Annotated in this window: 102 protein-coding genes and 1 other RNA gene (2 of these 103 only partly in view); 51 read left to right on the top strand and 52 right to left on the bottom strand. The window is 61.2% G+C overall.

The window, feature by feature from the left end; genetic code table 11:
* The 3 genes in view from ROSMUCSMR3_RS16825 to ROSMUCSMR3_RS16815 are tightly spaced (each overlapping or abutting the next) and all read left to right on the top strand, a layout consistent with a single transcriptional unit that may run on beyond the window.
* Positions 1-95, top strand: partial view of a phytanoyl-CoA dioxygenase family protein gene (locus tag ROSMUCSMR3_RS16825; protein ID WP_081508068.1) — the 3' end only. 778 nt of this gene lie to the left of the window's left edge; the window shows 95 of its 873 coding nt (coding positions 779-873); its start codon lies beyond the left edge, outside the window; its stop codon occupies positions 93-95.
* Positions 92-418 carry a hypothetical protein gene (locus ROSMUCSMR3_RS16820; RefSeq protein WP_081508067.1) on the top strand — a complete coding sequence of 109 codons (327 nt, stop codon included), beginning with the start codon at positions 92-94 and terminating at the stop codon, positions 416-418. Before ROSMUCSMR3_RS16825 ends, ROSMUCSMR3_RS16820 begins: the two co-directional genes overlap by 4 nt.
* Positions 382-915, top strand: a complete 534-nt coding sequence (locus ROSMUCSMR3_RS16815; RefSeq protein WP_157667349.1) for a phytanoyl-CoA dioxygenase family protein — start codon at positions 382-384, stop codon at positions 913-915. The genes ROSMUCSMR3_RS16820 and ROSMUCSMR3_RS16815 overlap by 37 nt, the downstream gene beginning before the upstream one ends.
* 73 nt (positions 916-988) lie before the next feature.
* Here the strand turns inward: ROSMUCSMR3_RS16815 and ROSMUCSMR3_RS16810 are convergent, their stop codons facing one another.
* Positions 989-1,891, bottom strand: a complete 903-nt coding sequence (locus ROSMUCSMR3_RS16810; protein WP_157667348.1) for a glycosyltransferase family 2 protein — start codon at positions 1,889-1,891, stop codon at positions 989-991.
* An 82-nt stretch (positions 1,892-1,973) separates the two neighbouring features.
* On the opposite strand from ROSMUCSMR3_RS16810, the gene ROSMUCSMR3_RS16805 reads away from it, so the two are divergent.
* Positions 1,974-3,095: a cytochrome P450 gene (locus ROSMUCSMR3_RS16805; RefSeq protein ID WP_157667347.1), complete on the top strand. Its 1,122-nt coding sequence runs from the start codon at positions 1,974-1,976 to the stop codon at positions 3,093-3,095.
* Positions 3,096-3,161: 66 nt separating this feature from the next.
* Here the strand turns inward: ROSMUCSMR3_RS16805 and ROSMUCSMR3_RS16800 are convergent, their stop codons facing one another.
* Positions 3,162-6,152: a glycosyltransferase gene (locus tag ROSMUCSMR3_RS16800; RefSeq protein ID WP_081508063.1), complete on the bottom strand. Its 2,991-nt coding sequence runs from the start codon at positions 6,150-6,152 to the stop codon at positions 3,162-3,164.
* Positions 6,153-6,333: 181 nt separating this feature from the next.
* On the opposite strand from ROSMUCSMR3_RS16800, the gene ROSMUCSMR3_RS16795 reads away from it, so the two are divergent.
* A complete protein-coding gene (locus ROSMUCSMR3_RS16795) occupies positions 6,334-9,246 on the top strand; it encodes a polysaccharide pyruvyl transferase family protein (protein WP_081508062.1) in 2,913 nt (970 codons plus the stop codon).
* Positions 9,247-9,341: 95 nt separating this feature from the next.
* Positions 9,342-10,094, top strand: coding sequence for a class I SAM-dependent methyltransferase (locus ROSMUCSMR3_RS16790; RefSeq protein ID WP_081508061.1), 753 nt, complete (start codon positions 9,342-9,344; stop codon positions 10,092-10,094).
* A gap of 105 nt (positions 10,095-10,199) precedes the next feature.
* On the opposite strand, the gene ROSMUCSMR3_RS16785 is transcribed toward ROSMUCSMR3_RS16790, so the two are convergent.
* The 3 genes from ROSMUCSMR3_RS16785 to ROSMUCSMR3_RS16775 all read right to left on the bottom strand — a co-directional run bounded on the left by ROSMUCSMR3_RS16785 (position 10,200) and on the right by ROSMUCSMR3_RS16775 (position 15,097).
* Positions 10,200-11,072 carry a WcbI family polysaccharide biosynthesis putative acetyltransferase gene (locus ROSMUCSMR3_RS16785; protein ID WP_081508060.1) on the bottom strand — a complete coding sequence of 291 codons (873 nt, stop codon included), beginning with the start codon at positions 11,070-11,072 and terminating at the stop codon, positions 10,200-10,202.
* A complete protein-coding gene (locus ROSMUCSMR3_RS16780) occupies positions 11,069-11,794 on the bottom strand; it encodes a sulfotransferase family 2 domain-containing protein (protein ID WP_081508059.1) in 726 nt (241 codons plus the stop codon). The genes ROSMUCSMR3_RS16785 and ROSMUCSMR3_RS16780 overlap by 4 nt, the downstream gene beginning before the upstream one ends.
* A 72-nt stretch (positions 11,795-11,866) precedes the next feature.
* On the bottom strand, positions 11,867-15,097 hold the full coding sequence (locus tag ROSMUCSMR3_RS16775) for a glycosyltransferase (RefSeq protein WP_081508058.1): 3,231 nt from the start codon (positions 15,095-15,097) through the stop codon (positions 11,867-11,869).
* Positions 15,098-15,422: 325 nt separating this feature from the next.
* On the opposite strand from ROSMUCSMR3_RS16775, the gene ROSMUCSMR3_RS16770 reads away from it, so the two are divergent.
* From ROSMUCSMR3_RS16770 to ROSMUCSMR3_RS16750, 4 genes are all read left to right on the top strand, one after another.
* Positions 15,423-16,742, top strand: coding sequence for a glycosyltransferase (locus ROSMUCSMR3_RS16770; protein WP_081508057.1), 1,320 nt, complete (start codon positions 15,423-15,425; stop codon positions 16,740-16,742).
* The gene (locus ROSMUCSMR3_RS16765; RefSeq protein ID WP_198385546.1) at positions 16,739-17,959 is read left to right on the top strand and encodes a glycosyltransferase; all 1,221 of its coding nucleotides are present in this window, start codon (positions 16,739-16,741) and stop codon (positions 17,957-17,959) included. Before ROSMUCSMR3_RS16770 ends, ROSMUCSMR3_RS16765 begins: the two co-directional genes overlap by 4 nt.
* A gap of 420 nt (positions 17,960-18,379) precedes the next feature.
* On the top strand, positions 18,380-19,246 hold the full coding sequence (locus ROSMUCSMR3_RS16760) for a Hint domain-containing protein (protein WP_081508055.1): 867 nt from the start codon (positions 18,380-18,382) through the stop codon (positions 19,244-19,246).
* A 508-nt stretch (positions 19,247-19,754) separates the two neighbouring features.
* Positions 19,755-22,214: a tetratricopeptide repeat protein gene (locus ROSMUCSMR3_RS16750; RefSeq protein WP_081508053.1), complete on the top strand. Its 2,460-nt coding sequence runs from the start codon at positions 19,755-19,757 to the stop codon at positions 22,212-22,214.
* Between the two features lie 305 nt (positions 22,215-22,519).
* Here ROSMUCSMR3_RS16750 and ROSMUCSMR3_RS16745 read toward each other — a convergent pair whose 3' ends face one another.
* Positions 22,520-24,847, bottom strand: coding sequence for a Tex family protein (locus ROSMUCSMR3_RS16745; protein WP_081508052.1), 2,328 nt, complete (start codon positions 24,845-24,847; stop codon positions 22,520-22,522).
* A gap of 84 nt (positions 24,848-24,931) precedes the next feature.
* Complete coding sequence (locus ROSMUCSMR3_RS16740) at positions 24,932-25,402, bottom strand: RrF2 family transcriptional regulator (protein WP_081508051.1); 471 nt, start codon at positions 25,400-25,402, stop codon at positions 24,932-24,934.
* Between the two features lie 139 nt (positions 25,403-25,541).
* Here ROSMUCSMR3_RS16740 and ROSMUCSMR3_RS16735 point away from each other — a divergent pair, with 139 nt between their 5' ends.
* The 8 genes from ROSMUCSMR3_RS16735 to ROSMUCSMR3_RS16700 are packed head-to-tail and all read left to right on the top strand — an operon-like array spanning position 25,542 to position 34,623.
* Entirely contained in the window at positions 25,542-25,928 is a 387-nt protein-coding gene (locus ROSMUCSMR3_RS16735) for a hypothetical protein (RefSeq protein WP_081508050.1), read from the top strand.
* Entirely contained in the window at positions 25,925-28,153 is a 2,229-nt protein-coding gene (locus ROSMUCSMR3_RS16730; RefSeq protein WP_081508049.1) for a NosR/NirI family protein, read from the top strand. The genes ROSMUCSMR3_RS16735 and ROSMUCSMR3_RS16730 overlap by 4 nt, the downstream gene beginning before the upstream one ends.
* A 2-nt stretch (positions 28,154-28,155) precedes the next feature.
* On the top strand, positions 28,156-30,108 hold the full coding sequence (nosZ, locus tag ROSMUCSMR3_RS16725) for a TAT-dependent nitrous-oxide reductase (protein ID WP_081508048.1): 1,953 nt from the start codon (positions 28,156-28,158) through the stop codon (positions 30,106-30,108).
* Positions 30,109-30,111: 3 nt separating this feature from the next.
* Entirely contained in the window at positions 30,112-31,446 is a 1,335-nt protein-coding gene (locus ROSMUCSMR3_RS16720) for a nitrous oxide reductase family maturation protein NosD (RefSeq protein WP_081508047.1), read from the top strand.
* Positions 31,415-32,308 carry an ABC transporter ATP-binding protein gene (locus ROSMUCSMR3_RS16715; RefSeq protein ID WP_081508046.1) on the top strand — a complete coding sequence of 298 codons (894 nt, stop codon included), beginning with the start codon at positions 31,415-31,417 and terminating at the stop codon, positions 32,306-32,308. Before ROSMUCSMR3_RS16720 ends, ROSMUCSMR3_RS16715 begins: the two co-directional genes overlap by 32 nt.
* Positions 32,305-33,138, top strand: a complete 834-nt coding sequence (locus ROSMUCSMR3_RS16710) for an ABC transporter permease (RefSeq protein ID WP_008280098.1) — start codon at positions 32,305-32,307, stop codon at positions 33,136-33,138. The genes ROSMUCSMR3_RS16715 and ROSMUCSMR3_RS16710 overlap by 4 nt, the downstream gene beginning before the upstream one ends.
* Positions 33,135-33,707 carry a nitrous oxide reductase accessory protein NosL gene (locus ROSMUCSMR3_RS16705; RefSeq protein ID WP_081508045.1) on the top strand — a complete coding sequence of 191 codons (573 nt, stop codon included), beginning with the start codon at positions 33,135-33,137 and terminating at the stop codon, positions 33,705-33,707. Before ROSMUCSMR3_RS16710 ends, ROSMUCSMR3_RS16705 begins: the two co-directional genes overlap by 4 nt.
* A gap of 1 nt (position 33,708) precedes the next feature.
* Positions 33,709-34,623, top strand: a complete 915-nt coding sequence (locus tag ROSMUCSMR3_RS16700; RefSeq protein ID WP_081508044.1) for an FAD:protein FMN transferase — start codon at positions 33,709-33,711, stop codon at positions 34,621-34,623.
* A 6-nt stretch (positions 34,624-34,629) separates the two neighbouring features.
* On the opposite strand, the gene ROSMUCSMR3_RS16695 is transcribed toward ROSMUCSMR3_RS16700, so the two are convergent.
* A complete protein-coding gene (locus ROSMUCSMR3_RS16695; RefSeq protein WP_008280095.1) occupies positions 34,630-35,088 on the bottom strand; it encodes a GatB/YqeY domain-containing protein in 459 nt (152 codons plus the stop codon).
* A gap of 163 nt (positions 35,089-35,251) precedes the next feature.
* Between ROSMUCSMR3_RS16695 and carA the strand changes: the two genes are divergently transcribed.
* Both carA and ROSMUCSMR3_RS16685 read left to right on the top strand, forming a co-directional pair.
* Positions 35,252-36,400 (top strand): glutamine-hydrolyzing carbamoyl-phosphate synthase small subunit, encoded by a 1,149-nt coding sequence (carA, locus tag ROSMUCSMR3_RS16690; protein WP_008280094.1) that lies wholly within the window; start codon positions 35,252-35,254, stop codon positions 36,398-36,400.
* Between the two features lie 95 nt (positions 36,401-36,495).
* A complete protein-coding gene (locus ROSMUCSMR3_RS16685; RefSeq protein WP_081508043.1) occupies positions 36,496-38,430 on the top strand; it encodes a glycosyltransferase family 2 protein in 1,935 nt (644 codons plus the stop codon).
* On the opposite strand, the gene ROSMUCSMR3_RS16680 is transcribed toward ROSMUCSMR3_RS16685, so the two are convergent.
* Positions 38,371-39,021, bottom strand: a complete 651-nt coding sequence (locus tag ROSMUCSMR3_RS16680; RefSeq protein ID WP_008280092.1) for a GntR family transcriptional regulator — start codon at positions 39,019-39,021, stop codon at positions 38,371-38,373. The genes ROSMUCSMR3_RS16685 and ROSMUCSMR3_RS16680 overlap by 60 nt on opposite strands.
* A gap of 102 nt (positions 39,022-39,123) precedes the next feature.
* Between ROSMUCSMR3_RS16680 and ROSMUCSMR3_RS16675 the strand changes: the two genes are divergently transcribed.
* The 3 genes from ROSMUCSMR3_RS16675 (at position 39,124) to ROSMUCSMR3_RS16665 (ending at position 41,310) form a co-directional block, all read left to right on the top strand.
* Positions 39,124-39,768 carry a pyrimidine 5'-nucleotidase gene (locus ROSMUCSMR3_RS16675; RefSeq protein WP_081508657.1) on the top strand — a complete coding sequence of 215 codons (645 nt, stop codon included), beginning with the start codon at positions 39,124-39,126 and terminating at the stop codon, positions 39,766-39,768.
* An 86-nt stretch (positions 39,769-39,854) separates the two neighbouring features.
* Positions 39,855-40,073, top strand: coding sequence for a hypothetical protein (locus tag ROSMUCSMR3_RS16670; RefSeq protein WP_081508042.1), 219 nt, complete (start codon positions 39,855-39,857; stop codon positions 40,071-40,073).
* 34 nt (positions 40,074-40,107) lie between these two features.
* Positions 40,108-41,310 (top strand): UbiH/UbiF family hydroxylase, encoded by a 1,203-nt coding sequence (locus tag ROSMUCSMR3_RS16665; protein ID WP_081508041.1) that lies wholly within the window; start codon positions 40,108-40,110, stop codon positions 41,308-41,310.
* 3 nt (positions 41,311-41,313) lie between these two features.
* On the opposite strand, the gene ROSMUCSMR3_RS16660 is transcribed toward ROSMUCSMR3_RS16665, so the two are convergent.
* The 3 genes from ROSMUCSMR3_RS16660 to ROSMUCSMR3_RS16650 all read right to left on the bottom strand — a co-directional run bounded on the left by ROSMUCSMR3_RS16660 (position 41,314) and on the right by ROSMUCSMR3_RS16650 (position 43,416).
* A complete protein-coding gene (locus ROSMUCSMR3_RS16660; protein ID WP_008280088.1) occupies positions 41,314-42,441 on the bottom strand; it encodes an aminotransferase class V-fold PLP-dependent enzyme in 1,128 nt (375 codons plus the stop codon).
* 64 nt (positions 42,442-42,505) lie between these two features.
* Positions 42,506-42,964 (bottom strand): Lrp/AsnC family transcriptional regulator, encoded by a 459-nt coding sequence (locus ROSMUCSMR3_RS16655; RefSeq protein WP_081508040.1) that lies wholly within the window; start codon positions 42,962-42,964, stop codon positions 42,506-42,508.
* Complete coding sequence (locus tag ROSMUCSMR3_RS16650) at positions 42,961-43,416, bottom strand: Lrp/AsnC family transcriptional regulator (protein WP_081508656.1); 456 nt, start codon at positions 43,414-43,416, stop codon at positions 42,961-42,963. The genes ROSMUCSMR3_RS16655 and ROSMUCSMR3_RS16650 overlap by 4 nt, the downstream gene beginning before the upstream one ends.
* Positions 43,417-43,543: 127 nt before the next feature.
* Here ROSMUCSMR3_RS16650 and ilvC point away from each other — a divergent pair, with 127 nt between their 5' ends.
* Positions 43,544-44,566 carry a ketol-acid reductoisomerase gene (gene ilvC, locus ROSMUCSMR3_RS16645; RefSeq protein ID WP_081508039.1) on the top strand — a complete coding sequence of 341 codons (1,023 nt, stop codon included), beginning with the start codon at positions 43,544-43,546 and terminating at the stop codon, positions 44,564-44,566.
* Positions 44,567-44,633: 67 nt separating this feature from the next.
* A complete protein-coding gene (locus tag ROSMUCSMR3_RS16640; RefSeq protein WP_008280084.1) occupies positions 44,634-45,551 on the top strand; it encodes a DMT family transporter in 918 nt (305 codons plus the stop codon).
* 133 nt (positions 45,552-45,684) lie between these two features.
* Here the strand turns inward: ROSMUCSMR3_RS16640 and folP are convergent, their stop codons facing one another.
* The 4 genes from folP to ROSMUCSMR3_RS16620 form a co-directional block, all read right to left on the bottom strand.
* Positions 45,685-46,695 carry a dihydropteroate synthase gene (gene folP, locus ROSMUCSMR3_RS16635; RefSeq protein ID WP_081508038.1) on the bottom strand — a complete coding sequence of 337 codons (1,011 nt, stop codon included), beginning with the start codon at positions 46,693-46,695 and terminating at the stop codon, positions 45,685-45,687.
* Between the two features lie 80 nt (positions 46,696-46,775).
* A complete protein-coding gene (locus ROSMUCSMR3_RS16630; RefSeq protein WP_081508037.1) occupies positions 46,776-47,174 on the bottom strand; it encodes a DUF4864 domain-containing protein in 399 nt (132 codons plus the stop codon).
* 53 nt (positions 47,175-47,227) lie between these two features.
* Positions 47,228-47,632: a c-type cytochrome gene (locus ROSMUCSMR3_RS16625; RefSeq protein ID WP_081508036.1), complete on the bottom strand. Its 405-nt coding sequence runs from the start codon at positions 47,630-47,632 to the stop codon at positions 47,228-47,230.
* Positions 47,633-47,709: 77 nt separating this feature from the next.
* Positions 47,710-48,687 carry an Ldh family oxidoreductase gene (locus ROSMUCSMR3_RS16620; protein WP_008280080.1) on the bottom strand — a complete coding sequence of 326 codons (978 nt, stop codon included), beginning with the start codon at positions 48,685-48,687 and terminating at the stop codon, positions 47,710-47,712.
* A 204-nt stretch (positions 48,688-48,891) separates the two neighbouring features.
* On the opposite strand from ROSMUCSMR3_RS16620, the gene fabF reads away from it, so the two are divergent.
* Both fabF and mltG read left to right on the top strand, forming a co-directional pair.
* Positions 48,892-50,151, top strand: a complete 1,260-nt coding sequence (gene fabF / locus ROSMUCSMR3_RS16615; RefSeq protein WP_008280079.1) for a beta-ketoacyl-ACP synthase II — start codon at positions 48,892-48,894, stop codon at positions 50,149-50,151.
* Entirely contained in the window at positions 50,151-51,308 is a 1,158-nt protein-coding gene (gene mltG / locus ROSMUCSMR3_RS16610; protein WP_008280078.1) for an endolytic transglycosylase MltG, read from the top strand. The genes fabF and mltG overlap by 1 nt, the downstream gene beginning before the upstream one ends.
* Before the next feature lie 271 nt (positions 51,309-51,579).
* Here mltG and ROSMUCSMR3_RS16605 read toward each other — a convergent pair whose 3' ends face one another.
* From ROSMUCSMR3_RS16605 to ROSMUCSMR3_RS16595, 3 genes are all read right to left on the bottom strand, one after another.
* Positions 51,580-52,512 carry an ABC transporter permease gene (locus ROSMUCSMR3_RS16605; protein ID WP_081508035.1) on the bottom strand — a complete coding sequence of 311 codons (933 nt, stop codon included), beginning with the start codon at positions 52,510-52,512 and terminating at the stop codon, positions 51,580-51,582.
* Positions 52,505-53,512: an ABC transporter permease gene (locus ROSMUCSMR3_RS16600; protein WP_081508034.1), complete on the bottom strand. Its 1,008-nt coding sequence runs from the start codon at positions 53,510-53,512 to the stop codon at positions 52,505-52,507. The genes ROSMUCSMR3_RS16605 and ROSMUCSMR3_RS16600 overlap by 8 nt, the downstream gene beginning before the upstream one ends.
* Before the next feature lie 89 nt (positions 53,513-53,601).
* Positions 53,602-55,302, bottom strand: coding sequence for a peptide ABC transporter substrate-binding protein (locus ROSMUCSMR3_RS16595; protein WP_008280075.1), 1,701 nt, complete (start codon positions 55,300-55,302; stop codon positions 53,602-53,604).
* A gap of 275 nt (positions 55,303-55,577) precedes the next feature.
* On the opposite strand from ROSMUCSMR3_RS16595, the gene ROSMUCSMR3_RS16590 reads away from it, so the two are divergent.
* The 5 genes from ROSMUCSMR3_RS16590 (at position 55,578) to ROSMUCSMR3_RS16570 (ending at position 62,231) form a co-directional block, all read left to right on the top strand.
* On the top strand, positions 55,578-57,398 hold the full coding sequence (locus ROSMUCSMR3_RS16590; protein ID WP_081508033.1) for an ABC transporter ATP-binding protein: 1,821 nt from the start codon (positions 55,578-55,580) through the stop codon (positions 57,396-57,398).
* Positions 57,399-57,400: 2 nt separating this feature from the next.
* A complete protein-coding gene (argE, locus tag ROSMUCSMR3_RS16585) occupies positions 57,401-58,564 on the top strand; it encodes an acetylornithine deacetylase (RefSeq protein ID WP_081508032.1) in 1,164 nt (387 codons plus the stop codon).
* Between the two features lie 81 nt (positions 58,565-58,645).
* Positions 58,646-60,001, top strand: a complete 1,356-nt coding sequence (gene proS / locus ROSMUCSMR3_RS16580; RefSeq protein ID WP_008280072.1) for a proline--tRNA ligase — start codon at positions 58,646-58,648, stop codon at positions 59,999-60,001.
* Positions 60,002-60,268: 267 nt separating this feature from the next.
* Positions 60,269-61,555, top strand: a complete 1,287-nt coding sequence (locus ROSMUCSMR3_RS16575; RefSeq protein ID WP_081508031.1) for a lipoprotein-releasing ABC transporter permease subunit — start codon at positions 60,269-60,271, stop codon at positions 61,553-61,555.
* On the top strand, positions 61,548-62,231 hold the full coding sequence (locus ROSMUCSMR3_RS16570) for an ABC transporter ATP-binding protein (protein ID WP_081508030.1): 684 nt from the start codon (positions 61,548-61,550) through the stop codon (positions 62,229-62,231). The genes ROSMUCSMR3_RS16575 and ROSMUCSMR3_RS16570 overlap by 8 nt, the downstream gene beginning before the upstream one ends.
* Positions 62,232-62,241: 10 nt before the next feature.
* Here the strand turns inward: ROSMUCSMR3_RS16570 and ROSMUCSMR3_RS16565 are convergent, their stop codons facing one another.
* Positions 62,242-63,171, bottom strand: coding sequence for a dihydroneopterin aldolase (locus ROSMUCSMR3_RS16565; protein ID WP_008280068.1), 930 nt, complete (start codon positions 63,169-63,171; stop codon positions 62,242-62,244).
* 457 nt (positions 63,172-63,628) lie between these two features.
* Entirely contained in the window at positions 63,629-63,856 is a 228-nt protein-coding gene (locus ROSMUCSMR3_RS21310) for a YdcH family protein (RefSeq protein ID WP_037297165.1), read from the bottom strand.
* Between the two features lie 139 nt (positions 63,857-63,995).
* On the opposite strand from ROSMUCSMR3_RS21310, the gene ROSMUCSMR3_RS16555 reads away from it, so the two are divergent.
* Positions 63,996-64,928 (top strand): hydrogen peroxide-inducible genes activator, encoded by a 933-nt coding sequence (locus ROSMUCSMR3_RS16555; protein WP_081508028.1) that lies wholly within the window; start codon positions 63,996-63,998, stop codon positions 64,926-64,928.
* Here the strand turns inward: ROSMUCSMR3_RS16555 and ROSMUCSMR3_RS16550 are convergent, their stop codons facing one another.
* The 12 genes from ROSMUCSMR3_RS16550 to gatC all read right to left on the bottom strand — a co-directional run bounded on the left by ROSMUCSMR3_RS16550 (position 64,929) and on the right by gatC (position 75,043).
* Complete coding sequence (locus tag ROSMUCSMR3_RS16550; protein WP_081508027.1) at positions 64,929-65,315, bottom strand: hypothetical protein; 387 nt, start codon at positions 65,313-65,315, stop codon at positions 64,929-64,931.
* A gap of 123 nt (positions 65,316-65,438) precedes the next feature.
* Entirely contained in the window at positions 65,439-65,849 is a 411-nt protein-coding gene (locus ROSMUCSMR3_RS16545) for a DM13 domain-containing protein (RefSeq protein WP_008280064.1), read from the bottom strand.
* 82 nt (positions 65,850-65,931) lie between these two features.
* Entirely contained in the window at positions 65,932-66,072 is a 141-nt protein-coding gene (locus ROSMUCSMR3_RS21585) for a hypothetical protein (RefSeq protein ID WP_157667346.1), read from the bottom strand.
* A gap of 10 nt (positions 66,073-66,082) precedes the next feature.
* A complete protein-coding gene (gene ctaD, locus ROSMUCSMR3_RS16540; RefSeq protein WP_008280062.1) occupies positions 66,083-67,756 on the bottom strand; it encodes a cytochrome c oxidase subunit I in 1,674 nt (557 codons plus the stop codon).
* A gap of 313 nt (positions 67,757-68,069) precedes the next feature.
* Positions 68,070-69,767: a pentapeptide repeat-containing protein gene (locus tag ROSMUCSMR3_RS16535; RefSeq protein ID WP_081508026.1), complete on the bottom strand. Its 1,698-nt coding sequence runs from the start codon at positions 69,765-69,767 to the stop codon at positions 68,070-68,072.
* Between the two features lie 172 nt (positions 69,768-69,939).
* The gene (rlmJ, locus tag ROSMUCSMR3_RS16530) at positions 69,940-70,719 is read right to left on the bottom strand and encodes a 23S rRNA (adenine(2030)-N(6))-methyltransferase RlmJ (RefSeq protein ID WP_081508025.1); all 780 of its coding nucleotides are present in this window, start codon (positions 70,717-70,719) and stop codon (positions 69,940-69,942) included.
* A gap of 124 nt (positions 70,720-70,843) precedes the next feature.
* Positions 70,844-71,350 carry a DUF2244 domain-containing protein gene (locus ROSMUCSMR3_RS16525; protein ID WP_008280058.1) on the bottom strand — a complete coding sequence of 169 codons (507 nt, stop codon included), beginning with the start codon at positions 71,348-71,350 and terminating at the stop codon, positions 70,844-70,846.
* 35 nt (positions 71,351-71,385) lie between these two features.
* Positions 71,386-71,799: RNase P RNA component class A (rnpB, locus tag ROSMUCSMR3_RS16520), an RNA gene on the bottom strand.
* Between the two features lie 12 nt (positions 71,800-71,811).
* On the bottom strand, positions 71,812-72,438 hold the full coding sequence (locus tag ROSMUCSMR3_RS16515; RefSeq protein WP_081508655.1) for an N-acetylmuramoyl-L-alanine amidase: 627 nt from the start codon (positions 72,436-72,438) through the stop codon (positions 71,812-71,814).
* A 64-nt stretch (positions 72,439-72,502) separates the two neighbouring features.
* Positions 72,503-73,231: a hypothetical protein gene (locus ROSMUCSMR3_RS16510; RefSeq protein WP_237183470.1), complete on the bottom strand. Its 729-nt coding sequence runs from the start codon at positions 73,229-73,231 to the stop codon at positions 72,503-72,505.
* A gap of 37 nt (positions 73,232-73,268) precedes the next feature.
* A complete protein-coding gene (gatA, locus tag ROSMUCSMR3_RS16505) occupies positions 73,269-74,756 on the bottom strand; it encodes an Asp-tRNA(Asn)/Glu-tRNA(Gln) amidotransferase subunit GatA (RefSeq protein ID WP_081508023.1) in 1,488 nt (495 codons plus the stop codon).
* Positions 74,756-75,043 carry an Asp-tRNA(Asn)/Glu-tRNA(Gln) amidotransferase subunit GatC gene (gene gatC / locus ROSMUCSMR3_RS16500; RefSeq protein WP_008280054.1) on the bottom strand — a complete coding sequence of 96 codons (288 nt, stop codon included), beginning with the start codon at positions 75,041-75,043 and terminating at the stop codon, positions 74,756-74,758. Before gatC ends, gatA begins: the two co-directional genes overlap by 1 nt.
* 143 nt (positions 75,044-75,186) lie before the next feature.
* Between gatC and ROSMUCSMR3_RS16495 the strand changes: the two genes are divergently transcribed.
* A complete protein-coding gene (locus tag ROSMUCSMR3_RS16495; RefSeq protein ID WP_037297163.1) occupies positions 75,187-75,879 on the top strand; it encodes a metal-dependent hydrolase in 693 nt (230 codons plus the stop codon).
* A 72-nt stretch (positions 75,880-75,951) separates the two neighbouring features.
* Here ROSMUCSMR3_RS16495 and ROSMUCSMR3_RS16490 read toward each other — a convergent pair whose 3' ends face one another.
* The 4 genes from ROSMUCSMR3_RS16490 to betI all read right to left on the bottom strand — a co-directional run bounded on the left by ROSMUCSMR3_RS16490 (position 75,952) and on the right by betI (position 80,520).
* A complete protein-coding gene (locus ROSMUCSMR3_RS16490) occupies positions 75,952-76,632 on the bottom strand; it encodes a thermonuclease family protein (RefSeq protein ID WP_081508022.1) in 681 nt (226 codons plus the stop codon).
* Positions 76,633-76,695: 63 nt separating this feature from the next.
* Positions 76,696-78,354, bottom strand: coding sequence for a choline dehydrogenase (gene betA / locus ROSMUCSMR3_RS16485; protein ID WP_081508021.1), 1,659 nt, complete (start codon positions 78,352-78,354; stop codon positions 76,696-76,698).
* Positions 78,355-78,427: 73 nt separating this feature from the next.
* Positions 78,428-79,936, bottom strand: a complete 1,509-nt coding sequence (gene betC, locus ROSMUCSMR3_RS16480; RefSeq protein ID WP_081508020.1) for a choline-sulfatase — start codon at positions 79,934-79,936, stop codon at positions 78,428-78,430.
* Entirely contained in the window at positions 79,933-80,520 is a 588-nt protein-coding gene (gene betI, locus ROSMUCSMR3_RS16475; protein WP_237183469.1) for a transcriptional regulator BetI, read from the bottom strand. Before betI ends, betC begins: the two co-directional genes overlap by 4 nt.
* A 254-nt stretch (positions 80,521-80,774) precedes the next feature.
* On the opposite strand from betI, the gene ROSMUCSMR3_RS16470 reads away from it, so the two are divergent.
* From ROSMUCSMR3_RS16470 to choV, 5 genes are all read left to right on the top strand, one after another.
* A complete protein-coding gene (locus ROSMUCSMR3_RS16470; protein WP_081508019.1) occupies positions 80,775-82,244 on the top strand; it encodes an ABC transporter substrate-binding protein in 1,470 nt (489 codons plus the stop codon).
* Positions 82,245-82,347: 103 nt separating this feature from the next.
* Positions 82,348-83,277: a choline ABC transporter substrate-binding protein gene (gene choX / locus ROSMUCSMR3_RS16465; RefSeq protein ID WP_081508018.1), complete on the top strand. Its 930-nt coding sequence runs from the start codon at positions 82,348-82,350 to the stop codon at positions 83,275-83,277.
* 2 nt (positions 83,278-83,279) lie between these two features.
* On the top strand, positions 83,280-84,005 hold the full coding sequence (locus ROSMUCSMR3_RS16460; protein ID WP_081508017.1) for a hypothetical protein: 726 nt from the start codon (positions 83,280-83,282) through the stop codon (positions 84,003-84,005).
* Positions 84,005-84,841, top strand: a complete 837-nt coding sequence (gene choW, locus ROSMUCSMR3_RS16455; protein WP_008280043.1) for a choline ABC transporter permease subunit — start codon at positions 84,005-84,007, stop codon at positions 84,839-84,841. Before ROSMUCSMR3_RS16460 ends, choW begins: the two co-directional genes overlap by 1 nt.
* Entirely contained in the window at positions 84,838-85,866 is a 1,029-nt protein-coding gene (gene choV, locus ROSMUCSMR3_RS16450; protein ID WP_008280042.1) for a choline ABC transporter ATP-binding protein, read from the top strand. The genes choW and choV overlap by 4 nt, the downstream gene beginning before the upstream one ends.
* A gap of 12 nt (positions 85,867-85,878) precedes the next feature.
* Here choV and ROSMUCSMR3_RS16445 read toward each other — a convergent pair whose 3' ends face one another.
* Positions 85,879-86,799, bottom strand: coding sequence for a DMT family transporter (locus ROSMUCSMR3_RS16445; protein WP_008280041.1), 921 nt, complete (start codon positions 86,797-86,799; stop codon positions 85,879-85,881).
* Positions 86,800-86,894: 95 nt separating this feature from the next.
* Positions 86,895-87,488 carry a LysE/ArgO family amino acid transporter gene (locus ROSMUCSMR3_RS16440; RefSeq protein WP_081508016.1) on the bottom strand — a complete coding sequence of 198 codons (594 nt, stop codon included), beginning with the start codon at positions 87,486-87,488 and terminating at the stop codon, positions 86,895-86,897.
* A gap of 118 nt (positions 87,489-87,606) precedes the next feature.
* Here ROSMUCSMR3_RS16440 and ROSMUCSMR3_RS16435 point away from each other — a divergent pair, with 118 nt between their 5' ends.
* Entirely contained in the window at positions 87,607-88,521 is a 915-nt protein-coding gene (locus tag ROSMUCSMR3_RS16435; RefSeq protein WP_081508015.1) for a LysR family transcriptional regulator ArgP, read from the top strand.
* On the opposite strand, the gene dusA is transcribed toward ROSMUCSMR3_RS16435, so the two are convergent.
* The 4 genes from dusA to ROSMUCSMR3_RS16415 all read right to left on the bottom strand — a co-directional run bounded on the left by dusA (position 88,496) and on the right by ROSMUCSMR3_RS16415 (position 92,042).
* The gene (dusA, locus tag ROSMUCSMR3_RS16430; protein WP_081508014.1) at positions 88,496-89,509 is read right to left on the bottom strand and encodes a tRNA dihydrouridine(20/20a) synthase DusA; all 1,014 of its coding nucleotides are present in this window, start codon (positions 89,507-89,509) and stop codon (positions 88,496-88,498) included. The genes ROSMUCSMR3_RS16435 and dusA overlap by 26 nt on opposite strands.
* A 210-nt stretch (positions 89,510-89,719) precedes the next feature.
* Entirely contained in the window at positions 89,720-90,637 is a 918-nt protein-coding gene (locus ROSMUCSMR3_RS16425; RefSeq protein ID WP_081508013.1) for an alpha/beta fold hydrolase, read from the bottom strand.
* 85 nt (positions 90,638-90,722) lie between these two features.
* Positions 90,723-91,121, bottom strand: a complete 399-nt coding sequence (locus tag ROSMUCSMR3_RS16420; RefSeq protein WP_081508012.1) for a RidA family protein — start codon at positions 91,119-91,121, stop codon at positions 90,723-90,725.
* 84 nt (positions 91,122-91,205) lie between these two features.
* Complete coding sequence (locus ROSMUCSMR3_RS16415; protein WP_087148909.1) at positions 91,206-92,042, bottom strand: alpha/beta fold hydrolase; 837 nt, start codon at positions 92,040-92,042, stop codon at positions 91,206-91,208.
* Positions 92,043-92,397: 355 nt separating this feature from the next.
* Between ROSMUCSMR3_RS16415 and ROSMUCSMR3_RS16410 the strand changes: the two genes are divergently transcribed.
* On the top strand, positions 92,398-93,318 hold the full coding sequence (locus ROSMUCSMR3_RS16410; protein ID WP_081508011.1) for a LysR family transcriptional regulator: 921 nt from the start codon (positions 92,398-92,400) through the stop codon (positions 93,316-93,318).
* Between the two features lie 85 nt (positions 93,319-93,403).
* Here ROSMUCSMR3_RS16410 and ROSMUCSMR3_RS16405 read toward each other — a convergent pair whose 3' ends face one another.
* A complete protein-coding gene (locus tag ROSMUCSMR3_RS16405; protein WP_081508010.1) occupies positions 93,404-94,309 on the bottom strand; it encodes a LysR family transcriptional regulator in 906 nt (301 codons plus the stop codon).
* A 91-nt stretch (positions 94,310-94,400) separates the two neighbouring features.
* Between ROSMUCSMR3_RS16405 and ROSMUCSMR3_RS16400 the strand changes: the two genes are divergently transcribed.
* The 4 genes from ROSMUCSMR3_RS16400 (at position 94,401) to ROSMUCSMR3_RS16385 (ending at position 97,594) form a co-directional block, all read left to right on the top strand.
* Positions 94,401-94,979 (top strand): NAD(P)H-dependent oxidoreductase, encoded by a 579-nt coding sequence (locus ROSMUCSMR3_RS16400; protein WP_198385545.1) that lies wholly within the window; start codon positions 94,401-94,403, stop codon positions 94,977-94,979.
* Between the two features lie 3 nt (positions 94,980-94,982).
* Entirely contained in the window at positions 94,983-95,390 is a 408-nt protein-coding gene (locus ROSMUCSMR3_RS16395) for a DUF6220 domain-containing protein (protein ID WP_008280031.1), read from the top strand.
* 216 nt (positions 95,391-95,606) lie between these two features.
* Positions 95,607-96,281, top strand: coding sequence for a response regulator transcription factor (locus ROSMUCSMR3_RS16390; protein ID WP_081508008.1), 675 nt, complete (start codon positions 95,607-95,609; stop codon positions 96,279-96,281).
* Positions 96,278-97,594 (top strand): sensor histidine kinase, encoded by a 1,317-nt coding sequence (locus ROSMUCSMR3_RS16385; RefSeq protein ID WP_081508007.1) that lies wholly within the window; start codon positions 96,278-96,280, stop codon positions 97,592-97,594. Before ROSMUCSMR3_RS16390 ends, ROSMUCSMR3_RS16385 begins: the two co-directional genes overlap by 4 nt.
* Before the next feature lie 109 nt (positions 97,595-97,703).
* Here ROSMUCSMR3_RS16385 and ROSMUCSMR3_RS16380 read toward each other — a convergent pair whose 3' ends face one another.
* A complete protein-coding gene (locus ROSMUCSMR3_RS16380) occupies positions 97,704-98,585 on the bottom strand; it encodes an NAD(P)H-binding protein (protein ID WP_081508006.1) in 882 nt (293 codons plus the stop codon).
* A gap of 99 nt (positions 98,586-98,684) precedes the next feature.
* Between ROSMUCSMR3_RS16380 and ROSMUCSMR3_RS16375 the strand changes: the two genes are divergently transcribed.
* Positions 98,685-99,638, top strand: coding sequence for an AraC family transcriptional regulator (locus tag ROSMUCSMR3_RS16375; protein WP_081508652.1), 954 nt, complete (start codon positions 98,685-98,687; stop codon positions 99,636-99,638).
* A gap of 408 nt (positions 99,639-100,046) precedes the next feature.
* Here the strand turns inward: ROSMUCSMR3_RS16375 and ROSMUCSMR3_RS16370 are convergent, their stop codons facing one another.
* Complete coding sequence (locus ROSMUCSMR3_RS16370) at positions 100,047-101,357, bottom strand: aspartate aminotransferase family protein (RefSeq protein WP_081508005.1); 1,311 nt, start codon at positions 101,355-101,357, stop codon at positions 100,047-100,049.
* A gap of 100 nt (positions 101,358-101,457) precedes the next feature.
* On the opposite strand from ROSMUCSMR3_RS16370, the gene ROSMUCSMR3_RS16365 reads away from it, so the two are divergent.
* The gene (locus ROSMUCSMR3_RS16365; protein WP_081508004.1) at positions 101,458-102,303 is read left to right on the top strand and encodes a LysR family transcriptional regulator; all 846 of its coding nucleotides are present in this window, start codon (positions 101,458-101,460) and stop codon (positions 102,301-102,303) included.
* Between the two features lie 938 nt (positions 102,304-103,241).
* Positions 103,242-103,403, top strand: a complete 162-nt coding sequence (locus ROSMUCSMR3_RS21300) for a hypothetical protein (RefSeq protein ID WP_157667345.1) — start codon at positions 103,242-103,244, stop codon at positions 103,401-103,403.
* Between the two features lie 329 nt (positions 103,404-103,732).
* Here ROSMUCSMR3_RS21300 and ROSMUCSMR3_RS16350 read toward each other — a convergent pair whose 3' ends face one another.
* Positions 103,733-103,939, bottom strand: a complete 207-nt coding sequence (locus ROSMUCSMR3_RS16350; protein WP_081508002.1) for a ParD-like family protein — start codon at positions 103,937-103,939, stop codon at positions 103,733-103,735.
* A 116-nt stretch (positions 103,940-104,055) separates the two neighbouring features.
* Here ROSMUCSMR3_RS16350 and map point away from each other — a divergent pair, with 116 nt between their 5' ends.
* Positions 104,056-104,910 (top strand): type I methionyl aminopeptidase, encoded by an 855-nt coding sequence (gene map / locus ROSMUCSMR3_RS16345; RefSeq protein ID WP_198385544.1) that lies wholly within the window; start codon positions 104,056-104,058, stop codon positions 104,908-104,910.
* A gap of 188 nt (positions 104,911-105,098) precedes the next feature.
* Complete coding sequence (locus tag ROSMUCSMR3_RS16340; protein WP_081508001.1) at positions 105,099-106,034, top strand: alpha/beta hydrolase; 936 nt, start codon at positions 105,099-105,101, stop codon at positions 106,032-106,034.
* A 145-nt stretch (positions 106,035-106,179) separates the two neighbouring features.
* Here the strand turns inward: ROSMUCSMR3_RS16340 and ROSMUCSMR3_RS16335 are convergent, their stop codons facing one another.
* From ROSMUCSMR3_RS16335 to ROSMUCSMR3_RS16315, 5 genes are all read right to left on the bottom strand, one after another.
* Entirely contained in the window at positions 106,180-107,121 is a 942-nt protein-coding gene (locus tag ROSMUCSMR3_RS16335) for a CPBP family intramembrane glutamic endopeptidase (protein ID WP_081508000.1), read from the bottom strand.
* A gap of 262 nt (positions 107,122-107,383) precedes the next feature.
* Positions 107,384-107,803 carry a GNAT family N-acetyltransferase gene (locus ROSMUCSMR3_RS16330; RefSeq protein ID WP_081507999.1) on the bottom strand — a complete coding sequence of 140 codons (420 nt, stop codon included), beginning with the start codon at positions 107,801-107,803 and terminating at the stop codon, positions 107,384-107,386.
* Positions 107,804-107,821: 18 nt separating this feature from the next.
* A complete protein-coding gene (locus ROSMUCSMR3_RS16325) occupies positions 107,822-110,083 on the bottom strand; it encodes a prolyl oligopeptidase family serine peptidase (RefSeq protein WP_237183468.1) in 2,262 nt (753 codons plus the stop codon).
* Between the two features lie 54 nt (positions 110,084-110,137).
* Positions 110,138-110,755 carry a TetR family transcriptional regulator gene (locus ROSMUCSMR3_RS16320; protein ID WP_081507998.1) on the bottom strand — a complete coding sequence of 206 codons (618 nt, stop codon included), beginning with the start codon at positions 110,753-110,755 and terminating at the stop codon, positions 110,138-110,140.
* 260 nt (positions 110,756-111,015) lie between these two features.
* Positions 111,016-111,912: a LysR family transcriptional regulator gene (locus ROSMUCSMR3_RS16315; RefSeq protein WP_081507997.1), complete on the bottom strand. Its 897-nt coding sequence runs from the start codon at positions 111,910-111,912 to the stop codon at positions 111,016-111,018.
* 186 nt (positions 111,913-112,098) lie between these two features.
* Between ROSMUCSMR3_RS16315 and bla the strand changes: the two genes are divergently transcribed.
* Positions 112,099-112,349, top strand: the beginning of a protein-coding gene (gene bla / locus ROSMUCSMR3_RS16310) for a class A beta-lactamase (RefSeq protein WP_237183467.1). It continues 634 nt past the right edge of the window; only the first 251 of its 885 coding nucleotides appear in the window; its start codon is at positions 112,099-112,101; its stop codon lies beyond the right edge, outside the window.

The raw sequence follows: 112,349 nt of genomic DNA, 5'->3' as shown, positions 1-112,349 counted from the left end.
ATGCGGATGTCATCCGCCAGGCCGGGCGGGTGATCCGCCGCGCGAAAGAGGCCCATCTTAGGCAGGTTGATCCATCACCGGAGACTGGGACATGACCGAGGATATCATGCAGAGCTACGCGAGGGACGGCTATGTCTCGGCTGTCCCGGTGATGACCGAGACGGAGGCGGCAGAGCTTGTCGCAAAGTTCGAGCAGGTGGAAGAGCGGCTCGGGCCAAGTATTTTCAAACTGCTGAACGTCAAAGGGCATCTGCTCTTTCCGTTTCTTTGGGATGTTGTGCAAGATGCGCGGATCGTTGCGCGCGTTGCCGAAATCCTGGGGCCTGATGTGCTGTGCTGGGGATCGAGTTTTTTTGCAAGCAAGCGGGCTCTGCCGATGTGGTGCCGTGGCATCAGGATGGAACTTGCTGGGGGCTGAATGCGCCAAGGGGGCTGACCGCTTGGCTTGCTCTTACGCCAAGCACGCCGGAAACCGGGTGTTTACGTGTCATACCGGAGAGCCATACCGCGGCGGTGCCCCATGCCGTCCGAAATGCCGCGTCCTCTATGCTGCCATTGGGCGAAGAAGTGCGAGAGCCAGTAGACGAGACGCGCGCAGTGGATTGCGTGCTCAGACCCGGAGAAATGTCGCTCCACCATGTGATGCTGGTGCATGGCTCAGCGACGAACCGCGCAACCACGGGCCGCAGAATTGGGTTTGCCATCCGGTATATCGCCGGGGGTGTGGCGCAGCGTGGCACGACCAAGGGCTATGCGACAATGGTCCGTGGTCAGGATCACGGCACCTATTTGCTCGAGGCAAAGCCCAAGATTGATCTAGAGCCAGAGGCCCTCAGGAGACACCGCGACATCCTGCGCCATTCCGCCGGGATTGTGATGCGCGAGGCGGCGACCTTGGACGCGGACCCGCGGTAGGGAGGGCCGACCCTCGCTTTGGAGTTGAGCCGTTGGGGGGGGGGCCATGTTTCCGCGTTGCGCGCGGGGCCAATCAGACTTTGGACGAACCATAGTCCATCGTGGCGGTTGTGGCGTCGTAAACCCAACCGCGCGCGCGCTGCTTGCGCGGGGGATGGCCGCGCAGGGCGACGTAGGCGCGTGTGGCCTTTTTGACCATCTCAACCGCCCGCATCTCGTCCGAGGTCGACGTGCCGCCATGAAACTGGTGAAAGGTAGCCACGCCCGACATGCGGATGAACTGGGTGCCCGGGTGTCTTAGGGCGCGGTCGAGCATATCCGGATTGCACATCCCGCCGCCGGCCTCGACAAAGGCAGGGTCATAGCCGTTCAACGCAGCCCAGGTACTGCGATGCAGGAACAAGGCGTTTGATTCCAGCATGGGCGCTGTTGGCGAGGGCTCTTCCGGCCAAGACACGGCGAACAGATCGGCCGAGGGTTCTGGCCAGCCAGCCGCCGCAAGCAGCGCATCTTCTGCTGCGCGATCATATCCTTGTAGCGCGGCGGTGGCTTGGCGGTCTGATCCGAATTGCCGATTGGGGATGGCGATGACCGGTGCCTGATGGGCCTTGGCGGCGCGGGCGACACTGGCCAGTAGATTAGGCGAGGCCATGCGAGCGCCGTCGATCCAGGCACCGATGATCTGCCCACGCGCAAGCGCAAGCGCCTCATTCATGGCACCCACGGGCGAGGGCGCGGGGAGGCGGGCCGCGAGGATGCGCGGCGCGGGCTTCATCTTGGGGGAGAGGGGAAGACGGTCTGAGCCGTTGTCGACAACGATGATCTCCCAAGTCAAGTCATCTGCCCCCTGCTGAAAGGCACGGGACAACGACCAAAGGGTGCGCGGCAGTTCCCGCTCCATGTTCCAGCAGGTGATGGCTATGGAGATGTCTGGGGTCGATAAATCTGTCACTTTGGCCGGGAAAACTTTACTCATATCCTTGATCGATTCCCCTGCCCCATCTTGTCCAGAGCTTTTCATGCCCTCACCTGTCCCCCCAACGCAAGATGCTCCGCGGTTGGCCGCCCCGCCTGCGCTGGACCCCAACGCCGATCCGTTGCTGGTTGGGCTGCCAAAACAGCGCGGATATGGGCAGTGGATCGTCTCGCGGATGTGCGATGTGCGGACCGTTCTGACCGATCCAACCACGACGGTGGATATGCTGACCCCCAAGGCGATGGCGCGGTTTATGTCGCAACAGGGGGTTACACTTGAGCAAACGATGGAAATCGTAAGGATCGTGGCGCGCGCACATCGGGTTCCCAACGACGCAGAAAGACGTGATGCCATTGCAATCACGCGGCTTTTTCAAGGCACGCTTCAGGATCTGGACATGGCGTCCGCGCTTGGGGCTATTGCCTCAGCCGAAGGCCGCACGGTCGATGTGATGGCGGACCTCTTGCGCCCCATACTTGGCGCATGTCGGGCAACGGCGTTGGCCATCGACCCCGAGTTGGGTCAGAGGGTCGAAGACGGGTTGCTGGCGATAATGCTCACGGTCGAGCGGCACGGGCCGAGCGATCTTGCACCTGTTGAACCTCTGGCGCGTGCCGTGATGCAGGACCTGTCAATTTTGGAGAAAACACGCGGCAAGGCGCGTGAAATGCCGATCACGCATTGGATTTTTCCTGCGTTTCTGGCGCTTTTGCCGATCACCTACACAAGCGTGTCGATGCTGGCCCATTTGGCGGAGACCCCAGAGCTTCAGGAGACATTGCGCGCGCGGCCCGAGCTGCGCCCCGGCTATATCCGAGAGGTGGAGCGGCTGATGACTTCAATCCGATATGGAACACGGCAAATCGGAGCGACGGGGTTGAACCTTGGCGATGTCTGGCTACCGCCGCGCAGTCTTGTGGTGCTGGATTTTTCCGCTGCGAACCGGGACCCTGCGCTCTGGCAAGAGCCTGACACCTGCCTGTTGGATCGGCCCCGTCAACCAACGGCCACGTTTTCTCTTGGCCCACTGGCGTGTGTTGGGGGGCAGGCAAGTCGTCAGTTCCTGTCTCTGCTTCTGGATGCGGTGATGCAACGTGTTCGAGTGTCTCTGCCGCAGCCCGGAGCCGAGCCTGATCGGCTGGTAACGCAGTGGTCGATTACACGGGGATACCGCCTGTGTCGGCTCTGCCTGTCGACCCTATGAAAGCGGCTAAAGCCGTTGATTTTTCGCAGATTAGCATTCTGTGCCGCCCCGGTTTGAGCAACCGCTTTACACGGATCCAGACATCTTGGAGCGCAGGCGTTGGTCAACCTCTGACCAGATTGTGTCCATGCGGTTTTGCCAAGACAGGGATGCTCTCAGATCGGTGGGCAAGAACCGCCGCCCCTGTTTTGCCACCCTGACCAACGCCGCCTCGATTGCGGTCACAAAACCATCGGCACCTTCTGCGATGGTCAGATCGTCGCGCAGATCATCGAGATTGGCAATGTCCGTCGCGACAACAGGCAAGCCAAGCGCCCGATAGACATAGACCTTGAGCGGATTCATCCGATCCGACAGATCCGAGCGCTCGTGCGGAACAATTGCCACGTCGAAACCCGCAATGCAGGCCCGTGCCTGATCGTAAGGGCGAATGCCAAGCAGATGAACATTCGGCAAGGCGGTCATCCGTTCCCGGTGTGCAGGGCGGGACAGCTTGCCGATCAGAACGATTTGCCACTGCGGTCTTGCCTGCGCCAGTGCCTCGACCAGCTCAAAATCAAAGCGGTCGTCCATATTGCCGCAATAGCCGATCACCGGGCCACCCAGACGGGTGATTTCGGGGGCGGCCACGGGCATTTCGGCGCGCATGTCGATGCCATTGGGCACGAGCAGAGGCGCAAGCGACTCTTGTTTCAGGGCCTCTTGCATGGCAGCGCAGTTCGTGATCGCGACATCCACGGTCTGCGCCATGAAGCGATAGTTTTGTTCAATTTTCCGGCGCCGCTGCTCGGACATCGGCCAGCAGCGTTGGTCGTCGATATAATCACCGATGACAAAAGGAAAACGGAGCCGTTGCTGAACCTGTTCGAATCCCTGAACCACCGGACAGACCCACGCGATACAATTGGTGCGCATGTCGAGATCGTCCATCCAAGCTTCGACCGCGTTTGGGAAGCTTTCATGGCTGTGAACCGGGCGGCCCAGCATGGTCTGACCCGGAGTTCCGATTAAAAAGCTGCGACGGTGAATATTGCCCTCGTCGGCCAAACCCGTCATCCGGGCCAAAGTGGTCGCGGCGATGATCGGCCCTTCGGCATTGACGGGCGCACGCATCGGGTTTGTGTGAACCCGGAGGTCCGTCACAGGAAAGGGAGCGTCGATGTGCAGAATGCGCCCGACTTCCGGCCTGAGCGAGAGTTCGTGCAACAGCATGTCTTGCCGACGTCCATAAAGACCTGAATCATTCTGTTTCCAGAAGAAAACCACATTGATCGGTTGGTCAGGGTCCACCAGAGGCGCAGGTGCGGTTGCATGGGCCAGCCATGGTGCAGTGAGAGTGCCAATATCTGACGAGAGCACCCCAGGCATTTCGCGGTGCAGAAACGACAACAGGCCGGGCATGTCCGGGTAGACTCGCGGCGGGGCCGCATGCGCCGCCGCAATCGCCTGCAACGCTCTTGGACGGTTCGCCTCATAGGACATCTCGTTGGCAAAGAACGGGTGTGCGTGACCTGATTGCCGATCAGCCGCAAGCGCGGCCTCAAGGCGACGGACCAAAACGTCGCCCTTGCGGATCGCCATGGCGGCGCCCGAGGCGATCACATCGGCAACGGGGCCTGCCTCGGTCACAAGAACCGGGGTCCCGACGGCAATGGCGTCAGTCAGCTTGGCAGGTGTCTGGCTTTGGGTGATCGGGCTATCGTGATCCTGCAAGAGCACCACCACATCCGCCACGGCATTTAGGTCCAGCACGCGCGAGAAGGGTTGCGCACCAATCCGGCGCAGTTTGAGGCCAGGTATGGCGGAGAGTTCGCGTTCCATGTCCGGGTCTGCCACCGAACCAACGATGCAGAGTTCCACATCCGGGCGGTTCAAGGCGACAACAGCATGTGCCAGTTCAACAAGGCCCTTGTGCCTCCGGGGGGTTCCAAGGAACAACACCACCCGATCCGAGGGCGTATAGCCAAGCTCTGAGCGCGTGGCGTCTCGACGTGCCATGGCGTTTTGCGCGGCGATTTGAGAGCGGCCGTGGCGAACCAATGTGGCGGTATTACGGGACGCAAGGACCGGGTTGCAAGAGGTGACGGCATCAACAAATGGCAGAATGCCCATCCCAAGTTCTGTCCAGGTTCGACCATGCGGGCGATCCCAATCTTGCGGATTGAACTCTGCTAGGAAACTGTTGAAATCGCGTGGCGCAGACCCTTTGACAAAAGCCAATTCATCATCGTCTAGGTCGCAAATAATGCGGGCACCAAGGATTTCCCGGTATAGCAGGCCGATGAGAAGCCCCGGAAAGCGGGGTTTCGACACCCAGACCGTTGCTGCGGGCCAGGTCTTGACCAGCTTCAGGGCGCCTTCGAGGAAGTGGCGAAAATGAGGAGCGCGCCAGCCTGCGATCGGCACGCGGCGATCTGCTTCGGCCAGTGGCGACCATAGGGCATCCCCATAGGTGGGGAAGAGGGGCCCGGCCATGGCGGTGGGCCGGGTGTCGCAGATGGTTTCGGCCATGGTGATGCCGCGCCCGGCAACATTATGGCCAAGGTCCCATGACACGACGAGAACCCGGTCTTGTGGAGCGGCCTCAAGAAAGGTCGACGGGCCGGACGCTGGCCATATTTCGATCTCGACCGGCGCATTCCAGCTAAACTCACGGGCGTGCTCGGCCACGGCCTCATCCAAGCGCGTCTTGATCGCTGCCTTATCGGGCATCCGGGTCTGTGCCTCGCGGTAGAGCGCGATTGCACGGGCATAATCAAGCCGCGCCATGGCCAGATCACCTTCGACCATGGGGGTCCACTGAAAATCCGGAAAGCGCTCGCGCAGAACACTCAGATACGCTCGCGCCTTGTCCAACTGCCCCATGCGGGTCGAGAGCCCTGCAAGACGAATCAGCACGGTGCTGTGCGGTGGATGGAGTTGGGCGGCAGTTTCAAAGACGGCCATCGCCTCGACAAAGCGTTCCGCCTTGAACAGCGCCTCTGCGTCCTGAACCAGTGTCGCCAGCCGGGGGGCGGATTGGTGGTCAAATCCCACATTTGCAATGTGGTCAGTCATCTAAGGCAGGGCTCCTGTCGCATTTGGACGAGTTGAACCCACACTAAGACGCATCTGTGCCCGGGCCCCGCTCTTGCCAACACACTGATGTTCCGGCAAAAGAATGGCAAGTCGAATATCCGGATGCCGCCCATAAGCCTGAGCGCACGCCGCGCCCGGTCGCGCCACTTGGAGGTGGAACATGCCCAAAGAGCGCCCGCTTCGTCTTGCGATTCTTGGCACGTTTGATGTCGAGAACTACGGTGACCTGCTGTTCCCTTTGATCGCCAAGCAGCGTCTTGGGCCTTTGGGTGTCGAAGTGGTTGCAATCTCTCCAACCGCCCATGCGACCCGCTACCGCGATGCCGTCTTGCCCCTCTCCTACCCGGAGTTTGTCCGAGATGTCGACAGCTTCGATGCCGTCCTGATCGGGGGCGGGAACATTGTGCATACCAAGGATTTCGAGTTGCCGGATTATTCGGCGACAGCCTATGCCGCGTTGTGGATCGGCGCCACCGCGCAGGCGGTGCGGCAGGGGTTGCCCGTCATTTGGAACGGGCCAGGCGTGTTGCAGCAGAGGGTGGACCGGCAGGCGCCTGAGTGGTTGCAGCGGACGGTGGATGCTGCAGACCGCTTTGTGGTGCGCGACAACGATAGTGCCAAAGGACTGGAATTGTGGTCAGGTCGAAGGCCGTCTGTGATCCCCGATACGGCCCTGGACCTTGCGCGCCTGTGGCCGCTTGCGTTGGTGAAAGACAGGTTCCGCAATATCCGCGCCAGTCTTGGGATACCTGACGAGAAGAGGGTTGTGGCGCTCCACGTCAAGGCGCGCAGTCTGGCAGGTGTCGACATCCCGAGCTTTGCAAACGCCCTTGAGGGCGAGCTGCGCAGGACAGGCACGGTTGCGGTACTGGTTGCGCTCGGAAGATGCCACGGTGACCACGCGATTGCGGAGGAGATCCACCGGCTGAAGCCTGATTGCACCTTTTCCATCACCGATACCGAGCATCTGATTGATATGGCGGCGGTCATCGCGGGCTCCGACGCCTATCTCGGCAGTTCGCTGCATGGCCATATCACCGCTGCAGCTTACGGGGTGGCATCAAAGCTCGTGGCGGTGCCCCTGCTCCACAAGTTTATGGGGCAAGCAGTACAGATGAACCGCGCGCAGGATGTTGTCACCAGTTGGGCCGAGGCGCTCGACGCTCTGCCCAGCCTCTTGGCGAGTGATCCGCCGTGCTTGCCGGATGCCATTGCCGTGCAGCTTGATTCTCATTGGCAAGATGTGGCCAAACTCCTAACCTCTGGGCGCAAACATGTGCGATTTAAGGACGTCTTCTCTGGTGCTGATCCGGACGCCGCACTCGTTCGCGCGATCCGCGAGGAAAACATGCAGGCACTCGGCAGAGCTTCGACATCAAACCCAGCGACGACACCCCCGGCGAAAAAAGGAAACTTCATGACCGAGACTTCGCAGACCCAATGGGACAGCGCCGCCGTCAATCAAATGATCTTGGGGGGAGATCTGGACGGGGCCTCTCGGCAGATTGATGCCATCCTCGACCAACAGCCTGATTTTCTGCCCGCGCGACTGGCAGAGGTGCGATATGCGCTGGCCAAGGGCGATGCGGCGCAGGCGGTCACGCTTGCATCTGCTCTCTCAGAGGCACGACCCGAGAATCCTTGGGTCTTGATGTCTCATCTGCAAAGCCTCTGTAAGGCTGCACAGCATGATGCGGCCTGCACGCTCTTTCTGACCCGGTTGGCAGAGATCGAGATTGACGAGCCGATGATGACCACAGCGCTGAATACGCTCTTGGGCTCTGTGCCGCAAAAAAAACAGGTCACGTTTCTGAAATCGGTTCATGACTTGAAACCTGAGAGTTCCGTGGTGCAACTTCGGCTTGCGATGCGTGCCCATGTCAGCGGGGATACAGCCCTGACCATCGACATGCTTGAACGGGCGGAACGCGCCGGGCCGCTTCCAGCCTATGCCGCACGCATTAAAAGCCAGGTATTGCCACTCGTCGGCACGATGGATGCGGCGACCGATGCGGTGTTGTCGCTTTGGGAGGCGGGCGCGGAGGATGTTGAAACGCTCTGCCGTCTGTGTCGATTTGCGGCGGCGGCAGGCCGCTTTGATCTGTCGCTCACGGTGTTGCGGCGGACGCTCGACCTGCATCCGCTCGAGTGGCGGTCTTTGTATCGGCTCAACCGGATTTTCCTCGATCATTCCGAGGATCGCGCGATTTTTGAGACCCTCGCGCAGATCGACGCCACGGCGCAGACCGGTGCCAACTGGCGATTGCAGTTCGCGTTGTTCAGCTTGCGCGTGGGTCAGGACGAGCATGGCCGGGCCGTGCTGGCAAGTTTGACGGATCATCCTGCCACCGGGCCGACAGCACGCAGCCTGTTGGCCGCTATATCAGCGCTCGGCTCGGCGGTCCCGCGTCCAGAAGTGACGCAGGATGCGGATGTTCGCATCGTCAAGAAAGCTGGCGCGCGCGGCACAATCCTTGTCTTTGGGGGGTTCCTCGGGGGGCTAAGCCACCTGAGTGATCGGCATCTCGACCTTCTTTTATCTGAGATCCCCGCAAATGTGATCTACCTGCGCGATCCATATGGACGGGTCTATTTGAACGGACTCCCTGAATTTGGTCAGACCGAAGCTGAGATGCAGTCTGGTTTGGCCCGACGTGTGGCAGAGCTTGGCGGCGGAAAGGTTTTGACCATCGGGGGATCAGCGGCAGGATATGCTGCGCTTCGCACCGGGTTGGCGATCGGTGCAGATGAGGTGATTTCACTGGCTGGCTTTGTGACACCGGCTCTGGCGGACCATGATGAACTGCCGCATGTCCAGCAGGGGTTGGTGGAGCTGTTCAGCGGCGATCTGCAATCCTATGATCTTCGGGGCGCTCTGAACGCAAAACCCGAAACCAAACTGGTTCAGATCATTGGCGGCGATTACGCGCCAGATGTTGCTCGCGCGCAGGCCTTGGCGGGTCTTGGGAACGCTCAGGTCGAGATCCTTGCAGGGGTCGACACGCATCACGTCGCCCTGCCCGTGATTGCGGACGGAACGCTTAAGCGTCGCTTGCAAGAGTTCTTTTCGTGATCCCTCTCTGGCGTTGCGGGGGTCTTGCCTGATAGGCTTTGGATCAGTTCAACGCCCTTTACCTCTGACACCATGAATTCAAGGACCAGCCCCAGATGCACGCAGCGCGCACGGATTTGAACGCATATCTCCAGACTGGCATTCACAAGGTCGATGGGTGGTGTATCCCCCAACTGTGGCAAAGCATATGGCCGCTGAGACAGGCCATCGGTGCCGGTCCGATTGCAGAGATTGGTGTTTTCGAGGGCAAGTTCTTTATCGGCCTCGCAAAATGCTTTGCCGAGAACCGCCACGATTCTGTAGCAATCGACGTCTTTGACCTCCAGCAATTCAATCTTGACGGGGCTGGGGTTGGCAAACGTGACAAGCTGATTGAGAATTGCGCAGCGCATGGCGTTGAGAGTGTTGTCCTGCGACGCGCGGACTCTCTCACGCTCAGGCACAGCGATGCGCAAGAGATCATGGCGAAATCAGGCAAGATCAAGTTCTTTAGCGTAGATGGGTGCCACGAAGTCCTTCATACGACGCGCGACATCGAATTCGCCATGAGCGTGACCTGCGATGACGGGATCATCGCAGTGGATGACTATACCAACCCCAATTGGCCGGGGGTGAGTGAGGCGGTGGCAAAGATGTACCTCATGCGAGAGTTCCAGTACGTGCCGCTGATCGTTACATGCAACAAGCTGCTCTTGTGCTCTGCATCATTCCACCGGGATTTTTTGAAGGTGGTTCAAGAGTATGTCACCGCCAATCACAAATCGACACGCATGAAGCGGGTCAAGCGTTTCGGATACGAGACCCTGACCGTTCAGCCAAATCTCGGGACATGGGAAGATTTGGTGTGAGGGCGGGAAGTGTCGCGGTAATGGGTGCGCGCAGTCAACTAAACGGCGGGACATGCTGAATCGTATCTAGGAAGTTTGGATGCAGAGTTTCCTAGGTTTTTTCGGTCATTCGAGGTCGCCAGCAAACTGCGGAGTCAATCGGATGGACTCCATATCTCTGTACAGGGGATTGTGATCATAGACCTCAAAAAAGGCAGCTTGCAGTTCATCTGGGCTGTAAAGTCGCTCAGTGCCGAGCGCTGTAACCGTTCCCTCATCACCCAGTGTAAAGTCGTTCCCTCTATAGGTCGCCAGACATTCGTTACCCCAGTGGGATGGGACCAAATACCGGTCTAGATACTCTGCCGTGCCATCAGGCAGATAGGCCAAGTTTTGATGCGCCATAAAGCGGTTACAAAGTTCGTTCAGAACACGGCGACTCGGATGATTGAACGTAAAGAAAAGGCGCTCTGTTCTTGCATGCTCTGCAATGAAGTCGGAGATCATTATATCGCAGTCAGCCTCTCTCGTCATCAGATCGGCGATAGAACGGTCCGCGACTGTTCTGGAAAACGTGCTTTCATCGGGTTGCCAAGGTTGCTTTATCAATCCTCGCGAATACAGCCAGCGAGAGAAAATGCGCAGGTCGTGGAGCGCTTCGATTGGGCCCACCAGACGGCTGGCCGTGGCAATATGGGTCATGTAACGAATGAAAGGCTGCTGCCCCGAAAAGAATACGTTCGGCCAGATCAATACGTTCGAATGGCTTTGGCGTAGTACCGATGATCTGAGGTGCGGCACAGGAAAATTATCGTTTGTGTTCTGCGCAAGGACAACATCCGCCTCAGAAATCCGAAAGAGATGAGCCTCTTTCTCTGTAGTCTTTGCAAGCTGTAGGATGATAGGAGGAAGACATTCAAAATGCCCCGTAGCCTCAAGCAGCGTAGCGACGGGGCGTGCTTGACAGTTTCCGGTCACGAGCAGTTTTAGCTTCGTCATGGGGCCGCCATTGGTGGCACAATCGGAGCGGCAGATGAGAGGTCCGACAAAAGCGCTAAGTCATCCGCATTGTACTGCTTCAAGAGTTCATTGAGGTTGCTTTGCTCTTGTGTGGCAGATGTCGCATCTGAGCGGTTGCTATGAACTTCCTCCCACCTGAAATTTGGGAAGGTGTCGGATATCTCGGCTGTCAGTCGGGCAACGGCACCGCTGAAATCTGCCACAAGCCCTACGATAGTGATGCGCTCTAGCGCCTGTTTTGCCCGCTCCAGCTCAGACCCCTTGCCTGGGACAAGCGCAGCCAGTCGATAAGTCTGAAAGTTTCGGCACTGTCTGTCTTGCTTTAGAGAAAGCCGCACCTTTACATAGCCTTCGAGGTCTGTGTGCTTTGCGAGAACCGCCCCAAAGGTTTCCGCCACCTGCGTTCTCTCGAAACGGTATGCGGATTTGATACGGTCTATTGGGTCACGCAACAGGACCATGGAGACAATTCGGACGCCTTCGACCTGCGGCGGCGGCCCCATCATTGTGTGCGACGAAAAAGCCACCGCTTCGGGGTTATCGCGAATCCAGGATTCGACCTCTGGCGTGTTGCCATGTCGGGAGGGCGACGCTGAAAACTCTCGCGTGACCCAAGCAGGGCCGAAATTGCCCTTCAATATCTGATCTAGCGAGGTGCCAGCGTTCTTGAAAAGGTGGTGGTGCAGGATGACAGTGCGCATGCGGCTATCGCGTCTTTCTTTGTGGGTTTCTTGCGAACATTAGCGCACCTTCAGAGGGCAAAGTCTGATGTTTCATTTTGCAACGATCCCCGGCAGGAACATATCCGCCGCCTCGAAAGCCTCGCGCATGGCGTGGCGGCCACGGGTGAACGAATAATTCTCTGCAACATAGGACCGCGCGGCCTCGGACATCCGGAGCCAGAGCGCATCGTCCTCGTTCAAGCGAGAGATTGCGGAAATCCATTCGGTGGGGGTACGGGCGATGAAACATTCCTGACCGTCGCGCAACCCTATGCCTTCTGCTGCGACGGGGGAGAGGACACAAGGGATCCCATGCGCCAAGGCATCAATGACCTTGCCCTTGATCCCTGCCCCAGAGCGCAGCGGCGCCAGAAAGATGCGATGCGGGTTATAGGCATCGGCGACCTGCGGCACGAAGCCAACAGGCAAGATCGTCCGGCTTGCAAGAGCGGCGATGTCAGAGGGCATGCCGGAGCCATAAATCGAGAACATGGGAGCGTCCTGCTGTGTGGAGAGGTGTGACATGACTTCCCGAACGAACCAGTGCACCCCCTCAACATTCGGATGATGCCGGAAACTGCCAAGAAAGGACATTCCCCTGCGCTCTGAGAGCGGCGGCACGGCGGCGGGTATATCAACGACCCAAGGGGTGCGCACAACCGTTGCCCGGCCTTCGCTATAGGCCTCGATCACAGCATGTTCCAATTCGTTGTAGCTCAGCACCACATCGACCTGGTTGATGATGGCCAATTCTTCGTCCCGAGTTTTCCGCGCAATTTGCAAGCGGCTCTCGTCATTCTCGGCGCGCGCTGCACGTATCTCGCGCAGAAAGTGGAGGTCGGCGTTGTTGAAGAGAATCTTGGCCTCTGGCGCGTAATTGCGCAGGTGGCCCAGAACATCCTGAGCGACATAGAACCTTGTGACGTAAAAGGCGTCGAAATCTGCGGCGTGCCGGGACAGATACTCTTGCACGCTCAGGAAAAACGGGGCGTAGATCATCTCGACCCCGAGCTTCTGGAGGTCTTCGGTATATGTGCCCAGATGCGCCAGATTTGTCGGCAGGAAGCTGACCTTGTAGCCCAGCGACTGCACCAGCCTGATTTCTTGCAGTGCAGCATAAGAGCCCGCATCCTGATCGGGACGCGGTGTGGTATAGTCGACAAAAAGCACGCGCCCCTTGATGCCACGATCCTTCTCCAGGTCGGGGTTCTGTCCCTCGCGGCCAAACTGAGCATAGGCCTCGATCCAACGGCGTTTGAACTTGGGTCGGTTGATCTCTTGATAGCGTTTGAAGCCTGAGCTGACGTCGGTACCCGAAGTCATCCCCTCGTAATGATAGATGACAGAAGACGGAACGAACCAGGTCGAATAGCCCGCCTCGCGGACCTTGAATGCGAAATCCGTATCCTCGAAATACATCGGTTCGAGGTATGAGGAGAGCCCGCCCACCACTTTCCAGACGGATTTCGGCACCATCATCGCGGCACCAGACAGGTAATCCGCCTGTCGAGCATAACAAAAGCGCGGCTCTTCCGGGTTCTGGCGGTTGCCATAGTTCCACGGATTGCCCGTGCCCCAGATGATGCCACCGGCATCCTGCAAACGCCCGTCCGGATAAAGCAATTTGGACCCGGCAAGACCCACATTATCAAAGCGTTCGAAGGCGGCAAGAAGTTCATCCAGCCAACCGGTCGTCACCTCAACATCGTTGTTGAGCAAGACGATATACTCCCCACGGGCCTGATCGGCCCCGGCATTACAGGCGCGGATAAAGCGCTGCGGCTCGGGATTGTGGAGGACAGTAATCCCGCTGACGACAGTCTCGAGCGTAGCGGTCTCGTCGGTTGATCCGTCATCCACCACGATGACTTCAAAGCTGGCCTCATTGGGCGCGATAAGCAGCGAGCAGAGCGCGAGATACGTCACCTCGACCTTGTTGTGAGCTGGGATAACAATGGACACTTTCGGTGTGGCCACTTCTGGGAATGCCAGAGGCTTGAGCGTGACACAGTCATAGCCCGCCTCAACCGTGTCGAGCGCATGGATGATCTGGGCGAAATCAGTCTCTGGCGTGACCGTCTCGAAGAGTTTGCGAAGACTGGCAAAGCGGCGCGGTGTCTGCGCAAAAATAGACGCTGGAAACGGTGCGTGGCTTTCGCGCTGCAACACATCCGCCGGGGTCAGAATTGATGGAACTAGGGTCAGTGTTTCAAAGAGCCGCACCGTTCCAGACAGATCACGTATGCTGATGTGATGGGTTGCACCGTCTAAATATTTATCCGCCAAACGAAAAGGCGTCTGTCCCGGCCCCACCGAGAGCTGACCTTGGGGTGAGCCATCAATGTACAAGCTGAGAAGAGCGGCATCCGAGCTTTCAATTTGCAGCGTGTGCCCCTGCCTGTCATCGACGGTGATTTTTGGGCTCATTGGGATTGTTCTAACATCGGTCTTGCCACCATATCGCAAATGGATGTCGTCATTGGGCATCAGATAGGCTGGCAAATCAGCCCGAAGCCAAACACCATCACAGGGAATCTCGGTGCCCACGAGCACCATGGGGCTAAGAAATGAATCCTCTGGTTTGCTTTGGTTGCCGACATGCACATCCGCCAGAAAGACGAAGGGCTCGATCCCTGATCCATCATCGACATATTCTTCATGATGGACCGCAAGACTCACTTCCATTGGCCCGATACTTTTAGGCAGGGGCAGGCTGACCTGCTGATACCCCTGAGAGTGACGCCCACCAAGAAAACTGGGCGCAAATGCTACCTTGCAGGTCCTAATTTCCCGCGTCGCAGAATCTGAAAACGTAACGTGCAGCATAGCCTTGCTGCGATGAGACGCGATATGCGCCCGTAAGAACAAATCCGAAGTATCCCCTTTTATGACGATGGGATGATCAATTTTGATCCGACAGGGGGCGTTGCGATCAACAAGCATGATCTGAATGGTCTGCGTGCCGGACAGGGCCCAGTCCGCAAGTTCATTGATCCAGACCGCGTAGGTGTCGCCTGGCACCTTTTCTGCGGGTTCCGACCAAATGCTGTTCTTCAAATCCCGGGAGTCTAGACCGTTCAGGCGCGCCGCCCCGAAGGATGCCAATGCGTCCGGCGCACAGCCACGCATTTGGGCACTTGCAGAGCCAATGGCGATTTCCACAATGTCGCGCGGCATCTCGGTGAAGTTTGCAAAGACTTCGCCATTCGCCATCAGGAGTGTCTGCAAACCACCGATATCTGTGGTCTTGTCATTTCGTTGCGTGCTTTTTACGGTGGTCATCTCAAGTGCGCCTTAGGATTGTATTCATGCGGCCGACAACATACTGCTTGATAGGATCTCGGCACTAAAAATCTTGGCACCAAAATTCTGGCTTGTAACCAGAACAAAGGGCCGTCGCCCGCCTATGCAAGGTGGCTGGAGAGCGGTAAGAAAGGGCGACATTCTCATCATGTAACCGGTGTGTCACATTCCATTTGGAAACTCCACAACGGCCATCGTGCAAGATGCATGATTCTGTGTATGCGTGAAAATGTGAAGTTGAACGCAGTTGCCTAAGTACCGAGTAATCATAACCTAATTTGGACTAAGGCAGGAAAACTCTGATTTGGCGCAATTCGTCCGTCTGTCACTCTTGCGCCGCTTTATATCGGTAACGCGCGAATACGGTCTTGCCGAAGCGCTGAACCGATCGCGCTATTTTGCGGGGCTCTATCTACGCGGATCGGCACCGTCGTTGTTTGGCCGTCAGGCCCCTGCAGCGTTTGCCCCAAACACCTCGTTTACTCCCGAGCGCCAGATGCAAACCATTTGGTCGGAACTGGCCCGTGGCGAGGGGTTTCATGCGCGCATCAACCAGAAGACGAGTCCGCGTATTGCGCTGATTGGTGATCTCAACCTGTCACAGTGCCGAAAATACCGCGTCGAGCAGCTTCAGGTGCTGTGGAAATCGCAGAATGTCGAGTTCGATTTTGCGCATTACGAAGACACCCCGAGGGCGCTGCGGCTTCTACAAAGGGCGACGCATTATTGCGAATACAGGCTGGAAGACACACCGTTGACGCAGATATATCGCTATGAGGCACGCCGACTTGGCCTGCCGATTCTGTTCGACATCGACGATCCGCTGTTTTCGGTCGCAGCCTATGAGACCTATCAAAACATGGCGAACCTTGATCCGATGCTCAAGAAACATTTTCTAACCGTCGCACCGCGCTATGCCGCCATGATGAATGGGGCCGATATCGTGACCGTCTCGACGCCCGGGTTGGCCGATCTCGCACGGCTTTACACGCCTCGCCCGGTTTACGTCAGACGAAACTTTGCTGACCCCGACACTTTGCAAAACGGGGCTGCCGCAATTGCCGCGCGTGGTCCGGCTGATGGTCTGTTTCGCGTCGTCTTCGCCAGCGGATCCCAGGGCCACGAGGCGGATTTCGATCTGATTAAGACCGACGTTGCAGCCTTTGTGACCGCCGATCCCACGCGCCGCTTGACCATCCTTGGCCATTTTCAAACCGATAAGCTGCCTGCATCGCTTATGAAGCAAACCGAGCATCATCCGTTCTTGAGCTATGATGCCTACCTTACCAATCTGGCGCGGGCTGATGTCGCGGTGATGCCGCTTCAGGATGACTTGTTCAACAGATGCAAAAGCGGTGTGCGCGTGATTGATGCCGCAGCGGTGGGGCTGGCCTCCATCGTGAGCGCGGTTGGGGACCTGCCCACAATGATCGACCATGGGCGCACCGGATTTATCGCAAGCGCCCCCAGCGACTGGCGGCTTGCGTTGGAAGCTCTCGCGAATGACAGAGCTCGCGCCCGCGTCATGGGCAGCACAGCTCGAGAAACGCTTGAGACCCGATGGAGTGTGCAGGCGGAGCCCCACATTATCGCCCCTGCCCTGCTCGACTGGGTGAAGCCATGACAAAGCGTCCTCATATCCTGCTCGTCAATGTGTTCTTTGCCCCCTACACCTATGGCGGCGCGACCGTTGTCGCCGAACAAGTGGCCCGAGAACTGGTGAACGAAGACATCGCAAGGGTCAGTGTGATCTCGCTGATCAGCCGCCCAGAGTTGCAGCCCTATTCCGTTCTACGGTCTCAGGTCATGGGGATCGACAATTACCTGATCAATGTGCCGCAAAACCGCACCTACAAGTATTTCTACGATAACCCCGAGATAGGGGGCGTAGTCAGCGATCTGATAGCCGATCTGTCACCTGACCTGATGCATGTGCATTGCATTCAGGAAATCGGGGTGGATATCCTGCGCGTTGCCAAACGCGCACAGGTGCCGATTGTGATTTCTGTGCATGACTATTGGTGGATATGCGAACGGCAATTCATGGTAAAACCCGATCAGGTGTATTGCGCGCAAGATCCCGTTCAGATCGACGCCTGCAAGGGCTGTGTCGCAGATTTTGGCGCAGCCAAGGCGCGGTTCCAGACGCTACAAGACGCGGCGTCTCTCGCGGATGTTGTCACCTATCCCAGCCATTTCGCCCGCACCCTCTGTGAAGCCTCGGGTTTGGCTCCGGGTCTTGGGGTGGTGTGGGAAAACGGTGTGCATATGCCACGCTCGGATTTTGCCGCCAAACAGGCCGCGCGACGCGCAGCAGACCCGCGGATCGTCTTTGGCTTTGTTGGGGGCCCCTCGGCAATCAAAGGTTGGCTAAAAATCCGCGAGGCATTCAAAGACCTACCGCGCTCTGATTTCGGCGTACGTCTGGTCGATGGCAGCCTTGATGGCAGTTGGTGGGCCGGGCAAAACCTGTCGAGGCTCCCGGGAGAGTGGCGGGTCGTTCCCCGGTATCATCACTCCGACATGGACGATTTCTATGCCGGGATCGACGTGTTGTTGTTCATGTCGCAGTGGAAAGAGACATTTGGCCTAACTATACGAGAAGCTCTGGCCCGAGGCATCAAGGTGATCCAGACTGACAGTGGTGGGACGGTCGAACATAATGCTGTTTCTCGAGAGCGCCTTATCGCCATTGGTGCAGGCCCCGGAGAATTACGCCGTCAAATCCTTGAAGCTCTTGATACCGGCACCTCGAGCGTAGCCGACCAACCTGTCAAAGTAACAAGCTTCTTGGAACAAGCCGTCTCGTTTCGCAAGATAATGGAGACCGTGATTAAGTAAGCCCCGTAATCGTATCATGGTCATGAATTACGCGCATCGCGGCTACTTTTTTCAAGGGACCTCTGAAAAATCGGTCGGCCAATGAAGGTAGGCTTTTCGCGACCGTGAAGCATCTTGGTTCAAGAGGGCAAAGCCCGTATGATCCAGCGCGTTTTTCCCATGACATTGCATCGAACACAGGCTTGAAATACGGCGTGGTCGCAAACGCACCTCCCCTCGCAATCTTGCGGCTCTCGTCCAAACTCAGGTCAGAGTGGAAGCTTCTCCGCAAGACATCTCCCAATGCAAGAACTTGTTTTTATTCTGACTTTTCACTTCGCGCGTAAACTTATCTTTTAAGTTGCTGGACCCCCTGACGCAACCTGCTTATAGATGGGTGTAAAGTCGCGATATGCATTTAATCATCAAGGATAAACTGAAATGGGCTCATTTACGTCAACGCACTCCATTACGTACAGCAGCGGCTCGCCCTCAATTCAGAATGGAAATTTTACCATCACGGATGGCGATGCAGACACGACATTCGAAATCGGTGACACCTATTTTGAGCCAACCAATTCTCTGAATTATGAGTACCTCGGCACGATGGAGGTGGACGGCACGATCTGGCCGGTATTTGAGTTTTTGGAATTTCCAGGTTTCTTTGCCGTCTTTCTTGATCAGGAACCTGTTGTTGTCCCGCCTACTTTGGCACTGAATAGTGGTGAAACATTTGATCGGGCCTGCTTTGCCGAAGGTACGCGGATTGCGACGGCAGAGGGCGATATCAATGTTGAGGATCTGGAAATCGGCACACAGGTCGTCAAGTCGGATGGCACCCTGACCCGGGTGATGTGGGTAGGAAAGCAGACGACGTCCACCCGCTTCGGGTCTGCCGCGCGCAATGACCTTATCCGTGTGGACCAAGGCGCGCTAGAGAACGGATTGCCGGTGCGCGACCTGACCTTGACCGCAGACCACGCTCTTTTCATCGATGGTTTGCTCGTCAACGCCGGTGCTATGGTCAATGGCTATTCCATCACGCAGGTTCCGTTGGCCGAGTTGGGCGACAGTCACTCGGTTTACCATGTCGAGACTGAGAACCATGACGTGATCTTGGCCGAGGGTCTGCCGGTAGAGACGTATATAGACTACGTCGGGAGGCAAGCCTTCGACAATTACCAAGAGTATGTATCGCTCTATGGCGACGCCCGCTCGATATCCGAGAACTCTACTCCTCGGATCACGACGTCTCGGTATTTGCCTGCTACACTTCGCAAACGTTTGGGCATCAAAGACGCCGCCTGATATTCAGGGTAATTTCACGCGTCCAAAGTGTGTAGGCCGCCGTTTTGCTGTCAGAGGTGGTTCGGTTGATCCACCTGCACCAGTTGGTGTGTCAGGCGATCGGACACTGGTCCAAATCGGATGAAACTTCTATGACTGGCCATGGCTTGATCCTAGCCTTCGCTGATGCTTGCGATGATGTGGATCGAGCCACGCATGCCGGACGGTGCTGTTCTAGCGCTCGTCACAAGCGTTTGGCTGTGGCTGGCCGGGGTGGATGTGCTGGATCGTGATACCTTGGTTCTCGGTCTATTCTCTCAGGTTGTCTCTGATCTACACGGGGCCATTTTCAACCCTGATTGTCCATCCTTGCCGAGGTTTCCGAAGATGCGGTTCGGACGTCAGATAGCCCGTTTGGCCGCTCGTGAAGAATCGACACTTATTTACGAGTATTGAACCACTTGGCGAATTGAGCGCTACTGACTGGGACCACGTGTAGAGTGAGACAGAAAAACGCAAAGGCACATGTATGACCAAGTGCGACCGTGACGATCATAGCGGCACTTTTGCTCAGACCCTGCGCAGTCTGGCGTTTCAACTTGAAGGCCAAACTGGTGACCAAGGTTGGCTTGCAGCCTTGCGCTTTGGCGTCGCGGGTGGTCTCGCCGAAGCTGGTGAGACCCACTTGGCCGAGTCTTTGTTCCGCCAGATCGTCGATGCAAATCCTCATCACCTCTGGGCGTGGGTCGGACTTGTTGAGATGACGCTTGCACGCGGAGAAGCGGACGCGGCTGCGGATATTGGGCACAAGGCCCTCGCAACCCTAGCCAATGAGCCAATTTTATATCGGAAGACTGCTGAAGCACTCGACCTTGCACAGAGGCATGTTGAAGCCATTGGGATCATGACATCGAGGACTATCGAAGCGCCAGATGATCTTGCTTTCGTCATCTCATTGCACCGAAAGGCGGCAAAATTAGAGGATGCGACATCCTTTTGTGAGCGACTTTTAGCACTTCGCCCGGATCACGACTTGGCACATCTCGCGCGGATCGAAATCGCATTGCAATCCGGCGATAACGCAGGTGCTGTCAGTTTTGCAAACGAAGCGCTGATGCATCATTCGGATCATCCCGAAATCGTTTTGCGTGCTGCGCAAGCATGCCGTGGTGCGGGGGATTACCAGCGCGCCCTGCGCCTAGCAGAAAGCGCGCATGAGGAGACGCAGTTTGCTCCTTGGTTTTTACAACTGCGTGCCAACCTCGCCGAAGATCAAGGTGCCGTGGAAGACGCGCGGCTGCTGTGGTCTAAGATAAAGAGCCTGAATTTGTCAGCATTCGATGTGTTGGCAGACGAAGCGATTGCACGTCTTGATGCCGCGCAAGCGACACAGACGAAAGACGCTCAAGGTCTTGTTGCGCCAATATGCGAGGAGGAGCGCCATCTTGGCCTTGCTGCTCCAGAGTTCGACATCGACAGGTTTATGCTTCAGCTTGATGCGCCGCAGGCTCATAATGGCCTCTCAGACGACGACGTGCTGCAGATCGTGGCCGGCTCGGATGACATCCCATGGTACCGGGCGCTGCAGATCGTGCGGCACATCTGGCTAAATCGCTCTTCAGGCCTTGCAGAGCGCCTAAGCAAATCTTTTGCCTCCCGATCATGGCCTATCACTGACCTGCATGCTTTTGCGATCGAGGATCAGCTCTTGCGCAACGGGCCGCGCGCTGCCCTGGACTGGGTTCGGAGCCATCCTGTAGCGCGCCGAGAGTCTGAGGCAGCAGAGCGTCTGGGGCGTGTTCTCGTCTCTGGAGGATTTGGCATGCTGGCGGTTCGCTATCTCTGGGCTTGTTGCCGCCGCTGGCCCGCCGACCCCCAATTCTTGCGTCTTGCTACCCAAGCGCTGATTGCAACCGGTGCAGCCCACCGCGTTGCAGACCTTCTTGAGAAGGTTTGTTCGGGCGTCGATGAGGATTGGCGTTTAGCTTGTTACGTCTCCGCTGGGCTCTCCTTGGGGGAAATTGGTGAAACGCTGATGGCCTGTGAAACACAGGCGGCATCGGGGGCCGCACGAGCACCGGTTGTCGATATGATCGAGATGTCTCTTCTGGTATCCGATTTGAACACGGCAGAAGGCTACGTTGCCAAGCTGTCGAAAGACGCGGGCCGTTTGGAAGAAGCTCTGATTAGTCGGCCTCGCGCTACCCGTGTTGGCACGTTGTTGAACGAAGCCCGTATTCTAGCAGCGTCAGGCTGGGACGAAGGCGATCTGGGCAGTAACATGAGCGCGATTGCCGATTTTTTCCTTCCCGCCCGGGCCAAAGTAGCAAAACAGGCATTGGACGTTGAGCCCCCACAAGATGTTTGTATCCCTAAAGTGCCCGATCTGATCCATGCTATTTGGTTTGATATTCCCGAAACAAGTTCGGAACGAGAGCAGCTGTTGGATGCTTGGCGTCAGGTATCGCGGCGTCAGGTGGTTCTGCATGACATTCGCAACGCACAAAGTTGGCTACGGAAAAACGCCGGCTCTGATGCCGCCCGGGCTTTTGCGAAGGCTCCTGATTGTGAACAAAAGACTGATCTTCTGATGCTGGGCGTTCTTTTGGTCGAGGGTGGTCTTACGCTGTCTGCGACGCAATGGCCAAGCAGAGATGTTGACCCGCTCATCGACCACACGGAAGAGGCAGGGTTTTTCATCGATGGTCGTGGGGCGGTTGTGACCGATCTGCTTATGGCAACGCCCGGCCATAGCGTTATCGAAACGGCCTTTGAAAAAGCAGTGGCCTCTTGCCTTGACCGAGAAAAGGATCATCGGTGGTTTAAAACCGGCCCCGGGCTATTGACGCGCGCTCTGGCGTTACACCTTTGTGATGAGGATTCAGAGGCTAGGGTGACACTGCGCGCGCTGTCTACGGTCCGGCGGCTCGTGCACCCTTACCGCCCAGCGATACGTCCAAAAATCGACGGTGGCGCGCAGTATCCATGATCGCGCGCCGGTCTCTGGGATAGTCTGGTCAAGGCCATTGCCGCAACCACCCACATTTCGGCCTGACGCAGACAATGTCTTGATCTGAAGCGCCGTCAGTTCTGGTGTGGGTTCGGGCATTTGCTGCCCCCATCCATGCCACCACCAGCCGATCTATCAGCAGCATGGGAATACCCACATCTGCGACACTCAGGTCTCGCAAACTCATACACAATTAATGAAAACAGACACATACGGAGAATTCCCGATGCGTCTGCCACTTACATTTAGGCAATGACCTTACGCCACCCAATCCAAACCGAAGGTTAGGTTTTGCCCCGCAGAGCTGCGCGAAGGGCATCGCCCAGGGCCCCTTGCGTGGCCTGCGGCTCAGATTTTGGTGGCCGCACCGGCGCGCTGGCAGGTTTGCCGGACTTCGCAGTTCTGGCCGCCACTGGCGCGTCCTTGGCGCGCGTCTCGGGCGCAGCGCCGTCTTTGCGCATGCTCAGGCCGATGCGTTTGCGCGCAACATCAACCTCTGTCACGCGCACCTTGACCACATCGCCCGCCTTGACCACCTCATGCGGGTCCTTGACGAACCGATCGGCCAATTGGCTGACATGCACCAGCCCGTCCTGATGCACGCCAATGTCGACAAACGCGCCAAAGGCCGCGACATTCGTCACTGTGCCCTCCATCAGCATACCGGGTTTGAGATCTTTGATATCGTCCACCCCATCGGCAAATCGCGCGGTGACAAAGCTTGGGCGCGGATCGCGGCCGGGTTTCTCCAGCTCTGTCAGAATGTCTCGAGCCGTGGGCAGACCGAATTTGTCATCCACGAAATCCTCGGCCCGCAGACCGTTTAGCGCCTCGGGCGTGCCCATGATGGCGCGAATGTCGCGGCCACAGGCCTGCACGATCCGGCGCGCCACGCCATAAGCCTCCGGGTGAACCGAGGTGGCATCCAGAGGTTCCGCACTATCCCGGATACGCAAGAACCCGGCGCATTGCTCGAACGCCTTGGGGCCCAGCCCCGCCACTTTGAGCAGTGCCTTGCGCGACGGAAATGCGCCCTCAGCGTCACGATGCGCCACAATGGCCTGCGCCAAGGACGCCCCCAGCCCCGCCACGCGGGCAAGTAGCGGCGCCGACGCCATATTGAGATCGACACCAACCGCGTTCACCGCATCCTCGACCACGGCATCCAGCGCCTGCACCAGACGCCGCTGATCGACATCATGCTGATACTGTCCCACGCCGATGGATTGCGGCGTGATCTTGACCAGTTCGGCCAACGGATCCTGCAGCCGTCGCGCAATCGACACCGCACCGCGCAAGCTGACATCGAGCCCCGGAAACTCCTTGGCCGCCAGTTCCGAGGCGGAATAGACCGACGCCCCGGCCTCGGACACGATCACGCTCATCGGGCGCTTGGCCCCCTGCGGCAAGAGCTTTAGCGCCTCCGCCACCATACGCTCGGTTTCGCGGCTGGCAGTGCCATTGCCGATGGCGATCAATTCGACGCCATGTTTGCGCACCATCTCCAGCACAGCCACCTGCGCGCCGCGCAAATCGTTCTTGGGCTGGAACGGATAGAGCGTTGCAGTCTCGATCAGCTTGCCTGTGGCATCCACCACCGCAGCCTTGACACCAGTACGGATACCTGGATCCAGACCCAAGGTTGGGCGTGGTCCAGCAGGGGCAGCCAACAGCAAATCCTTGAGGTTGCGCGCAAACACGGTGATCGCCTCGTCATGGGCGCGGTTGCGCAATTCGCCCATCAGATCGACATACATCGACAGGCTCAGCTTGACCCGCCAGGTCCAAGCGGCAACGCTGCGCAGCCAGATATCACCGGGCGCGTTACCGGGAATGCCAATCGTCGCCTCGATCATACCCACGGCCCGCAGCGCGCCGGTGTCAGGATCGGGGGCAATATCGAGCGTCACAATCTCTTCCTTGGCGGCCCGCAGAATCGCCAAGGCGCGATGCGCGGGAATCTTTGCCCAAGGCTCTCGATGATCGAAGTAATCCGAGAACTTGGCCCCCGCCTCTTCCTTGCCCGGCAGCACACGAGCGCTGATCACCGCTTCTGCGCGCATGAACTCGCGCAAACGGCCCAAGAGGGTGGCATTCTCGGTCAATTCCTCGGCCAGAATGTCGCGTGCGCCTTCAAGCGCCTCTTTCACCGTTGCCACGCTCTCGCTCAGGTATCCTGCGGCCAAATCCTCGGGCACCGCAGACCGCTCAGCCAAAATCCTGCGCAAAAGTGACTCTAACCCGTTTTCGCGTGCGATCATCGCCTTGGTGCGGCGCTTGGGCTTGAAGGGCAGATAGATATCCTCGAGCACCGCCTTGGTTTCGGCCCCGGCGATAGAGCGGGCCAGCGGCTCTGTCAGCTTGCCCTGATCCTTGATGGAATTCAGGATCGCCACACGCCGCGCCTCTAACTCGCGCAGATACGTCAGTCGCTCAGCCAGATTGCGCAGTTGCGTATCATCAAGGCCACCCGTCACCTCTTTGCGGTAGCGCGCAACAAAGGGCACCGTCGCACCGCCATCAAGCAGCCCCACTGCGGCAACCACTTGATTTGGGCGCGCGTCGATTTCAGTGGCGATTATACGGGCGATACGCTCGGCTGTGTCTGTCACTCTGGGCCCCCTCGGATGATCTGAGAGGTTTGTGATAAACGCAGATGACGCCGAGGCCAAGGGGCCGCGCGTGGCGGACCGGCGTCAGACCGAATCCGCGAGATGTGGCCCACGTCGTGGATATTGATCCAGCTTCGGTGTCTCGAAATAGCGCGGAGAAATTGCGAGGTCCGCCAGTGTGAAATCGTCAAAAGTGTTGAGGAAATTGGTCAGGGCGAGGTTGAGCACGATGGGCAGCCGACAGCCTTTGGTGACCCGACAGGCATTGTCTGGAGAAAAACACTCGGCCAGAGCGAACTCAGGCTCCATCTTGCGCACCACCTGCCCAAGGTTGATTTCAGCGGGGGAACGCGCCAACCGAAAGCCGCCGCTGCGGCCGCGGATCCCCTCCAGAAACCCCTCATGGATCAGTTGCAACACCACTTTCTTGAGATGTGCGCGAGAGATGTCATAGAGCTTTGCCGTCTCCTCGATGGTGGTCAATTCACCGGGTTTCAAGGTTGCGGCGTAAAGCAGAACACGCAGAGAATAATCTGTAAACTTAGTTAGACGCATAACGGCCTCCAGCTAACTAACATAATTCTGAAAGATTTTGAATTGGCAAGTGGTCAGCTTGTCACGTCTCATCACAAAAGAGTTATTTCATTTGACCCATATCAAGGTCGGGCTCTGCGACTCACGACATGCTGGCCCAATGATACGGAAATACGCCCTCTTTCTGCTGACCAGCCTCCTTGCGCTCTCCTTGGCGTTGGGCGCTTTGACTGCGGGCCGGGCAGCAGGTCTTGCCGCGTTCAAGGCCACTCTGACGCAGATGGTGATCTGCGCGGGGGCCGAGGGTGAGAAAACCGTGCATCTTGCCCGCGATGGCACGCCGGTAAACCTGCCGCATTGCGAAAAGATACTTTGCGACGAGTGTTTGCAGACCGGCTCTCACGTCTTGCTCACCGCAGAGTTCGAGCTTGGCGCGCAGCGCGTGACGGCTGCTGACCGGGATCAGCCCGGCGCAGACCTGCATCATCCCGAAATGATCCTGACCGCTCAAAGCCGCGCACCCCCGGCGGCAAAGGCGACAGCATGAAAGACCCCCTGATGCCCCTTGCTCTCTTCTTGCGCCTGCGCGCGTTCGGCCTTTTGGCACGTATCGCCGCCTTCTGGATCGCTCTGCTGGTTTTGGCCCCGGCGGTTCAGGCGCAATCCCCCTATCTTGAAACATATCTGGCCAAAGTGCCCGCCGCGACGCTGGTCGAGGGTGCAGACAGCTATGGCGCAATGCGCAGCGACTTGCCCGTGGCCCCGGTGCTGCGTGGCGGAGAAACAATTGGCTGGGCTTTCATCACGTCCGATTTCGTGGGCACCACCGGCTATTCCGGCAAGCCCATCCATGTGATGGTCGCCGTCGGACTGGATGCCAAGCTGACCGGCGTAAAGCTGGTCAAACATTCAGAACCCATTGTCCTCATCGGTATCCCCGAGGCCAAGGTATCCAAACTGGTTGCGGATTTCGTGGGCCTTGATCTGGTGGCCGAGGCCGAAGCAGGCGGATCGGGGCATGAGCTCGACATCATCTCGGGCGCGACGGTCACGATCATGGTGATCGACGATTCGATCACCCGTTCGGGCATCCGTGTCGCCCGCGCGCTAGGGCTGGGGGGGCTTGCGCCACTCGCGGCCCACACCGGCCCAACATTCGAGCTGAACCCTGATGCGCAGGCGGCCAGCGATTGGTTTACCCTGACCGGCGATGGCACGCTGCGCCGCATGTCGCTGGATGTGGGGCAAGTCAACGCCGCCTTTGCCGCGATGGATGATCCCCGCGCCGCTGCCCGCCCGATCACCGCGCCCGAGGACGACACCTATATCGACATGTATGCCACACTCATCAGCGTGCCTGCCATCGGGCGGCAACTGCTGGGCGAGGCGGAATTCGCCAATCTCGCCGACTGGCTGGACGAGGGGGAACACGCCATTCTGGTCGCCGCCCGTGGTCTCTATTCCTTCAAGGGGTCGGGCTATGTGCGGGGCGGGGTGTTTGATCGCATCATTCTGGTGCAGGGCGAAGATTCCGTGCGGTTCCGCGACCGGGGCCACCGCCGCGTGGGCGAGATCATGGCCGATGGCGCGCCCGCGCTCTCGGAAATGGACATCTTCAAAATCCCCGCCGATGCTGGCTTTGACCCCGCAGAGCCGTGGCGCCTGCAACTTTTGGCGCAGCGCGATGTCGCGGCCATCGAGAGGGTCTTTACCACCTTCGATCTGGGCTATCAGTTGCCGGCCGCCTACCTGCGCCCGGTGGCCGCCCCGACACCAGCACCGCCGCTGGCGCAAGAGACCGCAAGCGAGAGCGCCGCGCAAACCGCCCTCTGGTCCCGGATCTGGCGCGACAAGACCGTCGAAATCGTGGGCCTTGGCGTGATGCTGACAGTTCTCACGCTCGCGTTCTTCTTTCAAAGCTTTCTGGTGCGCTCCGAACGGGTCACAACCTGGTTCCGCATGGGATTTCTCACCGTCACGCTGGTCTTTCTGGGCTGGTATGCCAATGCGCAGCTGTCGGTCGTCAACCTCATGGCGCTCTTTGGCGCGCTGACCTCGGATTTCAGCTGGCAGGCGTTTTTGCTTGATCCGCTGACCTTTATCCTGTGGTTCGCTGTCGCCGCCGCGCTGATCTTTTGGGGGCGCGGGGCCTATTGCGGCTGGCTTTGCCCCTTCGGCGCGCTGCAAGAGCTGACAAATCGCATCGCGCGCAAACTGGGCGTGCCGCAATGGACCCTGCCTTGGGGCCTGCATGAACGCCTCTGGCCGATCAAATACATGATCTTTCTTGGCCTTTTCGGGGTCTCATTGGCCTCGATCGAACAGGCCGAACATCTGGCCGAGATCGAGCCGTTCAAAACCGCCATCGTGCTCAAATTCGCGCGTGCCTGGCCCTTTGTCGCCTATGCATTGGCCCTTTTGGCGGCAGGCCTCTTTGTCGAGCGGTTCTACTGCCGCTACCTCTGCCCGCTTGGTGCCGCACTCGCGATCCCTGCCCGCCTGCGCATGTTCGATTGGCTCAAGCGCTACCGCGAATGCGGCAACCCCTGCCAGACCTGCGCCCATGAATGCATGGTTCAGGCCATCCATCCCACTGGCGAGATCAACCCGAACGAGTGCCTGAACTGTCTGCACTGTCAGGTCCTCTACCAGTCGGAAGCCAAATGTCCGGTCGTCATCAAGAACGTGAAGCGCCGCAAGAGCGCCTCTGAAAGCGCAGCAGCGCTGGACCGGATGATCGCAAACCACCCCAACATGAAGAAAGGACAATAATCATGTCAAACGATGTCAAGAAATCCGGGATCAGCCGCAGGGGCCTGTTGGGCGCCACTGCTGGCGGGGCTGCGGCCCTTGGGGCCATGGGTGCCTCGCGCATGGCGCTTTTGGGTGGGGCCGCCGGTGTGGCGACCGCCGCTGTAACCGCGCCGACCACTGCCAAAGCGGCTGCGGCCTCATCGCATCTGGCCCCCGGCGAACTCGATGAATATTACGGGTTCTGGTCTTCGGGTCAGACCGGCGAGGTGCGTATCCTCGGCATTCCGTCGATGCGTGAATTCATGCGAATTCCAGTGTTCAACCGCTGTTCGGCAACCGGCTGGGGTCAGACCAATGAATCCCTCAAGGTGCTGACCGAGGGCATGTCAGAGCGCACCAAGAACTACCTCGCGGCCAATGGCAAAAAGGTGCATGACAACGGCGACCTGCACCATGTCCACATGTCCTTTACCGAGGGCAAATATGACGGTCGCTTCCTCTTTATGAACGACAAGGCCAATACCCGCGTCGCGCGTGTGCGGCTGGACGTGATGAAGGCTGACAAGATCCTCGAAATCCCCAATGCCAAGGCGATCCACGGTCTGCGCCCGCAAAAATGGCCGCGCACCAACTATGTCTTTGCCAATGGCGAGGATGAGGGCCCGATGGTCAATGACGGCCAAATTCTGGATGACCCGTCGCAATATGTGAACTTCTACACCGCCATCGACGCGGACAAGATGGAAGTGGCGTGGCAGGTGATGGTCTCGGGCAACCTTGACAATACCGATGCCGATTACGACGGCAAGTATGCCTTCTCGACCTCTTACAACTCGGAAATGGGTATCTCGCTGCCTGAGATGACGGAAGCCGAGCGCGATCACGTCGTCGTCTTCAACCTTGCCGAAATCGAAAAAGGCATCGCGGCGGGCGATTTCATCGAATTGAACGGCGTCAAGGTGATCGACGGGCGCAAAGGCCAGAACAAGGACTATACGCGCTACATCCCCGTGCCAAACAACCCGCATGGCTGCAACATGGCACCAGACAAGATCCACCTCTGCATCGCCGGAAAACTCTCGCCTACTGTTTCGGTGATCGACGTGCGCAAGTTGGATGCCGTGTTCTACGAGGGGGCCGATCCACGCTCTGTCGTGGTGGCCGAGCCGGAATTGGGCCTCGGACCACTTCACACCGCCTTTGACGGCAAGGGCAACGCGCTGACCACGCTCTTTCTCGACAGTCAGGTGGTGATTTGGAACATTGAGGATGCAGTGCGGGCCTATGCGGGCGAAAACGTCGATCCGATCCGCTCCAAGGTGGATGTGCATTACCAGCCTGGCCACAACTCCACCTCCATGGGCGAGACGCTTGAGGCGGATGGTAAGTGGTTCATCTCGATGAACAAGTTTTCCAAGGATCGCTTTCTCAACGTCGGCCCTCTGAAACCCGAGAACGAGCAGCTTTTCTCGTTGGACGGCACCAACCTGACGCTCTTGCATGACAGCCCGACCTTTGCAGAACCGCATGACAGTATCATCGTCCACCGCTCTGTCGTGAACCCGCGCAATGCCTGGGACCGTAACGATCCGATGTGGGCTGATGCCCGCGCGCAGGCTGAAAAGGACGGGGTCAACATCGACGAATGGGCCGATACGATCATTCGCGATGGCAACAAAGTGCGTGTCTATATGTCGAGCGTGGCCCCCGCCTTCAGCATCGAAAGCTTTACCGTCAAAGAGGGCGATGAGGTGACGGTGATCATCACCAACCTCGATGACATCGACGATCTGACACATGGCTTCTGCATGGGCGATCACGGCGTGGCGATGGAACTTGCCCCGCAGGCCACCGCTTCGGCCACCTTTGTGGCGGCCAAGCCGGGGGTCTACTGGTATTATTGCCAGTGGTTCTGTCATGCGCTGCACATGGAAATGCGCGGTCGCATGTTCGTAGAACCGAAAGGCGCCTGAGCCATGCTGCGCCTCTTTCTCAGCCTGATCCTCTTGTGCGGCGCAGCGACCTTGGTCGGTGCGGCGGAACGCCGGGTGCCAGCCGAGACCGGGGCGCTTACCTCTGCCATCGCCGGGGCACTGCCCGGCGATGTGCTGACCCTTGAACCGGGCCTGCATGCGGGCCCGGTGACACTCGATCACGCTATTACCCTCGACGGGCAAGGCAAAGCCACCATCGACGCAGGCGGTGTTGGCAGCGTTGTCACCATCACCGGCAGCGATATCACCGTGCGCGGCCTCACCCTGACCGGATCGGGCAGCGATCACGACGCTATCGACAGCGGCGTTCAGATCACCCGGAGTGCCGCGCGCGTGCTGGTCGAAGACAACGACATCTTGGGCAATCTCTACGGCGTCGATGTGCATGGTCCCAAGAACGCCACCGTGCGCGGCAATCGCATTGTCGGGCGCACCGATCACCATATGAACAGCCGTGGCAATGGGGTTTATGTCTGGAACGCGCCGGGCACGATCATCGAGGATAACGACATCCGCCTTGGCCGTGACGGCATCTTTGTGAATGCCTCAAACGACGGCATCTTTCGCCGCAACCTGATGCGCGACCTGCGTTTTGCGGTGCATTACATGTATGCCAACAATTCCGAGGTGTCGGGCAATATCTCGATCGGCAACACCCTTGGCTTTGCGCTGATGTTCTCGAACCGCATTACCGTGCATGACAATCTCAGCCTCGCAGACCGCAGTCACGGCCTCATGCTCAACTACGCCAACAACGCCGATATTCGCGGCAATCTGGTGCGGGGCGGCGCAGAGAAATGCACGTTTATCTACAACGCTCACCGCAACCTCATCTATGACAACCGCTTTGAAGGCTGCGAGATCGGCATTCATTTCACCGCCGGATCGGAACGCAATGCGATCACCGGCAACGCCTTTGTCGGCAACCGGACGCAGGTGAAATACGTCGGCACCAAGAATGTGGAATGGAGCTATGACGGGCGCGGCAACTATTGGTCGGACCACCCCGCCTTTGATCTGGATGGCAATGGCATCGCCGATGCCAGCTTTCGCCCCAATGACCTGATGGACCACATCCTGTGGTCGCAACCCGCCGCCAGCCTCTTGATGGGCGCACCCGCCGTGCAGCTGATCCGCTGGAGCCAGAAACATTTCCCCGCCTCCCTGCCCGGTGGCGTGCTGGACAGCGCGCCCCTGATGCGGCCCGTCCTCGTGACAGTGCCGGATACTATCGCTGCAATGGAAGCTGAGGCCATGACCGCCGCACGCAACAGAAAGACAGATGATGCCCCGTTTGACCCTCTCGCAAGTCACTAAGCGCTACGATGGCGTCACCGCGCTTGATGCGGTGGACTTTACCGTTGCCCCCGGTGAACGGGTGGCGCTCCTTGGCCACAATGGCGCAGGCAAATCCACGTTGATGAAGATCGTCCTTGGCCTGATCCCCGCCACCTCTGGTCAGATCGAGGTGCTCGGGGCCGCCCCCGGCAGTCAGGCCGCCCGCGAGGGCACCGCCTATCTGCCGGAAAACGTGGCCTTTCACCCGGCCCTGACCGGTCTTGAACAAATCCGCCTCTACCTGCGCCTGCGCGGTTGCGATCCGGCGCAGGCGATGGGCCTTTTGGAGCGTGTGGGATTGGGCGAGGCCGCCCGCCGCCGCATCGGCACCTATTCCAAGGGCATGCGCCAGCGTGTCGGGCTGGCTCAGGCCCTCATCGGCCAACCTCGCCTCTTGATCCTTGATGAGCCGACCAGTGGTCTCGACCCGGTGTCGCGCCGCGAGTTCTACGCCATCCTCGACGGTCTCGCCGCAGAAGGTGCTGCAATCCTGCTCTCTTCCCATGCCCTGACCGAGGTCGAGGCCCGCACCGACCGGATCGTGATCCTATCCAAGGGGCGGCTCATGGCCAATGACACGCTGCATGCCCTGCGCCGTCAGGCCGCGCTGCCAATTCGGCTGCAAATCTCGGCACGCCCGGGGGCGGCGGATCAGGTGGCGGCGCAACTGTCTGGAGGGCGGCGCAACGGCGTCATGGTCGATCTGACCTGCGCCCATGACGAGAAGCTGACCCGCCTTGGCCATATTGCTGCGCTGAAAGGGCTGATTGAGGACGTCGAAATCATCCCGCCCAGCCTTGAAGACCTCTACAGCCATTTCAGCCGGAGAGATGACCAATGACCGCATTCTTTCGCCCCGTCTTCGCCCTTGGCACCACCGAATTCCGCATCGCGCTGCGCAATCGTTGGGTGACGATCACCGTTGCGTTGATGGCGCTCTTTGCACTTGTCCTCTCGGCGGCGGGCAGCGCCCCAACCGGCGACGTGGGCGTGGATGCGCTCTCGGTCACGGTGGCAAGCCTGACGTCTCTTGGCGTCTATCTCGTGCCGTTGATGGCGCTTTTGATGTCCTTTGACGCCGTGGCAGGCGAGATCGAGCGCGGCACGCTTTCGCTGACGCTGACCTATCCGGTCTCTCGAACCGGCATCCTGATGGGCAAGTTCATCGCCCATCTGGCGGTGCTGACGATTGCCGTGGGCGCGGGCTATGGGTTGGCGGCCATCACCGCGCTTGCCACCGATCCCGAGGCGGTGACAGGCCTGCCCGCGCTTTTGCGCCTCTTCTGGTCCTCGATCCTGTTGGGGGCGGTGTTTCTCGCCTTGGGCTATGCGCTCTCGGCCATCGCGCGGCGTCCGGGGGCAGCGGCGGGGCTGGCAATCGGCGTCTGGCTGGCCTTGGTCGTGCTCTACGATCTGGGTCTTTTGGCGGCGGTCGTGGCAGATGGTGGCGGGGTCTTTACCGCCCGTGCCCTGCCGTGGCTTTTGCTGGCCAATCCCGCCGATGCCTTTCGCCTCTACAACCTTGCCGCATCCGAGGCGACGGCGGCGGCCTCTGGCCTTGGCGGGGCGGCCCAGACCATTCCCGCGGTCCATGCTTTGATCTCGGTCCTGCTTTGGCCCCTTGCTGCCTTTGGTCTGGCGGTCGCAGCGCTGCGGAGGGTCACACCATGAAATGGCTCCCATTCCTGTTCTTGCTCCTCGCCCTTGCCGCCTGCAAGGAAGAGGTGGCCACACGCCCTGACCCTGTGCCTTTGACGGCAGAGGCAACCGGACATTACTGCCAAATGGACCTGCTCGAGCATCCCGGCCCCAAGGCGCAGGTCCATCTTGAGGGTCTCGATCACCCGCTCTTCTTCAGTCAGGTGCGCGACGCCATCGCCTATCAACGCATGCCAGAACAAAGCCACGCCATAACGGCCATCTACGTCAACGACATGGCCGCCGCCGCCAGTTGGGACCAGCCCGGCGCCGAGAACTGGATCGACGCAACATCGGCCCATTACGTGGTCGGATCAACGGCAACGGGCGGCATGGACGCGCCCGAATTGGTGCCGTTTCTCGACGCCAAGGATGCTGCCGCCTTTGCCGATACGCGCGGCGGGCATGTTCTGCGGCTGGCCGAGGTGGCGGATATCGATGTGCTATCGGCCGTGCCAATCGCCACCGGCATCTCCGACCGCGCCGAAGACGAAGATTTCGAAGCACGGCTAAAACACCTGTCCCGCGAAAGGCAGAACTGACATGACCCTCTCCCGCCGCCGTTTTTTGACCATCTCTGCCGCAGCGCTTTCCTGTTCCCGCTCTGCTCAGGCCACACCCCTGCACCGCTGGCAGGGGATCGCCTTGGGTGCACGCGCCACGATCACGCTCAGCCACCCCGAGGCGGAGCGGATCACCGAAACCGCCCGCGCCGAGATCGAACGGCTGGAGCAGGTCTTCAGCCTCTACCGCAGCACCTCCGCGCTGAGCCAACTTAACGCCAGCGGGCACCTCGACGCACCACCTTTCGAGTTGTTGGATTGCCTATCCATCGCCGCCACAGCACATCACGCCACGGATGGGCTCTTTGATCCTACTGTTCAACCGCTTTGGGATCTCTACGCGCATAGCTATGGTGCAGGACATGCCCCGTCAGAGGCCGAGATTGCCAATGCCCGCGCCCATGGAACGTGGAGCGATCTGCGCTACAGCGCCACCGCCATCAATCTGCGGCCCGGTATGGCGCTCACGCTTAATGGCATCGCACAGGGCTATATCGCGGATCGCATCGCGCATCTTTTGCAGGCCGAAGGGCTGAGCGACATCTTGATCGACACCGGCGAGTTGCGCGCCCTTGGTGGGCATCCGGATGGCGGCGACTGGCCCGTGATCCTAGACACGCCCGGCCGCCCGCATCTGGGCCTGCGCGACCGCGCTCTGGCCTCCTCTGCCCCGCGTGGCACTGTCTTTGATGCAGAGGGCACAGCGGGTCATATCCTGGATCCCCGCACCGGCACCCCCGCTACGCCACGCTGGCACCTCATCAGCGTCACCGCACAAAGCGCCGCCATGGCTGATGCGCTCAGCACCGCCATGTGCCTGATGTCCGCCCAAGACATCAAACGGGCCGAATCTGCCATCTCTGGCGTCAGGGTGGTGCAGAGCGCCGCCGTCTGAGGCAGCTTACCCCAGCCGCGCCTTGACCTGCGGACCAACCGCGCCGAAATCCATCTGGCCCGCGTGGCGTTCCTTGAGCTTGCCCATGATCTTGCCCATGTCGCGGATCGTGGTGGCCCCCACATCGGCAATCGCCTTGTCGATTGCGGCGGCAATCTCGTCTTCGGCCAATTGGCGCGGCAGGAATTCTTCGATGATGCGGATCTCGTCGCGCTCGCGCTCGGCCAGATCAAGCCGCCCACCCTCTTCATAGGCGCGCACGCTCTCGTTGCGCTGCTTGGTCATCTTGGCGAGAATGGCCATGATTTCCGCGTCTCCGACCGGGATAGTCCCGTCCGCGCTGCGCCCGGCAATCTCTTGATCCTTGATCGCCGCGTTGATCAGACGCAAGGTCGCCAAACGGCCTGCCGCCTTGTCGCGCATCGCCTGTTTCAGGGCCTGATCGACCCGTGCCCGCAGTTCCATTCCGTTTCATCCCCATGATCGTCACAAGAGCGGGAGCCTAGCGCCAAGCGTGGGCGATGGCAACCGCCGTGCTGGTCGCCCCAGCACCGCGATCAGACCCTTGACCCGCCCCCAGCCCACCCGTAGGTATGCGCAAATTTGCCCGAGCCGGAGACTCGCCCCCATGGCCCAAGCGTCCACCCCCCGTCCGACCGCCTGCCTAGCCCTTGCCGATGGCTCGCTGTTCTATGGCTACGGGTTCGGCGCGGTCGGCGTGACCACAGCGGAACTCTGCTTCAACACGGCGATGACCGGCTATCAAGAGATCATGACCGATCCCAGCTATGCCGGACAAATCGTGACCTTCACCTTTCCGCATATCGGCAATACCGGCGTGAACATCGAAGACGACGAAACCGCCGAGCCGGTAGCCGAAGGCATGGTGGTCAAATGGGACCCGACCGAGCCGAGCAACTGGCGGGCGCAGGAACATTTGACAAGCTGGCTTGCACGGCGGGGCCGCATCGCGATTGGCGGCATCGACACCCGCCGCCTGACTCGTGCGATCCGTCAGCAGGGCGCGCCGCATGTGGCCCTTGCCCATGATCCCAACGGCAAATTCGATGTCGAGGCTCTGGTGGGACGTGCGCGCAGCTTTGCCGGGCTCGAAGGCATGGATTTGGCCAAGGATGTGACCTGCGCGCAGTCTTATCGGTGGGACGAAATGCGGTGGGCCTGGCCTGAGGGCTATCTGCGCCAAACCGACGCGCGTCACAAGGTTGTTGCGGTCGACTACGGTGCCAAGCGCAATATCCTGCGCTGTTTGGCAAGCGCAGGATGCGATGTGACCGTGCTGCCCGCAAGCGCCACCGCCGAGGATGTGTTGGCCCATTCCCCCGATGGCGTGTTCCTGTCCAACGGCCCCGGCGACCCGGCGGCCACGGGCAAATATGCCGTGCCCATGATCCAAGGTGTGCTTGAGGCGGGGCTGCCGCTCTTTGGCATTTGCCTTGGGCATCAGATGCTGGCCTTGGCGCTTGGGGCACAGACCATCAAGATGAACCACGGCCACCACGGTGCCAACCACCCGGTCAAGGATCTGGAAACCGGCAAGGTGGAAATCACGTCGATGAATCACGGCTTTGCCGTCGACAGCCAGACCCTGCCCACCGGCGTGGTCGAGACGCATGTCTCTTTGTTTGATGGATCAAACTGCGGTATCCGCATCAAGGATCGTCCGGTCTTTTCGGTGCAGCACCACCCCGAAGCCAGCCCCGGTCCGCAAGATAGCTTTTACCTGTTTGAGCGATTCGCGGCCTCTATGGCCAAATAAGTCCGAATAATCCTTCGGCTGTTAACCTGTCGTTAAAACATCGTTAACCAAGCGCGCCCTAGTCTTTCCTCAGCCGCAAGGGGAAAGGTCGCGATATGGGAATTTCCGAACTGCGTCACATGCGGGCGCAAGGGTCTGGCGCGCGGGTGCCGATCAACCCACTGGGCCGCGAATTGGTGCGCGCCGGTAAGATCAGCCGCTCGGATGCCACGCTGGCCGAATTGGTGCGGCGGCATTGCGACACGTCGCTCGACCGCATTCTTCAAGCCGAGGGGCTGGCCACGGAAGACGACTTGCTCGCCGCCCACGCCCGCCGCCTCTCAAGCACGCGGCTGAGCGCCGAGGATGTGATGCGCGCAGAACTGGTTGAGTCCGGTCTTGATCCGCGATTTCTTTTGAAACATGGCGTGCTGCCGATCCAGTCCGCTGCTGGCGTTCCTGTTCTTGCCACTGGCGGGCCAGATAGCCTTGCCTCTCTGCGCCGCCCTGCCCTGCCTCGCAAGCTGGACCGCGCGCGCGTTGTGATGGCCCCGCGCCACGCGATACAGGACCGCATCGCGCATGAGCATCGCGACATCTTGCGCAGCATGGCCGAGGCGCGCGTGCCAGAGATCGAGAGTTGTCGAACCTGGGGTGCCCATCAAAACCGCCGCCTGCACCTGACGCTCGCGGCCCTTGCGGTGCTTGTGGCGCTCAGCCTCGCCTTTCCGATCACGGTTTTTTCCATCTTTGCGGTCTGGGCCTGCTTTACGCTCATCGTCTCTGCCGGGTTGAAAATCGCGGCCTTTGTAGCACAGACCTCTGGCCGCTCTGATGCGCCCCCCGCCCCTTCCTCGCCACGGCCCCTGCCCAAGGTATCAATCCTCGTACCGCTCTTTCGCGAAACCGAGATTGCCCATGCGCTTATCGCCCGCCTCAGTCGCCTGACATATCCGAAATGCCTGCTCGACGTGATCCTCGTGCTCGAGGAAGAAGACGCGCTGACCCGTCAGACATTGGCGGGAATTGATCTGCCGCCATGGGTGCGGCCCGTGATCGTACCCGATGGCAAACCACGCACCAAGCCGCGCGCGATGAACTACGCGCTAGATTTCTGTCAGGGCGACATCATTGGCATTTTCGACGCCGAGGATGCGCCCGAGGCCGATCAGATCACGATCATTGCGCGCCGCTTTCAGCAGGTACCCCGAGAGGTGGCCTGCCTTCAAGGCATTCTCGACTATTACAACCCCGGCCAAAACTGGCTGGCGCGCTGTTTCACCATCGAATACGCGGCATGGTTTCGCACCTTGATGCCGGGCATGGCGCGTCTCGGGCTGGCGATTCCCCTTGGCGGGACCACACTCTATTTCCGGCGTGACGTGCTCGAGGAATTGGGCGGATGGGACGCGCACAATGTGACCGAAGATGCCGACCTTGGCTTTCGCCTTGCCCGGCATGGCTATCGCACGGAGATGATCCATACAGTAACCGAGGAAGAGGCCAATTGCCGAGCCTGGCCTTGGATCAAACAGCGCTCTCGCTGGCTCAAGGGGTATATGACCACCTATCTGGTGCATATGCGGCAGCCCAGACTGCTTTATGCACAGCTTGGACCGCGCAAGTTCTGGGGGTTTCAGGCGCATTTCGTCTCGGCGCTTTCACAATTCCTGCTGGCACCGGTCCTTTGGTCCTTTTGGCTGGTTCTCTTTGGCTTGCCCCACCCGCTCGACACGGTCGTCCCACATGCGCTGCTGGTGGCGTTGGGCAGCCTGTTCTTGCTGGTAGAGGTTCTGAATGTCTCTATTCACATGGCTTCGGTCTCGGGGCCGCGACACCGGCATCTGATGGCATGGGCCCCGACGATGCATTTTTACACACCACTCGGGACAATTGCCGCCTATAAGGCCCTGTATGAGCTCATCTTAAAGCCATTCTTTTGGGACAAAACCACGCATGGCCTCTCGGTCACGGCGCGTGGTCAACCAAACTCAGACGGTGGATTTGACCTCTCCGGAATCAAGCTTGAGCCGGGTCACAAAGGCCTTTGAGATGTGATCCCTCAGGGCCTGCGCGGCCCCTGCACTATCATGTGCCTCAATCCCCGCCACGATCGCATCATGTTCGCGCAGCGCATCCTCATCCCGACCGACCGCCGCAAGAGACGTGGTCGCCAAAAGCGCCATGGATCGATGCACAAGGTCCAACTGTTGCACCAGAAAGCGGTTGTGCGAGGCAAGATGTATCTGCTTGTGAAACCGCCGATTGGCACGGGCGAGTTCCACCGGCTTGCCCAAGAGCGCGCGATCATCTTCCACCATATCCCGCAACACCCGCACCTCTTCGGGCGTGGCATGGCGCGCGGCCAGCTCTGCCGCCAGCCCCTCCAACTCTGCCCTCACCACATAAAGCTCGGCCAACTGATTGTAATCCAAAGAGGACACGATCAGGCTGCGCCCGTCGCGGGTGAGCATGGATTGCGTTTCAAGCCGCTGCAACGCCTCGCGGATGGGCGTGCGCGACACACCAAAGCGTTCGGCCAGATCGCTCTCGACCAGACGGTCTCCGGGTTTGAAGATGCCGACATCGATTGCCTCAAGGATCAACGAATAGGCATCTGTAGGGGGCGGTTTCATCGGCATGTCCGTTTGTTCTGTGCATTGGCTGGGAACCTTACGCGCTTTGAGCGCGGGATCAAGCCTTGGGCGATTGCGCGCAATGTCGCGCCCGCTTATATCAGCGCCATGCCCAAACCTGATTTCAACCATATCCGCACCTGGGTCTTTGACCTCGACAACACGCTATACCCGCCTTCTGCCCGCCTTTTCGATCAGATCGAGGCGCGGATGACCCGGTTTGTGATGGATATGCTGCGTGTCACCCATGCCGAGGCAGACCGGCTGCGACATGACTATTGGCGTGAACATGGCACGACGCTGGCGGGGCTGATGCGGCTGCATGATCTCGATCCCGGCCCTTATCTTGAGGCGGTGCATGACATTTCGCTCGATAAGCTGGAACCGGATGCCGCGCTCAATACCGCCATTCGCGCCCTGCCGGGGCGCAAGATCGTCTATACCAACGGCTCTGCCCCCTATGCCGAGCGGGTGATCGCGGCGCGCGGGCTTTTGGGGGCGTTTGACGCCGTTTACGGCGTGGAACACGCAGGCTACCGGCCCAAACCGGAACCCGAGGCGTTTCGGACCATTCTGACACGAGACCAGAGCGCCCCCGATACAGCCGCCATGTTCGAGGATGAGCCCCGCAATCTCGCGGCCCCGCATGCCATGGGAATGCGAACCGTGCATGTCGCCCCCGAGCGGATCGAAGCCGAACACATCCATCACCACACCGATGATCTGCGCGGGTTTCTGGCGCGGCTCATCTAAGCGCTGCGGCGATACGTCCCTTTGATCGCGGGGGGCGGGACATATTTATGCATCACAAGAGTAATCTTTGATCCATGAGGCCCGCCATGACCGCGACGACAGCCCCCACCACTGCCGCCCACAACACCGCCAAAAGCCATGATCCCGATGCCGCCGCCGTTGGCCCGATCCTGCTCAGCGTGGCGGTTTTTCTGGCGGGATGGGCGACGAGCATTGCGATCTGGGGCATTCCGGGGCTTTATATCCCGGCACTGGCGCTGGTTCCGGTCATCTGGGTGATGCTGATCCTGATTTCTCGGGGCTGAGCCGACGCTAGATCCCATTTCGGAGACTTTGAGAATGACGCAGGCGTCGTATGATATCGTGGTTTCAGGCGGCGGTGTTGCTGGCCTGACCGCGGCTGCCGTCTTTGGCAGCGCGGGGTTTTCGGTGCTTTGCGTCGATCCAGCCCCGCCTGTGACGGCGCGCGATGCGGCTGGATCAGACCTGCGCACCACAGCGTTCTTGCAGCCGGCGCAGGCGCTCCTTGATCGGGCGGGCCTTTGGGCACGTCTCGCACCACATGCCACGGACCTGCAAGTGATGCGGATCGTCGATGCGGGTGGCGAATTGCCCGAACCCCGCGTCGTGCGTGAATTCAACGCCAGCGATATTTCCGAGCGCCCTTTTGGTTGGAACCTGCCCAATTGGCTTTTGCGCCGTGAAATGGTGGCGCATCTGGAAAGCCTGCCCTCGGTCACGTTCAAACCCGGCACCGGCACCGCCACGCTCTTTACCCGCGAAGCCGAGGCGCGCGTGGGGCTGAGCGACGGCACCCGGGTGCGATGCCGCTTGGTGATCGCCGCCGATGGGCGGGGCTCTCCTATCCGCGAGGCGGCCGGAATTCACGTCAAAACAACGCGTTACGGTCAAAAGGCGCTTGCCTTTGCCGTCACCCACCCAATCCCGCATGACAATGTCTCGACCGAAATCCACCGTTCTGGCGGGCCGTTCACCCTTGTGCCCCTGCCCGATCACGACGGGCGGCCGTCCTCGGCCATCGTCTGGATGGAAGAAGGGCCAGAGGTTGCGCGTTTGGCCGCCCTGCCGGTGCCCGAATTCGAGTCTGCAATGAATGCGCGGTCTTGCCATCTTTTTGGCCCGCTGACATTGGCATCACACCGCACCGTCTGGCCGATCATCAGCCAAGTCGCAGAGCGCATGTCAGGCGAGCGCGTGGCGCTTGTCGCCGAGGCCGCGCATGTCGTACCACCGATTGGCGCGCAGGGCCTCAATATGTCGCTTGGCGATATGCGGGTGTTGCTGGAACTGGCCGAGGCGAACCCCGAGGCTTTGGGCGACCGCACCATGCTCGACACCTATCATCGTCGCAGGCATTTCGAGGTGCAGGCGCGCGTGACGGGGATCGACCTGCTCAATCGCGCGTCGATGCTGAGCACACAGCCATTGCGGGATGCGCGCGCACAGGCGCTGAGCGCGATTTACTCGCTGGCCCCAGTGCGCAAAACCCTGATGCAGATGGGTCTTGGCGCACGGGGCTAAGGCTCAGAGCACCTTGTCTAGGACCGTTTCAAGCCGCTTGAGTGCGGCGGGCACGTCATAGAGTTTATCCAGACCAAAAAGCCCAAGACGAAAGGTGCGAAAGCCCTCGGGCTCGCCCACTTGCAACGGCACGCCGGCGGCAATCTGCATACCTTCTGCCATGAATTTCTTGCCGTTCTGTATATCGGGATCGCTGGTGTAGCTGACGACAACGCCGGGCGCGCCAAAGCCTTCGGCGGCGACAGAGGTCACGCCGCGCGCGGCCAGCATCGCCCGCACGCCATTGCCCAAGTCCCATTGCGCATCGCGCAGCCGCTCGAACCCATAATCGCGGGTCTCGATCATCGTGTCGCGGAAGCCGCGCAGCGCGTCGGTGGGCATGGTCGCGTGATAGGCATGGCCGCCATTTTCATAGGCCTGCATAATCGCGCGCCATTTCTTGAGGTCGAGCGCAAAACTGTCGGACGTCGTTTCTTCCAGCCGTTCCAGCGCGCGCGCCGAAAGCATCACCAAACCGGCAGAAGGCGAGGCCGACCACCCTTTTTGCGGCGCGGAAATCAGCACATCAACGCCCGTCGCGCGCATATCAACCCAAGCGCAGCCCGAAGCGATGCAATCCAGCACCAAGAGCGCGCCCACCTCATGCGCCGCATTGGCCAAGGCGGTGATGTAATCGTCAGGCAGGATCAACCCCGCCGAGGTTTCCACATGCGGGGCAAAGACCACGTCGGGCTTTGCTTCATGGATTTTTGCCACGACCTCTTCGATGGGGGCCGGGGCAAAGGGCGTGGTCGCCCCGTTGCCAGTTTGCCGGGCCATGCAGACGGTGGTGTCAGAGGTGAACTGTCCTGCGTCGAAAATCTGGCTCCAGCGAAACGAGAACCAGCCGTTGCGCACGACAAGCGCATGTGCGCCACGGCCAAACTGCCGGGCGACAGATTCCATCGCATAAGACCCGCCACCGGGCACTAGCGCCACCGCATCCGCGGCGTAGACATCCTTGAGCATGGATGAAATGTCGCACATAACCTCTTGAAAAGAGGCAGACATATGGTTGAGCGAGCGATCAGTGAACACCACCGAATACTCCAAAAGTCCATCGGGATCGACATGGTCAAGCAGGGCCGTCATGGAATGTCTCCTCTATCTTGCGGGCAAGATGGCGCGGGTTCACCCATAAGTCCAGTGCGGCACGTCATCCGATGGGGCCGGGGCGGCGCTCCTCGCTCAAAAGGACATTCGCCTCGACATCGCCCACCCCCGGCAGGGTCATGATCCGGCGGCGCAAAACACGTTCAAAATCAGAAATATCGCGCGCCACGACCCGCAAGCGATAATCGTAAAGGCCCAAGATATGCTCGACCGTCTGCACTTCAGGGATGGCGCTGACGGCGCGCTCGAAATCTTCCAGACTGACCCGGCCCTTGGTGGCAAGTTTGACGCCAAGGAATACCGAGACTCCGAAACCGAGCTTTTCGTGATCTAATTCAAGGCGTTGCCCCTTGATGACCCCCATATCGCGCAACCGTTGCAGGCGTCGCCATGTGGCGGGCTGAGACAGGCCAAGGGCGCGGCCAATCGCGCTTGCAGATTGAGTGGCATCGCGCACCATCTCGCGCAGGATCAGCCGGTCGAGGGTATCCAGCTCGATCACAGCGGCAGCACCTCGTCGGATTTGATCCGCGCCACATGCATCAGCGCCTCGATATCGGCGATATGCGGCAGGGTCAGGATGGCGCTGCGATAAAGCTGTTGGTAATGCGCCATATCGCGCGCAATGACCGAAAGGCGCAGATCAACACGGCCAAGAAATGTCTGTATTTCAATGACTTCAGGCACGTCTCTCGCGGCGTCGATGAACTCGTCAAAGGCGCGGGGCTGTGTTTTATCCAGCGTGATGCGCAACGACACCTCAACCTCATAGCCAAGCGCGCGCCAGTCGATTACGGCGCGGTTGGCCCGGATCACGCCCTCTTGTTGCATCCGCTCTAACCGGCGGGCGCAGGTTGCCGAGGTCACGCCCGCGCGCTCTGCAAGGTCCGACGCCCCAAGGGTGGGGGCATGTTGATAGTGGCGCAAGATGCGGCGATCAGTATCATCGAGCATAATTTCTTCCATATTCTAGCTTATGGAGAATGATTACGCTGAACTTTACCAGAAATAATCCGAAATCACCAGTCTCTTTCGCCCGGTCATGCCTATGATGCGCCTATCAACCGAAGAGGAGAACGCCATGCGCGTCTATTACGATCGTGACTGTGACATCAACCTGATCAAAGACAAAAAGGTCGCCATTCTTGGCTATGGCAGCCAGGGTCATGCCCACGCGCTTAACCTGCGGGATTCAGGCGCAAAAAATCTGGTCGTCGCCCTGCGCGAAGGCTCGAAATCGGCAAAGAAGGCCGAGGCTGAGGGTCTTAAGGTCATGGGTATCGCAGAAGCCGCAGCTTGGTGCGACCTGATGATGTTCACCATGCCCGACGAGTTGCAGGGCGAAACCTATCGCAAATACGTGCATGACAACATCCGCCCCGGCGCGGCGATTGCCTTTGCCCACGGCCTCAACATCCATTTTGGCCTGATCGAACCGAAGGAAGGCGTTGACGTCATCATGATGGCGCCCAAAGGCCCCGGCCACACGGTGCGCGGCGAGTATGTCAAGGGCGGCGGCGTGCCCTGCCTTGTGGCGGTCAACAACGATGCATCCGGCAAGGCCTTGGAAATTGGGCTTTCTTACTGCTCGGCCATCGGTGGCGGGCGCTCGGGGATCATCGAGACCAACTTCCGCGAAGAGTGCGAAACCGACCTCTTTGGTGAGCAGGCCGTGCTTTGTGGTGGCCTTGTCGAACTTATCCGCATGGGCTTCGAGACGCTGGTCGAAGCGGGCTATGCCCCTGAAATGGCTTACTTTGAGTGCTTGCACGAGGTGAAGCTGATCGTCGATCTGATCTATGAAGGCGGTATCGCCAACATGAACTATTCGATCTCGAACACCGCCGAATATGGTGAATATGTCAGCGGTCCGCGGGTTCTGCCCTATGAGCAGACCAAGAAAGAGATGAAGGCCATTCTGCGCGACATTCAGACCGGCAAATTCGTGCGTGATTTCATGCAGGAGAATGCCGTGGGCCAGCCTTTCTTTAAGGGCACGCGCCGCATGAACGACGCGCATCAGATCGAAGAAGTCGGCCAGAAGCTGCGCGCCATGATGCCGTGGATTTCCGCAGGCAAGCTGGTGGATCAAAGCAAGAACTGAAGTCCTTGAAATCCAAAGCGAAAGGGCATCCCCTGCGGGTGCCCTTTCGTGTCTGAAAGGCCCCTCCATGCAAGAGATTTCCGCACTCAACTGGCTGAGGATCGGTGCCTTGGGCGTGATCTGGGGCGCGTCCTTTATGTTCGTATCGGTCGCGTTGACCGGGGCGGGACCATTCTTCGTGGCGGCGGTGCGGATCGTGTTGGGGGCGGGGTTTTTGCTCTGCCTGCTGCGGTTCAAAGGGCGGAAATTGCCCGCTTTGCGCGGCCCGGACGGGGCGCGCATCTGGCAATTCGCACTTGTCATGGCGTTGTTTTCAAACGTTTTACCATTCATCCTTTTGTCTTGGGCGCAGCAATCTGTGGCTTCGGGGTTTGCCGGGGTGTGTATGGCGGCGGTGCCGCTTTTGATCTTGCCCTTGGCGCATTTTCTGGTGCCCGGAGAGCGGATGCATGTGCGGCGTTTGGTGGGGTTTGTTCTGGGCACGACGGGGGTTGTCGTGTTGATCGGGCCAGAAGCCTTCACTTCGACCGGTAAGGATCTGGAATCCTTGGCAAGACTGGCCTGCCTTGGGGCAGCGGGGGGCTATGCGATCGGCTCGATTGCTACACGTCTGTCGCCAGAGGTGGACCGTTTGTCGCTGTCCGCTTTGGTGTTGACGCTGGCAGCGGGGATGATTGTGCCCTTGGCGTTGGTGGTTGAGGGGTTGCCTACTGATTTGAATACAAAGAGTTTATTGGCCTTGCTCTATCTTGGCATCCTGCCGACTGGCGTGGCACAACTGTTGCTGGTGCAGGTCAACCGCGAGGCGGGGCCGAGTTTTTTCAGCCTTGTCAATTACATGGTGCCGGTGTGGTCGGTGATCCTTGGGGCGCTCGTGCTGTCCGAGGTTTTGCCGCCAAGTTTGCTGGCGGCGATGACGCTGATTCTGGTCGGTGTTGGCATGAGCCAATGGGGCGCTTTGCGGCGGGTCTTTGGCGCAAGGTGAGCCTTACAGAGCTTACGAAATCACCCCGGATTTTGTAAGGTTCAGCCCCATGCGTGCGCCCAGATCAGAATTTGGTAAGAAACCGGCCGCATCCTGTGGACAAGTCACAGCCCTAAAGCTGATTTTGAAAAGCCTAGGCGCGTGGCGCGGCGAGAGTGGCGCGCCAGAGATCAAGTGCGGCGCGGGTCTCGGGGACGTCATGCACGCGCAGGATCTGCACCCCTTGTGCCACACCGCCCAAGGCCACGGCGAGAGAGCCGGGGATACGGTCAGCAGCAACAGGCGTGCGGCTGATCTCGCCGATGAAGCGCTTGCGCGAGGCACCAAGGAGAACGGGACAGCCGAGGCTGTGAAAGAGCGAGAGGTTTTGCAGGAGGGTCAGGTTATGCGCAACAGTCTTGCCAAAGCCGATGCCGGGGTCGGTTATGATGCGCGCACGGGGGATTCCAAGGGCCTCAAGCGCCTCGATCCGGGCGGCGAGCCAGTCGTAGACATCGAGCAGCACATGGTCATAGCGCGGGTCTTGCTGCATGGTCTCGGGCGAGCCTTGGGCGTGCATCACACAAACCGGCAGGGCATGGGTGGCGGCATAGGGGGCCAAGGCGGGATCATAGGTTAGCCCCGCCACATCGTTGATCAGATTGGCCCCCACCGCATGGGCGGCCTGCGCCACCGCCGCCTTGCGGGTGTCGATGGAAATGGGCGTGGTCAGGCCCGCGCGCAGGGCCGAGATGATTGGGGCGGTGCGGGTGATTTCATCCTCAACGGGCACGGGGGCGGCACCGGGGCGGGTGGATTCGCCGCCCACGTCCAAAATTGCGGCCCCGTCACTGGCCATCTGACGGGCATGGGCCAGCGCCACTTCGGGATCAAAATGCTGACCGCCGTCGGAAAAGCTGTCTGGGGTGACGTTGAGAATACCCATGATCTGCGGCGCGGTCATATCGAGCCCCGCCACCGGCGCGCGCGGCGTGGTGAGGCGATGCAGCGCCTCAATCGGCAGATCAGCGGCGGGCATGAGGTAAGAGGGAGCGGCGCGATCCAGCACCTCGACCGTATCGAACCAGCACCAGCCGCCCGCAAGCGTCAGCGCGCCAGCGGGGCGAGCGGGATCGGTGCGGGGGATGGGGCGGTAATAGGGCATATGGGGCCTCAACGCGGCATGGGGATCAGGCCGGTGAGGTAAGCGGGTGGACCTCTGCGGTCAAGCCCGCCTGCGCGGGATCAAACGCTGGCATCCGGGGCGGGGCGCACCTGAACGCCGTTGATGCGCCAGCCCTCTGGCGTCTCGATCATCTCATAGTCTACGATCCAGCCCGCGCCCGCCGCATCGACGACCCGCACGCCTTGCCAGAGCCGCCCGGCAATCTCGCGCATCTCAAGAAAGGTCACGTCAGAGGGGCGCCAGACCATCGGATAGCCGTCGCGCACCATCGCGCCGAACTGTTCGGGGGTGGCAAATTTCTGCTGGATGAAGGGGCTGGCATAGCCATAGGCGCGGCTGACATCCTGTGCCAGAAACGCCTCGATCTGCGCGGTGATGACGGCCTTTGCCCCCTCTTGTGCGCGCAAGGGCGCTGCGAGACCGAGCATCAGGATCAAAGACAGAATGATAGAGCGCATGGTACACCTCTCACTATGCCAGAACTAGCCCCCTCTATGATTGCGTCAAGCGATCAGGGTTTTTGCAGCGTTTCGAGATAGGCCACCAGATCAATTACCGGCTGGCTGGTCAGGATGATTTGTCCGCGCTCGGTCTTGAGGCCGGTATCGCGATCCTCAAAGAAGCTGCCATAGATCGGCATCGGGCTGCCGTGCGACACCAGCGGATCACGCCCGTCGATGCGGCGCACCACCCGTTCAACCGGGAAATGGCCATTGTTCGTGGCCCTGAGCGCGGTGAGGTCAGTGGGAAGCAGTGTCAGCACCGCCCGCATCGGGCCAAAGCCGGTGGCGTCATGCCCATGGCAGGCGGCGCAATAGCGTTCATAGGTCTGGGTTCCGGCTCGGATGTCCTGGGCTTGCGTGGCGTTTGTCAAAGTGAGGCTTGCCAAGATTACGATCGAGAGTGTCGCGCGCATAAGAGGTCTCCTTGCGGTGTCCAAAGGCGGTGGTTCTCTTTTATAGGTCTGGAGCGTGCCCCATGCCTTGATCGGGATCAACCGGCCAGATCGCGCACCTGCGCCCAGAGCGGATCCGGGACGGTGACGGGATCGCACGGCTTTTTGCCCTGCCCCGGCATGCGCGCGCCTGCATCCGTAGTTGCGCCCTCGGCCACCTGCGCCAACCGGTCGAAGAAGACACCGGATAGGTCCGGGTCCATCAGCAGGTAATATTGCCCCAGATCATGCGGCGGGCCATCGGGTGCCTTGAGCGGGTTCACATCGCGGCTGACCACGCCGCCGGTCAGGCCTGCGGCCAAAAGCTCGGCCATAAGGCCAAGGCCCCAGCCTTTGGCCCCGCCGATGCTGACCAAGGAGCCGCTCAGCGCCGCCTCGGGATCGGTGGTGGGGTTTCCCTGAGCGTCAAGCGCCCAGCCCAGCGGGATAGGCTGGCCTGCCGCCTTGGCCATGGTGATCTTGCCCAGCGCCACGACTGTGGTCGATTGATCGAATTGCATGGCAAGACCGCCCTGCCCGTCTGGCACGGAAAAGGCGATGGGATTGGTGCCGATCACCCGCGTCTTGCCGCCCGGTGCGGCAACGATGGGCGAGGCATTGGTCATCCCCAATCCGATCAGCCCGCGCCGTGCGATCTGTTCGGTGAAATAGCCCAGTGAGGTGCAGGTATGGGCGTGACCGATGGCAAGGCTGGCGACGCCATTGATCCGCGCGGCTGCTGCGGCACGGTCGATGCCACGGGCAAAGGCGGGTTGGGCAAAGCCCATGCGCGCATCGACCAAGACCGCGCCGGGGCGCGGTTGGCTTACCTCTGGCTCGACCGTGCCGTTGACGCGGCCTGTCTGCAATTGCTGGCAATAGCTTTCTAGGTAGTAGAGGCCGCAGATGCGGTTGCCGATGCTTTCGGCAGCGCGCACAGCGCGGGCCACCTCGGCGGCGATCCACGGGGCCGCCCCATGCCGAATGAGGGCTGCCGTGGTGCGCGTTTCGATCTCGTGCAAGGTGATATCGGCCATGGCTCTGCCCTCTTGTGATAGCTGCGCGCCAGCTATGGGTGCGGGGGGTGGGCGCGGTCAATCCAATCCTTTTGAAGCAGAGTTCAGCCCAGCCGAAGTGACGGCGGTTGGCGGGGCCTTGCAGGGGATGGTGCGATGCTCTTGCCCCTTGGGGCCAAGGCGGGGTAAGAGCAGCAAAAGAACACACAAGGGAAAGGCAGCATCATGCGGCGTGTCGTTGTCACAGGTCTGGGTCTCGTAACCCCGCTGGCTGATGGGGTCGAACTGACCTGGAGCAGGCTATTGGCGGGGCAATCGGGGGCGGGAACCATCATCCGCTTTGACCCCGTCAATGTGGTGACGAAATACGCCTGCCAGATTCCCCTTGGCGATGGCACCGATGGCACCTTTCATTCCGATAAGTACATGGAGCCGAAAGAGCGCCGCAAGGTCGATGATTTCATCCTCTATGGCATTGCCGCTGCCCAACAGGCGGTCGAGGATTCAGGCTGGATGCCCGAGGATGAGGCCGCGCGCGAACGTACTGGCGTGATGCTGGGATCAGGCATCGGCGGGCTGCGCTCGATCGAGGAAACGGCCGGTATCATCCGCGAAAAAGGCGTGCGGCGGGTATCGCCGTTCTTCATTCCCGGCGCGCTGATCAACCTGATCTCGGGTCAGGTGAGCATTCGCTATGGGTTCAAGGGACCAAACCATTCGGTCGTGACCGCCTGCGCCACCGGCGCGCATGCGATTGGCGATGCGGCGCGGCTTATTCAGTGGGGCGACGCGGATGTGATGGTGGCGGGCGGGGCCGAAGCCTCGATCTGCGAGATCGGGATTGCCGGGTTCAACGCCTGCAAGGCGCTCTCGACCAAGCGCGCAGATGATCCTCAGGCCGCAAGCCGCCCCTATGACGCGGACCGCGACGGGTTTGTCATGGGCGAAGGTGCGGGCGTCGTGGTGCTTGAGGAATACGAGCATGCCAAGGCGCGTGGCGCGAAAATCTATGCGGAAATTCTGGGCTATGGCCTGTCGGGCGATGCCTATCACATCACCGCACCCTCCGAGACGGGCGATGGCGGGTTCCGGGCGATGCAGGCGGCGCTACAGCGCGCCGGTCTGAACCCATCGGATATTGATTACGTCAACGCGCATGGCACATCGACTATGGCGGATACCATCGAATTGCAGGCGGTTGAGCGGCTCTTGGGCAATGCGGCGGCGAATGTGACGATGAGTTCGACGAAATCATCGGTCGGGCATCTTTTGGGGGCTGCGGGCGCGGTTGAGGCGATCTTTTGCATTCTGGCAATCCGTGATCAGGTGGCCCCGCCCACCATCAATCTGGACAATCCATCGGTGGAAACGCCGCTTGATCTGGCGCCCAATGCCAAGCGCGAGCGCAAGATTGACGTGGCGCTGAGCAACAGCTTTGGCTTTGGCGGCACCAATGCGGCGCTGATCGTCGGGAAACCGCGCTGATGTGGCGACACATCGTCTCGAATTTCCTGACGCTGCTGGTGGTGGCGGTGTTTCTGCTGGGCGGGGTGATCCTCTGGGGGCAGCAGCAGTATTCGGCGCGCGGGCCGTTGTCGGATGCGATCTGCCTGCGGGTTGAACCGGGCAGCACCATGCGCCGGGTCTCGAGCCGGTTAGAGAGCGATGGGGCGGTGACGAGCGGCGCGATTTTCCGCATCGGTGCGGAATATTCCGAGAAGGACGCGTTGCTTAAGGCCGGAAGCTGGCTGATCCCGGAAGCGGCCAGCATGGCGGAGATCACCGATATCATCACGCGCGGTGGGGCCAGCACCTGTGGCACCGAAGTGGTGTATCGCTTGGGCGTGACAAGCGCCGAAGTGGTGGTGCGGGAATTGGATGCCGCCACGGGCCGCTATGAGGAACGGGCCAAATTCGATCCAGCCGCCGAGGGCGAGGTTCCGGCGGAATTCACGCAGGTGCGCGAACAGGCCGATACGCGCTATCGCGTGGCCTTGGCGGAAGGCGTGACAAGCTGGCAGGTGGTCGAGGGGTTGAAATCCGTCGATGTGCTGACCGGCGAAGTGGCCGAGGTGCCAGCCGAGGGCACGCTCGCACCCGACAGCTATGAGGTGCGCGCCGGCGACACGCGCGAGAGCGTGCTGACCCGGATGAGCGAGGCGCAGGCGGTTATTTTGGCCGCCGCGTGGCAAGGGCGCGCCGAAGGCCTACCGCTGCAATCCGCGCAAGAGGCGCTGATCCTCGCGTCGATCATCGAAAAGGAAACCGGCGTGGCGGATGAGCGGCGGCAAGTGGCCAGCGTGTTCGTCAACCGGCTCAATCGCGGCATGCGGCTCCAGACTGACCCGACGGTGATTTATGGTGTGACCGAGGGCAAGGGCGTGTTGGGCCGGGGTCTGCGGCAGAGCGAATTGCGCGGTGCAACGCCTTGGAATACCTATGTGATCGAAGGGCTGCCGCCCACGCCCATTGCCAATCCGGGCCGCGCCAGCATCGAGGCAGCAGTTGATCCCGACACCACGGATTACGTGTTCTTCGTGGCCGATGGCACCGGTGGCCATGCCTTTGCCGAGACTTTGGACGAACATAACCGCAACGTCGCCCGCTGGCGCGCCATCGAGGCAGAGCGCGGGAATAACTGAGGGGTTAAGGGGCGTTTCCAAGCGGCGAGCCGCGCGGTCGCTGGGCCGGGGTCTAGCGAAACAACGGAATTGGATGCCACTTTATGCCAGTCAAGTCCGTGTGACCCAGCAGAGTAGTGCTACGCCTCAAAATCGCTAGGCCGTCACACCAGAGGTGTGCCGATATAACGCGGCGCACCTTCGGTGCGACGGACGGCCCAGCGATCGCGCGGCGGCGCGTACCGCGCCTTGTTCCGCGCGGGTAACATACTGACCATGCGTTAAAGCCCCCTCACCGCCCCCGGATCCTCGGATCGAGCGCGTCGCGCAACCCGTCGCCCATATAGTTGATCGACAGCACCGTGAGCGAAATCCCCAAACCGGGCCAGAACACGCGCTCGGGGTAGTCTTGCAAATACTGCGTGGCGTCGTTCAAGAGCCGCCCCCATGTCGGGAAATCGGGCGGGAAGCCCAAGCCCAGAAACGACAGCGCGCTTTCAGTAATGATGGCATTGGCGATGCCCAGCGTGGCCGAGACCATGATTGGCGACATAACATTGGGCAGGATATGCCGGGTGATGAGGCCGAAATTGGTGGTTCCGATAGAGCGGGCGGCGAGGATGAATTCGCGTTCTTTCAAGGCCAGCACATCGCCGCGCACGATGCGGGCGGTGGGCATCCAGCTTGTCACGCCAATGGCCACCACGATGAGAATGAAAATACCCCGCTCGGGGCCGAACACGCCATTGAGCGCCTCGCGGAAGAGCAGCACCATCACCAAAAGAAGCGGCAGAAGCGGCAGCGACAGGAAGAGGTCGGTGAGGCGCATGAGCGGCCCGTCAAGGCGGCGAAAGAACCCCGCCAGAACCCCGACCAGTGAGCCCAGCACAAGCGCCAAGAGCATCGCCGTCAACCCCACCGCAATCGAGGTCTGCCCCCCCGCCATCATCCGCGCCAGCGTATCGCGGCCCAGTTGATCGGTGCCAAAAGGATGCGTCCAGCTTGGCCCCTGATTGCGGGCGCGAATGTCGATGAACGTGGCGTCATAGGGCCAGACCAGCGGGCCAAGAAAGACAGCGGCGATGATGAGGATCAGCACGATACTGCCAATCAGCGCGCCCCGGTGGCTCTTGAACTGATCCCAGACATCGCGCCATTGGCTGCGCGGCGGGGCGGTGGGGCCGGTATCCTTGAGGGCCGCGATGGGGGTTTGGGGTTCAGTCATAGCGAATCCTCGGGTCGAACACGCCGTAGAGCACATCGGCGACGATGTTGAAAAACACGATCAGCACGGCAATCATGAAGGTCACGGTTTGCACCATCGGCAGGTCGTTGGCCTCGATTGCGGTGATCAGAAGCTGGCCAAGCCCGTTCACCTTGAAAATCTGTTCGGTGATGATCGCCCCGCCAAAGATCGACGGCACGCCAAGGGCGATGACCGTGATCACCGGGATCATCGAGTTGCGCAGCACATGCACCATGACCACCGACCATTCCGACAGCCCCTTGGCACGCGCCGTGCGCACGTAATCCTGACCCAGATTGTCCAGCATCGAGGCGCGCATGAAGCGGCTGATCTGGGCGGTCGTTTGCAGCGCCAGAACCATGACCGGCATGACCATCTGCATCAGTTGCTGTTTGAACGTGGTCCAGTCCACCACCACCAGCGTGGTGTCATAGATCGAGGGCAGCCAGCCCAATTGCACGGAAAAGATCACGATCACCAACACGCCGGAAAAGAACGGCGGCACGGAATAGCCGACCATGGTGATGAAAGTGCCGGTCTGATCGAATACGGAATATTGCCGGTAGGCGGAATAGATGCCGATAGGCAGCGCAATAAGGATGCCCACCACATAGGACATCGCCACCACCCAGAGGGTCTGCGGCATGCGCTGCACGATCACATCCATCACCGGCGAGCGGAATTGCCAGCTGAGCACGCGCTGCTGCCCCTCGGCCATGCTCGTGCCAAAGAGCCAGTCGATCAGCATCATCGGCTCGACCACAAAGAATTGCCACATCCATTTGACGAAACGGATATGCGTGGGCTCGCCCAGACCAAGCGCCAGACGCATCTTTTCCTTGACGTCGGGGGGCACGGTCAGCGGCACCTGCGCCATCGGGTCGCCGGGGGCCAGTTCGAGCAGGAGAAAGATCACGAGGCTGATGAACAGCAGCGTCGGGATCGCGAGGACAAGCCGTCGGATCGTATAGGTCAGCATGCGCGGCGCCTTTGCGGGTCGTTCTTATCGTTGTCGGGTAAGCAAGGCGCCGCCCCGGAGAATGCCCCGGAGCGGCCTTTGGCGTCAGATCACTTGATCCGGAACCAGTCGGCGGCGTTCCACAACTCGGTGTCCCAGGTGTTCAGCTCTACCCCGCCCAACGAGTTGGAGCGGGCCGAGACGCGGCCACGGTCCACCAGCGGCACGATGGTGTAGCTGTCCTTGGTCAGCATGTCGTTGAGTTTCTTGGCAATCTCGCCGCGCTTGTCCAGTTCGGCGGTGCGGCCCAGTTCTTTGACCAGCGCATCATAGGCGGGATCGCAGAAGCGGTTGATATTCTCGCCCTGCCACTGGGTTTCGGGGCGCGGGGCCTTTTCACAGGTGTAGCCTGCCAGATAGCTTTGCGGATCGGTGCCGTCGAAGTTGTTGGCATACATTTCCACATCGGCATAGAATTTGGGGAAGGTATCGGGGCTGCCCGGATCGCTGCCAAAGAACACCGAGGCAGAGATGTTGCGCAGTTCGGTTTCAACGCCGATTTCGGACCACCACTGTTTGATCAGCGCCTGAAAATCCTGACGAACGGCATTGGTCGAGGTCTGGAATAGCAGCGACAGCTTCTTGCCATCCTTTTCGCGGATGCCGCCTGCGCCCACGGTCCAGCCTGCCTCTTCCAAGAGCGCCTTGGCGCCTTCGATATCCTGCGTCAGGCAATCGGTATTGTCCGAGGCAAAGATTTCCGGTGCCGGCACGAGGTTGCAGGTGGGTCGCCCCGCCTTGCCATAGCCGATTTCGGTCAGCAAGGCGCGGTCGATCGCCATCGAGAGCGCCTTGCGCACGCGCAGGTCGGTCAGGATCGGGTGCGGGTGCTTGGCGGTGGCGCGCTCGCCTTCGGGCAGGTCGGGCGACGGATCGGTCATGTTCATCTCGATCCGTTCCACCAGCGTGCCAAAGGCCGACATGGCCACGCCTTTGCCCGCCGCCTCCATATTGGCGATCACGTCGGGGGCAAGTTGCAGGTTCCACGCATAGTCGAATTCGCCGGTTTCCAGCACCGCGCGCCCTGCCGCCGTGGCATCGCCGCCGCCCTTAAAGGTCATCGTGGCAAAGCGCGGCTTGGCCGGGTCGCGGTAATTGGGGTTGGCCGAAAGCGAGATCACGTCATTAGGGCGGAATTCATCCACCTTGAAGGGGCCGGTGCCGATGGGGGCGAAATTGGCATCGGCGCATTCCTGCGCCTTGGCCCCCAGACAGTCGGCGAATTGCGCGGCCTGAATGATCGGGGCCTGACCGCCCATGAAGGGGCCATAGGGCACCGGGGTGGGCTGGGAAAAGTTTACCTTGACGGTCAGATCGTCGATCACTTCGACCGAGGAAACACCTTCGTATTTGCCAAGCTGGGCGCAGCCGCCTTCGGGGTGCATGCAGTATTCGGCGGTGAATTTCACGTCATTGGCGGTAAAGGGCGTGCCATCCGACCAGGTGATGCCCGGCTTGATCTTCCATGTGATCGAGGTGAGATCCTCGGACACGCCGCCATTGGCGACGGTGGGGATTTCTTCGGCCAGATAGGGGATCATCTCGCCCTTGGTGTTGTAACGGCCCAAGGGTTCGATCACGAGGCTGGCGGCCTCAACCTCTTTGGTGCCGCCCGAAAGATAGGGATTCATGATGGACGGCGCTTGCCAGTAGATCAGGTTCACATGGCCATCCGCGCCACGCTCTGCCATCGCGACAGAGGCGAGGCTGGTGGCGGCGGTGGCGCCAAGCAATAGGGATTTCAGGGTCATGGCTTTGGTCTTCCTCCGATGTTGGACAGCGATTTTTGGGCCGTCTCATTCGTTGATCCGCGGCACGTTAGGCTTGGCCGGGCGCATGCCGTGTCCGGTGCGGGGGTCCCACAACCTTGACTGGCATGGGCATCTCAGACCGGAACCTGATAAAATGCAAGCATTCCATTTGCGCGATTGGTCAACATCGCGTGCAACGTGCGGCGTTGTTTGACAGGGGCGCGCGAAAGTGAGTAGCGTTTAAGCATGATCCCCTGAATACAGAGGCAGCGCCCATGCTGGATACGCCCATTGTCCAGATCGAGAATCTCCGGGTTGCGTTCGAAACGCGGGATGGCCCGGTGGTGGGGGTCGAGGATGTGTCCTTTGCGGTGAACCCCGGCGAGACGGTCTGTATCGTGGGCGAGAGCGGGTCGGGCAAATCGGTGTCATCGTTGTCGTTGATGCGGCTGATCGAGTATGGCGGCGGCACGATTGCGGGTGGGCGTATCCTGTTTGACCGCAAAGAGGGCGGCACGGTCGATCTGGCCAAGACGGATCAGAGCCTGATGCGCACGATCCGGGGAAATGAGATCGGGATGATCTTTCAAGAGCCGATGACGGCGCTTAACCCGGTTTTTACCGTGGGGCGGCAATTGTCCGAGGGGCTGCGCGTGCATCGCGGCCTAGACAAGGCGGCGGCACGGGCGCAGGCACTAGAGCTATTGCGCGAGGTGCGTATCCCAGAGCCGGAGCGGCGGTTGCAGCAATATCCGCACGAGTTGTCTGGCGGGATGCGGCAGCGGGTGGTGATCGCCATGGCGTTGGCGTGCAAGCCGCGCCTGCTGATTGCGGACGAGCCGACGACCGCGCTTGACGTGACCATTCAGGCCGAAATTCTGGCGTTGATTGATCGGCTCAAGCGCGAAACCGGCACGGCGGTGATTTTCATCACCCATGATATGGCCGTGGTGGCGCAGATGGCCGACCGGGTGGTGGTGATGTTTCGCGGCACCAAGGTCGAAGAAGGGCCGGTTGCACAGATATTCGAAGCGCCATGCCATGACTATACCAAGGCGCTGCTCGCCGCTGTGCCCAAGCTGGGCGAGATGCGGGGCAAGGTCTGGCCAGAGCCGATGCGCCTTTTGGGATCGGACGCGCAAGAGATCAAACCGATCAAGGGGCACGACAAAGAGCTGTTGCGCGTCAAGGGCTTGACCACGCGCTTTCCGGTCAAGGGCGGGTTCTTTCGCCGGACGCTGGCCAATGTGCATGCGGTCGAGGATCTGTCCTTTACCCTGCAAAAGGGGCGCACGCTGTCGCTTGTGGGGGAATCGGGCTGTGGCAAATCCACTGCGGGCCGCTCGATCCTGCGGCTGGTCGAGCCGATGGCCGGCGAGGTGGTGCTGGACGGTGTCGATATCATGGCGCTTGCCCCGCGCGATCTGCGCCGCGCCCGCGTGGACATGCAGATGGTGTTTCAAGACCCGTTTGCCAGCCTCAATCCGCAGATGAAGCTGGCGGCGCAGGTGGCAGAGCCGATGAAGAATTACGGGCTGGTGTCCGCCTCAGAGATCGAAGACCGGGTGGCGATGCTGTTTGACCGGGTGGAATTGCCGCGCTCTTTCCTGCGGCGCTTTCCGCATGAGTTGAGCGGCGGGCAGCGGCAACGGGTGGCGATTGCCCGTGCGCTGGCCCTCAACCCCAAGCTTATCGTCGCGGATGAGGCGGTGAGCGCGCTCGATGTCAGCGTGCAGGCGCAGGTGCTCAACCTCATGATGGAATTACAGGCCGATTTGGGCCTGAGTTACGTCTTTATCAGCCATGACATGGCCGTGGTCGAACGCGTGAGCCATGATGTGGGCGTCATGTATCTGGGCCGGATTGTCGAACGGGGACCGCGCGCGGCGGTGTTTGAAAACCCGCAACATCCCTATACGCAGGCCCTGATGAAGGCGGTGCCGATTGCCGATCCAAAGCTGCGGAAATCCGAGAAGGACCTGAATTTCAAGCCGATCCCCTCGCCCATCCACCGGGTCGGATACGATCCGGGACCGTCGGTGTATAAAGAGGTGGATCCGGGGCATTTCGTGCTGACCTCAGAAAGCGGGTATTGAGCATGGCAGCGCGATTGACGCCGGTCGAGATCATGGAGCGGTTGGTGGGTTTTCCGACTGTAAGCCGCGACAGCAATCTGCCTTTGGTGGAGTGGGTCGAGGAGTATCTGGCGAGCCACGGGATAGAATCGCATCGCCACTATGACGAGACCGGCGATAAGGCCGCGATTTTCGCGCATGTCGGGCCTTGGGTGGCGGGGGGTGTCGTGCTCTCGGGTCATACCGATGTGGTGCCGGTGGATGGCCAGCCCTGGGCCAGCGATCCTTTTGCCGTGGTCGAACGCGACGGTAAATATTACGGGCGCGGGTGCTGCGACATGAAAGGGTTTGACGCGCTGGCGATCTGGGCCTTGGTCGAGGCGCATCATTCCGGCGTGGCGCGGCCCCTGCAACTGGCGCTGAGTTATGACGAAGAGGTGGGCTGTCTGGGCGCGCCACCGATGATTGAGCGCATGCTCGAAGTGCTGCCGCGCGCGGAGCTGGCCATTATCGGCGAGCCGTCGATGATGCAGGCGGTCACGGGCCACAAGGGCGGGATTGGCTATAACGTGCATGTGTTGGGCTATGAGGTTCACAGTTCGCTGATGCACACCGGCGTCAATGCGATCATGGCCGCAGCGCCCTTGATCGACTGGGCCAATGCCCGCAATGCCGAAAACCGGGCGCAACCGGCAACAGAGCTGGCCGCACTGTTCGACCCGCCCTGGACCACGCTGCATGTGGGGCAGATTTCGGGGGGCACGGCGCATAACATCACCGCCAAGGACTGCTACTTTGGCATGGATATGCGGATGGTGCCGGGCGAGGATGCCGAAGACTGGGGTGCCCGCTTTGAGGCAGAGGTGCGCGCGGCAGAGGCGGCAATGCAGGCGGTGCGCCCTGAGGCGCGGATTGACCTGCGCCCCCGTTTCCGCGTGCCGGGCCTGCAACCCGAAGAGGCGGGCGCGGCAGAGGGTCTTGTGCGCCAGATCACCGGCGACAATGGCCGCCATGTGGTCAGCTACGGCACCGAGGCTGGGCAGTTTCAAGAAGCGGGCTATTCCGCCGTGATCTGTGGCCCCGGCGACATCGCGCAGGCGCACCAGCCCGATGAATACATCACCGTGGCACAGTTCGAGGCCGGGCACGCGTTCATGCGCGCGCTACTGGGGCGGTTGGCGGGGTGAGGGCCCCCTGCCCCTTGCCCCGCCCCCTGCCCTAGGATACTCCGACGCCATCAAGCATTTCCTCTCAAAGGTGCCCTGCCCATGCGTCTGAGCCGTTATTTTCTGCCCGTTCTCAAGGAAACCCCCGCTGAGGCGCAGATTGCCTCGCATCGGCTGATGCTGCGGGCGGGGATGATCAAGCAGGCGAGCGCCGGGATTTATTCCTGGCTGCCCTTGGGGTTCAAGATCCTGCGCAAGCTGGAAAACATCGTGCATGAAGAACAGGTGCGCGCCGGCCATATTCCGGTTTTGATGCCGACGCTGCAATCGGCGGATCTGTGGCGGGAATCCGGGCGCTATGACGATTACGGCGCGGAAATGCTGCGGATCAAGGACCGGCATGATCGCGACATGCTCTATGGTCCGACCAACGAAGAGCTGATCACCGATATTTTCCGGGCGCATGTCGGCAGTTACAAAGACCTGCCGCTGACGCTCTATCACATCCAGTGGAAATTCCGCGACGAGGTGCGGCCTCGGTTCGGCGTCATGCGGGGTCGCGAATTCCTGATGAAGGACGGGTATAACTTTGACCTGACCAAGGAAGACGCGCTGCACGCCTATAACCGCCATATGGTCAGCTATCTGCGCACCTATGAGCGGATGGGATTGCAGGCCATTCCGATGCGGGCGGATAGCGGCCCGATTGGTGGCGATGACACGCATGAATTTCTGGTTCTGGCCGATACCGGCGAATCAGAGGTGTTCTATGACAGCGCCATCACCGATCTGCGCCTTGGCGGTCGTGTGGTGGATTACGCCAGCCGCGCCGAATGCGAGGCCATCGTCACCGAATGGACCACGCCCTATGCGCGCACCGACGAGACGCATGATGCCGCGCTTTACGAGGCGATCCCCGAGGCGCGCCGCCGCGCCAGCCGGGGCATCGAAGTGGGCCAGATTTTCTATTTCGGCACCAAATATTCCGAACCGATGGGGGCTAATGTGCAGGGGCCGGATGGCAAATCCGTGCCGGTGCATATGGGCAGCCATGGCATTGGCGTGAGCCGCCTGATCGGGGCGATCATCGAGGCCAACCATGATGACAAGGGCATCATTTGGCCCGAAGGGGTGACGCCGTTCCATGCGGGCATCGTGAACCTCAAGCAAGGCGATGCCGAGGCGGATGCCGCCTGCGAAGCGCTTTATGCGTCGCTGGTGGCCTTGGGGATGGAGCCGCTTTACGATGACCGCGACGAGCGGGCGGGCGGCAAGTTTGCCACGATGGACCTGATCGGCCTGCCGTGGCGCATCACCGTGGGGCCGCGTGGCCTCAAGAATGGCGTGGTCGAACTGACCAGCCGCCGCACGGGCATCAGCGAGGAATTGCCGCCCGAGCAGGCGGTGGAAAAGTTGGCGCAGATCTATGCGGGGCATGTGCTGCGGCCGAGTTTGTGAGGGTTTGAGCGGGGAGAGCCGCTCGGTCGCTGGGCCGGGGTCTAGCGATGCAACGGATTTGGCTGCCACTTTATGCTAGCCAAACCCGTATGACCCCTCAGCAATGCGATCCCTCTCAAAATCGCTAGGCCGCGGGACGGCCCAGCGATCCGCGCGGCGGCGCTACGCGCCTTGTTCCGCGCGGGGGAGATCCAAGCCCCCCCGTCCCTTGACGCCCCTACCCGAAACCCCCACTCTCCGCCCGAACCCCAGACCGAAGGAGCCGGAATGGCCAGAACACCCGCCCCTTTTGCCGCCTTTGAATGGCTGATCGCTTGGCGCTATCTGCGCGCCAAACGGGCCGAGGGCGGCGTCAGCGTGATGACTTGGATCAGCCTGATCGGCATCACCCTTGCGGTTTTTGCCCTTATCGCCACGCTGGCCGTGCGTTCGGGCTTTCGTGCGGAATTCGTCGATACGATCCTTGGGGCCAATGCGCATGTCACCGTCTATAATTCCGGCGCGGTAGATGCGACGGGCCGGGTGGACCGCAGCCTAGAGGATTATGCCGCCATGGCGGACCGCGTGCGCGCGGTGCCCGGCGTCACGCGCGTGGCCCCGCTTGTCAAAGGGCAGGTCATGGCCAATGCCCGCGACCGCAACGCAGGCGTGCAGGTGTATGGCATCACGGCGCAGGATCTGGCGACCATCCCCCGCGTCGCCGACCCCGAGACCGCCGTCGGCGACATCGCGCGCTTTGACCAAGGGATCGCCATCGGTTCCGGCGTGGCACAGGAACTGGGCGTCACAGTGGGCGACCGGATCAAGCTGATTTCCCCAAACGGGGTCAAAACGCCCTTGGGAACCAGCCCGCGCGTCAATGCCTATGAGGTGGTCTATATCTTTACCGCCGGGCGCTATGACATCGACCGGGTTCGCGCCTATCTGCCCTTTGCCGAGGCGCAGAGCTTTTTCAACCGCGACGGGCGCGCCGATGAGTTGGAGGTAATGGTGGCCGAGCCTGAGCGCGTCGACGACCTGACCGTGCCGCTCTTGGAGGCGGCGGGTGAGCGCGCCTTGCTCTGGACGTGGCAGGATGCGAGCGGGTCATTCCTGCGTGCGCTCGAGGTCGAGGATAACGTGATGTTCGTGATCCTCTCGATCCTTGTGCTGATTGCGGCGATGAACATCACAAGCGGCCTGATCATGCTGGTCAAGAACAAAGGCCGGGATATCGGCATCCTGCGCACCATGGGCCTGACCGAGGGGTCGATCCTGCGGGTGTTCTTTATCTGCGGGGCCTTTACCGGGATGATCGGCACGGCGATGGGGGTGATCCTGGGCTGTCTTTTCGCGCTTTATATCGACCCGATTTTCAGCTTTGTGAATATGGCGATGGGCGGTCAGGTCTGGGATCCGTCGATCCGCGGCATCTACCGGCTGCCCGCGCAACTGAGGTCTGAGGATGTGCTGTCGGCGGTGATGCTGTCGCTGGGCCTCAGCTTTGTCGTGACGATCTTTCCGGCGCGGCGGGCGGCACGGATGAACCCGGTGGAGGCGCTGCGCTATGAGTGAGGCCATGCTGCGCCTGTCGGGCGTCGAGAAGATCTATAATCGCGGGCAGACCTCTGAGGTGCGGGTGTTGAACGGCGTTGACCTGACCCTTGCACGCGGCGAGATGGTGGCGCTGGTCGCCCCGTCAGGCGCGGGCAAATCCACGCTGCTGCATATCGCGGGGCTGCTTGATACGCCCGACGCGGGGCGGGTCGAGATCGGGGGCGAGGACATGACCGGCCTCACGGACCGGCGGCGCACCATGGTGCGGCGGCAAGAGGTGGGCTTTGTCTATCAGTTTCACCATCTTCTGCCCGAGTTCAGCGCACTGGAAAATATCGTGCTGCCGCAACTGGCCAATGGCGTGGCGCGGCGGGATGCCGTGGCGCGGGCGCAGGCGCTATTGGAACAGGTGGGCGTGGGGGCGCGCGCCGGGCACCGGCCTTCGGCCATGTCGGGGGGTGAACAACAGCGCGTGGCCTTTTGCCGGGCGCTGGCCAATGGGCCCCGCGTGCTTTTGGCGGACGAACCGACCGGCAATCTTGATCCCGGCACCTCGGATCAGGTCTTTGCCGCGCTCACGGGGTTGGTGCGGGGCACCGGTCTTTCGGCGCTGATTGCCACGCATAACCTTGATCTGGCGGCGCGTATGGACCGTATCTTGCGGCTGGATCAGGGGCAGGTTGTGCCGGGCTGACGCCCGCCACTCACAGCCCCGATTGCGCCACATCCTGAAAGAGCACCGGCACGCGGCAGGATTTGGGGGGCGTTTCGCCAATCATCAACAGGTCCGACGCCTCGATATAGCCTGCGAACCATGCGGCGAGCGCCACCGGATCATCGGTCGCCACACCCGGGCCGTCGACAGCATCAAGCACGATCTTGGACGGGGCCCAGACGCTGATCTGGCCGTGTTTCATCGACCAATCCAATTCGGTGCGCGTGGCCACCACGACGCAGCGCTCATCCCGCCCGGCCAGAACCCAAGCGTTCTGTTCCATCGCCAATAGATCGACGCGGCGCTGTGTCATGCGGTGGCCGGTCTGGGGCGGCACTTCGTCGGCCCGGCCCACACAGAGGATCACCGGCTCTGCCCGCGCCTCAAGCTGATCGAGCCAGCGCGAGAGGTTGGGCGAGCGGATCGCGGTATTGGTCAGGAACACCACATGCGGATGCGGCGTCGTCGCGGCATGGGGCGTGATCGGCTTGGTCTTGAGGTCGTTCACAGAGCGTACAATCTCGACCCCAAGCGCGCCCGGCCCGCGATCCAGCTTTTCGATCCGCACAAAGGTGCGCACCGCCTGCGGCTCCCACAGGATGCGCTCGGCGATGCGTTCGGCGAGGGTTTCCAGCAGGTTCAACCGCTCTTCTGCCAGTTCAGCGGCAATCGCCTCTGTCACCTTGTCATAACTCAGGATGCGGTCCACATCATCCTCGATGGCATCGGTCAGCGGGCGCACCTCGACCACGACATTAAAGCAGATGCGCTGCGTTGTGCCGCGCTCGGCCTGAAAGGCGCCGATCTCGACCTCGACTACGTGATCGCGCACGGAAATTCGATCAAGCGGCCCATCGGGCGAGGTGGCGCGCGCGCGGGCAGAAGGATGCTCAAAGGCGAGGCGAATTTCGTGGGTCATGCTGTCGGTCCTGCGTAGCTTGGCCATTGGGATAGCATGCAGAACCAAGCCGCCGAAAGGGTGAATGCGACCGCCTAGCGTGCGAGGGCGTCAGGAACCCGCGCAGCATTCTTTCTGTTGGCCCGGCGTTCCGCCACGCTGCAGGCCCCAAAACGCAACAGACCCCGGAACGCTCCGGGGTCTGTTCTTCGCACGCTAGGCGCCCGGGATGGGGGCGCAGGCCGCTGGCCTCATACCTTGCATGCGGAGCAAGGCGTGTCTGCGGCAGAGGGCTGTCGCGGAGACTGGACAAGGACAGGGTGCGACCCGGCGTGCGGAACCCCTTGGGTGGATGTGTGCGGCGTTTCTGTCAGGGCCTCGTGCAGGCCATCAAGATCGGCACTGTGAAACAGCCGCGAGGACATCACCGAGAGATAGAGATAGGACATGGTCAGGCTTTCAAGACTTGGGTGTGCGATCAGCCGGTGCGCACCGTGTCCGGGGTGCACCGCGCCAGCATCAGGCGGGTGACGTGAATGGCATCCTTGAGCCCGAGGCGTTCCTGTTTCAGCCGCTTCAACACGGCCATGTCGGGCATCGGACGCTGGTGCTCTGTTGTGATCAGGGCATCAATGTTCTGATGGCGGCGGCGCAGGGTGGCCATCCGGCTAAGCAGCGATTGGGGCGAAATACGGCGCGGCGTCATGCGGGGTCTCCTTGTTGGGGCATCAGCGGGGCATCGTGCTGACACTTGGGATATGGGCAGAACCAACGCAGATAAAATCCAATGGGATATTAAAATTCGATAGGAGTTTCCTATCTTAGGATCTGACAAGGGGGGTGACATGGCACAAGACATAACGCTCAGGCAATTGCGATATTTCATCGCCCTGACCGAGACCGGGCATTACCGTAAGGCCGCCGAACGTGTGGGCGTCAGCCAACCCTCGCTGAGCCAGCAAATCCTTGGTCTGGAAACCGCGCTTGGGATGACACTGGTCGAGCGCGGGCATCGTGGGGCCATCCTGACACCGGGCGGGCGCGAGGTTCTGACCCATGCCCGCAAGATGATCGAAGAGGCCGAGGTTCTCGGCAGTCTGGCCCAATCCACGCGCGAGGGTATGGCTGGCACCATCCGTCTTGGGGCCAGCCCAACGCTTGGCCCCTATTTCCTGCCCTATGTGGTGCGGCGATTGCGGCGGACCTATCCGGGGCTCAAGCTCATTATCCGCGATGCCGCCCCCACGGTATTGCAAGAAGAACTGCTTGAGGGGCGGCATGATCTGATCCTTGCGCAACTGCCGCTCAACTCGAGCGACATTGCCGTAGAGCGCCTGTTTCGCGAACCGCTCAAGCTGGCGGTGGCGCAGGATCATCCGCTGGCGGGGCAAGCCTCGGCGCAGGATGCGGATCTGGCGGGTCAGGATATTCTGGCGCTGCCGCGTGGCTATCCCATGCATACGCAGATTGTCACGCTCTGCGAAGAGGTGGGCGCGCAGCTACGGCAAGAGTATGAGGGCACCAGCCTTGACGCCCTGCGCCAGATGACGGCCCTGAACATGGGCATCTGCTTTCTGCCCGCGCTTTATGTGCAGTCCGAAGTGTCCCCCGAAACCGGCGACGTGGCGATCCTCAGCTTTCGTCAGGACAGGTTCCTGCGCTCGGTCGGGGTGGCGTGGCGCAGGCGCTCGGCGCATGGGCCGATGGTGGAACGCATCGTGCGGGTGATCCGAGAGGTGGCGCGCGACCGCTTTGCCGCTCTGGTGCGGCTGGAATGATTACCGGCGACGCTTGGCTGAACCACGAATAAAGGGCGCGGCCAAAAGACACCAACCCAAGACGGCCTGCCCATGCGCTGCAAGGCTCTGAGGGCCTTGCAACACCAAAAGCACAATCCCCTCAGTTGGGTTGCGCGGCGGCCATATCACCCATTGAGCAGGCAGGCTTGGGATCAGCAGGCGGTAGTATTCGTAATAGAGCTGGGGCGAGAGCCAGATAAAGAGCCAGAACAGAACCAGAGCCCCCAAAAGCCTGCTCCAGATGCCCCGATGTCGCAACAAAACTCTGGCGGCCAGAATGAACAGAATGAAAAGAAAACCGCTCAGCCCAACAAGGCCGATCTGCCCCCCGGTGGACAGATCGAAAAAGGAATCCTGTGCATACATCGGCCTTGGTTCTCAAACTCGGCGGCGCGGGGACGTTGCGCGTTTGACCATCATGGGGCAAGGAGTAAGACGAGAAAAAACCGCCATTTCCAGCGGTTTTCAATGTTGTGATGCGCCGCCAGATCATTTGAGCGGGGCGACACCCAGAATGACGCTGAACTGCTCGCAATAAATATAGAGCTCTTGGAAGTCGTCGGTATTGATCCCGGCGGGCACCTCGAAACTTGCAGCCCCTTTCTTGACGGTCAGCTTGTCGTGGATCTTGGAACCCTTGGCATATTGCTCGCCATTGCCAAAACCGATCTTGATATCCGGTGGGTTCTTGCTGGGATCAAAAAGATAGTCATCTGCAAGATGAACGACGGTTTTGCCATCCTTTTTCTTGATCTTGACCGTTCCCGACACGGTATAACCCTGCCGACCCGAAAGCGTGCCCTTGCGGATATCCGAGGCCGCAAAGGATGGCGCGGCCCCAAGCGCTGTGGCGGCAGCGGCCAGAGTGAGGCCAGCGAAGTGACGACGCGTGATAAGCATTGAAATCTCCCTTTAGACTGTGTGGAAATTGCACTTAGGCACCGCTTGGCCGCATGGCAATCGCGGGGCCGGTCACAGGTGATCACCGGAGATCACCTTGGTGATAGCGCGCCAATCGCGGGGCCGCGCATCGGCTGCGATGCTTGGGCAATGCCGCACGCCGCAGGATTGGGCTGCTGCCATGCAAAAGGCCCCGGATCTCTCCGGGGCCTTTGTGTTTCATGCGGTCCGCCTTAGTGCGCGGGCTGCTTGTCCCAATCTTCGCGCTTGGGAAGCTGCTCAAAGGTGTGCTCCGGCGGCGGCGACGGCAGGGTCCATTCCAGCGTGTCGGCATATTCGTTCCACGGGTTCGGCCGGGTCTCGCGGGCGCCCCGGAAGAGGGCATAGATCACGAGGCCAAAGAAGAACACGAACGACGCGAAGGACAGGAAGGCCCCAATCGACGACCACCAGTTCCACAGCGCGAAAGCCTCGGGATAGTCGATGTAACGGCGCGGCATGCCCTGACGACCCAGGAAGTGCTGCGGGAAGAAGGTAAGGTTCGCACCGATGAACATCGCCCAGAAGTGCAGCTTGCCACCCCATTCAGGGATCATACGCCCGGTCATCTTGGGGAAGTAAAAGTAAATCCCCGCAAAGATCGCGAACACGGCCCCCAAGCTCATCACATAATGGAAATGCGCCACGACATAGTAGGTGTCATGATAGGCGCGGTCCACGGCAGCTTGGCTGAGGACAATGCCGGTCACGCCGCCCACGGTGAAGAGGAAGAGAAAGCCAAAGGCCCAAAGCATCGGTGTGCGGAATTCGATCGAGCCGCCCCACATCGTGGCGATCCAAGAGAACACCTTGACGCCCGTCGGCACCGCGATGACCATCGTCGCCAGCATGAAATAGCTCTGCTGCGTCAGCGACATGCCCACGGTATACATGTGGTGCGCCCAGACGACAAAGCCCAGAACCCCAATCGCGATCAGCGCCCAGACCATCGGCAGATAGCCAAAGATCGGCTTGCGCGAGAAGGTGGCGATCACATGGCTGATGATGCCAAACCCGGGCAGGATGATGATATACACTTCCGGATGGCCAAAGAACCACAGGATGTGCTGGTAGAGGATCGGATCGCCGCCGCCCGAGGGATCAAAGAAGGTGGTCCCAAAGTTACGGTCGGTGAGCAGCATGGTGATCGCCCCCGCCAGAACCGGCAGGCTGAGCAGGATCAGCCAGGCGGTGACAAAGATCGACCAGGAAAACAGCGGCACCTTGAACAGCGTCATGCCCGGCGCGCGCATGTTGAGGAAGGTGGTGATCATATTGATCGCCCCAAGGATCGACGATGCGCCCGACACGTGGACCGCGAAAATCGCAAGGTCCATCGACATGCCCGCCTCATTGGTCGAAAGCGGCGGATAAAGCACCCAACCCACGCCCGAACCCAATTGACCATTGCCACCCGGCGCCAAGAGCGAGGCCACACCCAGCGAGGTGCCCGCAACATAGAGCCAGAACGACAGGTTGTTCATACGCGGAAACGCCATATCCGGCGCGCCGATCTGCAAGGGCATGAAATAGTTGCCAAACCCACCAAAGAGGGCGGGAATGACGACAAAGAACATCATCAGCACGCCGTGATAGGTGATCATCACGTTCCAGAGGTGACCGTTGGGCGTACATTCGGCAACATCAGAGGCGATGAACCGTGCGCCTTCCATGCACATGTATTGAACGCCCGGTTCCATCAGTTCCATCCGCATATAGACGGTGAACGTGACCGAGATCAGGCCGACAAACGCTGAAACGATCAGATAGAGGATACCGATATCCTTGTGGTTCGTAGACATGAACCACCGGGTGAAAAACCCGCGCTGATCTTCGTGTTCGTGGCCGTGAATGGCTGCATCTGCCATTGTGTGCCTCCTGCTGGTGTTGGTGCGGGGCATGGGGAGCGCTTGAGTCTCACATGCCCGTGATGTTTCAGGGTTTTAGAATGTCTGGGGGGGCGCGGCAATGCGCGAATTTGATGCAGATCAAAGAATTTTGTCGCACCCCCTTGCGAGAGGGGGCAGGGATAACGGGGGGATTTGGGGGCGTCGCCCTCGGGTGCGGGCGCGAGGACCTCTCCCCTCACACACCCCCGTCCTCCTAGGGCCTGACCCGAGGACCTCTTACCGCCAAAGATCCTCGGGTTACGCCCGAGGATGACGACAATTGAGGGTGGCGCTACCCCTCCGGCTTCGGCGGCGGTGTGTAGACAATGGGGTTGTTCCGCCACTTGCGCCATTCGGTGTCGAAGGTTTGCCCATCCAATTCCCAATCCGGCCAATGGGCCGGTCGTGCCATCCCCTTGGGCAATTCGACAGTTAAGTCCCCGAAACTTGAATTGAGCTGTTCGGCGAAAATCGGCACTTTTCTCAAGTTCATGTCTCTCATGGCGGCACCTTGGAAAGTAGCCGCCATGAGAGACGTGAAACTATCCATCCGCGCCCGGAAGAGGCTCGCTCCCTCCATCCGCGCCTCTGTGAGGAACGTCCCCTCCATCCGCGCCCCGCTAAGGTACGCCCCCTCCATCCGCGCCCCGCTAAGGTACGCCCCCTCCATCCGCGCCCCGCTAAGGCTCGCCCCCTCCATCCGCGCCCAGAAGAGGCTCGCTCCCTCCATCTGCGCCCAGAAGAGGTTCGCATTCCCCATCCGCGTCCGGAAGAGGTTGGCCCCCTCGATCCGCGCCGCGCTGAGGTCCGCCCCCTCCATCCGCGCCCTGCTGAGGTTCGCCCCCTCCATCCGCGCAGCGTTGAGGTCCGCCCCTTCCATCCGCGCCTCGCTGAGGTTCGCTCCCTCTATCCGTGTGCCTACCAGCAACAAACCAGCAAAAACCGCATCAGAGGCATCGGGGCGTTTCGCTGACAGGTCTGTTCCTTGTAAATTGGCCCCCCGCAGGTCGAGCCGATAACCGGAGTAGTCGTGCAGGCGGTCGCGCCATGCAACGAGCTTTTTCTTGAAACTTTCGATCTCTGCTGATGTCCGGACGTCATCACCCTCCACTTCTGACAATTCCGGACAAGGCACATCAAAGGGCCAAACGGTCTCTTTCTCTGGCGGATTTGGCCACGCCGCCTCGACCCGGCGCTGCTCGGCGGTGCGGCGGCCAAGAACCTGCAAGGTCTGTGCAATATCTGCGCGGGGTTTTGGCAGGCTGACCGCCCATTCCCGCGCATTGGCATTGAAGCGGTCTCTGAACCGCACTTCACGCCACATCTCATGCGCCTTGCGCTCTGCCTTTGTGGCGTCGTCCTTCAACGGCTCCCAATCGACCAAGGGAAAATCACGCGGCGCTCTGGCGTTGGAATTCTCTCGCACATAGGCGCATAAAATCTCCATCACCCGCACATGATCGCGCCCCTTGTCATAGCGCGTGCTGTCCTGCGCGATGCGTTCCAGTGATAGGATCGCGCCGATGCGGACCTCGATATTGGGTTCCGTAGTTTCTTTGCCGTCGCGCTTGACGCTCTTTTCCGCCCCCAACTGCTCCACCGCCTTGTTGATGCGGTCGGTGATATGGCCCTCTTGCTGGAAATCCACCGTGCGCTGTTTCAGCACCGTGCCCCAGACCACGAAGGGCGCACCCAGAAGCGCCGCAACCAGAGCGCCTGCGCCCAGAGACTGTCTGCCCGCAAACGCGGTGTCGCCACCCGAGAGCATCTGCCAGACCTGCCAGAGCGTGCCACCAAAGAGCAAAAGCCAGATCGGCACCATTGCCCAGCCAAAGGCCTTGAGCAGGGCCAACGGCGAAGGTTTGCGGGTTTCCGTTTCTGTCGCGACCCAGACGATCACGCTGGCCACGGCAATGCCCAGCGCAAAAAGAATGATCTGCCCTTGCTGCGCGCTGAGCGGCAATGTGATGGTCAAATCCGTCTGATCCATGCGCGCACCTTTACCAACCCGCGCTGCAACCTTGGCGAGATCGGTGCCTTGGGGCAAGAGGGAGGTTTTCGGGAAGCCAGAGGTCCTCGGGTCAGGCCCGAGGATGACAGGGGGCAACGGGGCCAGAGGTCCTCGGGTCAAGCCCGAGGATGACAACACTACAAATGCCCCCTCACCCTTTCGCCGCGAATACCTCTGTTATCCGCGCAAGTTCCGCCTCAAGCCCATAGGGCGCATTGACCACAAATAACCCCGAGCCAACCATCCGGTGACCGGCGCGGACGGGGGGAAAGGCGACCTCGTGGCGCAGACCCTCTGGAAAGGCCGCGCCAAGGTGGATCAGCATCCCCTCATGCGCCCCGCTGGTCAGGATCGGATACCAGAGCATCAGGATGCCCACATTCCACTTGCGGGCGATCTGGGTCAGGTGGCGGGGGATGCTCTCATACTCGGTCTTGACCTCATAGCTGGGGTCTACCAGCAAAACGCCGCGCCGGGGTGTGGGCGGGCACAGCTCTTGTGCCATTTCGAACCCGTCCTGCTGGCGGATGTTCACATCATAGCCCGCCAGATTGCGCCGCAGATGCGCGTTCTCGGCGGGGTGCAGTTCGGCCAGATGCAGGCTGTCCACCCGGCGCAGGCTCTGCGCGGCGATCAAGGGCGAGCCGGGATAGGCTCTGGCCCCATGGGCCGCGCGGGTCTGGGTCAAACGGCGGCGATACGGGTGGTCGGTGGCAAAGCGCGCCTCAAGCCGCGCCACGCCCTGCGCCGCCTCGCCGGTTTTCAGCGCCGCGGCATCGCCCAGATCATAGAGGCCGCGCCCAGCGTGGGTCTCGATATAGCTGAGCGGTTTCGGCTTTTGGCACAGATAGTCCAACACCCAGGCAAGCGCTGCGTGCTTGTGGACATCCGCCGGATTGCCCGCGTGGTAATGGTGCTGATAGCTGAGCATGGCGGTTGGTAGCAGGTCGCGGTGGTGTGGAAAAGAGGGCGCTTGGCGTTCCCGTCCCGGGCCTGACCCGGGACCCCGCGCCCCGAACCCTGAGGCCCCGGCTCAAAGGCCGGGGCGGCACAGGCTACCCCACCACCGTGCCGGGCGGGCGCAGGGCATCCGCCAATTCGCCGTAAAGCGCCATCCGCTCCTCTTCCGACAGGAACGCGCCAATCTCAACCTCGCGGCCTGATCCCTTGAGCGTGATGTAATGCGCGACCGGCCCGCCAGTGTCATGCATATTGACCTGCGCCCAATAGCGGTTGCAGGCCCATTCCTGCACATCGCCGCGCGGGTTGGTGCGCACCAGATGCACCTCTTCGGGCGCGATGGTCAGAACCTCGGTCAGCCGCGCGGTACGATAGCTGTGCTCCAACGCCCACCACATCCCCGCCACCGCCATAAGCAGGAACGGCAACAGCCCCCAAAGCACCGCCGTGCCAAGAAGCGGATAGAGCGGCACGGTGATCAGCGTGAACGTGGCCAGCACAAAGGCGGCAAAGCCCCGGCGCGGCAGCGAGCGATGCGGCCAGAGCGAGAGCGTTCTATCTGTATCAGCCTCGGTGCGAGGCGCGGTCCATTCATACGGCATGCGAGGGGTTTTAACCCGAAGCTTAGAAATGAAAAGGGCGCGGAGAGCCTGTAAGCCGGATTCTGTCCACCCCGGACCGTAATCCGGGGCTGGATGACCATTCCTCTTGGGACGCTGTTGCCAACGCCCCTCTAGCTGCCAACCCGGACCGCCGGGCCAAGACGTGCCTGCGGGCGGTATCCCGGACCAGGGTCCAGGACCAGCCCCCGCGCGCGGTCCCTATTTGGCATTGCTCCCGGTGGGGCTTGCCGTGCCGGTCCGGTTGCCCGTCCCGCGGTGGGCTCTTACCCCACCGTTTCACCCTTACCTCAGATCACTCTGGGGCGGTCTCTTCTCTGTGGCGCTTTCCCTTGGGTTACCCCAGCCGGGCGTTACCCGGCACCGTTGTCTTGTGGAGTCCGGACTTTCCTCGTCACCCTTGCAGGTGCCGCGGCCATCCGGCCCTCCGCGCAAGGGCTGACTTAGGCGCTTGGCGCGGCGCGGTCAACGGCGAAGCGCGCGGCGAGGTCCGCCATCATCGCGCAATCCTGCGGGTCAAGCGGCCCCGTGACATGCGGGCGAAACCGCAGGCGAAAGGCGCGCAGGATATCGGCCTCGCTCACACCCTCGGACCGGACATAGCCAAACCGCGCGGCATCGTGTGAAAATTGCTCTGGGGCGGCTTCAGATCCCTGCGCAGGCCAGATCGACAGCCCCTGCCGCGCCAACCGCCGCCAGTCAAAACGCGGCCCCGGATCACATTTGCGCGCAGGCGCCATATCGGAATGGGCGATGACCCGGGCAGGCGGGATAGACCACCGCGCCATGATGCCCACAATCAGCCCCTCCAACGCCCGCATCTGCGGCTCGGGAAACGGATGCAGGCCGGTATTGGCCAGTTCAATGCCGATAGAGCGCGAGTTGACATCTGTCACATCCCCCCACTGCCCTGCCCCGGCATGCCAGGCGCGCGCGCCCTCGTCAACCAGATGCCAGAGGCGGCCACGCTCGCAGATCAGGTAATGCGCCGACACCTCGGCAGAGGGATCGCACAACCGCTCCAGCGCCGCCTCGACCGTGACCATCGCGGTATAATGCAGCACGATCATATCCGGGCACACGCCCCCCCGGCGCAGGCCGATATTGGGCGAGGGGTGCCAGATCACGCGCGCGTCAGCCGCGCACCGCGTTGCGGAACGGGCGCGGGTCCCAGTTGCAGGCATAGCCATCGCCATCGGGGTCAAGCCCCTGACGGTCTTTTTCCGGGCCGCCGCGCCGCAGGAAATCCAACTGCGCCTGATCGGCAGAGGGGTATTGGGCGCAATTGCGCTCGAATTTCGAGGTGGCATTAATGCTCATGCGGCGATAGACCGGCGTGCCCACGGCATGTTTCGTGCTCAGCGCGTAATCCACGATATTGGGGCCCACATCGCTTGGACGGCTGCCAATCGCCTCCGGCTGCACCACCTGATATTGCGCGCGGTTGTTGGCGATGCGTGCCGCATCCTCGGCAATCGACCGCTCGGCACCGACAGCGTCAAAATTGTTTTCCTGCGAAATGCCAGCGGCATTCTCGACGGCGGGCGGTGGGTTAGAGGGGCTGGCCTGAAGCGGTGCCACACCGGAATTCGCCGCCGCCGCATCAAGCGCCGCGCGCGCTTCGGCGGCAATGGTGGCGGCATCGTCGGCACCTGCCGTGGTCTGACCTGTCGCACTCAGCGGCTCGGACGAGACGGCATCGGGCGGCGGCAGAACGCCGCGCGCCAGTGCCGCTTCGCGCGCGGCCTTGTCGCGCTGATAGGTGTCATAGTTCTGAAAGCCGACCCCGGCACCGCTATCGGGCACAGCGGGGGCGCAGGCCACCAGCGCCATCAGCGCAACCAAACCAAGTGTGAACCGCATCTCTTTCATCCTGCCAAAAGCCGTATCGACCGGGGCCTTACCACCATTTTGCGGGCTTTGCCACAAAACCTGCGGCCTGTTCCAGCGCATAGGCGGTGTTAAGCAGATCGCCCTCTTCCCAAGGCCGCCCAATCAGCTGCAAACCCAGCGGCAAGCCCTTGCCATCCAGCCCCGTGGGCACGGCAACACCCGGCAAACCGGCCAGATTGACCGTCACGGTGAAGACATCGTTCAGATACATCTGCACCGGATCGGCATCCGTCATCTCGCCCAGCCCAAAGGCAGCGCTTGGCGTGGCCGGTGTGAGGATCGCATCGACACCGGCGGCAAAGGCCTCGTCAAAGTCGCGCTTGATCAGGGCGCGCACCCGGCGGGCGCGATTGTAATAGGCGTCATAGAACCCGGCCGACAGCACATAGGTGCCCACCATCACGCGGCGCTGCACCTCATGGCCAAAGCCTTCGGCGCGGGTTTTCTCGTACATTTCCGTGATACCATCGCCCTGCGCCAGCTTGGCGCGGTGCCCATAGCGCACCCCGTCATAGCGCGCGAGGTTGGATGAGGCCTCAGCCGGGGCAATCACGTAATAGGCGGGCAGCGCGTATTTGGTATGCGGCAGCGAAATATCGCGGATCTCCGCCCCTGCCGCGCGCAGCATCTCGGCCCCGTCAGACCACAGCTTTTCGATCTCGGCGGGCATGCCCTCCATCCGGTATTCGCGCGGGATGCCGATCACCTTGCCGCGAATATCCCCCGTCAGCAGCGCCTCGAAATCGGGCACGGGCAGATCAGCCGAGGTGCTGTCCTTGGGATCATGCCCGCACATCGCGCCGAGCATGATCGCGCTATCGCGCACCGTCTTGGTCATCGGCCCGGCCTGATCGAGGCTCGAGGCAAAGGCCACAATGCCCCAACGCGAACAACGCCCATAGGTGGGCTTGATGCCGGTGATGCCGGTAAAGGCCGCAGGCTGGCGGATCGAGCCGCCAGTATCCGTGCCGGTCGCCCCAAGGCAAAGATCGGCAGCCACGGCACTGGCCGACCCGCCCGACGATCCACCGGGCGTCAGCGCGGTTTCGTCATTGCCACGCCGCCACGGATTGACCGCATTGCCATAGCAAGAGGTCTCATTGCTCGATCCCATGGCAAATTCGTCCATGTTGAGCTTGCCCAGCATCACAGCGCCCGCGTCAAACAGGTTCTGCGTTACGGTCGATTCGTATTCCGGCTTGAAGCCTTGCAGAATGCGGCTTGCCGCTTGGCTTGGCACGCCCTTGGTGCAAAAGAGGTCCTTGATACCAAGGGGAATGCCGCACATCGCGGGCGCATCGCCCTTGGCAATCCGCGTATCCGCCGCCTGCGCCTGCGCGCGGGCAACCTCGGGTGTGTGATGCACAAAGGCGTTCAGCGCCCCTGCCCCATCGACCGCCGCAAGACAGGCCTCGGTCAACTCAAGGCTTGTCACATCCCCTTTGCGCAACGCATCTCGCGCCTCGGCAATCGTCATCCGGTTGAGATCGGTCATTATTCCACCACCTTCGGCACGGCAAAGAACCCCTCGCGCGCATCAGGCGCGTTCGACAGCACCGCCGCCTGCTGATTGCCATCGCTCACCACGTCCTCGCGCCGCTTGAGGCGCATGGGCGTGACGCTCGTCATCGGCTCTACACCCGTGACATCGACCTCGTTCAACTGCTCGATAAAGCCGAGAATGGTGTTGAATTCATTGGCCAGCGCCGGCAGCGCCTCTTGCGGCACTGCGATCCGCGCCAGTTTGGCCACCTTGGCGGCGGTTTCGAGATCAATCGACATGAGACTCTCCCGTGATCCGTTTGGCTTGCGTTTAGCGCCGGGGCCGCGCGGGCGCAAGCGGATCAGGGTCACGCATCTGCCCCTTTCCTTGGCTGACACGCTCGCTAAGGTAAGGGCGAGGATGAACACAAGCGGAGGTGACAATGCACATCACATGGCTCGGCCATAGCTCTTTTCGGATCGAGATCGGCGGACAGGTCCTGCTCCTTGACCCTTGGCTCAATGGCAACCCGATGCTGCCCGAGGATCAACACGGCCCCGCCACTGAAGGGGCCACCCATATCCTATTGACCCACGCGCATTTCGATCATGTCGCCGATGTGCTGCCGCTGGCCAAGCGCCTCGGCGTGCCGGTGGTTGGGCAATATGACCTCATGTCTCATTGGGAGGCCAAGGAAAACATCGCCACCGTCGGTTTCAACAAGGGCGGCACGATCGATCTGGGCGGCGTTCAGATAACCATGGTGCATGCCACCCATTCCACCTCGATCGCCACGGATGCCGGGCCGCAGGTTACAGGCAGCGAATGTGGCTATATGATCGCCGGTGAGGGGCATGTGATTTATGTTTCGGGCGATACCGATGTGATGGCCGATATGGGCGTCTTCAACGCGCTGCATGCGCCCGATATCGGCATTCTCTGCGCGGGCGGGCATTTTACCATGGATATGCGCCGCGCCGCCTATGCGGCCAAAACCTTTTTTGAGTTCAAGACGGTGATCCCCTGCCACTACCGGACCTTCCCGATTCTGGAGCAATCCGCCGAAACGCTTATCGCGGCCCTGCCCGGTGTCGATGTGATCGAACCGCAGGTGATGCAACCGATCACGCTGTAAGCGCGGCACCTTTAACCGTTCCAAAAATATTCGGCTGACGCCCCGGGCTTGTCCCGGGGCCTCATCCCCCGCTCAGCGCTTGGCGCGCCGCCAGCCTGCCGCGCGGGCCTCGGCCTCGGAACAGAACCAGCGTTCGCCCTTGGCCTCGGTGATGACGGTCGCGTCATAATCCGCCTGCCCCGGCATGTGATAAATCTGATTGCCAGACCCGCTGCGATTGCCCTTGATCACGCAGCCCGCTTGCGGCGCGGGCGCGTTTGCCTGGGCTTCCGCCGCGCGCTCTTCGCGCACCATGCGGCGATGATCCTCGGGGCGTGCCATCAGCACCTCATGCAGACCGCGCCCGGCGATCACAGCCGCCTTTTCATCCAGATCATAGGCCATCGAATATTTGCGATAGGCCAGCGCCAAGCCATCCGCCACCAGCATCCGGCCCACATCCTGCCCCACCACCTCGCAACGTGCGACGGTGCGATCATAGCGGTCCTTCTCCACCGCCTGACAGCGCGCCTCGCGGTTCTCGATCCGGGCGCGCACCTCTTCGGCCACCCATGTGCCGCAATCCCAGGTCGCGCCATCGGGGTTGGTGCAAATCTGCCCCAGTTCCGGCGCGTCGATCCCGTGCAAGCGCACGCGAACCTCGCCCACATCAAGCGTGTCGCCGTCGATCACTCGGACAAGGCCGCCAAACCCCTCAGCCCCGGCAGAGAGCGGGACCAGACCGAGAACGATGAGTAAACAAATCCTTAACATACCCCCTTATGCCGGAGGCCGCCCCCCGGCTGCAAGACAGAAGGTGAACAAAAGGTTAACGGCTCAGCGCTGGCTTTGCGCCCAGTCGGGATGCATCCAGGGCTCTGCATTCTCGGGCGGCAGCGGGCTGCGGCCCAGCACGGCATCGGCGATCTTTTCGCCCACCATGATCGACGGCGCATTGAGATTGCCATTGGTGATGCGCGGAAACAGGCTCGAATCCGCCACGCGCAGCCCCTCCACCCCGATCACCCGTCCCACTGGGTCCACCACCGCCATCGGATCGCTGGCGCGCCCCATTTTGCAGGTGCCGCAGGGGTGATAGGCGCTCTCGGCATGCTCGCGGATGAAATCATCCAACGCGTCGTCGCTCTCTACCGCCGCACCCGGCTGAATCTCATGGCTCACATAGGGCGCAAAGGCGTCTTGCGCGAAAATCTCGCGCGTCAGGCGGATACATTTGCGGAAATCCTCCCAATCCTGCGCTTCGCTCATATAGTTAAAGCGGATCACCGGATCATCGGCAGGGTCGGCGCTGCGCAGGGTCACAGCGCCGCGCGACGGGCTGCGCATCGGCCCGACATGCGCCTGAAAGCCATGCCCCTCGGCCGCCGCCTTGCCATCGTAGCGCACGGCGATGGGCAGGAAATGATACTGGATATCGGGATAATCCACGCCCGCACCGGATCGGATAAAGCCACAGCTTTCAAACTGGTTGCTGGCCCCCGGCCCGCTTTTGTTCAAAAGCCAGCGCGCGCCCACCCACGCCTTGCCAAAGAGGTTCCAGTATTTGTAAAGGCTGACGGGCTGGCTTGCCGCCATCTGGATATAAAGCTCCAGATGATCCTGAAGGTTCTGGCCCACACCCGCACGATCCGCGACCACCGGAATGCCATGCGCGGCCAGATGCGCGGCAGGGCCAATGCCCGACAGCATCAGGATCTTGGGCGAGTTGATCGAAGACGCGGCAAGGATCACCTCGGCATGCGCGCGCACCACCTCTTTGCGCCCCTTGACCAGCACCTCGACGCCCACCGCGCGCCCCTCTTCGATCACCACGCGGCTGACAAACCCCCGGATAATATCGCAATTGTCGCGTTTCAGCGCCGGTTTGAGATAGGCATTGGCCGCCGACCAGCGCTGCCCTTTGTGGACGGTCATCTCAAAGGGGCCGAACCCCTCTTGCTGGTGGCCGTTGTAGTCATGCGTCTCGGGATAGCCCGCTTGCTTGCCCGCCTCGACAAAGGCGCGCACCAGCGGATTATCGCGCCGCCCCCGGCTGACATGCAGCGGGCCATCCGTGCCGCGCCACCCCGCATCGCCGCCATGCCCGCCGTCGTGCCAGTTCTCCATCCGCTTGAAATAGGGCAGCACATCGGCATAGCCCCAGCCATCGCAGCCTTGATCGCGCCAGTGGTCGTAATCACGCGCATGGCCGCGCACATAGACCATGCCATTGATGCTGCTGGAGCCACCAATCACCTTGCCACGCGGACAGACCAGACGACGATTGCCCAAATGCGGCTCGGGCTCGCTCAGATAGCCCCAGTCATAGCGCTTCATGTTCATCGGGTAACTCAGCGCGCCGGGCATCTGGATAAAGGGGCCAGCATCCGTGCCGCCATGCTCGATCACCAGCACGGATTTCCCGGCCTCGGCCAGACGATAGGCCATGGCACAGCCCGCGCTGCCTGCGCCCACGATGACATAATCGGCTTGCATCAGTCTCTCTTTCCTTGCGCGCAATCTCCGCCGAAACCGGCAGAAATCGAGTATTTACAGAAGGATGAACGCATCACTCGCCCCGCGGAAAGCGTTTGCTTTCCTCCAGCACGTTGAGGTCCATGTGATTGCGCATGTACCGCTCGGACGCCTTTTGCAGGGGCTGGTAATCCCAAGGGTAATAGCCGCCCTTGCGCAGCGCCTCGTAGACCACCCAGCGCCGCGCCTGACTTTCGCGCACGGCGGCGTCAAAGGCCGCCAAATCCCAGCGGGCCTCGGCCTTGGCCTGCAACTGTGCCAATGTCCCGGAATGGGCCGGATCATCGGCCAGATTGGTCAACTCATGCGGATCTGCCTCCAGATCGAATAGCTGATCGGGATCAAGCGCGCAGCGGTTATATTTCCACTTGCCATAGCGCAGCGACACCAGCGGCGCTTGTGACGCCTCGGCGGCATATTCCATCGCAACAGGGGCCTCGCGCCTGCCGCCCTGCCCAAGATAGACCAGCGATTGCCCTTCGGTCCAAGGGGCCACCTCAGACATATCCGCCCCCGCCAGTTCGCAAAGCGTCGGGCAAACGTCGATATTGCTGACCGGATCGGTGATCAGCCCCGGTGCCATGCCGGGCGCGGAAATCATCAGCGGCACGCGGGCAGAACCCTCGTAGAAACACATCTTGAACCACAGCCCACGCTCGCCCAGCATATCGCCATGATCCGACACAAAGAGGATGATCGCCTCTTGCCGTGTGCTCTCTAGCGCCTCGAGAATCTCGCCAATCTTGTCGTCGAGATACGAGATATTGGCGAAATAGGCCCGGCGCGAGCGGCGGATATCCTCTTGCGAGATGTCGAAGTTGCGCCAGTCGTTGGCGTCGAAAATCCGCCGCGCATGGGCATCGTGATCGGCATAGTCCATCGCGGGCACGTCGGGCAGCAGATGGTCGCAGTCTTCGTAGAGGTCCCAGTATTTCTTGCGCGCCACATAGGGATCATGCGGATGGGTGAAACTGACCGTCAAACACCAAGGCCGCGCATCCAGCCCCCGCGCCAGATCATAAACCTTGGCGCGCGCGTTATGCGCCACCTCGTCATCATATTCCATCTGGTTCGAGATTTCCGCGACACCCGCGCCCGTCACCGACCCCATATTGTGATACCACCAGTCGATCCGCTCGCCCGGCTTGCGATAATCCGGGGTCCAGCCGAAATCGGCGGGGTAGATATCGGTCGTCAGCCGTTCCTCGAACCCGTGCAACTGATCGGGGCCCACGAAATGCATCTTGCCGCTGAGGCAGGTCTGATAGCCCGCCCGGCGCAGGTGATGCGCAAAGGTGGGAATATCGGCGGCAAATTCGGCGGCATTGTCATAAACGCGGGACCGCGACGGCAAAAGACCCGACATGAAGCTGGCCCGTCCCGGCGCGCACAGGGGCGAGGCAGTATAGGCATTGGCAAACCGCGTCGACCGCGCCGCCAGCGCCTTGAGATTGGGGGCGTGCAGCCACGGGGCGGGACCATCGGGAAAGAGGGTGCCGTTGAGCTGATCAACCATGAAAATCAAGATATTGGGCGCGGTCATTCTTTGTCCTTCTGGGGTAGGCTGGTGTCGAGGTAATGCAGCAGCACATCAATCGCGAGGCCGGGTTGCATCGGCCCTTCGCGCAGCGCCTGACGGATATAAAGCCCGTCAATCATCGCCGCGAGGCCGCGCGTGAGCGTGCGCGCCTCATCGGGGGCCAAGGCGCGAAAGGCGTGATGCAGGTTCGACCGCAACCGCCGCTGATAGATATGCAGCAACCGCCGCGCCTCCTCCGAGCGCTGCGCCTGCACATAGAAATTAAGCCAGGCCGAGACCATTTCGCCGCGAAACTGCGCGGGGGTGAAACTGGCGCGGATGATGGCCTCGATCCGCTCCCGCGGGCTTTTGGCCATGATCAGCGCACCGCGCACCTCGGCCCCGTAAAGCGTCAGGATATGGCGCATCGCGGCCACGAACATCTGTTCCTTGGACCCGAAATAATGATGCGCCAGCGCGCTCGACATGCCAGCGCGCCGGGCGATCTGCGCCACGGTCACATCAAGGCTGCCATGCGCGCCGATCTCAGAAATCGTGGCCTCTACCAGCGCCGTGCGCCGGATCGGCTCCATCCCGATTTTCGGCATGCCCCCCCTCCAAAGACCTGTTGCCAGACTGGCCTAATCGTGTTTAATTGACGCGTCAATCAATAAAAAACACGAGGGACTGCATCACAACACTGCCCCCCTGCCAAAATGACGTTGTATTTCATCACAGCGTCATATTAGCCTTGGCAGGTATAAACCGACCGCCACGCGGCAGGGGGCCGCGCGATCTCGCGAGGTCACTCCAGAGAACAAAAGGCCGGTTCGGAAAAGCAAACCAAAGGGAGAAGACCAACATGACCATCCTTAATTCCGGCCGCATCAACCGACGCGGTTTCATGGCCACCACGGCCGGGGCAGCCCTTATTGCGGGCCTGCCTCTGCGGGCCAAGGCCGCGCCGTCGCGCGGCGGGCATCTGCGCGCGGCCATCGGCCATGGCCAGACCACCGACACCCTCGATCCGGGCACCTGGTCCAACAGCTTTACCACCTCGCTCGGCTTTGCCATTCATGGCCGCCTGACCGAAGTGGCCGCCGATGGCTCGCTCATCCCCGAAGTCGCCGAAAGCTGGGAAGCCTCGGCAGATGCGTCGGTATGGCGCTTCAAGCTGCGCTCGGGCGTGGCCTTCCATTCCGGCAAAAGCCTGACAGCGGCGGATGTGGTCAATTCGATCAATTTCCACCGCGGCGAAAATTCGACCTCGGCCGCAGGCCCGCTGGTGGCCCCGGTCACCGATATCACGACCGAAGGCGATGACATCGTTGTCTTCACCTTGGATGGCGGCGATGGCTGCGGCAGCTATGTGCTCAAGGATTTCAATCCCGGCGTGTCCTATGCGCTCGAACGCAATCCGAACCACTGGCGCAGCGATGTGGCATGGTTCGATACCGCCGAAGTGCTGGCCATTGTTGACCAGAACGCGCGCACCACGGCGCTTGTCTCGGGCGATGTGGATGTGGTCGACCGGCTCGACCTCAAAACCGTGGGTCTTCTGGCGCGCAACCCCAACATCCAGATCAATTCGGTCGCAGGCACGCAGCATTTCACCTTTGCCATGGACACCCGGGCAGAGCCCTACAACAACCCCGACGTGCGCCTTGCCCTGAAATACGGCATCAACCGTCAGGAACTCGTGGACAAGATCTTGTTCGGCTATGGCTCGATCGGCAATGACCACCCCATCGGTCGCGGGCAGCGCTTTTTCAACACCGAGCTTGAGCAAAAGAGCTTTGATCCCGACAAGGCCAAATTCCACCTCAAGCAGGCGGGTCTTGACAGCCTTGAGGTCAAACTGTCGGCGGCGGACGCAGCCTTTGGTGGCGCGGTCGATGCGGCGGTCCTCTATCAGAGTTCGGCAGCACAGGCGGGCATCACCCTGACCCCGGTGCGCGAGGCGAACGACGGCTACTGGTCGGATGTCTGGATGAAAAAGCCCTTCTCCGCCGTTTACTGGTCGGGTCGCCCGGTCGAAGATCAGATGTTCGCCACCGCCTATAAATGCGGCGCGGCGTGGAACGATACCTTCTGGTGCAACGACCGCTTTGACGAGCTGATGCTCAAGGCCCGCTCGGAGCTGGACGAGGACAAGCGTCGCGAAATGTATTTCGAGATGCAGGCGATCTGTAGCGACGATGGCGGTCAGATCGTGCCGATGTTTGCCAATTACGTCTTTGGCAATTCCAACAAGATTGCGCATTCCGACACGCTCGGGGCGAATTGGGATGTGGACGGCATGCGCTTTATCGAGCGCTGGTGGATGGCCTGATCCATCCCGCCTGACCTAACTGCAAGGCCCGGGGTAGCCTATCCTCGGGCCTTTGCCAAACCGGGCCCTGCCCCGGAATAATCAACCATGGGAGAAATATCACATGAGCTTCAAGACAACCTTGACCGCTATCGCCCTTGCCACCGCCGCCACCGGACCGGCCATGGCCAATTGTGACAGCGTGACCTTCGCCGATGTCGGCTGGACCGACATCACTGCCACCACCGCCGCCACCTCTCTTGTGCTCGAGGCGCTGGGCTATGAGACAGAAGCCAAGGTGCTCTCGGTGCCCGTGACCTATACGTCGCTCGCCAAGGGCGATATCGACGTGTTTCTGGGCAACTGGATGCCCACCATGGAGGCAGATATTGCCCCCTACCGCGAGGCTGGCACCGTTGACACGGTTCGTGCCAACCTCGTCGGTGCAAAATACACGCTGGCCACCAATGCCGCCGGGGCCGCGCTTGGCATCAACTCGTTTGAAACGATTGCACAGCATGCCGATGCGATTGAGTCCACGATTTATGGCATCGAGCCCGGCAATGACGGAAACCGTCTGATCCTCGATATGATCGAGGCGGACGCCTTTGGCCTCAAGGGGTTCGAGGTCAAGGAAAGCTCGGAACAGGGGATGCTGGCGCAGGTCAGCCGCGCGGATCGCCGCGAAGAGCCCATCGTGTTCCTCGGCTGGGAACCGCATCCGATGAACGCCAATCACGACCTGACCTATCTGACCGGCGGCGATGACTGGTTCGGCCCTGATCTGGGCGGGGCCACGATTTATACCAATACCCGCGCAGGCTATGTCGCGGAATGCCCCAATGTGGGCAAGCTGCTGGAAAACCTCGAATTCTCGCTGGCCATGGAGAACGAGATCATGGGCGCGATCCTGAATGACGGGGCCAAACCCGAAGACGCGGCAAGCAGCTGGCTCAAGGCCAATCCGGATGCCATCGGCCCCTGGCTTGACGGTGTGACCACCAAAGACGGCGGCGATGCCATGGCCGCCGTAAAAGCGGCGCTCGGCCTCTGAGCATGGCGCTCAGGGATGACATCCTCGCCCTGATCAAGGACCAGCCCGGGATCACAGACGCGGAAATCAAGCGTAGGATCCCGGGGACAGGATTGCGCCATCAACAGGTTAATGCACGCTGCCGCTTGCTTGCCGAAGAAGGCCTTATTCGTAGGATCAAGCCATCAAGGGGAGCAATCGGCAATTATCCCGAGGCGTCGTTGGAAAAGCCTGAGGGCAGCCCCCGACCGCGGGTGGGGGAGAAGCCCCCGCCCGGGGGGGCGGTCGGGGGCTGCCCGGCGGAGCCGCCGGGCGCAACTATCCAAGCTGTCGCGCCTACATGCATCAACATCGAATTTTTTTGGCAAAGCGTGGGCGAAATTCAGTTTCTAGATGAGTCTCTGCACTTTCCGCACCTGCCTGCACGCGCTGGACTCTACCGCATAAGATTGCCGGTGAGCCGATCCGTCTATGTCGGCGAAACGGTTAATCTGCGACGACGAATGCAGAATTACCGCAGGCCCGGGGCAACTCAGACGACGTCGGTTTGGGTCAACGATCATTTGCGAAACCGGCTCCGCGACGGCGAGCTTGTGTTACTCGAGACCTGCACCGATGCCATGACGACCACCGGCACCATCCGGCAGGGTGCCGATCTCAAATCCAAGATTGTTCGCGTCATGATCGAACATGCGGCTATCCTGTATGAAAAACAAGCAAACTGGGTTCCACTGAACAAGGCGAACTGATGGACTGGCTGAGCGATCACAAAATCCCGGTGGGGAAATGGGCCGAAGGCTTTTTCCTCTGGCTTCAGGACAATGCGGCGGGCTTTTTCGACATGCTGTCGGTGCTTATGGAGGGGCTGATCGACGCCTTTCTCTGGGTGCTGCAAACCCCGCATCCCATGGTCATCATCGGCGTCTTTGTCGCCCTGACATGGGTCTTGCAGCGCAGTTGGAAAACCTGCCTGTTCGTGCTCTTGGGCTTTCTCTTCATCCTCAACCAAGGCTATTGGGAAGAAACCACCGAAAGCCTGACGCTCGTCATCTCGTCCTGCGTGTTCTGCATGGCGCTTGGCGTGCCCCTTGGCATCGCCGCCGCGCACCGCCCCCGGCTCTATGACGGGATGCGCCCTGTGCTCGACCTCATGCAGACGCTGCCGCCCTTTGTCTATCTCATTCCTGCGATTGTGTTTTTCGGCATCGGCATGGTGCCGGGGCTGATCGCCACGGTGATCTTTGTCGTCCCCGCCCCCATTCGCCTGACGCATCTGGGCATTTCCAACACGCCCCAGCCGCTGCTAGAGGCGGCACAGGCCTTTGGCGCCACCAATCGCCAGACGCTCTGGAAGGTGGAACTCCCCTACGCCCTGCCGCAGATCATGGCGGGGCTTAACCAGACCATCATGCTGTCGCTGTCCATGGTGGTGATCGGCGCGCTGGTGGGCGCGGATGGCCTCGGCGTGCCGGTGCTGCGCGCGATCAATACCGTCAACATCGCGCTTGGCTTTGAATCCGGGCTGATGATCGTTGTCGTGGCCATCGTCCTTGACCGCATGCTGCGGATGGAGGGGCGCAAGTGACCGATACAATCGTCAATTTCAACAAGGTCTCTATCGTCTTTGGCGATGCGCCCGAAACCGCCCTGCCCTTGATGGATCAGGGCATGACCCGGCCAGAGATCCAGCAGAAAACCAGTCAGGTTCTCGGCGTGCATGATTGCGACCTCGCGGTTGCGCCGGGCGAAATCCTCGTGCTGATGGGCCTCTCGGGATCGGGCAAATCCACCCTCCTGCGCGCCGTCAACGGCCTCAACCCGGTGGTGCGCGGCACGGTCGAAATCCACGACGGCAGCGGCATGGTCGATGTCACCAACGCCACCCCCGCCACCCTGCGCCGATTGCGCCAGCATCATATCGCCATGGTGTTCCAGCAATTCGGCCTCCTACCCTGGCGCTCTGTGCGCGAGAACGTGGGCCTCGGCCTTGAACTTGCAGGCATGCCCAAGCCCGAGCGCGCCGCCCGCGTCGACCGGCAACTGGCCCTCGTCAACCTCTCAGACTGGGCCGAGCGCCGGGTGGGCGAGCTGTCGGGCGGCATGCAACAGCGCGTGGGCTTGGCCCGCGCCTTTGCCACCGATGCCCCGATCCTTCTGATGGACGAGCCGTTTTCGGCCCTCGATCCGCTGATCCGCAACCACCTGCAAGACGAACTCATCGACCTGCAAAAAACCCTTGGCCGCACCATCATCTTTGTCAGCCATGATCTGGATGAGGCGTTCAAACTGGGCGACCGTATCGCCATCATGGAGGGCGGGCGCATCGTGCAATGCGGCACGCCGCAGGATATCTTTACCAATCCCGCCACCGACTATGTGGCCGAATTCGTGGCCCATATGAACCCTCTGGGCGTACTCTGTGCCCGCGATGTGATGGAACCGGCCAGCGGCACGCCCGACACCTGCGTTGGCCCCAACGCCAGCATTCAGGACGTGATGGAAAGCGCCCAAGGCCATGACCGCCCCGTTGGCGTGATCGAGAATGGCCAGCTCTTGGGTCAGATCACCCGCAACCGCATCTTGGCCAAGCTGCTTGATCCGCGCGCCTAGGCGGGTGCCCCCTCAGACCTTGGTCGCCGAAACCGTCGGTGTGATCCGCCGCTTCAGCACCGCCTCGCGCCAGCTGATAAAGCTGACCGCGCCCACAATCACCATGCCGCCCAGAACCACGAACACATCCACCCCCTCGCCAAACACCAGTGCCCCCAAAAGCACCGCCCAGACGAGTTGCAGAAAGGTCACCGGCTGCGTCACCGCCAGAGGGGCGGCTCGAAACGCCAGCGTCATGGTGTAATGCCCCGCCGTGGCCAAGGTGGCCACCGCAAAGAGGATCGCCAACTCCCATGGCGTTGGCGTGACCCAGACCGCCGCCGCCAAAGGGGCCAGACCAAGCGTGACCGTGATCGACAGCATCGCCACCACCACGCCGGGGCTGCTGCGCCCCGACACCACCTTGGCAATCAGATAGGACGCGCCAAAGAAGATGGCGGCAAAGATCATCGCCAGATGCCCCGGCCCCACTTCGCGAAATCCGGGCCGCAGGATGATCAACGCACCGATCAGCGCAACACCCACCGCCAGCACCCGCCGCAACGCCAAACGCTCGCCCAAGAACAGCCCCGCCCCAAGGGTGACATAGATGGGGGCCAGATAATTCATCGCGGTCACATCGGCGATGGGAATCCGCGCCATGGCATAGAACCACAGCGCCACGCCCACCGTATGCACGACCCCGCGCGCGGCAAAAAATCCCCAGGTCCCACGCGCCAACCGCAGCCGCCAAAGCGATCCCAGCATCGGAAGAAGAAACACCAGCCCCATGGCATAGCGCAAAAAGGCCGCCTGTGGTGCTGGCACGCGCGTGCCCAGCACCTTGACCAGCGCGGTCACCCCCACAAAGAGGATGCCGGTCACCACCATCCAAAAGATGCCCCAGCCCGGCCGTGCCGTGCTTTCTGCTCTGCTTGCCTCTTGCGCGCTCATGCTTGCATTAATTCATGCCTCTGGCCGCCTGTCGAGACTGGCTTGGCGTTTATCCATGCGCGTAGCGCAACACACCCTGCCGCCTCACGCATGGCTTAGCCTCGCAACAGGCCAAATGCGATGGCCCACATCACACAGCCCACCCCGGCATCCAGCACCCGCCAACTGGCGGGCCGCCGAAAGAGCGGCGCAAGAAGGCGCGCGCCATAGCCCAGTGAAAAGAAGAAAACAAAACTCGCACAGACCGCGCCCAGACCAAAGGCAAACCGGTTCTCATATTGCGTCGATATGGACCCCAGCAAAACCACCGTATCCAGATACACATGCGGATTAAGCCATGTCAGCGCCAGACAGGTCAGGACAGCGCGTCGCAAACTGCCTGCCCCCTCGCCCGCCTCCAGCGCCGCCGCGCCGCGCCACGCGGCCAGAAAACTGCGCGCGCCATACGCCAGCAAAAACGCAGCACCGCCAAAGCGCATGATCCGCTCCAGCCCCGGCACCGCCTCGGCCAGAACACCAAAGCCGGTCACACCCGCCGTCACCAGAATGGCATCGGAAATGGCGCAGACCAGAACCACCGCCAGCACATGCGCGCGCCGCAACCCCTGCCGCAGCACAAAGGCATTCTGCGCCCCAATGGCCATGATCAAACTTAACCCAAGCGCAAATCCCGCCAATCCCGCCTGCATCCGCCTACCCTTTCCCCGGTCTTCAAATACGCAAATCCGCGTCTGTCGCAGGGGCTTGCCTAGCGGTGCGGCGGGCATTACTCAAATTCAATATGCTAATTTAAGATAAGAGTATCTAATGCCCTTGCCGCCTGATCATCTCGTCACGCTCTCGGCCATTCTGCAAACCGGCAGTTTCGAGGGCGCAGCACAGGCCCTCGGCCTCACACAATCGGCCATCTCTCAGCGGCTCAAGTCGCTGGAAACCCGCGTCGGCGCGCAGCTTGTCCATCGCACCACACCCTGCACTGCCACGCCGGCCGGCCAACGCCTTGCCGCCCATGCCGATCAGATTGCCCTGCTCGAGGCGCGCCTTCGCGAGGACCTCACAGGTCTTGCCCCCGCACCGCAAACCCGGCTGCGGTTGGCCGTCAATGCCGACAGCCTCGCCACATGGCTGCCGCAGGCTTTAGCCAGCCTGCCCGATCACCTCTTTGATCTGGTGATCGACGATCAGGATGTCTCGCATGACCGGCTCTTGCGCGGCGAGGTTCTGGGCGCGCTCACCACCCGTGCCAGCCCCCTGCCCGGCTGCGATGTCATCGCACTCGGGCTGCTGCGCTATCAGGCCGTCGCCAGCCCCGATTTCATTGCCCGCCATTTCGCGGACGGGATCACGCCGGGCCGTCTTGGTGTAGCGCCCATGTTGCAATTCAACAGCCACGATCAGTTGCAACATCGCTGGATCACACAGGCAACCGGCGTCACGCTCAGCCCCCCCTGTCACCGGCTTCCCTCGTCCGAGGGGTTCGTCACCGCAGCCCGTCTTGGCATGGGCTGGGGCATGGCCCCCGAGGCGCTCTTGAGCGACGACCTGGCGCGCGGCACACTCCACCTTCTGCGCGCCGATTGCCCGCTCGACACGCCGCTCTATTGGCAATGGAGCCGGTTGCTCGGCACGGCACTCGCGCCTGTGACCCGCGCTTTGCGTCGTGGCGCGCGGCTTAGCCTGCGCATGCCGCAGGACCTTACAAAATCAGGGGAGACTCTGTAAGGTCTGTAACCTCGGCCAAGGCCCGCTCGACCATTTCCGGCCCCGCGCCGGGCCGCGAAGCACCTTCTGACAAGTGCCGCCGCCACGCCCGCGCGCCCGGTTTTCCCGCGAACAGCCCCAACATATGCCGGGTGATCTGGTTCAACCGCCCACCGCTTGCGAGATGCGCCTCGATATAGGGGAGCATGGCGTGCACGGCACCCTCTGGTGTGGTGTCTGGACCAGAGGCGCCAAAAATCCGCCGATCCGCCGCACACAGAATATCCGCAGGCTGCTGATAGGCGGCCCGCCCCACCATAACACCGTCAAGCCCCTGGTCAAGCAGGCTAACCGCTTGATCCAGCGATGTAATTCCCCCGTTGATCGAGATGTGCAGATTGGGAAAAAGCATCTTCATCCGTTGCACCAGATCGTAATCCAAGGGTGGAATATCGCGGTTTTCCTTGGGGCTCAGACCGTCGAGCCACGCTTTGCGCGCATGGATTTGAACCCGCTGCACACCCGCCGCAACGATATGTGCCAGAAACTCCGGCAACACCTCCTCTGGGTTTTGATCATCCACCCCGATCCGACATTTCACTGTGACTTCAACAGGTTGCGCCTCGCGCATGGCCACGCAACAGGCGGCCACAAGGGCCGGTTCCGTCATCAGGATCGCCCCGAACCGCCCCGATTGCACCCGATCCGACGGGCACCCACAATTGAGGTTGATCTCCGCATAGCCCGCCTGCGCCCCCATCCGCGCCGCCTGCGCCAACTCCGCCGGGTCCGATCCCCCCAGTTGCAAAGCAACCGGATATTCCTCGGGACTATGCTCCAACAAATGCACCGCCCCCCCCCGCACCAAAGCAGGCGCGGTGACCATTTCAGTATACAGCAATGTCTGCCGACTGAGCAGCCGGTGCAGGTAACGGCAATGCCGATCCGTCCAGTCCATCATAGGGGCACAAGATAGACGCGCTGCCGCGGCGGCTGCGTTTCTAGGCATTCATAGGTCTCCTCGGGCCCGCCATCTTTTACGACTCACCAGCAGTGTACACCATACGCACACGACGGATGACCTGCCACCCTGCCCCGAACGAAGACAGGCGAACGGCGGTAAGTGCGCGGGGTCTGAAGTGGGCAAAGGTCGTTGTCCGCCTGGTGGGTGTGTCCGATCCTCCAGAAAGCAGGCCCAGATGGCTTTTCACTCCGCTATTCAGTTTCCGGACATTGAGAGCGCATCGGTGTCTTGATTTCCTACCGACAGAACGCGACCGAGGAACTCACGTATCAGCGCTGCGATTTCGGCAGCGTGCGTCTCCAACGCAAAATGTCCCGCATCCAGCAGATGCACCTCGGCGTCCGGCAGATCACGCCTGTAGGCTCTTGCGCCCGCAGGAATGAAAGCCGGATCATGGCGCCCCCAAGTGGCCAGCAATGGTGGACGGTGCTGACGGAAATACGTGTGGAAATCCGGATAGAGCGCCACGTTGGTGCGGTAATCGCGGATCAGGTCGAGCTGGATTTCCTCTGCGTCGGGCCGCGCCATGTAAGCGATGTCGAGTTCGTATCCATCGGGCGCAAGACGCTCGGGATCGGCTCCGGTGCCGTATTGCCAGTTCCTGATCGTGTCGGGGGATAGCGAAGGGCGGCAGGCTTCGCGGTTGGTGTCACTCCCGTCACGCCAATAGGCCTCCCACGGTCCCCACTGGTCGCTGAACCCGTCGGTGTAGGCATTGCCGTTCTGGCTGATGATCGCAGAGACCCGTTCCGGGTGACGCATCGCGAGGCGTAAACCTACCGGCGCGCCATAATCGAAGATGTAGAGCGCGTATCGATCGAGCGACAGGGCTTCCGTGAACCCGCCGATCACATCGGCGAGCCGGTCGAAGGTGTAGGTGAACGTCCCGCGCGGCGGTGCCTTGGTCTGCCCGAAGCCAGGCAGATCGGGGGCAATGAGCCGATAGCGATCCGCCAGAAGCGGCATCAGGTCGCGAAACATGTGGCTGGCCGTCGGGAACCCGTGCAGAAGCAGGATCACCGGGGCATCGGCTGGGCCTGCCTCGCGATAGAACACGTCGACATCGCCGATCTGTCGGGATCTGTAGCGGATTTGCGCAGGGGTGGTTGTCATATTGGGTTTCCTTTCTTGGTTTTGACCGGGTTTGTCCCTAGGGTAAGTGCCTCGTCTCGGGCACTTCATGGCCGATCAGCCGGCGTCAGGCTTGGCCGGGAATGCGAGCGATGACCTTGATCTCGAAATCGAAACCGGCGAGCCAATTCACCCCGACCGCCGTCCAGGTCGGGTGGGGAGCCGCCGGGAAGTAGCGGTTCTTCACCGGCATGATCGCATCGAACTGCGTGTCAGGGTCGGTGTGGAATGTGGTCACGTCGATGATGTCGTCGAAGCTTGCCCCCGCCGCCGTCAGCACGGCGTCGAGGTTTCGGAACGCAAGGTTAACCTGCTTCGCGAAGTTGGGCTCGGGCGAGCCGTCAGGAAGGCTGCCGACCTGCCCGGAGACGAACAAGTGATCGCCGGAGCGAACGGCAGCGGAATAGCCGTGTGCCTCGTAAAGCGCGTGTCGGTTTTCGGGGAAGATGGCGTTTCGGTTGGACATGGATCATTTCCTTTGAGGGCGAAGATGTTTGCCGGTTGCAAAAAGGGGGTGAAGGCGCGGCGTCGACGCCGCGCCGCCAGTCGCCTAGCCCGTGATGAAAGCCAGCAGGTCGGCGTTCAGCACGTCGGCGTTGACCGTCAGCATGCCGTGCGAGAACCCCGGATAGGTCTTGAGCGTGCCATTGGGCAGCAGTTTGACCGCCTTTTCAGCCGAGGCCGCAATCGGAACCACCTGATCATCCTCGCCATGCAGGACGAGCGTCGGCACGGTCATCGCCTTCAGGTCCTCTGTCTGATCGGTCTCCGAGAAGGCCTTGATGCCGTCGTAATGCGCCTTGGCGCTGCCCATCATGCCCTGCCGCCACCAGTTCTGAATGACGCCCTCGTGGACCGTCGCACCCTCGCGGTTGAACCCGTAAAACGGACCGGCGGGCACGTCGCGGAAGAATTGCGCGCGATTTCCGGCGAGGGCCGCGCGGAAACCGTCGAAAACCTCCATCGGCGTGCCCTCAGGATTGGTCTCGGTCTGCAGCATCAGCGGCGGGATGGCGGCAACGAGAACGGCCTTGGCCACTCGGCCAGCCGGTCCACCGTGTCGCGCCACGTAGCGCGCGACCTCGCCGCCGCCGGTGGAATGGCCGATGTGCACTGCGTTGCGCAGGTCCAGCGCCTCGGCCACGGCAAAGGCGTCTGCGGCGTAGTGGTCGATGTCGTGGCCGCTGTCGACCTGCTCCGAACGGCCATGTCCGCGCCGGTCATGTGCCACCACCCGGTAGCCCTTAGAGAGAAAGAACAGCATCTGCGCGTCCCAGTCGTCGGAGCTGAGCGGCCAACCGTGATGAAAGACGATCGGCTGGGCGTCGCGCGGGCCCCAATCCTTGTAGAAAATCTGCACGTGATCGTCGGTGGTAATGTAGCCCATGGAAAGGTCTCCTGATGGCAGGTCGAGAGGTGTGGGTTCGGCGGCATGAGCGGCGCCCAGTTGAAGGCCGGCGCTCGCGGTGAGTGCGGAGCCCGCGAACAGGGCGTCACGACGATTGAGCGTCAGGCGCGGTTGACGAGTGGAAGGCATGGTTGAGCTCCTTTCGTTACCCGAAGGGCGACCGGACCAAGTGCGGGATGTCGCGAATTGGCTTTGGTCAGGCGACCTCGGTTTGGGTGATTTCCGTTTTCGCGGCTCATTGCGTGGCGAGTGACGGGAATATCTTCGTTGTGGGCCGTCTGCGTTAGTCGCGATCGGCTTGCATTTCTTTCAACGAATCGTTGAAACTGGGAGTATGGAAACTCTTTCGAATCTTGAAGCGTTTGTACGAAGCGCAGAGTGCGGCAGCTTTTCCGGGGCTGCCCGCATACTTGCCCTGACGCCAGCCGCGGTCAGCCGCAGCGTCGCCATGCTGGAGCGTAATCTGGGCGTCCGGCTGTTCCACCGTTCGACGCGCGGACTGAGGCTCACCGAGGCGGGCGAAAGCTTTCTCGCCTCGGTGGGAGAACCGCTCGACAGGCTTCAAGGCGCCATTTCAGCGGTCACCGCGCAGGGACCGACGCCCGCTGGTACGCTCAAGCTCAGCATGCCACCCTCGTTCGGGCTGGCGCATGTGTTGCCGCTCCTGCCCGGCTTTCTTGCGCAATATCCTCTGATCCGGGCCGAATGGCATTTCGAGAACCGCGTCGTCGATCTGGTCACGGAAGGGTACGACGCCGCCATCGGCGGCGCGATTGAACGCGCGCCGGGGACGGTCGCCCGCAGGCTCGCGCCGCTCCACGTCGTCGCTGTCGCCTCGCCAGCCTATATGGCGGGCCGAAGCGGTCCGACCGATCCGGCCGGGCTTGCCGAATTCGACGGAATTGCGATGCGTGTCCTGCGAACTGGTCGTATCCGGCACTTGATCATGCGCAACAGAGCCGGACAAGAGATGGAGGCAGCGCTTAACGAAACTGTCGTCGTGAACGAACCAAGCGCGATCCGCGAGGCAGCAAAACTAGGGCTTGGCATCGCCCTCCTCGCAGTGGCCGAGGTCTTGTCGGACCTCGAGGACGGTCGCCTGATCCGCCTTCTCCCGGACTGGTACGCGGACGACGGCGGGATTTCGGTGTACTACGCCTCGCGGAGCTTTCTTCCGGCCAAGACACGCGCCTTCATCGACTGGATTGATGCAGCGTTCAAGGAACAGCGTCTTCCCGAGCGATTCAACGGTTAACCGCTCCGGCACTCGTCCGCTCGCGTCCGGAGATGACCTCGACCCATGAACGGTTGGCGCGCCATGGCGGGCGCGTGGCTGAAAATCATACGCCTGTTTCTCGAAACACGGCGCGAATGACCTCTACAACATGTTGGACGGCAGTGTCGCGGTTCTGCCGGGCGTGCCAGGCAATGTGCAAAGGAAAACCATCGACCGAAACCGGCGGTTGGTGAAACACGAGATCGAATTCGACCTTCGTTGCCACGCTCTGCCGGGGAAGCATGGCGATCAGATTGGTCTGTGCCAGCACCCTCGGCACAAGCTGGAAGGAGGGAACGGTAAGACCGACGCGGCGTCGCCGCCCGGAGGCCGCCAATTGCGCGTCAAGCGGAGTCCGGAGATCGCCCTGACCAGATACGACGACATGCGGCCAGGCCAGCCAGGCATCTATGGTGAACCCGGCAGCGGCAGGATGATCGCGTCGCATGGCAACCACGTAGTCGACGTCGATCAACTTTCGAATCTCGATGTTCTCGATCTCGCGATCCAGGACAGCGATGGCGATGTCGGTCGCCCCGTCCAGAATTTCGCGCGTCACGGCCTCTTGGCCCTGCCAAGGCTTGAACACGATGGTGACGCCCGGCGCAGTCCTTGAGATATCCTCGATCAAGGGGCACGCCAGCAGGGTGGCAGGATCGTCGGCTGCAGTGATGCGGACCACGCGTTCGATCCGGTCCAATGGCACCTCTCCGCGATCGATCAGAGCATCCACCTCCGACAGGATGGACCGCAACGGCGCGCGCAGTGTCTGTGCCAAGACCGTGCGGGTCATGCCGCCGCGCCCACGCTCGAGCAAGGGATCACCGAACAGGTCCCGGCATCTTTGCAGGGCGCTCGAGACGGCAGGTTGCGACATGTTCAGGCGATGCGCGGCACGGCTGACATGCGCCTCGTCAAGCAGCGCATCAAGGACGACAAGAAGGTTCAGGTCGATGCCACGTAAATTCATAAAACAAATAATAAGTTATCTTTTATATCCATTGGAAGAATTTTTTACGCTGAACCATCTTCGGATCATTCCCAAGCCGAAGGAGGCTCCCATGACCCAGACTCTCATCCTGCTTTTTCACCCCGACCTCGGGAGATCGAAGGCCAATGCAGCCCTGCAAGCCGCCGCCCGCAATGTCTCAGGTGCGCAAGTGGTGGACATGTCGGCGCGTTATCCGAGCGGCGTTATCGACATGCATGCCGACGGCGAAGCCGAAGCGCGCGCGCTTCTGGAAGCCGACCGGATCGTTCTACAGTTTCCGATCCAGTGGTATTCGACGCCCCCTCTTCTGAAGGCCTGGCAGGATGCCGTGCTGACGCGTATGTACTACATCCATGCCGCGACAGAGGGTGACAGGCTGGCCGGCACGCCGCTGATGATCGCCGCAACGGCGGGCAATGCGCCTGCGGCCTACGGTCGCGACGGTGCGAACCACTTCACGATGGATGAACTCATGGCGCCGCTCAAGGCGACAGCGCTGCGCTGCGGCCTGCCGTGGCATTCTCCGCATCTGGTGTTCCGGGCCGACAAGCTGAAGTCTGCGGAACTGGCAGCCGCCCAGGAAAGCTATGTCTGCGCCCTGAAGGACTTTATCGCGACACCGACCATCCTCGATCAGAGGGCGGCCTGAACCATGACAAAAACGACCCACGACACCCTCGCCGAGCTTCGTCTCGGCACGCCTGCTCCGTTCATTGCCGCAGCATTCAGCCTGCCCGCACTTCTCGCCGTTCAGTTCCTTCTGGCCGGGCAGGCGCTCTTTGCCGGGCTGCCTTGGGACCTGCACGGCGCATTTGGCGGCGTCATTGCGATCCCGGTCTTTACGCTCCTCTGGTGCTCCCTCATCGTGCGGCGTCTGAGAGGGTTCGGATGGTGGGCCGGTGTGATCGGCCTCCTCTACGCGCTCCAACTCGCGCTGGCATCGTTCGGCTCTGGGGCTCTTGCGCTTCACCCTTTCAACGCGGCGCTCTTGCTGACGGCCTCACTTATCGTCCTGTTCAAGGTCGAGCGGCGTCGTTCCGCACGAGCCATAAGAGACTGACCCATGCACAACTTCTGACGAAAGATCCCACGCACGTCCGGCACGAGCAGCCCTCATGAGCCGATCCGGAACCGCCCATCGGAGGAAATCCGCATGTTTTCGAGCTTTTACAGTTGTTGCTTGCCGTTCGGACCCGGGCTGACCTAAGTCGCATCCGAAAAGGCCGGGCAAGAGGGCCCCAGCCAAGAAGAAACCCAAGCATTTTGAGGTGGCGACATGAGGATCCTTTTGGTCGAAGACGAGCCTCGGCTTGCTGAATCGTTGCGAAAGGTCCTCGAACGTGAGCGGTTCATCGTGGATCACGCGAACGGAGTGGAATCCGCACGGGAAGCCAGCAAGCTTGGAACGTTCGATCTGGTCCTGCTCGACAGGTCTTTGCCCGATGGCGAAGGCCTGTCGTTGCTGCCCTCTTTGCGGGCTGACAACCCTGGGATCCACGTCATCGTGCTCAGCGCACGCAACGGCGTGAATGACCGTGTCGCGGGCCTTGACGGCGGCGCGGACGATTACCTCACCAAACCCTTTTCCATCGACGAGATGCTCGCCCGCATCCGGGCGGTCTTTCGCCGTCCTGCGAAACTGGCCCGCGCGACAATCCGTGCCGGATCGCTCGTTTTTGACCTCGCCTACGAGGAAGTGGAGGTGGACGGCGCTAGGATCGACCTGCCGCGGCGCGAATTGCGGGTCCTTGCGGCGCTGATCAAGCGTCGCGGGCGCACCGTGCAGCGGGAGGCACTGGAGAACGCGGTTTTCGGCTTCGACGACGAAATCCAGTCCAACACGCTCGACTCTCATATCTCCCGTCTGCGCCGGAGATTGACCGCGGCTGGCGCGAGGATCGAGATCCACGCCATTCGCGGGGTCGGCTACCTGTTGCGCGAAGCCCCATGACGCGGTCGCCGTCGCTCAAACGACCACTGATCGTCTATCCGCTGGTCTTCCACTTCCTCACGCTTCTTGTCTCCTTCGCCATCCTCATCGCAATCGCGCTCCGCGTCGACAGCGGCGGGCCCTACACCGATGAACAGATCATCCCGATCATCGCGCAAGCGGTGGAGCGCGATGCCGCAGGCGGCCTGACCGTCGTGATGACGCCGGATCTGGCCGACCTGCGGGGCAAGGCGCCAGACCTTTGGTTCGTGGCCGAGGACGACGGGGGGGCGAGCGTGGTCTTCGGTAGGGTGCCCGAACATTACGCGTCTCTGCTGGGCCGCCTGAGCGACCTGTCTTATGCGCAGATGCGTGACCGTGTCGCGCCCCACGATCTGGCAGCGGTGATCCGGAGGGAGAATACGGACATAGGCACCCTGACCATCCTTGGACATGGTCCGCTGTCGGAACTGGGTTTTATGGTGGTGTTTGCGACCAACACGATCATCCTGCCGATCTTCATCTTGCTGACGCTGACCTCGCTGGTCGTGACACCCTGGATTGTCAGACGATCGCTCGCAGGCGTGTCGCGTATCGCGCGGGAGGCAGAGGGGATCAACGCGGACAGCCGAGGGCGCCGTCTGAGCGAAGCCTATGTCCCGCAAGAGATCGCGCCGCTTGTGCGGGCGGTGAACGACGCCCTGCGCCGCCTTGACGACGGATACGAACGCCAGCAGCGGTTCATCGCGTCGGCCTCGCACGAACTGCGCACGCCCATCGCCATTCTGGCGAGCAAGGTCGATGCGGCCGACAGCACGGCCGTCCGGGCCTTGGCGCTGGACGTGCAACGGCTCGCGACCATGACCGAACAACTTCTCGACCTGCACCGCCTTGAGAACAACCGCCAAGACGAGGCAATCGACCCTGCGGAGGTTGGCCGACGCCTTGTCGGAGATATGGCACCTCTCGTCATCGCCAACGGAGGTTCCATCTCGCTTGATGTTCTGGGCAACGAACCCTGCATCGGCGACGCGGCAGCGCTGGAGCGCGTGCTGATGAACCTTGTTCAGAACGCCATCGATCACGGCGGGACCAATGTTGTCGTCCGCGTTCTTGGGACGGCCTTCGAGGTCGAGGATGACGGCCCGGGAATACCGCCCACCGAGCGTGAGCGCGTCTTCGAGCCCTTTCACCGCCTTCGACCACGCACCACCGGGAGTGGCCTCGGCCTTAACCTCGTACGGGAGGTCATGGATCAACATGGCGGCCGCGTGGAGATCCGAGATGCGCCCGGTGGCGGCACAGTCTTTCGCATTGATCTGGGCACCGTTTAAGGCATGGACGGGTGCGACCGTCCATGCCACGACCGACCGCTTTCGAATGTCGGGGAAGGGCCGCTTTTGACAGAGAGCGGCAATACAAGAAAACGCCTCTCGCTGCGCATCATTGCGCCTGAATGGAAGGCAGAAGCTCTGTCTCGCACCAGGTCCGGAACGTCGTCGGCGTCGCGGAGCGATCCTTGGGGCACGCCGCGTTGTCAATCCCCTCGTTCTTGGCGGTCATCATCTCGACATAGCCTTGCGCCATGCCCTCTGACGCACCCATGCCGCGCATCATGCCGCCGAAATCCTTCACTGACATCTCGTGAAATGCGATCTCGCGGCCGAGCACGTCGGACAGGACCCTCGCCATCTCTTCAAAGCTCAGGTCTTCTGGTCCGCAAAGCGCAACCTCCGCGGCGCTGTCCCAGTCTTGTCCGATCAGCAAACGAGAGGCGATCGCGGCGACATCGGCCTTCGCGACATGCGGAAGTTTCAGATCGCCGGGCGTTGGCTGGTAAAATGCGCCCTGCTCGCGGATCAGACCAATTTGACGCGCGATATTGTCCATGAGTGAGGCACAGGCAAGCGAGCGATAGGCTAGGCCGGTGGCCGCGATCATATCGTCCATGGCAATACTTGCGGCGGCGAGGCCTGCGGGCTTGGGCCATCCGCGCCCGAGGGCCGAGACGCCAACGATATGGCTCACTGACGATCCGGGCAGCGCGGTGCAAAACGCGCGTGAGAAGTCGACATAGGCGTCTTCGGGGGTCTTCGCACGGACTGATCCCGGCGGCAGCCAGAACACCGCCGAGACTCCCTCGAGCGCCCGTGCAATCGCGCCACCGTCGGCGTGAGAGCCTTCGACGATATCGACCCGGCCTCGCGTGTCCGCGTCGAGCTTTGACGCATCGCGCAAGATAACACGGACCTTTTCCCCTGCACCCAGAACGTTCGACAAAACGCGGGCACCGATATCACCAGTGGGGGTAGTGATCAGGATCATGGTATTTCCTTTTTCATTTGACACTTGACCATCTACGCAAACCGCTCGGACTTTCTATGCTTGCAAATCCGCTTTTTTATAGCCATCGTCCGGATCGTCATGGATACATTGTCCGGAATTGTCGCTCTGCTTCAGCCTCACGATTGCGTCGCGGCCGGATTTGACGCGGCGGACGATTGGTCCATCCAGTTCGAGCGCCATGTCGGGTTGAAGTGTAACTCTGTCATCAAGGGTGGATGCTGGATCACCGTGGACGGTGGTAAGCCGGTGTGGCTGGATGCCGGGGATTGCGTGATCCTGCCACATGGATTGCCGTTCATTATGTCAGCGCGTTCCGTCAGCCATGGAACCGATGCCCATGAAATTTATGCGCCCGTCGCACATGGTGGCACGGCCAGCTATGGCGGCGGTGGAGAGTTTTTCATGGCCGGAAGCCGTTTCCTGCTCTCGGGGCCAGCCGCCGAGATGCTTCTTCCGTCCCTGCCCCCTATTCTGGTCGTCAAAGGGGGCGAAAGGGGAGAGGTGCTGGCGTGGGCGCTCAACCGCATCGCGCGCGAGTTGCAAGAGCCGGAACCGGGCAGCGCATTGACCATCGCACATTTGTCCCACCTCATTCTTGTGCAGGCGCTTCGTGTGTTCCTCGCTCAGGACCATAGCGGCGTTACCGGTTGGCTTGCCGCACTTTCAGACCTCAACATTTCGCGTGCGGTTGCTGCCATCCATGCCGAGCCTTCGCGATCCTGGACGGTGGCTGGTCTGGCCGCCGAGGCCGGGCTTTCTCGAACAATATTCGCCGAACGCTTCCGGCAGATCACAGGGCGAACGCCGCTCGGATACCTGACCCAGTGGCGCATGTTGCTGGCCATGGACCGGCTCTTGGCGTCAGACGCAGCTTTGGCGAGGATCGCATCAGACGTCGGCTACAGTTCGGAAAGTGCCTTCGCGGCAGCGTTCAAACGTGAGACGGGTCATTCCCCAAGGCGCTACGCACGCGAGGCGCGCAACGGGACATCCCGTTCGGCACTGCGCCGTTATCGCACATCAAACGATTGACATGACTAAGGGAATTGCACGCTCGCCCGCAGAACGCATCCATGCTCACGGTTCGATAGCCGACGGTGTTGTGATATTGTCGGGTGGAATGTGGGGCTGGTGCCAAAACTCATGGGTCTGGTCACCGATGAAATGGACGTTTCTTGTCTAACCGCAAAGAAGAAGCGCCAGTGGGGCGTCCAGCAACCGAAGCAGCGGGGCGCATTTTCCCGGGAATTTTCCGGCCTTGAGGTGTCTTCATCCAAGTTAGCGGCCGGACCTTGGCGCAAGGAGCGCTAGACTGTTCTGTCAGCCTGAGGGATTATCCGCGGTCTCGCAGCTCCGCAGGTGCCGGCAGGTCCCTCCGGTTCCGGCGCCGCACATGACCTTGCCGAAACGGCAGCCGACATGGAACTTGCGATGTGGACCTCATCGGCGCACCGCCGCTTCCAGCGCTTCGCCCAAGATATCCAGCCCGTGCGTGATCTCCGCATCCGTCGCCGTTAACGGTGGCGCGATCCGAAAGACTGCGCCCATGGCGGGTACTTTGACGATGTTCATGCTCAAACCGCGTTCCATCGCCGCCTCGGCAATCCGGTCGCCCATCTCTAGGTCAGGTACGCGGCTATTTCGGTCGGTCACAATCTCTAGCCCCAGCAACAAGCCGCGTCCGCGTACGTCTCCTATGCAGTCGTGGCGCTGCTGCAACGCCAGCAACCCGTCGCGCAACAAGGCCCCGGCCTGTGTCGCCCGCGAGATTAGCCCGTCGCGCTCCAGCACGTCCAGCACAGCCAGCCCCACGGCGGCCGGCAGAGGGTCAGAAACATGTGTGGTCAGGAAGATGTACCCGCGCTCGTGCGCTTTCTCCTCGATCTCCCGGCTGGTCATCACCGCCGACAGCGGCAGCCCCGCGCCCAATGTCTTTGACAGGGTCAGGATATCCGGCACAACCCCGTCCCGCTCGAACGCGAACATTGTGCCGGTACGCCCCACCCCGGTCTGCGCCTCATCAAGGATCAGCAGCATCTCGCGCTCCTCGCACTTGCGCTTCAACGCGGCAAGGTAGCCCTCAGGCAACTCGATGATCCCGCCCGACGACAGAATCGGCTCTGCGATAAAGGCCGCAAGGCTGCCCGTCGACTGCGCGTCGATCAGCGCAAAGGCGTCGTCCAGCTCTGTCTGCCAGTCAAGGCTTCCATCGTCATGGGTGAACCGAGGCCGATAGGCATGCGGAGCGGGGATCGCGAAGGAGCCGACCGTCACCGGGCCGTACCCCTTACGCGCGGCACTGTAGGTGGCCGAGGCCGCAGCCCCCGTCATGCCATGCCAACTTTTGGTAAATGCCACGATCTCGTGCTTGCCGGTGACGCATTTCGCCAGCCGGATCGCCGCCTCGTTGGCTTCACCACCCGTCGACAGGAGCATTGTCTTCTCCAGCCCCGGCACCATGCGGCCCAGCCGGCTGCATAGCGCGACCACCGGCTGTGACAGCATGCCGCTGAACAGGTGATCCAGCCGTCCTGCCTGCTCGCGGATTACACGTACGACCTCCGGGTGCGAATGCCCCAGCACGGCACTCATCTGCCCCGAAGTGAAATCGAGGATAGGCTTGCCGTCAGTGTCATAGACGAAACACCCCTCGGCGCGGTCGATGATCCGCCGTTCGAACACCGGGCCGTAGCGCATCACGTGGCTGTCCACATCGGACCAAAAGCTGGAGTGTCGGTTCGCGTCGGGCATTTCGTTGTTCCTTCAATGAAATGAGTCTCGACGAGACCTAACGCAGATCGGCTATTGAGTATAATTCATTCCACTGCATCCCGAATCAAGAAAGCCTTATATGCCCGATCTCGACATCGCCCTTTTGCGAAGCTTCGTCACCGTCTCCCGATCCGGCTCCATGCGCGCCGCGGCTTTACGCATCGGACGTACGCAATCAGCGGTCAGCCTGCAGATCAAGCGTTTGGAGGACCTCGTGGGCGAGGAGCTTTTTCACCGAACCGGGTCCGGCGTCGCTCTTACAGTGGCGGGGGAGCGCTTCTTTCCCGGAGCCGAACGTGTCCTTGCCGCCCATGACGAAACGCTGGGATCGATCAGACAGGACGATCTCTGCGGTTCAATCGTCTTCGGCTGCCCCGAGGATTACCTGACTGCCTTCTTCCCCGACTTGCTGCGGCGCTACGGTGCCGCGCATCCTGGTATCGAGATCGAGGTGATCAGCGCCCCCACTGTCGAACTGCGGCCTCTGCTGCAACGCCGCCGCATCGACCTCGCGATCGTGTCCTTGCCAGACACGGCGGACCCGTCCGACATCATCCGCTATGAACCGCTGGTCTGGATCGCGTCAACCGACGCGCCCGCCTTGCTGCAGGAACCGATTTTACCGCTCGCCCTCTCGGCACCCGACTCGCTCGACCATATCGAGGCACGCCGCGCGATGGATGCCGGTTCCCGCCCCTATCGCGTGGCCCACGCCAGCAACGGGCTTGCGGGCCTGCTAGCCATCGCCCGCTCCGGCCTCGCGGTCAGCGTGGCGACCCGCGCCGCCGTGCCCAGCGACCTTTCCATCATCACCAACGGATTGCCTCCTCTGCCCAAACTCGGCATCTCGCTCGCTTACGCCTCCGCACGCCCATCCCCCGCGAGCCGCTCCTTTGGCCGCTTCGTCGCGCTGAACCTGACGTAGACAAACTCTGGTTTCTTTCGCGCAAAGACATCGGTGAAGTCGGACATCGCTACGGCCTTGAGCCCGCGTTCGACCATCCATGATGGAGAGAGATGAGCCCACCCCGTGAACGAAGGCGACGTGGATCTCGGCTGAATTCCCCGTCTAAGTGGACCGCACCCATCGGGAAAACAGCCCTTGCAGATAGTGGAACGGGCGCATTCGGGCTTTAGGCGCCGTCGCCCGTTCCACGCGTTCAGTCTGATATGATCCAGCCCTAATTGGCGCATGACCCGCTTCGTTGGGCGACGTCCAACTCTTCAGTTGGCGTCACAAGCGCGGTCAACGGGGTGGATCACGCCCAAGAGCCTGACGACGTCAGCACTCGCTTCGGGTTGGATCGCGGTCGCAGCGTTGCTCGCGCGCCCGATCAGACATGATCTGGGCATTGAGCGCGGTCTCGCTGGTCAGGTTCTGCAGGTGGGCCCTCTTTAACCTTTCTGACGAAGAGCTGTCGTCCTGCATACACCCGGCCACCAAGACCGTGACTGCTGCCACGACCAAGAGGCGCGTCGTCGTTCGATGACACTGTGACAATGAGATATCTCGCATCTTAATTCCTTCCGGAGTTCTGTGTACCTGTTTGCGGCGGCGGTCCGCACCGCTGCGAACCCCCGTCGCCGCGCAAGGTGCCGACGAAGATTGCGTGAACATGGCGTAGTTCAGAAAATGGCGACCATCGTTAAGGTCCCTTCGCGTCAACTGGCAGTCAGGAGGGTGGGGTCAGCCTGATAGGCGTGCGGTCAGTCCTTGGGATCATCTGAGCCGGTGCGTTCTGATGGTGTGGGGTCAGACGTCTTGAGCCGCTTGGGGAGGTGGAACGTCAGGCCCCGGCCGTCGCGGGCCGTTTGAACCAAGAGCGGATCACGGGTGCCGGCTAGTCCTTCGGCGGGCACACCTTGGCGCTTTTGCTTGGCGCACAGCTTCAGGGGCAAGATTTCTCGGAGCCGTGGATCGGCGCAGGTATCCTGTTGACCGCGCTCGGTCGTGGTAGCGACGACCTGACCCCGGACAGCGCGGCGCGGTTTCCTTTCTTCGACGTGGATTACACATCACGCTGAAGCCCGATCCTCGTGGCTTGCGGGGCCGAGGATCATCCGCACGTCACGCCGCGCGGCCCTGAATGGCATGCCGACGCCTTTACCGACGCGCCGGGAGCTAACGCGCTGCTGATGATCGCAGGCGCGGGCCACGGCCTTGGCGGTATCGCCGGTCTGGACGCAAAAGAGACGGAGGCCGAAGCCCCCGACGCGCATGAAGCGACGCGGCGTCTGACGTTCGCCTAGCTGTCGAAAAGCCTCAGCATCGAGGCAGAGACATGGGACAAGGATCGAATGGCCTTGAGTAACGCCGCCGCAGATTTGACAACTCTGGCCGAAAAATCAGCCTCTCAGGCGGCGTTGATCTCGGGCATCTTCACATCGGCCAGCTTGCGTTGCTGGGCCATGATTTCGGTGAAGGACAGGCCGGGGTTCGCCTCGGCCAACATGCCGACCTTCATCCAGAATTCGGCCTGAGCGTTGATCGAACGGCACATGACGGTGCTCGACTTGCGCAGTTCCTCGTGCAGTTCCTCTGCGATCTTCACGATGCCCATCCGGATCACTCCTTTTAACAAATATACGAATCATATACGAAACGCATACTCACTGTGATGATCCGTCAATCGGGCGGCGTCGGCAAGAAGATTCACCAACAAAGAAGGGACACCGGGTGGCCACTTACATCAACGTCCCTGTCGCTCCGCCCGCGCAGAGCGCCCGGCGGACGGAACGCATCAAGCTCTACGGGCTGGACGCCTTTGCGGGCATGCGCCGCGCCGGGGCCCTGACCGCCCGATGTCTGGACGAGATCGCCGCCCTTGTCCGGGACGGAACCCCCCTGTCCGAGATCAACACCTTCGTGCTCGACTTCGCCGCGACACATGACGCCCGACCGGCGACTTTGGGCTACAAAGGCTATGAATACGCCTGCTGCACGTCGGTCAATCACGTGGTGTGCCACGGTGCCCCCACGGCGCGAAAGCTGCGCGCGGACGATATCGTGAATGTGGATGTGACGCTTGTCCTTGACGGCTGGTATGGCGATGCCAGCCGGATGTACGCCGTGGGCAAACCCAAGATCGCCGCCGAGCGACTGATCCGTATCGCGCATGAGGCAATGATGCGGGGCATCCGGGCGGTGCGTCCTGGCGCGCGGTTGGGTGACATCGGTCATGCCATCCAGAGTTACGCAGCGTCGCAGCGGTGTTCCGCCGTCCGTGACTTCTGCGGTCACGGCATAGGGCAAGTCTTTCACGACTCGCCGAATATCCTGAATGTTGGCAAACGGAACACAGGACCCGAACTTCGGGAAGGGATGATTTTTACCGTGGAACCGATGATCAACCTCGGACGGCCTGACGTGAAGATGCTTGCCGACGACTGGACCGCCGTGACGCGGGACAGGTCATTGTCGGCGCAATTCGAGCATTCGATCGGGGTTACAGCGGAAGGCTTCGAGATATTCACGCTCTCGCACCAGGGCCTGCATATGCCGGGGGTCGATCTGGCGGTTGCACAAACCTGAGCGATCAGAGCTCTTCGTCGGACTGCACCGCGCGGTTGCCCATTCCCTACTCAGAAAATTTATGGAGCATCATCCCCATGCAACCTTCGCCCGTCATCATCGCCCGACTGTTGGCCGTATCGCTTGGATTCGCAATGACATCACCCGCGAGCGCCCAAATAGGCGGCGATTTGGACATAGGGGAAAGCATGCCGATTGAGGAAGAACTGACCGCATCGGGCCCGATTGGCCCCCTCAGGGGAACCTTGACCCTACCGACCGAGCATGGGCCGCTTCCGGCGGACGTGCCAGTGTTTCTGGTCGTGCCCGGTTCCGGGCCAACGGACCGCGACGGCAATTCGCCCCTTGGCATCGCGGCGGCGCCATACAGACTGCTTGCCGAAGCACTGGCCGAGCGGGGCTACCCATCGGTGCGCATCGACAAGCGCGGCATGTTCGAATCCAAGGGCGCCATTCCGGACCCGAACGATGTGAGGATCGCAAGCTATGGCGACGATCTTCTTGCCTGGACAGCCGCCATCAGGAAGCGGCTGCCCACTCAGGACGGCACGCGCTGCGTCATCCCGATTGGGCACAGCGAGGGCGGGCTGGTCGCCTTGGCCGCCATGGCGCGCATCCCGGACGCCTGCGGGGTGATCTTGATCGCCAGCATCGGCCGGGCCTTGGACGAAGTGATAGGCGAGCAGCTGCGCGCCAACCCCGCGAATGCGCCTTTCCTGCAGGAGGCCGAGGCGGCCATGGCCACGCTGAAGCGTTGCAATCGGGTGGATACGGGCACCATGAGTCCCCCATTGCGGCCCCTTTTTGGCGCAGAGGTCCAAGGCTTCTTGATCGACGCAATGTCATACAACCCTATCGAATTGGCAGCCCGTCTCGAGGTTCCCATGCTCGTTCTGCAAGGCACGCGCGACCTGCAGGTCAGCGTGACGGATGCACGCATGCTGGCAGATGCCACAGCTGATGCGATCCTCGCATTGCTTCCTGACGTTAATCACGTCCTCAAGATCGTGGCATCCGAAGACGCTTCGGCGAATCTCGCGACTTACACCAACGCGGCCATTCCGATTGCTCCCTCGGTCGTGGATGCGGTTGCGGACTTCGCTGCAAGGATCAGGCAAGACTAGACCCACGAGAAGCGCGGAGCAGTCGCGCTCAACGCATCGTTCTGGGAACTGGTAGAAGCATGCTCATGCAAAGGGTTTCCTCTCGATCTCCGAAAACCGCTGATTGCAACATGCTTCAGGCAACTCCGAAGCTTACTGATACAGATCACGCGCTCGAATTCGCCGGCGTCCGCGCCGGTCCGCTTTTTCGCGTGGTCCACCAGACAATCGCAGTGATGACGACAAGCCCGGCGCTCGGCACGAGGTTGGCGGGGGTTCCGGCGATCTCACCACGGCTGCTCAGGTCGCCCCCCAGGTCGAGATGGAGCGTCGTGGCCAGAACCAGGGCGCTGACGTTGTAGACCGCGTGCAGCACGACGGCGACCTCAAGGCCCCCCGTCCTCCAGGTTATGGTGGCCATCGCACCGAAAAGCACGAGATACGAACCAAGAATGTAAGGGTCCAAAGTACCGTGAAAAAACGAGAACAGGACCGTCGTGATGCCGATACCGAGCATTGCACCGGACAGAGATTCACGTGTCCAACTGCCAACAACCCGGAACATCAAGCCACGAAGCCCGTATTCCTCACCAGCGGCCGCCAGCGGGGTGAGCGTCATGCCAATGATGAAGAACGCGACCAGGTCCGCCGTGCTCCATGGGACTGTGTCACCGGGTGTCAGAAGAAATCCGACTGACATGACGATGAGGAGCAAGGGGCCGAATACAATCAATGCGCGACCGAACACCCCGAACCTGAATCGTCCTGCCACCGAATGCAGGGAGCGGGCGGGAACTCCATAGAGCCAGCGCTGTAGCAGCATGCTGTATGGAATGAGCAAAGCCAAGGACAAGGCCCCCGCAGCGTGCATCAGAGGCGTGAAGCCTGTCCGCCCGAGAAGCTGGGTGTCGATGGCCGAGGCCACGGCGAGGCACACTTGCGCGAAAAGAACGAGACCCGCAAACAGCAGGATGATCGCGACGATTCCTCGGACGATCTTCCGGTTTTCGTCCGCGTAGACGCGATGGTATTCCAAGTCGGCAGGAACCCGCGGTGTGCGTACCATCTCGTCAGGTTCCAGGAACCAACTCTCACGTTTGCGACGCATTCTCTTCCTTTCTTCAGTTCACCCACGGGGAACGTAATGCCGCGCGCTACGCAATCGCGGCCCGCTTTGGGTTCTGCGGCTGATCTCCTATGCGCAGTGGAAACCCGTTCGAGCACCCCTTGCATGCCAAGCACGGCCCTAGTGGAGATCTGCGTTGATACCCGTATCCGTATCCAGATCCTGCCCCCTTCGCCAAAACGCTTGGAAAGCATTCAACATCGAGTTTTAGCCAATCATTACAGGAGGGCCCGACCTTCAGATCTCAGAGCCGCTTCACAAAAAAGAGCCGTGCCTCGTTCTCAGGATAACCGTCGATCCGGCCAAATTCGCTGTAGCCCAAGCGCTTGTAGAACTCAGGTGCCTGAAACGAGAATGTGTCGAGCCATATGCCGTCCATCCTTCGCAGGCGTGCTTCCTGCTCGACGCGCGCCATCAACTGGCCACCGACCCCCTTGCCACGGCTCTCCTCGGCCACTGCCAAGAGCTCGACGAACACCCACTTCAGATCAAGCGAAAAACGGGCAGCAAGACCACCGAGGTAACGACCGTCTTCATGCGCCTCGAATAACACCGTTTCGGACTTGAATGATTTCCCGATCGCCTTGGAGTGAAGATCAAGAAGCGCCAGAATACGGTCGCGTGCTTCACCTTCGGAACCTTCGGCAGGGCGGATCTCGGTCATTGTGATATCCTCTCGTCATTATTTGGTCGAACTAGGGAGATGGTTGCACCGGCAACCGGGGCTGACCTCGAGCCCGGTCCAGTGGGCAGCAAAGGCCCACATGTCGGAGAACTCTGCGATAACCATGTTAGTTGGCTTACCGGTCCCGTGCCCGGCGCGGGTTTCCACGCGCAGAAGATGCGGCCTGTTCCCGATGTCGGCGGCCTGCAACGTGGCCGTATATTTGAAAGAATGCGCAGGAACGACCCTGTTGTCCGTATCCGCCGTCGTGACAAGAATTGCAGGGTAGCGCGCACCCTCGCGGATTGTGTGGAGGGGCGAATACGACAGAAGGGTTTGGAACTCTTCCTTAACGGCAGGGCTGCCAAACTCCTCAACCCAGGTGGCGCCGCTTGTAAAGCGATCAAACCGCAGCATGTCGAGCACCCCCACCCCCGGCAGGGCCGCCGCGAAGAGGTCCGGTCTTTGATTGACGACGGCACCGATCAGTAACCCGCCGTTCGACTCTCCATGGATCGCGAGTCCATCAGCAGGCGTGATGCCTTGGCTGATCAGATACTCACCGGCGGCGATGAAGTCGTCGAACACGTTCTGCTTGTTGGCGCGCCGGCCTGCATGGTGCCACGCTTGGCCGTACTCGCCACCGCCACGAATATTCGCCACTGCGTAGACGCCGCCCTGCTCAACCCAGGCCATGGCGGCTGGCGAGAAATGTGGCACCATGCTGATCGCGAAGCCGCCATAGGCATTCAGCATTGTCGGCGCCGGACCGTCAATGTCTTTGCGCCGAACAACAAAGAGTGGCACCCGCGTGCCGTCCTGCGAGGTGTAAAAATGCGGCTCGACCGTGAGTGTGTCGAGATCGGTTGCGATTTCGGGTTCGGCCCAGACCGTCGTGCGGTTTGCATCGACGTCAAGACGCAGGACGGTCAGCGGCGCATCAAAACTGGTGAAGGCGAAGAAGGCCTCGTTCGCACCGGGACGACCACGGACGATGCCGGTGCTGCCGGGCCCCGGCAGCGGGACGGTGCCCTCGAACGTTCCATCTAGATTGTAAAGCTCGGCCTGCGACTGGACATCGATCGTGTAGGACAGCAGCAGCCGGTCGCCCAGCATCGCGGATCCACCTTCGCGCAAGACTGCATCGGGCCGTTCCGGGATCATTTCCGAAAACTCGGGCTGCGCCTCCGAGAGGTCCATCGTTACAATCCGACCCCGAGGCGCATCCTTCTGCGTTGCAAAGAAGAGTTTCGTGCCGACGTTGCCCAGCAAGAGCCAACGATCATCGTAGCTTTCGATGATGGTATCAGGCGCAGGATCGGCGGAAGACAGGTCCGTCACCGTGACCGCAACGCCCCCCGTCAGCGCGGACGTGTAGACGATCAGGTAACGGCCATCCGGCGTGACATCGACAGAATGCAACAGAGCTTGTCCCGCCGTCGCCGCATGGATCAGCCGATCTTCCGACTGGTGCGACCCAAGGCGATGAAAATAGACGGCATGGCCTTCGACGCCGGCGCTAAAGGCTGCCCCTGCCTCGGGTTCGGGAAACCGGGAATAGTAGAACCCCGAACCATCGGGATGCCAGGCGATCGTGGTGAACCGTGCCCATTCCACCGTGTCGTCCAGGATCTCGCCTGTCGATGTGTTGATCACCCGAATGGTCCGCCAGTCCGATCCGCTGTCCTGCGTGGCAAATGCCACGACCGCGCCATCGGGCGAGGCGGCCCATTCGGCCAGCGCCACGGTGCCATCCTCTGACCAGGTATTCGGGTCGATCAGGATACGGTTCGCGCCGTCAGCCCCTTCACGCACCAGAAGTTGCGCCTGGTTGTCGAGTCCGCCGTTGCGCGTGAAGAAGTAGAGGCCGCCGCGCTCGACCGGTGGGGTCAAAGTTTCGTGGTCGAACATCGCCGTCAGCCTGCGATGAAAGACATCCCGCCCGGAAAGACCCTCGAGATAGGGCGCTGAGACGGCATTCTGCGCGGCAATCCATTGTGCGACCTCGGCATCTTGCCGCGGATCATTCTCCAGCCAGCGGAACGGGTCGGCGACGGTGACGCCGAAATGCACCTCTTCGGTAACGGTCTGACGTGTGTCCGGATAGGTCATTGGCATATCATCCTCTGCAAAGGCGGGGGCGTTGAACAGGAGCAGCGCCGTGGCGGCAGCGCCAAGAAGGTGCTGCGTCACCGAGAGACGCCCCTGTCGCTCGGACATCTCTTGGCGCAATCGGCGGATGGATATGCGCCCGGCGGGCCGGCTGCTTCGTGCTGTCATGGTGATGTTTCCTTTTTTCCTTTCGGACGCGCTGGCCCGAGTGGGCTGCCGCCGTCAGGCGACGGCGTCGCAGATGGGGAGTGTCGCGGCGGCCCGGATCGCCGAAAGGATGCGGGCCGTCGCCTCCTCAGACGTCACGTGCATACCGCCGTTGATCACGGCCGCGCTGATCTCTTCGTCCACAAGGCGCATCGCTGCTGTGATGGCAGCGGCGCAGAGCCTGACCTCGAAATCGTCCGCAGTTCGCGCCGCACGGTCAGCGACGACGCCGATTAGCTCCATCTCCGCCGCGTGACACGCCATGAGCCAGGCCGAGCGCAGGGCCGGTTCGCGGTGCAGGATCGCGAGGATCCGGACAGCGGCAATGCTGTCGCGGACGAAGGCATCGTCAGAGATGAATACCGTCATGGACCGGGCCAGGAATTGGTCGATGCTTTCGGTTTTCGGCCATTGGCCGAGCAGTGCCGCGAAGCGCAATTCGCTGACTTTCAACACCGGTTCGACGCAGGCTTCCTTGGATCGGAAGTATCGCCAGACAGTTCGCGTCGAGATGCCAGCCGCGGCGGCTATGTCGTCACCGCTGGTCGCATCAAAGCCCTTCTCCCAGAACAGCCTTGCTGCATGTCGGGATACGTCGAGCCGCGCGTCCTCTAGTCTCGATCCGTCTGTCACTCTGTGGCCTCCGTTCCCTCACGAGGGTGCCAGTGGGTTGTTTTTCTCGTCGGGCAAGTGAACAGTTTCGCCGCACCCACACCACCTATGTCACTAAGTGACATGGACACTAGATGTCACTTAGTGACAGTGAGCGCAAGAGGGTAGCTGTTCTTTTGGCTCGCCACGCGCCACCATGATCACTGACTAAGCCAGATCATGCCCGCAGGCTGCGAGAACCCTCAGATTGGACGATCCCGAAGTGCTGGTGGATACAGGTGCTAGGCACTGGTGCCTAAGGCTGGTTCTGCCGATGCAGTAAGCAGCCAACTTCTGAAATCTCGCATGGCAGGTGTAGGCGGTCGGTCCGCAGGCCATGTCAGGCAATACCTACTCGCAGACACCATCGTCGAGAACGGCTGAACCAACCGCCCATCCGCAATGCGGCGTGTGAACATTTCCACCGGGAGGAGCGCCACGCCCCCGCCATCCGATGCAATCTCGGCCATGGCGAGCGAGGAATCGAATATCGGACCGGTCAGTGGCGGACAGAGTGCCCCTGCCTCTGCAAACCAGCGCGGCCATTCGTCGCTGCGATAGCTCCGCAGCAGGACCTCGCGGCTGAGGCTTTCAGGGGTCGTCAGATATTCGGCCATCGACGGCGCACACAGCGGTGCGAGCGGAGCCTCAAGCAGCACGTCAGACTCAAGCCCGGTCCAGGAACCGCTGCCATAGCGGATCGCCATGTCGAGCCCCTCGCGCAGGATCTCGACGCGGTTGTTGTTGGTCGAGATGCGAAGGTCAATCGACGGATGCTCCTGCCGGAACTCAGGCAGACGCGGCCAAAGCCAACCGACGGCAAAGGTCGTGACAACACCGATCTTCAACGTCTCGATGTGGCGATGTCCGGTAATGCGGTCGAGCGTTCGCGCCATTGCGTCGAAGCCGTGTTCCAGAACAGGGTACAGCGCCCTGCCCTCATCGGTCGGCACCAATCCGCCGGATGCGCGCACGAACAATGTGACGCCGAGCCGGTCCTCGAGCCGTGCCACCTGATGGCTGACCGCGGCTTGGGTGACGCGCAACTCTATGGCGGCGCGGGTGAAACTACCCTGCCTATAGGCCGCCTCGAACACGCGGAGTCCGTTCAGAGGCAGGTCCGGGCGATCCATCGGCATTACTCCAGCTAATGCCAAGTGTGATACTTTGTCGTTTGATGGCCGTAAAGTAGCAAACTAAGGGGTGCGGCGTGACATCCATTGATGTCTCGTAAATTCCAGACCTTGATGGTCGCCCGTCATCACTCGCCTTGAGCAGGCGACGAAGCGGTGCCATGCGCCATCGATTCAGACAAGGATGAACCCATGTTGACACATGCCGCGACGCTGCCCCTACTGGCCGCCGGGGTTTCCCTCGCACTGCTGACAGGCGCCCCTGCCTTTGGCCAGAACCCGAAACTGCATCTTGCCGCAACCATCGACCGCATCGAACAAGAGCTCGACGCGCGCGTCGGTGTTGTGATCCGCGACAGCGGCTCGGATTGGACCGTCAGCCATCGTGCCGAGGAGCGGTTCCTGATGGCCAGCACCTTCAAGACCATGCTGTGCGGCGCCGT

Source organism: Roseovarius mucosus, from assembly GCF_002080415.1.
GTDB lineage: Bacteria > Pseudomonadota > Alphaproteobacteria > Rhodobacterales > Rhodobacteraceae > Roseovarius > Roseovarius mucosus_A.
The sequence above is the reverse complement of the archived record's forward strand: the minus strand, read 5'-3'. Positions and strand labels throughout refer to the sequence as shown.

Bases quoted from the DNA above. Each gene is read 5' to 3' on its own strand.
- ROSMUCSMR3_RS16820 (WP_081508067.1), top strand. From the start codon at position 92: ATGACCGAGGATATCATGCAGAGCTACGCGAGGGACGGCTATGTCTCG.
- ROSMUCSMR3_RS16810 (WP_157667348.1), bottom strand. From the start codon at position 1,891: ATGAGTAAAGTTTTCCCGGCCAAAGTGACAGATTTATCGACCCCAGAC.
- ROSMUCSMR3_RS16800 (WP_081508063.1), bottom strand. From the start codon at position 6,152: ATGACTGACCACATTGCAAATGTGGGATTTGACCACCAATCCGCCCCC.
- ROSMUCSMR3_RS16795 (WP_081508062.1), top strand. From the start codon at position 6,334: ATGCCCAAAGAGCGCCCGCTTCGTCTTGCGATTCTTGGCACGTTTGAT.
- ROSMUCSMR3_RS16790 (WP_081508061.1), top strand. From the start codon at position 9,342: ATGCACGCAGCGCGCACGGATTTGAACGCATATCTCCAGACTGGCATT.
- ROSMUCSMR3_RS16785 (WP_081508060.1), bottom strand. From the start codon at position 11,072: ATGACGAAGCTAAAACTGCTCGTGACCGGAAACTGTCAAGCACGCCCC.
- ROSMUCSMR3_RS16780 (WP_081508059.1), bottom strand. From the start codon at position 11,794: ATGCGCACTGTCATCCTGCACCACCACCTTTTCAAGAACGCTGGCACC.
- ROSMUCSMR3_RS16775 (WP_081508058.1), bottom strand. From the start codon at position 15,097: ATGACCACCGTAAAAAGCACGCAACGAAATGACAAGACCACAGATATC.
- ROSMUCSMR3_RS16765 (WP_198385546.1), top strand. From the start codon at position 16,739: ATGACAAAGCGTCCTCATATCCTGCTCGTCAATGTGTTCTTTGCCCCC.
- ROSMUCSMR3_RS16760 (WP_081508055.1), top strand. From the start codon at position 18,380: ATGGGCTCATTTACGTCAACGCACTCCATTACGTACAGCAGCGGCTCG.
- ROSMUCSMR3_RS16750 (WP_081508053.1), top strand. From the start codon at position 19,755: ATGACCAAGTGCGACCGTGACGATCATAGCGGCACTTTTGCTCAGACC.
- ROSMUCSMR3_RS16740 (WP_081508051.1), bottom strand. From the start codon at position 25,402: ATGCGTCTAACTAAGTTTACAGATTATTCTCTGCGTGTTCTGCTTTAC.
- ROSMUCSMR3_RS16735 (WP_081508050.1), top strand. From the start codon at position 25,542: ATGATACGGAAATACGCCCTCTTTCTGCTGACCAGCCTCCTTGCGCTC.
- ROSMUCSMR3_RS16730 (WP_081508049.1), top strand. From the start codon at position 25,925: ATGAAAGACCCCCTGATGCCCCTTGCTCTCTTCTTGCGCCTGCGCGCG.
- nosZ (WP_081508048.1), top strand. From the start codon at position 28,156: ATGTCAAACGATGTCAAGAAATCCGGGATCAGCCGCAGGGGCCTGTTG.
- ROSMUCSMR3_RS16720 (WP_081508047.1), top strand. From the start codon at position 30,112: ATGCTGCGCCTCTTTCTCAGCCTGATCCTCTTGTGCGGCGCAGCGACC.
- ROSMUCSMR3_RS16715 (WP_081508046.1), top strand. From the start codon at position 31,415: ATGCCCCGTTTGACCCTCTCGCAAGTCACTAAGCGCTACGATGGCGTC.
- ROSMUCSMR3_RS16710 (WP_008280098.1), top strand. From the start codon at position 32,305: ATGACCGCATTCTTTCGCCCCGTCTTCGCCCTTGGCACCACCGAATTC.
- ROSMUCSMR3_RS16705 (WP_081508045.1), top strand. From the start codon at position 33,135: ATGAAATGGCTCCCATTCCTGTTCTTGCTCCTCGCCCTTGCCGCCTGC.
- ROSMUCSMR3_RS16700 (WP_081508044.1), top strand. From the start codon at position 33,709: ATGACCCTCTCCCGCCGCCGTTTTTTGACCATCTCTGCCGCAGCGCTT.
- ROSMUCSMR3_RS16695 (WP_008280095.1), bottom strand. From the start codon at position 35,088: ATGGAACTGCGGGCACGGGTCGATCAGGCCCTGAAACAGGCGATGCGC.
- carA (WP_008280094.1), top strand. From the start codon at position 35,252: ATGGCCCAAGCGTCCACCCCCCGTCCGACCGCCTGCCTAGCCCTTGCC.
- ROSMUCSMR3_RS16685 (WP_081508043.1), top strand. From the start codon at position 36,496: ATGGGAATTTCCGAACTGCGTCACATGCGGGCGCAAGGGTCTGGCGCG.
- ROSMUCSMR3_RS16680 (WP_008280092.1), bottom strand. From the start codon at position 39,021: ATGCCGATGAAACCGCCCCCTACAGATGCCTATTCGTTGATCCTTGAG.
- ROSMUCSMR3_RS16675 (WP_081508657.1), top strand. From the start codon at position 39,124: ATGCCCAAACCTGATTTCAACCATATCCGCACCTGGGTCTTTGACCTC.
- ROSMUCSMR3_RS16670 (WP_081508042.1), top strand. From the start codon at position 39,855: ATGACCGCGACGACAGCCCCCACCACTGCCGCCCACAACACCGCCAAA.
- ROSMUCSMR3_RS16665 (WP_081508041.1), top strand. From the start codon at position 40,108: ATGACGCAGGCGTCGTATGATATCGTGGTTTCAGGCGGCGGTGTTGCT.
- ROSMUCSMR3_RS16660 (WP_008280088.1), bottom strand. From the start codon at position 42,441: ATGACGGCCCTGCTTGACCATGTCGATCCCGATGGACTTTTGGAGTAT.
- ROSMUCSMR3_RS16650 (WP_081508656.1), bottom strand. From the start codon at position 43,416: ATGCTCGATGATACTGATCGCCGCATCTTGCGCCACTATCAACATGCC.
- ilvC (WP_081508039.1), top strand. From the start codon at position 43,544: ATGCGCGTCTATTACGATCGTGACTGTGACATCAACCTGATCAAAGAC.
- ROSMUCSMR3_RS16640 (WP_008280084.1), top strand. From the start codon at position 44,634: ATGCAAGAGATTTCCGCACTCAACTGGCTGAGGATCGGTGCCTTGGGC.
- folP (WP_081508038.1), bottom strand. From the start codon at position 46,695: ATGCCCTATTACCGCCCCATCCCCCGCACCGATCCCGCTCGCCCCGCT.
- ROSMUCSMR3_RS16630 (WP_081508037.1), bottom strand. From the start codon at position 47,174: ATGCGCTCTATCATTCTGTCTTTGATCCTGATGCTCGGTCTCGCAGCG.
- ROSMUCSMR3_RS16625 (WP_081508036.1), bottom strand. From the start codon at position 47,632: ATGCGCGCGACACTCTCGATCGTAATCTTGGCAAGCCTCACTTTGACA.
- ROSMUCSMR3_RS16620 (WP_008280080.1), bottom strand. From the start codon at position 48,687: ATGGCCGATATCACCTTGCACGAGATCGAAACGCGCACCACGGCAGCC.
- fabF (WP_008280079.1), top strand. From the start codon at position 48,892: ATGCGGCGTGTCGTTGTCACAGGTCTGGGTCTCGTAACCCCGCTGGCT.
- mltG (WP_008280078.1), top strand. From the start codon at position 50,151: ATGTGGCGACACATCGTCTCGAATTTCCTGACGCTGCTGGTGGTGGCG.
- ROSMUCSMR3_RS16605 (WP_081508035.1), bottom strand. From the start codon at position 52,512: ATGACTGAACCCCAAACCCCCATCGCGGCCCTCAAGGATACCGGCCCC.
- ROSMUCSMR3_RS16600 (WP_081508034.1), bottom strand. From the start codon at position 53,512: ATGCTGACCTATACGATCCGACGGCTTGTCCTCGCGATCCCGACGCTG.
- ROSMUCSMR3_RS16595 (WP_008280075.1), bottom strand. From the start codon at position 55,302: ATGACCCTGAAATCCCTATTGCTTGGCGCCACCGCCGCCACCAGCCTC.
- ROSMUCSMR3_RS16590 (WP_081508033.1), top strand. From the start codon at position 55,578: ATGCTGGATACGCCCATTGTCCAGATCGAGAATCTCCGGGTTGCGTTC.
- argE (WP_081508032.1), top strand. From the start codon at position 57,401: ATGGCAGCGCGATTGACGCCGGTCGAGATCATGGAGCGGTTGGTGGGT.
- proS (WP_008280072.1), top strand. From the start codon at position 58,646: ATGCGTCTGAGCCGTTATTTTCTGCCCGTTCTCAAGGAAACCCCCGCT.
- ROSMUCSMR3_RS16575 (WP_081508031.1), top strand. From the start codon at position 60,269: ATGGCCAGAACACCCGCCCCTTTTGCCGCCTTTGAATGGCTGATCGCT.
- ROSMUCSMR3_RS16570 (WP_081508030.1), top strand. From the start codon at position 61,548: ATGAGTGAGGCCATGCTGCGCCTGTCGGGCGTCGAGAAGATCTATAAT.
- ROSMUCSMR3_RS16565 (WP_008280068.1), bottom strand. From the start codon at position 63,171: ATGACCCACGAAATTCGCCTCGCCTTTGAGCATCCTTCTGCCCGCGCG.
- ROSMUCSMR3_RS21310 (WP_037297165.1), bottom strand. From the start codon at position 63,856: ATGACGCCGCGCCGTATTTCGCCCCAATCGCTGCTTAGCCGGATGGCC.
- ROSMUCSMR3_RS16555 (WP_081508028.1), top strand. From the start codon at position 63,996: ATGGCACAAGACATAACGCTCAGGCAATTGCGATATTTCATCGCCCTG.
- ROSMUCSMR3_RS16550 (WP_081508027.1), bottom strand. From the start codon at position 65,315: ATGTATGCACAGGATTCCTTTTTCGATCTGTCCACCGGGGGGCAGATC.
- ROSMUCSMR3_RS16545 (WP_008280064.1), bottom strand. From the start codon at position 65,849: ATGCTTATCACGCGTCGTCACTTCGCTGGCCTCACTCTGGCCGCTGCC.
- ROSMUCSMR3_RS21585 (WP_157667346.1), bottom strand. From the start codon at position 66,072: ATGAAACACAAAGGCCCCGGAGAGATCCGGGGCCTTTTGCATGGCAGC.
- ctaD (WP_008280062.1), bottom strand. From the start codon at position 67,756: ATGGCAGATGCAGCCATTCACGGCCACGAACACGAAGATCAGCGCGGG.
- ROSMUCSMR3_RS16535 (WP_081508026.1), bottom strand. From the start codon at position 69,767: ATGGATCAGACGGATTTGACCATCACATTGCCGCTCAGCGCGCAGCAA.
- rlmJ (WP_081508025.1), bottom strand. From the start codon at position 70,719: ATGCTCAGCTATCAGCACCATTACCACGCGGGCAATCCGGCGGATGTC.
- ROSMUCSMR3_RS16525 (WP_008280058.1), bottom strand. From the start codon at position 71,350: ATGCCGTATGAATGGACCGCGCCTCGCACCGAGGCTGATACAGATAGA.
- ROSMUCSMR3_RS16515 (WP_081508655.1), bottom strand. From the start codon at position 72,438: ATGATCGTGCTGCATTATACCGCGATGGTCACGGTCGAGGCGGCGCTG.
- ROSMUCSMR3_RS16510 (WP_237183470.1), bottom strand. From the start codon at position 73,231: ATGCGGTTCACACTTGGTTTGGTTGCGCTGATGGCGCTGGTGGCCTGC.
- gatA (WP_081508023.1), bottom strand. From the start codon at position 74,756: ATGACCGATCTCAACCGGATGACGATTGCCGAGGCGCGAGATGCGTTG.
- gatC (WP_008280054.1), bottom strand. From the start codon at position 75,043: ATGTCGATTGATCTCGAAACCGCCGCCAAGGTGGCCAAACTGGCGCGG.
- ROSMUCSMR3_RS16495 (WP_037297163.1), top strand. From the start codon at position 75,187: ATGCACATCACATGGCTCGGCCATAGCTCTTTTCGGATCGAGATCGGC.
- ROSMUCSMR3_RS16490 (WP_081508022.1), bottom strand. From the start codon at position 76,632: ATGTTAAGGATTTGTTTACTCATCGTTCTCGGTCTGGTCCCGCTCTCT.
- betA (WP_081508021.1), bottom strand. From the start codon at position 78,354: ATGCAAGCCGATTATGTCATCGTGGGCGCAGGCAGCGCGGGCTGTGCC.
- betC (WP_081508020.1), bottom strand. From the start codon at position 79,936: ATGACCGCGCCCAATATCTTGATTTTCATGGTTGATCAGCTCAACGGC.
- betI (WP_237183469.1), bottom strand. From the start codon at position 80,520: ATGCCGAAAATCGGGATGGAGCCGATCCGGCGCACGGCGCTGGTAGAG.
- ROSMUCSMR3_RS16470 (WP_081508019.1), top strand. From the start codon at position 80,775: ATGACCATCCTTAATTCCGGCCGCATCAACCGACGCGGTTTCATGGCC.
- choX (WP_081508018.1), top strand. From the start codon at position 82,348: ATGAGCTTCAAGACAACCTTGACCGCTATCGCCCTTGCCACCGCCGCC.
- ROSMUCSMR3_RS16460 (WP_081508017.1), top strand. From the start codon at position 83,280: ATGGCGCTCAGGGATGACATCCTCGCCCTGATCAAGGACCAGCCCGGG.
- choW (WP_008280043.1), top strand. From the start codon at position 84,005: ATGGACTGGCTGAGCGATCACAAAATCCCGGTGGGGAAATGGGCCGAA.
- ROSMUCSMR3_RS16445 (WP_008280041.1), bottom strand. From the start codon at position 86,799: ATGAGCGCGCAAGAGGCAAGCAGAGCAGAAAGCACGGCACGGCCGGGC.
- ROSMUCSMR3_RS16440 (WP_081508016.1), bottom strand. From the start codon at position 87,488: ATGCAGGCGGGATTGGCGGGATTTGCGCTTGGGTTAAGTTTGATCATG.
- ROSMUCSMR3_RS16435 (WP_081508015.1), top strand. From the start codon at position 87,607: ATGCCCTTGCCGCCTGATCATCTCGTCACGCTCTCGGCCATTCTGCAA.
- dusA (WP_081508014.1), bottom strand. From the start codon at position 89,509: ATGCCTAGAAACGCAGCCGCCGCGGCAGCGCGTCTATCTTGTGCCCCT.
- ROSMUCSMR3_RS16425 (WP_081508013.1), bottom strand. From the start codon at position 90,637: ATGACAACCACCCCTGCGCAAATCCGCTACAGATCCCGACAGATCGGC.
- ROSMUCSMR3_RS16420 (WP_081508012.1), bottom strand. From the start codon at position 91,121: ATGTCCAACCGAAACGCCATCTTCCCCGAAAACCGACACGCGCTTTAC.
- ROSMUCSMR3_RS16415 (WP_087148909.1), bottom strand. From the start codon at position 92,042: ATGGGCTACATTACCACCGACGATCACGTGCAGATTTTCTACAAGGAT.
- ROSMUCSMR3_RS16410 (WP_081508011.1), top strand. From the start codon at position 92,398: ATGGAAACTCTTTCGAATCTTGAAGCGTTTGTACGAAGCGCAGAGTGC.
- ROSMUCSMR3_RS16405 (WP_081508010.1), bottom strand. From the start codon at position 94,309: ATGAATTTACGTGGCATCGACCTGAACCTTCTTGTCGTCCTTGATGCG.
- ROSMUCSMR3_RS16400 (WP_198385545.1), top strand. From the start codon at position 94,401: ATGACCCAGACTCTCATCCTGCTTTTTCACCCCGACCTCGGGAGATCG.
- ROSMUCSMR3_RS16395 (WP_008280031.1), top strand. From the start codon at position 94,983: ATGACAAAAACGACCCACGACACCCTCGCCGAGCTTCGTCTCGGCACG.
- ROSMUCSMR3_RS16390 (WP_081508008.1), top strand. From the start codon at position 95,607: ATGAGGATCCTTTTGGTCGAAGACGAGCCTCGGCTTGCTGAATCGTTG.
- ROSMUCSMR3_RS16385 (WP_081508007.1), top strand. From the start codon at position 96,278: ATGACGCGGTCGCCGTCGCTCAAACGACCACTGATCGTCTATCCGCTG.
- ROSMUCSMR3_RS16380 (WP_081508006.1), bottom strand. From the start codon at position 98,585: ATGATCCTGATCACTACCCCCACTGGTGATATCGGTGCCCGCGTTTTG.
- ROSMUCSMR3_RS16375 (WP_081508652.1), top strand. From the start codon at position 98,685: ATGGATACATTGTCCGGAATTGTCGCTCTGCTTCAGCCTCACGATTGC.
- ROSMUCSMR3_RS16370 (WP_081508005.1), bottom strand. From the start codon at position 101,357: ATGCCCGACGCGAACCGACACTCCAGCTTTTGGTCCGATGTGGACAGC.
- ROSMUCSMR3_RS16365 (WP_081508004.1), top strand. From the start codon at position 101,458: ATGCCCGATCTCGACATCGCCCTTTTGCGAAGCTTCGTCACCGTCTCC.
- ROSMUCSMR3_RS16350 (WP_081508002.1), bottom strand. From the start codon at position 103,939: ATGGGCATCGTGAAGATCGCAGAGGAACTGCACGAGGAACTGCGCAAG.
- ROSMUCSMR3_RS16340 (WP_081508001.1), top strand. From the start codon at position 105,099: ATGCCGATTGAGGAAGAACTGACCGCATCGGGCCCGATTGGCCCCCTC.
- ROSMUCSMR3_RS16335 (WP_081508000.1), bottom strand. From the start codon at position 107,121: ATGCGTCGCAAACGTGAGAGTTGGTTCCTGGAACCTGACGAGATGGTA.
- ROSMUCSMR3_RS16330 (WP_081507999.1), bottom strand. From the start codon at position 107,803: ATGACCGAGATCCGCCCTGCCGAAGGTTCCGAAGGTGAAGCACGCGAC.
- ROSMUCSMR3_RS16325 (WP_237183468.1), bottom strand. From the start codon at position 110,083: ATGACAGCACGAAGCAGCCGGCCCGCCGGGCGCATATCCATCCGCCGA.
- ROSMUCSMR3_RS16315 (WP_081507997.1), bottom strand. From the start codon at position 111,912: ATGCCGATGGATCGCCCGGACCTGCCTCTGAACGGACTCCGCGTGTTC.